Raw genomic sequence first — 115,343 nt, forward strand, 5'->3', positions numbered from 1 at the left:
GTTCTGCGCTGGCTGTGGGCGTAAGTTGCATTTCAACGTCAACCACCCGCACACGGAAATCCAATACTTCAACTGCTCCAACTACCGGGGCAACCGGGGAACGTGCAACGACACCCATTATATTCGGGCCGATGCGCTGGAACAGGTCATGCTTTTGGAGCTGCGCCGCATGACTGCCTTTTTGCAGGACAAGGAGGAGGACTTTGTAAAGCTGCTGATGTCTAAATCCATGCAGGAGGCCGTCAAGGAGAGTAAACGCCGGGGGCAGGAACTTCGGGCCATGTTGGCCCGAAGTAACGAACTGGATGCCCTGTTCTCTAAGACCTACGAGGACAATGCCAGCGGCAAGCTATCCGACGAGCGGTATATGATGATTACCAAACGGTATGACGATGAACAGCTTGCTCTTAAAAAGAAAATCTCCGCTCTGCAAGCGGAGATCGACGAGGAGCAGCGGAGCAAGGACAGCGCCGCCACCTTTCTACGGACTGTCAAGAAGTACACCAATATTGAGGAGCTAACGCCGACTATTCTAAACGAGCTGGTGGAAAAAATCGTCGTTCATCAAGCCGAGGGTGTGGGAAAAGGCCGTACCCAGCGGCTTGACATCTATTACAATTTCATCGGCACCCTTGACACGCCGGAAGTTGCCGCCTTGCCCGCAAGCGTCACCCTTGACACAAGGCAAGGGGTGGCGGTTGAGTACATTCCCCGAAAGGCCGGGTGATGACGGTGAATAAGAATAAGCCCGTGAGAGTAGCCCTGTACTGCCGTGTAGCCCATGAAAGCCAGCTCTGCATTGACGCACAAAAGGCCCAGCTTACGCAATATGCCCATTCGCTGGGTCATACCGACCTTACATATTACACCGACAACGGCGCAAGCGGCTTGACCCTCGACCGCCCCGGTTTTCGCCAAATGGAGGCCGCCATACGGGCCGGGGGTGTTGGTGCGGTGTTGGTAACAGACTTTTCACGATTGGGCCGTGATATGTGGCAAGTGCTACGCTGGGGCGATAGTGTCAAGCGTGAGGGCGTGGCCGTTCTTTCAGCGAGACACCCCGGTGAGCCGCTTGTATCGCCAATCATGGAGAGCCTTTACAAAGCCTATGCCAGCCAACGCCGTAAAAAAAGAAAATAGGAGCAATCTTTCGATTGCTCCTATCTCCCGAATGTTCAGTGTCGTTATGAACATTCGACATGGTCGGAGTGGCGGGACTTGAACCCGCGGCCTCTTGGTCCCGAACCAAGCGCGATACCAAACTTCGCCACACCCCGAAACAACGTTACCAATGTATTATAGTGATTTAGCCGCAGAATGTCAAGAACTTCCCTTCGGCTTTTTCTGTGGTTTTGCCGGAGCCCATATGGGCTCCGGCAAAACCCGTCACGCATCCTCCTGCTTGTCCTCTGCAGCCTGCGGAGCCGACGCTTCCCTGTCCGCTTCCGCCGCCCGCAAACGATTCACATAGAGTTCCTCCGGCGTATGCTTTTTAACCGCCAGGTGGTAGACCAGAAGCGCCACAGCCACCACCGCTGTAGCAAAGCCAAAAACCTGCGAAACCCGTATGCCCGTGTGGAAGAAATACAGGCTGTCGGTACGCAATCCCTCGATAATCCCGCGCCCAAAACCATACCAGGCGAAGTAGGTCAGCATAAGCTGGCCGTCAAACCTTCGAAATTTCCTGGAGATCAGCACAAGAAGCAAAAAACCTGCCAGATTCCACATGGATTCATAAAAAAAGGTCGGGTGGACCTCCATATACTGCCATACTCCGTCCATATAAACGTCGATTCCCATGCGCCAGGGAAGCTCCGTCGGACCGCCGAATGCCTCTACATTCATAAAATTTCCCCACCGACCGATGCACTGTCCAATAAACAGTCCGAACACGCCTACATCCGCAAAGGCGAGGAAATTAATTCTGCGCACTCTGCAGAAAATCAGCAGGGTAAAAAAGGCGACGATGACCGCCCCATAGATTGCCAGCCCGCCATCCCGGATATCCATCATTTTATAGAGGCTCAGGCTTCCGTCCTCCTTACGGAACAGGTCCAGATAAAAGACGATGTAGTAGAGCCGCGCCCCGATAATGGACAGGGGCACGGCAAAAAACAGCATGTCGATCACATCGTCCTGCCGGATTCCCAGCTTGGGGGCCTTATGGTAGCAGTAGACCACCGCCAGCAGGAAACCCACAGCGATGATGATACCATACCAATAGACAGCAAAGTCTCCCAAGCGGAAGGCCACCCGATCCAGGTGGAACTCCAGCCCCAGGCCTGGAAAGGCCACGGTTCTCATGTCCTCGCCTCCTTGGGCTCTACAATGGACAGACCGGTGCGCTCCGGCACTACCCAACGGCGGATGCAAGCCTCTACGTCCACCTTTTGAATGGTGTCGAACACCTCCGGGAAGCGGAAATGCTCCGCGCCCGCAAAATGGCCCTGGGCCAGGCCCACGCAGATATTCTCAAACGAATTCAGGCCCCGCACACGGCCGCCGTAAGCCGCGCGCTTCAGCCTGTCCCACAGGGCAGGCTGGATGCCCTCCCGACCAATTCGCTCCGCCTCCTGAAGGACGGCGTCCCGCACGGCCCGCGGGTCCCGGCTCTCCCCACCGGCGGCCAGGAAGGCACAGCCAGGATACGCCTCATAGCCGTATCCAAAATTCTGGTTGACCAGGCCCTCTCGGTACAAGCGCGCATAAAGGGCGGTGGAGGTGCCGAACAGAGCTTCACAGGCCAGCTCCCCCATAAGCTGACAGCGCAGGCGCTCCTCCCCCATGGGAGCGGCGTCCGCCTTCCAGCCCAGTTGGAAAATGGGTGTGGAGACCTCCATCCGCTGAACCTTTTCCGGCATGGCGGCCGTCTCCGGCTCTTCCCCGCCGTAATCCCTTGGGATATCCGCAATCCCCTCCCGGGGCAGGATCTCCCGGGCGATCTCGCAGATGCGCTCTGGGTCCACATTGCCCGCCACACACAAGACCATATTTCCCGGATTATAAAACGCCGCATGGCAGGCATACAGGGTATCCGCTGTGATGTGGGAAATGGACTCCACCGTGCCGGCAATGCTCACCTTAATGGGGTTGTGAACATACAGGGTCTCCATCATCCCATAAAACACCTGGTTTTCCGGATCGTCCTCGATCATACGGATCTCCTGGCCAATGATGCCCTGCTCCTTATCCACGCTCTCCGGCGTAAACCAGGGCTCCGACACGAAGGACAGTAAAATCTTCAGGTTCTCCTCAAACTTCTCCGTGCTCTCGAAGTAGTAGCCCGTAATGGCTGAGCTGGTGAAGGCGTTGGGACTGGCTCCGTTAGCGGCCAGGTCCTGAAGGGCGTTGCCGTCCTTGGTGTCAAACATCTTGTGCTCCAGGAAGTGCGCCACCCCGGCAGGGGTATCGTGCCACTCCCCGTTGAGCTGGAAGCGCATGTCCATGCCGCCATAATTGGTGGCAAAAAAGGCGTAGCTCTTGGAAAATTCCGGCTTTACATCCACATAGACATGCAGGCCGTTGACCAGCTCGCCGTGATACAGGCTCTCTCCAATGCGCGGGTACTCCTTCTTAACCATGTGCTTTGCCCTCCCGGCCCTTCAAGAAGTAAACGGTATCCAGCTCCAGACGGCGGGCGGCCGCCACCACCTGGTCCATCGTGACCGCCTCCACCCGGCGGGCCAGTTCGTCCGGCCCCTCGGTCAGTTCGGCCACCGCCTGGCCCAGCCAGTGCTCCTCCAGTCGGCCCTGGGCGTCCATCGTGGTCCGCAGGGCGCTGATGACCGACTGGCGTGCCCCTACCAGCTCCCATTCCTCGATGGTCCCGGCCCGGCAATTTTCCATCTGCGCCAGGATCTCCGCCTTGGCCGCCTCAAATTTGTCAAATTCAATGCCGGAAGAAACCACCATCAGCCCGCTGAACTTCTCCAGCATGGAGCTGGCATAATAGCACAGCGACAGCTTCTCCCGCACATTGAGGAAGAGCTTGGAGGTCGGTGTGCCTCCATAGACGGCGTTCATCACCAGCAGGGCCGGAAACTCAGGGCTGGCCGCCGTCAGGCCGCCGGTGCGGAAGCCCAGCGCCAGCTTGCCCTGGGTCACGTCCATAGCCTCTTCTTCCAGCCGCGGCCCGCCTGGAGCCGCATGGGCCCCGACGGACTGTACCCCCTCCGCTGTGCGCGTCTCCTCTCTGGGCAGGTCCCGGAAGGCGGCGGCCAGGGCCGCCTCTACCCGCTCCAGCGGAGCCGAGCCGCAGTAATAGAGCTCCACACGGGCCGTCCGCAGCAGAGCCCGGTACGCCTCCCACAAGCCGTCTGCCGTGATGGCGGCGGCGGACGACTCGTCCCCCAGCTTATCCACACCGGCGGGTTCTCCGGCACAGACCAGTTGAATCAGCTTCTGCACGGAATATTGGCGCTTGTCGTTGACCTGGGCCCGAATCCGGTCCACCAGGTTGGCGCGCTCCCCTTCCACATACTCGCGCCGGAAGCCGCCGTCCTCCTTTACCGGGTGGAGGAGCAGGTCCCCCAGCAGGGCCGCGGCGGGCTCCAGAATCGCTTCCCGGCCCGGCGTATAGGTGTCATCCAGGAAACTGCCTGTAAAGCCAATACACTGAACAGACCCTTTTTTACGGACGTTGGGCTCGATGGAGCCGCCGTACAGCTCGTCCAGCGCGGCGGACAGGGCTTCCATATCCGGCGCCCGCTCCGTTCCGCGCCGAAGAACGAATGGCACCAGCGCGTTCAGGGAGGCCGTCTCCTTCCGCAGCGAGGTAAGCAGCGTGGCGCCCAGCAGACAGGTCTTAAATTTTTCGGTATGCACCGCCGTCAGATGAACGCCGGGCATCAGGTCCTTTTGCGTTACTTGGATCATCGGTGGACCGTCCTTTCTCTGTTGCAGTCATAGAAGGTATTATACTATATTTTTTCCATTTTTCCACCCTCAAAACGTAAAAAGGATGGTATGCTCTCCCGTCAGGTCCCGAATGGGGATGCCGCCGGCGTGGGAACGCCCGTCCAGCGTCATCTCCTTCCTCCCACCCCGGCGCACCTGGATGTGAAACAGGCCCTTCCCGCTCTGCCAGCGGGCGGAAAAGCCCGGCCAATCCTCAGGCAGCTTGGGCTCCAGATAGAGCAGGCCCGCCCGCAGCTTCAGGCCCAGCAGCTCTTCCACCGCCGTACGGTAATACCAGCCCGCCGCGCCGGTGTACCAGCTCCAGCCGCCCCGGCCCTGATGCAAAGGGTTGGAGTAGACGTCGGCGGCTAGGACGTAGGGCTCCGCCCGATAGCCGGCCGGATCGTGGGCGCTGGGCAAAAGGGCTCTGAGCACTTCCCATCCCTCCTGCCGCCAGTCCATCCGCAGGCAGGCCAAGGCCAGCCACACCGCCGCATGGGTATATTGTCCGCCGTTTTCCCGCACCCCTGGGAGATAGCCCCGGATATAGCCCGGGTCCCGCTCCCCCTCGTCAAAGGGAGGGGTAAACAGGCGGACCACCGCAGGTTCCCGGTCAAACAGCCGGTCCAAAGCCGCGCGCAGGCCCCGGGCCGTCCGCTCCGGCTCTCCCATCCCGCTGATGACGGCAAAAGACTGGGGCAAAGAGTCGATCTGGCACGCCTGGTCGGCATGGCTGCCCAGGGTAGCGCCGTCGTCATAGTAGCCCCGGAGGAACCATTCGCCGTCCCAGGCGGCGTTGGCCGCCCGGGCGCAGGCGGCCAACGCCGCCTGATAGCGCTCTGACCGAGCCTCGCCGCACAGCGGGAGCAGACGGCGCAGCACCAGTCCCAAAAACCAGGTCAGCCACACGCTCTCGCCGGAGCCGCCGGCCCCCACCAGATCCATCCCGTCGTTCCAGTCCCCCGTCCCCATGAGCGCCAGCCCATGGACGCCAAAGCCCCGGTCCAGCACCCGGTCTGCCGCCCGGAGGGCGTGCTCCAGGACCGCGGCCCGCTCCTCCGACCGGGCGGGCTCCTCGTAGCGTTCCCGTTCCCCCTCTGCCAGTACATTGCTGACAAGGAATTCTACTTGCTCATTTAAAAGTGAGCGGTCCCCTGTCTGATCCAGATACTCGCACAGGGCATAGGGCAGCCACAGCAAGTCGTCGCTGATGCGGGTACGCACCCCCTTGTCCGGCGCTCCATTTTGCCCGGGGTGCCACCAGTGCATCACGTCTCCCTCCCGGTACTGATGGGCGCAGGCCCGCAGGATCTGCGCCCGGGCCAGCTCCGGCGCGATTGGGAGAACAGCGCAAACATCCTGAAGCTGGTCCCGGAATCCGAAGGCCCCGCCGTTTTGATAGAGGGAAGTCCGTCCAAATAGACGGCAGGCGATGATTTGATAGGGCGCCCAGCCATTGAGATAACGGTTCAAGGCCTGATCCGGCGTGTCAAACCACAGCGCCCCCGTCTTTTCCCGCCAGTAGTCCTCCGTCTCCCGGAAGAGCCGGTCGGCCAGGGTAAAGTCGATAGGCTCCGTCCCCTCCGGCCCAGTCCGCAAGCAGAGCCTGTCCCGGATGGACCAGCTCCGCTCCGCTTCGCCCTCCCGGCGATAGAGGACCCGGCCCTCGCCCCCCGCCTCCAGGAGGAGGATACGGGCATCCAGATCCGGCGGTACAAAGGCGGTGCAGCGGATCGTCCGCCCCCGCCAGGTCTTTTCCCACTTGGCATTTCCTGGGAAATACGTCACCTGGCAGGGCATCCCGTCCGCATGGGCAAAAAAGGAGCAGACCTCTTCTCCGCTCTGGTACAGGAGTTCCTCCGGTCCCCCGATTGCCAGCGGGTCGTTCTGCCAGCGGGTCAACGGCTGCTCCCTGGCATTGCCGTGCCAGAGGTGTCCGCCCCCCGTCTCATCGGTCATCCAGCCGAAAGACCCGTTGCAGAGCATCATCGACCACCCCACCGGGGGCAGGGTCTCCCCGGTCTGAAAGGAAAACGCCCCCGACCGGGCCCAGGAAAACGCAGGCATCTCTGTAACACTTGACAGGTTTATCTCCTTTACAGTCTCTTCTAGAGCGGATTTCCGTTCTGGGAACGAGCCCCCCGTCCCCAGAAGCAGCCCCACAGACTGCAAAGGCCCGGCTGCCTGGGCCGCATCCAGCAGGTAGACTCCGCCCTTTACGCCGATGCGATGGGACCAATCCTGGTCTCGCAGCCCTTCCAACAGTTCCTCCCGGATTGGCTGGCGGTAATCGCCGCCCTCCGAGAGAAGGAAAACCAAATCAAACCGGAACCCGCTGCGGTCCAGAAACTGGTGCTCCAGAGTCAGGCGAAGGGCATCCTCCAACTGCTCCTGCGCCTCTACCGGCAGGACCGCAATGGGCAGGTCGCCCGAGATGCCGAAGGGCCACAGGGCGCGTTGTTCCTCGGAACCGGGCCGCACCGGGGACCGGTCGGGAAACTGGAGCCGCCTCAGGAGCTCAAATGCATGCAAAGTTATTTCACTTGTCAGATTGAGCTGGCGGATCAGCCAGTCCATCCGGCCGCCGCAGCTCTCCTCGGGGCGACGCAGCAGACGGGCCGCGCTCTCCACGGCATGGTCTCCGTCATCGGCGGCGGACAACGCCATCCGGAAGTGAGTCTCGGTCCCGCCGGAAAGCGTCAGAGGAAAGCGGGCCAGCAGACACGGGTCCAACACAGCCCCCTCCGTCCCCTGGGGCGGGCGAGTCAACGCGCTTTCCAGGGCCAGCAGTCCACCCCGGCCCAGCGCCGTCTCCCGGGAGGTATCCAGTCTGGCCTCCGCCCCCTCCCACAGTACCGCCATGGCCGGACGGTTTTCCCCGCTTCGCCGGGGACGGCGGGTAAAGAGGACACCGTCTCCCAGGTCCCGGCTCTCCAGCGACAACTTGGAGAATGCCGGGTGCGCCTCGTAGTCCTCTCTGCGCGCCAGCACGGGTTCCAGGTAGCAGACCAGCTCCACTGTCCGCTCTCCTGCGCCGTTCCACCGCAGGGTCACCTCCCGTAGCTCCCCGTTCTCTTCCTCCAAAACCTGTAAGGTTAAAATACTTGCGTATAAATTCCACTCCATGGTCCACGCTGCGCCGTTCCCGTCAAAGCGCCAGCCGTAGGCCGGCTCCTCCCGATAGAAGGGCGCGGGCGTCAGGGGCATCAGCCCCTCCGGCCCAGAGAGAAACAGGGCAACGCCCGGCCCCTGCCAGGGCCGCGCCAGGCTGCACCGAGTCAAATCTGTCCCTCCCATCACGGAGCGGGACGCCCCCGCGTCGGTGCACAGGACCCGCCAGGCCCCACCGGACAGCAGGTGGCATTCCGGTAGGCTCCGGTTGCAGCCCTCCCCCATCCGCTGAAAGCCTCCCGGCTCTCCCCGTCGGGGCTTCTCCGGCACCTCCCGCCGGGGCGCGCGCAGGACCTGGGCCCCCACCGGCACCTTCTCCTGGAGCAGCTCGCGGTAGGAGGCCATGGCGGCGTCGGCCATAAAGCGCCGCTGCATGATCGGTCCATTGAGGGTATTGTCGATGGCCACCAGGCTCATGCCCAGATGGTGGGCCATATAGGAGCGCACTGGCTCAAAGGTTTTTCCGCCGGTCCGGCGGTCGGGGGTGAAGTCCGCCGCCTCGTAAAGACCGTAGGGGCCCTCCAGCCCCATATCCCGCAGGCGGCGCAGGTTGCGTACTGCCCGGCCCGGCGCCAGTGGCAGCGTCAGGAAGGTGGAATAGGGGGAAATGACCAGCTCCCGGTCCAGGCCCCGCTTGAGGCCCAGCCGCTGGACGCCGTGGGCCTTGTACTGATAGTTCAGCCCGGCGTCGAAGGAGTTGAAGGCCGACTCGGAGATCCCCCACGGCGCGCCGGTCCCCGCCACCCGCTTTCGCTGCGCGTAGGCGCAGAAGGTCAGCGATTCGTACAGCAGCGAGTTCGGCTCAGCGGGCAGCAACAGGTGAGGCATGAAATATTCAAACATGGTGCCCGTCCAGGAGGCCATGCCGCAATAGTGGTCCCAGGACACCAGGGCCCGGGACAGCCTCCGCCAGTGGCGGGGCTCCACCTCCCCCCTGGCCACGGCGATATAGCTGGTCTGCCGGGCCTCGCTGGCCATCAGGTCATACCAGCCTTGGGTATACTCCCCTTTGGTGCAGTCGTAGCCGATATAGAACAGCCGGCGGGTGGCATCGTACAGCGGGGCAAACTCCATGGCCGCCCCCAGCGCCGCCGCCCGGTCGGCCTCTCCGTCCGCCCCCCACTCCCGCAGGCCCGCCTCCAGCGCAATCAGGCAGCCGCACAGGTTTCCGCTGTCCACCGTGGACACGTAGCGCGGCTCCAGCGGTACAGCGGCGGCGGTGTCGTACCAATTATACAGATGTCCATGCCACTTGGGCAGCTTCTCCACCGTGTCCAGAATGTGCCCGATGAGGGAGAGCGCCCGGTTTCGGGGCGTCAGCTCCAGGTCCGCCGCCGCCAGACAGCACAGCAGCGCCATGCCGATGTTGGTGGGCGAGGTCCGCCGGGCCAGGCCCACGGCAGGCTGTTCCTGCCAGTTGTCCGGCGGCAGCCAGTGGTCCTGCGGCCGGAGGAACTCGGCAAAATACTGCCAGATCAGGGCCGCCTGGTGGAGCAGGAAGGGCCGATCCTCCTTCTCCAGCCTCCGCGCCCGGGCGACGGGGCGGCTCATGGCCCAGGAAAAGACCGGAGAGGCCATCCACACCAGTCCGACGGCGGCTCCGGCTGGGAACCGGGAACATACCACGCAGAGCAGCCCCGCCGCCACCGATGGCCACATTTTTTGGTAATTGGCCCAGAGTCCGTCCCCCGCTCTCCGTTCCGCCTCGGCAGCGGTGGTCCAGGCCAGGAGTTTCTTGTGGGACACCCCCATCCGCCACAGGGCGGTGAGGGCGGCGCTGGCGCAGATCCATGCCTGATAGGGCAGGAACAAAAGCTGCACCAGCGTCTGGAGGAGAACCCCTCCAAACCCCGTAATAATAGTGGAGTGGTAGCGCTCCGTAAGGCCTCTTCCCCGCCGGAAGGCCAGATCGGCCCCGGAAAGAAGCAGATGGGAGGCGGCGGCCAGGACCGCCACCCCCGCCGCCGCCGCGAACACCGGCCCGGACAGGCACATACCCAGCACCAGGGCCAGCAGGGTGGACACCGGCACCAGGCTGCGGCGCAGGTTGTCGAAGAGCTTCCACTTGGCGATGGGCCCCACGGGGTTGGCCTCCCGCCTGCCGTTCTCATCCCGGACCGTCCGGCCCAGCCAGGGCAAAAGCTGCCAATCCCCTCGCACCCAGCGGTGGAGTCGGGAAAAATAAGAGGTTACCTTATAGGGATAGCCGTCGGTAAGCTCCACGTCTCCGATGAGTCCCGCCCGGAGATAGGCGCCCTCCAGCAGATCGTGGGACAAAATGGTATTTTCGGGAAACCGCCGGTCCAGGCAGGTAAAAAACACGTCCACGTCGAAGATGCCCTTGCCGGTATAGGTGCCCTCATCAAAGAGGTCGTGATACACGTCGCTGGCGGCCGAGCCGTAGGGATCCACCCCCCCCTGGCCAGCGAAGATGCGGGAGAACTGGGAGTGATTGGCCGCCTCCAGCTCCACCCCCACCCGAGGCTGGAGCAGACCGTAGCCGGAGACCACCACCCTGCGCCTGGGGTCCACTCTGGGCCGGTTCATGGGGTGCAGCATGGCGCCGACCAGCTCCCGGGCGGTGCCCACGCTCAGGCAGGTGTCCGAGTCCAGCGTGATGACATAGCGGGTCCCCTTCAGCGCCGTGCGGTCCCCGGCCAGCACCTCCAAGCCGGAACGCCGCCCCTTCAGCAGCCGGACCAGCTCGACTAGGGCCCCGCGCTTGCGCTCCCAGCCCATGTAGCGCTCGTCCACGGCATGGAAAGCGGGCCGGCGGAAAAAGAGATAAAACCCCCCGCCGTATTTGGCGTTCAGACCCTCCACGGCATTTCGGGCCGACTCCGTCCAGCGGCGCTCCGCCTCTCCCATGGGGCTGTCCCGGTCCGGCAGGTCGGCCAAAAGGCCGAAGCGCAGCTCCGCCCCCGCGTCCCGATTGGCCAGCCGATAGCGCTCCAGCAGGGCGGCCAGCTTGTCTCCGCTGTGCCCGTCGGTGAGCAGGCTGGCGATGACACACAGGGTCCGCCCCTCCTCCGGCACCCCCCCCTTCAGCGCCAGCCGGTGGACCGGCCGGGGATGCACCAGACGCACCACCAGGAAGTCGGCCCCGTTCTTCACTATGTCGGATACCGGCAGAAGCAGCAGCATCGGCGCCCACAGGCAGTCCAGCCGGAACCCCAGCAGTAAGGAGAGGAAGAGCGTGGTCACCACCACCGCCCCCACATACAGGACGCCTGCGGTCAGGTGCGTCTGGGGCTCAAAGAGCTGGAAGCCCACATGCCGCTCTTCCCCCTGTGCCTGGGCTGCCGATTGGATCGCCCGCTCCGCCGTGTCAATCTCGGAAAGGCCCTTCTGCCGGGCCAGGCGGCAGACCTGATGGCGGTAGCGGCCCCGGGTCTCGTCGTCCATGAGGGAATAGACCCCCGCAGGATCGCTCTGGAGGATGGCCTCCACCCGGCTGGCCCGCTCCAGCAGCCCGGACAGGTCGGCGGTGGACAGGGTCCGCAGGGCGGTAAACACCGACCCCATCCCGGCGCTCAGCCGCTCCTCCTCGCCATCCTCCCGGTTCAGCTCCCTGCACAGCAGGTCCAGCCGCTCCACCAGAGCGCATTTCAGGGCCGGAACGAAGAGCGAGAGCTCCCGCTCCGTCAGCGGCTGGGCGCCCTGCGCCCGCTCCAGAAAGAGCTCCAGTCTTTGGGGGCCGGCGTCCGCCCCCGCCCCCCAGACAAAGGCCCGGGCCAACTCCAGCACCAGCGGCCGGCGCACTCTATCCCGCACGATATACCGCAGCCGCCGGGCCTTTCGGAAGGCTGCCGCTCCGTCCCGGCCCTCCCGCTGCGCCAAATACCAGTTGTCCAACAGCCACTCCGCCGCCCCGCTCTTCTCCGCCCGCCAAACCCGGTCCCGCACCGCGGTAACCCGTTGGAGGCACTCCAGGGCCAGCCGCCAGACCGGCCGCCCCCCCATCCAGCCCTCCGGCCGGAAGGCGCGGGCGGTATTCTCTCCAAACTGCCCCAAATGCTTATCGTCCATGGGAAGAAATGTGGTGCGGTCCATGGGGACTCCCCTTTCCGTGCTGTGCTCATTTTCTCCCTAGCTTTTCCCAATCGGCCCCCAACCTATTCCTCCCGCCCCGCAACCGGGAAAATCTCCGCCTTTCCGGGATTTCATCTTGACAACGGGTGCAAAATGTTGTATCATATTCGTTGTGTAAAGGCCAAAAGCTTTACAAAATGCAGACGGAGGTGTGGACATGAAGAATCAGGCTTACCGCATGGCCCTGCTCTTCGACTTTTACGGCGATCTGCTCACAGACCGGCAGAAGGAGTTCTACGACCTCTATTACAACGAGGACCTCTCTCTGGCCGAGATCGCCGAAAATTATGGTATCACCCGCCAGGGCGTACGGGACGTGATTGTCCGGGCGGAGGCCTACCTCACCGAAATCGAGGACAAGACCGGCCTGATCCGCCGGTTCCACACCATGCAGGCCCAGCTCAAGGAGGTGGAGGGCTGCGCCCACAGACTTCTGGAGCTCAACGCCGCTCGCTTTGAGGACGACGAGCTGGAAGCGCTGGGTAAGCGGCTCGAGGGCCTGGCCGAGACTTTGATTCAGGAGTAAGCATGGCATTCGAAGGTTTGACCGAAAAGCTCTCCTCCGCCTTTAAGAAGCTGCGCGGCAAGGGCCGCCTGTCCGAGTCCGACGTCAAGGAGGCCATGCGTGAGATCCGTCTGGCCCTGCTGGAAGCCGACGTGAGCTACAAGGTGGTCAAGGAGTTCATCAAAAAAGTCACGGAGCGGGCCGTAGGAGCCGATGTGCTGGAGAGCCTCACCCCCGCTCAGATGATCGTCAAGATCGTCAACGAGGAGCTCACCGCCCTGATGGGCGGCCAGAGCACCAAGCTGAACCTATCTCCCAAGCCGCCTACCGTAGTCATGCTGGTGGGTCTCAACGGCGCGGGCAAGACCACCAACGGAGCCAAACTGGCGGGGTATATGAAGAGGCAGAACGGCAAGCGCCCTCTGCTGGCAGCCTGCGATACCTTCCGCCCCGCTGCCATCCACCAGTTGGAGGTCGTAGGCGGGCAGTTGGACATTCCCGTGTTTCAGATGGGGCAGATCGACCCGGTGGATATTGCCAAGGCAGCCATTGAGCATGCAAAGAAGCACGGCAACGACATTGTGTTCGTGGATACCGCCGGCCGGCTCCATGTGGACGAGGAGCTGATGGAACAGCTCAAGGTGATGAAGGCCGCCATTGACCCCGACGAGATCCTGCTCATCGTGGACGCCATGATCGGTCAGGACGCTGTCAACGCCGCCCAGACCTTTGACGAAGCCCTGGACATCACCGGCGTCATGCTCACCAAGCTGGACGGCGACGCCCGGGGCGGCGCGGCGCTCTCCATCAAGGCCGTCACCGGCAAGCCCATCAAATTCGTGGGCGTGGGTGAAAAGCTGGACCAAATCGAGGTCTTCCACCCGGACCGTATGGCCTCCCGCATCCTGGGTATGGGTGACGTGCTCTCCCTCATCGAAAAGGCGGAGCAGAACTTCGACGCGAAGAAGGCTGCCGAGCTCCAGGAGAAGATGAAGAAAAACCGTCTCACCCTGACGGATTACTACGAACAGCTTATCCAGCTCAAAAGCATGGGCTCGCTGTCCGATATCGCCGGGATGCTCCCTGGCGTCAACGCCAAGGCGCTGGAGGGCGCCACCGTGGATGAGCGTCTGCTGTCCCAGACTGAGGCCATCATCCTCTCCATGACCCCTGCAGAGCGGGAGAACCCCTCCCTGCTCAACTCCAGCCGCAAAAAGCGCATCGCCGCCGGCAGTGGCACCCAGGTTGTGGACGTCAACCGACTGCTCAAGCAATTTGAGCTGATGCAGCAGATGACCCGCCAGATGGCAGGCGGCAAGCTGGCCAAAAAGATGGGCCGCTTCGGCGGCATGGGTAAAAGGAAGGGCTTTCCCTTCGGATGATCCCGGTTGGTAAGCGTCCCCGCGGACGTTTCCATATAAAAGATGTAGAACAATATGGAGGTGAATATAAAATGGTGAAAATCAGACTGCGTCGGATGGGCGCCAAGAAGGCTCCCTTTTATCGTATCGTGGTGGCCGACTCCCGTTATCCCCGCGACGGACGCTTTATCGAGGAGATCGGCACCTATGATCCCAAGGCCAATCCCGCTGAGCTGAAGGTGGATGTGGAGCGCGCCCAGGCCTGGATCAAGACCGGCGCCCAGCCCACCGAGACCGTCAAGTCTCTGCTGAAGAAGGCCGGCGTGTAAGGAGAACACCAATGAAGGAACTGCTTACCTATGTGGCCCGGAACCTGGTGGAGCATCCCGAAGCGGTTTCCGTCACTGAGACCGCCGGGGCGGGCGAGACCGTTCTGGAACTGCGGGTGGCCCCCGAGGATATGGGCAAGGTCATTGGCCGTCAGGGCCGCATCGCCAAGGAGATCCGCACGCTGATGCGCTCCGTGGCCCAGCGCAAAGGAACGAAGGTTTCAGTTGAGATCGTCGATTGAGACAAGAACGGCGGGGGCAGCCCCGCCGTTTTCGTTTATTGAAAAAGGAGCGACCTATGAAAAACAAGTTTTTAGAGGCCGGGCAGATCGTCAACACCCACGGTGTACAGGGGGAGTTGAAGATCGTCCCATGGGCCGACTCGCCGGAGTTTCTCCGCGGCTTTGACGTCTTTTATATCGATGGTACACCGTTCAAGGTGCTGGGCGCCCGCGCGCACAAAGGAAATATCCTTGTCAGGCTGGAGGGCGTGAGCGACGTCAATGCCGCCATGCGTCTCAAGGGCAAAATCATCTCCATCGACCGCACCGGAGTGGTCCTCCCTGAAGGGCGGCACTTTATTGCCGACCTGATTGGCCTGGAGGTGCGGGACGCCGCCAGCGGCGAGGTGCTGGGAGCGATCGCCGATGTGCTCACCCCGCCGGCCCACGAGGTCTATGTGGTGAAGGGCGGGCGCCACGAGTATATGATTCCCGCCGTGGATGAATTTTTGGCGGAGACCAATGTGGAAGGCGGCTACATTCGGGTCCGCCTCATCGAAGGGATGGCCAGCGATGTATAGGATCGATATCATGACCCTCTTTGACGAAACGGTGGGGGATATGATGAGCGAGTCCATCCTGGGCCGGGCCCAGGAGCGGGACCTGATCCGCATCGAAGCCCATCAGATTCGGGATTATACCTTAAACAGGCAGAAGCAGGTGGACGACTATCCCTACGGGGGCGGACGCGGGGCCGTGATGCAGGCCGACCCGCTCTACCAGTGCTGGAAACACATTGTAGACACCTACGGCCCCGGACGCACCATCTACATGTCTCCGGCAGGCAAAACCTTTGACCAGGCCGCCGCCAAGCGCCTGAAGAACGATTATGATCACCTGATCCTGGTCTGCGGGCACTACGAGGGCATCGATGAGCGGTTCATTGAGGAGTGCGTGGACGAGGAGCTTTCCATGGGGGATTTCGTCCTTACCGGCGGGGAGATCCCCGCCATGGCGGTGGCCGATGCGGTGGCCCGCATGGTCCCCGGCGTCCTTCCCGACCCGGAGTGCTTCGAAGAGGAGAGTCACTACAACGGGATGCTGGAATATCCCCAATACTCCCGTCCCGAGGTGTGGCATGACCGCGCCGTCCCGTCCATTCTGCTGTCCGGTCACCACGCCAACATCGCCAAATGGCGGCGCAAGCAGGCCCTCCTCCGTACCCGGACCCGGCGGCCGGACCTCTATGCGCGACTGGACCTGTCCTCCAAGTCTGACCAGAAGCTGCTGCGGGAGCTGGAGGCCGAGGAGGCGGAAATACCCCCCCTTACCTGACGCGATTCTCCCTTTTTCAGCAGAAAATATGCATTTTTTCTCTCCAGGTTACACAAACTTTCGTGGGACAGCCCTCCCCTGTCTCCGACAGCTTTCACAAGATTTTTTGGAATTATCTTGCTGTTCTGGAACTTTCCTTGTCAAAACACAGGGAAAATCTTTCAATTGGAACGAATCTTTTCTCCAGCTCGCCGGTCCTCGACACCAACGGCCCCCCTCTCTTCCCGTTTCATCGCCCAAATCGCCCAATCCATTGGGGCACAAGCATTTTATCTGTAACTTTTTGTTACCTTTCGTTTCTCTTTTTCCCTCATGCCGACGGAATCCGCCTTCACATAATTTCCCTTTTTACATTGAAATCTTCTGAAAACCGGGTTGTAAGTTTGACTTTTGCTCCAAATGTGGCTATAATCCCTGTACTGTAGTCCAAATGCAAAAGTTACAAATCATTGCAGTCTTGTTTCAGGAGGTTCTTCCTTTATGTTGACACGATTATCCCAGCGGGGCCGCGTCATCGTCTTTCTGCTGACTGCCGCCCTGGCCGTCACTCTGGTTACAGGCTCCGCGACGCCCCGCACCACCTATATCATCACCGACGGTGACGTGATCACCACGGTGGAGGGCTACGCCGGAGAGCTGGACGGCGCACTGGAGCGGGCGGGCATCGCTCTCTCCGCTGCCGACCAGGTCCGGTCCGTCCGCGAGGACCGGGTCGTCCAGGTGGAGATTGCCCGCCCCCTCACCACTTATGAGACGGAGCTCGCCGAGCTGCTGCCCTACCAGACCGTCCGCCGTGAAAACCCCGAGCTGGAGCTGGGGCAGGAGCAGGTCGTCCAGACCGGCCGTCAGGGGCGGGTCATCGAGACCACCCGGATCGTCACCGATCCGGACGGCACCGTGCACCGCTCTGATCTGGGGCGCTCTGTGGCGGAGGAGCCCGTAGACGAGATCGTGGAGTACGGCACCCGGCTGCCCGCCGTGGCCGCCTCCTACCTCAGCGTCACCAGCGACGTGCTCACCCATGTGAACGCCGCGGAGGACGGCAGCGGCGTCCTTACCACCGCCTCCGGCCAGACGCTGCGTTACGCCAGGGCCCTCACCGTCAAGGCCACCGCCTACACCACGGAGCGCCAGTCCTGGAAAAAGACCGCCACCGGCACCATCGCCCGGGTAGGCGCCATCGCCGTGGACCCCAAGGTCATTCCCTATGGCACCCGCATGTATATCGTCTCCTCCGACGGCACCATCACCTACGGCGTTGCCACGGCGGAGGACTGTGGCGGCAGCATCAAAGGCAACCGGGTCGATCTCTTCTTCGACACCTACAGTGAATGCATCAACTTCGGCGTCCGTAGCTGCACCGTCTATATCCTGGACTAAACCCATCCGGAAAACCACCTCCCACTGAGGTGGTTTTCCATACGCTCCGGCCACAATTTTAATCTGGTTATTCTTGACTTCCCTTTGGTCCAATGATACAATCTAATTTACAATACCAGATTAGGAGATTCTTTTTATGAGTTTCAAAATTATTGTGGACAGTTGCTGCGACCTGACCCCCTCCCTCCTGCGGGAGCCCTGCTACAGCAGCGTCCCCCTCACCATCCGGGTGGGGGACAAGGTTATCGTGGATGACGCCGCCTTCGACCAGGCGGAGCTGCTGTGGCGGATGAAGGAAAGCGAGAGCGCTCCCCAGACCTCCTGCCCCTCCCCCGCCCAGTATCTGGACGCTTTTGACTGCGGCGCCGACGAGCTGTACGTGGTCACCCTCTCCGCCCTGCTGTCCGGCTCCCATAACAGCGCCCAGCAGGCCCGGCAGATCTGGCTGGAGGAGCATCCGGATGCCAAGGTGCACATCTTCAATTCCTGTTCCGCCTCGGCCGGGGAGGCGCTTTTGGCCATGAAGATCCGGGAATTTGCCTCTCAGGGTCTGCTCTTCCAGCAGGTCATCCGCGAAGTGGACCGCTTCTCCCGGGACATGCAGACCCTGTTCGTGCTGGAGTCCCTGGACAATCTGCGGAAGAACGGGCGGCTCACCGGACTGCAGTCGGTGGTCACCGGGGCCCTGCGCATCAAGCTGCTGATGGGGGCCACTCCCGAGGGAGAAATCTGCAAAAAGGGTCAGGCCATCAGCATCAAACAGGCTCTGTCCAAAATGGTGGAGCTGATGGTCAAGGACGCCAAGCATGTGGGCCGGACCCTGGTGCTCTCCCACTGCAACTGCCTGGAACGGGCCTTCCAGCTCAAGGAGATGGTGCTCAAGGCCTGTCAGTTCCGGGACGTCGTCATTGTGGAGACCAGGGGCATCAGCACCGTCTACGCCAACGACGGCGGTATCGTCGCCGCCTATTGAACGAAAAAGGTGCCGGAACCAAAGAATTGGTTCCGGCACCTTTTTTGGCGTCTATCGCTCCTTGCCCACGGGCCGCAGGCGGGCCATAACGTACTCGTCCACATAGCGGCCATTTCGCACGGTGGTCATACGCTTGCACCCCTCCTTCTCAAAGCCCAGCTTTTCATAGAGGTGGATGGCCTTAACGTTGTCAGTGAACACCTCCAGCTCCACCCGGACCAGCATGAGCCAATTGTCGGCCAGATCCAGCACCGCCTGCATCAGCGCGGTACCCACGCCCTTCCCCTGCCAGTCGGTGTGGACAAAAATGCCCACGTCGGCCGTGTGGCGCATCCGAAGCTGGGGCTTCACCTTAAGCCCCACCACACCGATAACCGTGCCGTCCGGGGTCACAGCCACAAAATTGTGGTCGTCGGGCCCCAGCGACGCGATGCCGTCCTGGTTGCGCTTGACCCGCTCCGAGGGCAATCCCAGCGTGTTCTCGAATACCCCCGGCATCCGACGCAGGGCGTTAAAGCCCTCCGCGTCCTGCGGCCCAATGGGTCGTATGCTGTATTCCATCTCTCTTCCTCCTCTTATCGAATGTTTCCATTGCCTTCGGTGGACAGATATGCGGTGTCGTCCCGGATACAGATCACCACATCCGGCCGATACTCCTCCAAATACTCCAAAATACCCTTCTGGTCATAATAGCGCAGATCCAAACTGCGGGTCTCATTGAAGCCGGTATAGAACAGGGTCTCCAGCGGATTCGTGAACGAGTCCCCAAAAATCAGCAGATTGGGCAGCTCGGGCCGGTCCGTCCGGAGGATGGTCTCGGCCTTGTCGCCCCCCATATACACGTCGTAGGTCACCTCTGCCGCCGGGTCCTCCGGCAGCTCGTACAGGGTCGCCGGAACCGGGGCCCCGTTGTCCGTCCGGGTAAAGGGGACAGGCGCGGCCTGCACTCCGATAGAGAGCTTCTCCGCCCCGGTCCACAGGCCGTAGAGCTTTCGGTTCCGGGACCCCAGGAAGGGATTGGGCGCGGGCACGATGGTCAGCTCCTCCTCTGTCAGCACCGGCAGGTTCCACCCCGTATCGGCATTGATATGCGCCATCATAGCCTGATAGGAGGCGAAAGCTCCCCGGTAGCTGAAATGATGGTCGGAGGCGGAGTAGCAGCCCGCTGGCCTCCCCTGGGCCGCGAATACGTCCCCCATATTCAGGAAATCCAGCCCTTTCTCCTCCATAGAAGCGGCAAAAGCGGCGGTCATACCGTCTACATGCCATTTGCGGTTTTCCAGATAATCCGGGTAGCGGTCGTAGAAATAGGAGCTCTGAAGAGGGACGCCCAAGTAATAGAACCGGCCGCCCCAAGTCTCTAACGTCTCGTTCAGCCGGGCAAGGCCCTCGGTGACCTGGTCCGCCGTTTCGGCCAGATAGGCAAGGTCCCAGGTTCCATATGTCTGGAAGGGCAGCAGCACGTCAGCGGCCACCACCACGTCGTTGACCACAGGCTTTTGCAGCAGCCGGTAGTCGATTTGGGTGTTGAGGCCCAACAGCCGGTCCCGGCTGGGGATGTGGTCGGTCAGCCAGGTATCCCAGGCGCTGAAGTATGCCCCGCTGAGCAGGTCCGCCGTCTGGTACTCCGGCATGGCTGCCAGAGTGCGGTTTTCATAATAAGAGGTCTGATTGTCCGCCCCCCGCAGGGCGATGAGCAGCGGCACCGCCGCCAGAATCCCCAAAAAGCACAGCAGGAAACCCATCTGTGAGGCCCGTTTCATGGCTTGTCCCCCTTTCAGAAGCGGAAATAGATGAAGGGATTGAAGCTGGAGCTCACCAGCCGCAGGAAGGACAGGCCAAACATCCCCAGCGCGATGAGCTTGGGGCCCCAAGCCAAAAGGGCTTGGGCCGCAGCACCGCTCTTTGACTCCAGCCAGTTTTGGAGCCAGCTCTTGACGGGCATGGCCGCAGGGATGGCCAGGAGGAGTTCCCAACGAAATTCCAGCAGATAATAGGTGGTGCGGCCGTCAGTAAGCCCTCCCTGGGCAAAGCCCGCCATGGCCTGCAAAAACCGCACGGCATAGTCCAAGGTCTCGGCGCGGAACAGCACCCAACTCACGACAATCAACACCATGGCGTAAAGGTGTCGCAACGCCGCGGGAGCCCGCTCCAGAATTCTCCCCCAGCCGTACTTTTCTCCCAACAGCAACAGCCCGAAATAGAGGCCCCAGCACAGGAAATTCCACGCCGCCCCATGCCACAGGCCGGTGAGCGCCCAGACCACCAGGATGTTGCGGATATGCTTCCAGTGGGCGCAGCGGTTGCCCCCCAGCGGAATATAGAGGTAATCCCGGAACCAGGTGGACAGGGAAATATGCCACCGCCGCCAGAACTCCGTGACGGACTGAGAGAGATACGGGTAGTTGAAATTCTCCAGGAAGTGAAAGCCGAACATCCGCCCCAAGCCGATGGCCATATCAGAATAGCCCGAAAAGTCGAAGTAGATCTGCCCCGTATAGGCCGCCGCCCCCAGCCAGGCCAGCGCGGTGGTCAGGAACTCCGGCCGGGTGGCATAGACCTGGTCGGCCAGCAGGCCGAGCTGGTTGGCCAGCAGCATTTTCTTGCCCAAGCCGAAGAGAAAGCGGACCGCTCCATCTGTAAACGCATCCAAAGTCTCCCGTCGGTTCCGGATCTCGTCCGCCACGGTGGTATAGCGGACAATGGGGCCCGCCACCAACTGGGGAAACAGGGAGATATAGAGCGCTACCCGCAGAGGGTTGCGTTCAGGCGCAGCCTCTCCCCGATAAACGTCCAGCACATAGCTCAACCCCTGAAAGGTAAAAAAGGAGATCCCGATGGGCAGCGCCACTTCCGGCACCGGAAGCCCGGTCCAGATGCGGTTCAGGTTTGCCCCCAGAAAGCCGGCATATTTGAACCAGCCCAGCAATCCCAGGTTGACTGCCGTCACCAGGCCCGTCCACAGCCTGCGTCTCCGTCGGTCCGGAGCGGCCAACAGGCCCCCCGCGTAGTTGACCGCGATGGAGAGCAGCATCAGCAGCAAAAATCGGGGGCCGCCATAGCCGTAAAAAAACAGGCTGAACAGCAGCAGGACCAGATTCCGTCCCTCTCGCAGACGGGCCGGCAGCAGAAAGTAGACCGCCAGCAACAGCGGTAAGAACACAAACAGAAAGCTGATGCTGCTAAAGACCATGAAGCGCCTCCCAATGCCGTATCAAAGCGTGTTGTATAGGATACCACAAACAAGCCTGTTTGCCAACTCTCTTTCCTGCATGCGCGCGCAGCACCAGTGAGTGACAAATGCTCAGAAAGCTGGTATAATGCCTATACTTGACCGCAAAGGTGGAACATACGATATGGACCTGTGCAACATCAGCGACATCAAGGCCCTGCTGGGCCGACATGGCTTCCATTTTTCCAAATCCATGGGGCAGAACTTTCTGATCGCCTCCTGGGTGCCCGAGGATATGGTAGCCGGAGCCGGAGTGACCCGGGAAAACGGTGTGCTGGAAATCGGCCCCGGTATCGGCCCGCTCACCGTCCGGCTGTCCGGCGCGGCGGCCAAAGTCGTGGCCGTGGAGCTGGACCGCGCCCTTCTCCCTGTGCTGGCCGAGACCTTGGCCGGGCGGGACAACGTACAGGTCGTCCCCGGGGATATCCTCAAGCTGGACCTGGCCGCCCTGGTGGAGCGGGAGTTTTCCGGCCTGGTCCCCATGGCCTGCGCCAATCTGCCCTACAACATCACCACGCCGGTGCTTACCGCCCTCATTGACTCCGGCCTCTTCTCCGCCATCACCGTAATGATCCAGCGGGAGGTGGCCGCACGGATCTGCGCCGCACCGGGCACCTCAGATTACGGGTCCTTTTCCGTCTACTGCCAGTACCACACCCTTCCCGAGCTTCTCTTCGACGTGCCCCCGGAGTGCTTCGTCCCCGCCCCCAAGGTGACCTCCTCGGTCATCCGTCTCACACCCAGGCCCGCCCCGCCGGTGGAGGTGGATCAAAAGCGCTTTTTCCAGGTGGTCAAAGCCGCCTTCGGTCAGCGCCGCAAAACTCTGCTCAACGCCCTGTCCGCCGGGCTGGGAGATTGCGGCGACAAGGAGCGGCTCCGGGCCGCCGTCGCGGCCTGCGGCCTTCCCCCCGATGTCCGCGGCGAGCGGCTGGGCATTCCGGAATTTGCCGCCCTGACCCGCGCGCTCTACTCCTGAGCAGGCTCTTTTTGCACAAAACCCTGCAAATTCAAACGGCGATCCGTTTGAATTGCCACTTCTCCGCCAATTCTTGGGTTTCCCTTGCAATTTGTATGGTTCTATCTTACAATAATGACAACTCTCACCCACACCAAAGGAGGCTCTTTTTATGGAACTCACCCAAAATCGCGCAGTTTTGGACTGGATCGACCAGATGTTCAACCTGTGTCAGCCCGACTCCATCGTCTGGATCGACGGCTCTGAAGCGCAGTTGGAGGAGCTGAGGGCTCAGGCGGTGGCCACCGGCGAACTGACCAAGCTGAACGAGGAAAAGCTGCCCGGCTGCTACCTGCACCGCACCGCCCCCAACGACGTGGCTCGGGTGGAGGACCGCACCTTCATCTGCTGCCGGAAGCAGGAGGACGCCGGCCCCACCAACAACTGGATGGACCCTCAGGAGATGTACGCCAAGCTCTTCCAACTGTATACCGGCGCCATGAAGGGCCGCACCATGTACGTCATCCCCTACTCCATGGGCGTGGTGGGCTCCCCCTTTGCCAAGTACGGCATCGAGCTCACCGACTCCATCTACGTAGTGCTCAATATGGCCATCATGACCCGGGTGGGGCGGCAGGTGCTGGACGCCCTGGGGGACTCGCCCGACTATGTCAAGGGTCTCCACGCCAAAGCGGACATTGATCCGGAGAACCGCTATATCGTCCACTTCCCCGAGGATAACACCATCATGAGCGTCAACTCCGGCTACGGCGGCAACGTGCTGCTGGGCAAGAAGTGCTTCGCTCTGCGCATCGCCTCCGTTCTGGGCCGGGATCAGGGCTGGATGGCCGAGCATATGCTCATTCTGGGCATCCAGAACCCGCAGGGCGAGGTTCGCTATCTGGCCGCCGCCTTCCCCTCGGCCTGCGGCAAGACCAATCTGGCCATGCTCATCCCCCCTGAGCACTACCGCAAAGCCGGCTGGAAGGTCTGGTGCGTGGGCGACGATATCGCCTGGCTCCGTGTGGGCAAGGACGGCCGCCTATGGGCCATGAACCCCGAGTACGGCTTTTTCGGTGTGGCGCCGGGCACCAATGAGAAGTCCAACCCCAATGCCCTGGCCTCCACCCGCGAGGGCACCATCTTCACCAATGTGGCCCTCAACCTGGACGACAACACCGTGTGGTGGGAGGGTCTGGACAAAAATCCGCCCCAGCACGCGCTGGACTGGCTGGGCAATCCCTGGAACGGCACCACCTCCGGTGAAAAGGGCGCCCACCCCAACTCCCGCTTCACCGCTCCCGCCAAAAACTGCCCCTGTATCTCCCCGGAATTTGAACGCCCCACCGGCGTGCCCATCTCCGCCATCGTCTTCGGCGGCCGCCGGGCCAAAACCGCTCCCCTGGTCTATCAGTCCCGCGATTGGGACCATGGGGTCTTCGTAGGCTCCATTATGGCCTCCGAGACCACCGCAGCCGCCGCCGGCGCGGTGGGCGTGGTCCGCCGGGACCCCATGGCCATGCTCCCCTTCTGCGGCTATCACATGGCCGACTACTGGCAGCACTGGCTGGACATGGGCAAGGTGCTCGGCGAAAAGGCCCCTAAGATCTTCAACGTAAACTGGTTCCGCACCGACGACGAGGGCCACTTCATCTGGCCCGGCTTCGGCGATAATCTGCGGGTGCTGGAGTGGATCATGAAGCGCTGCTTTGACGAGGCCGACGCGGTGGACTCCCCCATCGGCTATCTGCCCAAGGCCGAGGACATCGACCTGGAGGACGCCGGCGTAGATCTGAACACTCTCAAGGGCCTGCTGGAGGTGGACCGGGCCCTTTGGCAGGAGGAGGCCGCCGGTATCCACACCTTCTATCAGAAGTTCGGCAACAAGCTGCCCCAGGAGCTGTCCGATTCGCTGGAGGAGCTGGAGGCCCGTCTGGCCGAATAGCAGCCTCCTTCAAAAGAGGAGCCGGGATTTTTCGGCTCCTCTCTTTTTTATATTCCATAATGTTATAATATGTGTAATATAAGAAGGTATTTTTATGGACGCGTCATTGTTCTGCGCACGAAAAAGGCTCTGAAGGTTTATATGAGCCCGGTCCGACAGCCGCTTCTGCGGACGCTGGGCGGCTGCCTGCCGCAGGACAAGGGCCGCATGATTCATGCTCCAGCCATGTGCTGAATCGCGATCGCGTACATCGGCGGGGAACGGCAAAATTCATGGTGGCTTTCTGCGGCGGGATAAGGTAAACTGGGGCCAGACCATACTGCGGAGGATCGCTATGGAAGCCTATTATTATCAACAGATGGACCGGATCGGGCAAAGCGTCTACCACGCAATGAAAACCGGATTTGCCGAGCTGCGCCCCTCCTTTCCGGTCCCGTGTCTGGATGGCCGCCGGTTGAGCGACGTCTTTTTCAAGCTGCGTCTGGACTGCCCTGACATCTTTTACGTCACCGGGTTTTCCTACCGCCTTGTCCCGGGGGCCTCCAATGTGGAACTGCTGCCGGACTATCGGTTCGGCAAGGGTAAGGTGCGCGAGCATCAAAAGGCCCTCTCCGCCCGGATCGACAAGCTGGTCCGCCCGGCTATGGCCCTGACTGCGGCGGAGAAAGAACAATATATCCACGACTTCATCTGCCGGAATGTGCACTACGACAAGCTGAAGAAGCCCTATTCCCACGAGATCATCGGACCGCTGAGCCAGGGCGTGGGAGTGTGTGAGGGGATCGCCAAGTCGGTCAAGGTCCTGTGCGACGCGCTGGACGTGTGGTGTATCATCGCGATCTCCGAAGCGGCGCCGGACCGAGGTATCCAGTACCGCCATGCTTGGAATGTCCTTCGGCTGGATGGGCGGTATTTTCACCTGGACGCCACCTTCGACGCCTCCCTGAGCCGGGACGGCCCGCTTCGGCACGACTACTTCAATTTGGATGACAAACACCTGCTCCGCGACCATGAGCCGGCCATGTACCCTATTCCCGCCTGCACGGACGGGGAGCGGTTCTACTACCGGGAGAAAAAGCTCTCCTTCACCAAGACGGAGGAGGCATGCAAGCGGGCGCAGCAGGCCATTCGAAAAGGCCTTCCTTTTCTCTTCCACTGGAGAGGTGGTCCTCTGACCCGGGAGGTGCTGCGGGAACTGCTGCTGGGACTGGAGCAGGCGGCGCAGCAGAAGGGCCGTCACGCGGCGGTGTCCCTCAACTGGCCCCAGGCGGTGCTGCTGGTCCGCTTTCCAGAGCAGGCACCCGAGCAGGAGGTCATCTCGGAGGAGGCCAACGAGGCGGAGCGATATCAGGCACCGGACCCATAAGCCCGTCTCCTAAAATCACCACGGGGTCCCTGAACGGGACCCCGTGGTGATTTTTTACGATAGGTTGCCGCTACTGTCCGACCGATCTCCGAACAACGTCTGCCATCTCGCCCCACCGGCGCTCCATATCGGAGACCAGTTTGAACTGTGTCCGGCAGCGGTCCAGGTTCTGACCCTCCCGGTGGACCGCAAAATAGTGGTCTCCCTCCAGATAGTCGGTCAAAAAACGCATCCCGCACTCAAGCGTCATTAATTTTGCCCCCCAGGGCAGATATTCCAACTCCGCGGAGGTCAGAGAGCCGGCACAGCCCTCTAAAAATCCCCGGGTATAGACGGCAAATAAATCCAGATCAAAGCCAACCTTGGATAAGTCCTTTTCATCCTCCGGCGCATGATTGGCTCCAAACCGGATGGAATCCCCAAAATCGTTGATGGCCAGGCCCGGCATCACGGTATCCAGGTCGATCACGCATACCGCTGCCCCCGTCCTGCGGTCCAGAAGCACATTGTTGAGCTTTGTGTCGTTGTGTGTGACGCGCAAGGGGAGCTTCCCGGCCCGCTGGGCCTCCAGCGCCACAGAGCAGTCGGGCTCCCGGGCCAGAACGAAGTCGATCTCCGGGCGGACGCCTCCGGCCCGGCCCATCACGTCGGCCTGTACAGCCGCCTTGAACCTGCGCAGGCGGTCCTCGGTGTCGTGGAATTTTTCAATGGTCTCGAACAGCGTGTGCGCCGGATAGTCCCGCAGACGCCTCTGAAACTGCCCGAAGGCCCGGGCCGAGGCGGCAAAGAGCTCCGGCGTTTCAGCGGATTGGAGACAGACGGTATCCTCGATAAAGGGCATACATCTCCAAGCGCGCCCCCCCCGGTCGGTATAAAAGGTCTCACCGGCCCGGGTATGCAGAATGGTGAGGGTCTCCCTCTCCGGGTCGCCGCCCTCCTCCGTTATGATCCTTTTCAGGTAGTCGGTAACCCCGACGATATTCTGCATGAGCTGGACCGGGCTGCTGAAAGCGGCGTCACTGATTCGCTGCAGAATGAATCGGACGCAGTCGCCCTCCGGCGGCTGCGTATGTACGCAGAACGTGTCGTTGATATGGCCCTGCCCAAAGCGGACGGCCCCCACCACAGGCGCATGGAGGTCGTACGCCTCCAGTACCTCACCAAGGTACTTCTCTGCCGGCTGCATCACACGCCCTCCTCATACCCGTTTGGGTTCATGCTCTGCCACTTCCAGGAGGAGGCGCACATTTCATCAATCCCGTATTCCGCCTGCCAGCCCAGCTCCGCCAAGGCCCTGGACGGGTCGGCCCAGCACGCGGCAATGTCGCCGGGACGGCGGGGGTCCAGCACATAGGGAAGGGGCTTGCCGCAGGCCCGCTCATAGGCGTGGAGCACATCCAGTACGCTGTACCCCCTGCCCGTGCCCAGGTTGCAGATAAACAGGCCGCAGTTCTGGTCGAGCTTGTTTAACGCGGCCACATGGCCGCGGGCCAAATCCACCACATGGATATAGTCCCGCACACCGGTGCCGTCGTGGGTGGGCCAGTCGCTGCCGAACACGTGGAGCTCAGGCAGTTGTCCCACCGCCACCTTGGCGATATAGGGCACCAGATTGTTGGGGATGCCGTTGGGGTCCTCTCCAATCCGCCCGGAAGCATGGGCGCCGATGGGGTTAAAATACCGCAGCAGGGCCACATTCAGACTGGGGTCTGCGGCGCAGCAGTCGGTGAGGATCCGTTCCAGGAAGAGCTTTGTGGTCCCATAGGGGTTGGTGGTGGACAGGGGGAAATCCTCCCGGATGGGGACGCTGGCTGGATCGCCGTATACGGTGGCGGAGGAGGAGAACACAAAATTCCGCACCCCATGGGCGCGCATGGCGTTCAGCACCGTCAGGGTGTTCACCAGATTATTGGTGTAATACTCCAGAGGTTTACACACGCTCTCCCCCACAGACTTGAGCGCGGCAAAATGAATCACGGCTTGGATATCCGGATGCTGAGCGAACAGTGTCTCGACCCCGGCGGCGTCGCACAGATCCACCTCGACAAAGGGAATGGGCTTCCCCACAATTTCCTCCACCCGGCGGACCGCCTCACGGCTGGAATTGACCAGATTGTCGGCAATCACGATGTCGTAGCCTGCATGGATGAGCTCCACACAGGTATGGCTGCCAATATAGCCGGCGCCGCCGCTGACCAGAATAGACATATATACCACTCCTTACTGTATCAGGCTTCTATGGCCATTGTACTGACGAATCGAAAAAAGGAAATGGACGGTTTTGCAGAATATTTGCACGATTGGATTTGTCGCACCGTCCGGCCTACTCCCCCGGGTCTTCTGATTCAATGCCCGGACGCTGCCGATAGACTCGCTGTGGGATAGGGCATGGCGGACCTCATCATGGCTCGGACTGGGATCGGCTCCCAGATCGCTGCTGTTTTCGGTACTCCATGGGACTCATCCCCGAGAGCTTGCGAAAGCTTTGGGAAAAGTAGCTGGGAGAGGAAAAGCCCAGCATATGGGCGATCTGCGACAGCGAGTGGTCCGTGGTGCTGAGGAGATAGCGGCTCTCCTGGATACGCCGGGAAATGAGATAGTTGATGGGCGAGATGCCGTATTCCCGGCTGAAGGCATGGACCATATAATACTTATTGACGTGGGTCAACTGCGAGAGCAGCTCCAGATTGATGCTCTCCTTAAAGTGGCTGTCGATATACCGGCGCACGGCGGCGCACTCCTTACTGGTCCTCCGCCCCGTCGGCGCTACGCTGAGCGTGAAATTGGTCCTGCGCATGAGGCGGACCAGCAGCACCTCCAGCAGGTCCTGACACACCACCTGATAGCCCTCCGCCTTTGTCTCGATCTCCCGCAGCATGGCCCGCAGATAGAAGAGCATCTCCTCGCCCCCGCCCCGGAAATTGACGAGGGCATATCGGTCGTCCCCGTCCTCAGCGGGCTCGAACTCCAGCCCCTCCACCCCCAGAACGATGTACTCCAACGGGCTGGCATTGAGACTCAGCTCCGTATGCTCCACATTGGGATTGACGATAACCAGATCGTCGGTGGAGACCGGCAGCAGCCGGTCAGCAATGTTGAACTGTCCCATCCCGCCCACCACATAAAACAGCTCCGTGCAGGCGTGGGTGTGCAGGAGGCTGTGCCAGTCGCCGCCGTATTTGGCGGTACTCACATACAGCAATTTGGTGACTGAGCGGTCAATGGGGCTCGGGTTTCCCCCGGAAAGCTCATAGCGGTCGTTGCTCACGGCCATCCCCTTACCATCGCTTTAGAATTCTTGCGTTAGAAACCTAAAATGCTTGCGTTTCAATCATAGCACACTGTCTCCCGTTCTGCAATCTGAAAAAAAGAAAGTAATTGCGCCTCACAACTCAATCTTTTTCTTTTATTCGGCATTTCTGTTAAAATCCTCGGCGCAATTTTGTGGATATTATGCACAAAACAAGTTTTTCAATTCCGCAATTATTATTTAAAAAGCCAGAAAAGCAATTTTTCTAAAAATGCACGCAAGAATAAAATTGAACTGTGGCTTCCATCGGCTATACTTAAAGTATCTCAAGCGGCGGGTGTGCTCCAAAGCCGCCGCCCATCTAAAACAATTTAACAGGAGGTCAAGAGGAAATGAAAATGAAAAATGTGCTCAGCGCCGCTTTGACCGGCGCCCTGATGCTCTCCCTGTTTGCCGGGTGCTCCGGCGGCAGCGGCTCCAGCCCCTCTCCCAGCGCTTCCGCCTCCCCGGAGGCCTCCCAGCAGCCCGAAGCCACCACCATTCAGGTGGCCGCCCTGGAATCGGGCTACGGCGCCGACATGTGGCGGGAAGTCGCCGACGCCTTCACTGCGCAGACCGGCATCCAGGTGCAGCTCACCGTGGATAAGAAGCTGGAGGATGTCATCGGTCCCGCTATGCAGGGCGGCGAATTCCCTGACGTGATCCATCTGGCCACCGGCCGCGAGGCCGGCCTGACCGATCAGTTCATCAAGGACAACAACATCATGGATATCACCGACGTGCTCTCCATGACCGTGCCCGGCGAGGACGTGAAGGTCAGCGACAAGATCGCCGGCGGCTTCACTGACACCTCCCTGACCAACCCCTACGGCGATGGGAAGACCTATCTGGCCCCCATGTTCTACTCTCCCTGCGGCCTGTTCTACAACAAGGGCCTGTTTGATGCAAAGGGCTGGACTGTTCCCACCACCTGGGACGAGATGTGGGCGCTGGGCGACCAAGCGGCGGCTGAGGGCATCTCGCTGTTCACCTACCCCACCACGGGCTACTTCGACGCCTTCTTCTATGCGCTGATGTACTCTGTGGGCGGTCCCGAATTCTTTGACAAGGCTACCCACTATGAGGAGGGCATCTGGGATACCCCCGAGGCCCAGACCTGCTTCGACATCGTGACCAAGCTGGCCTCCTACACCGACCCTGTCACCCCTGCCCAAGCCAACGACAATGACTTCACCCAGAACCAGCAGCTCGTGCTGGACAACAAGGCCCTGTTTATGCCCAACGGCACCTGGATCGTGGGCGAGATGGCCGAGGCCCCCCGCGCGGATGGCTTTGAGTGGGGTATGACCGCGCTTCCCGCGGTGGAGGCCGGCGGCGACGGCTACAGCTACACCTGGTTTGAGCAGGCCTGGATGCCCGCTGGCGCCGAGCATGTGGAGGCCGGAAAGCAGTTCCTCGCCTTCCTGTACAGCGACACCGCCTGCGAGATCTTTGCCAAGGCCGGCGCCATCCAGCCCGTGTTGGGCATTGCCGACAAGCTGGAGGGCGACAACGTGATGTTCTACTCCATCTACGACAACGGCGCCAAGGCAGCCATGGGCAACTTCGCCGCCTATAACTCCGTTGCCGGGCTGGGCACGGTTCGTGAGGTATTCTTCGATCCGGTGAACAAGCTGGTCTCCGGCAACGCCACCGAGCAGGCGTGGATCGACGGCATCAAGGCCGCCAGCGACCAGATGCGCGCCAATCTGAAATAAACAGAAGCCATGGAAGCGGCGGTGAGCGGAAAGCTGCTCACCGCCGCCCTATTCTTCCCGAAAGGAGCCGAGCATGTGAACAAGCACAGCGGACGCCGCCGGTTCATTGCCCTGTGTGTGGCGCCGGCCGCCCTCCTCTTCGCCTTCTTTATGGTCCTCCCCACTCTGAACGTATTCCGCATGTCCCTTTTTGAGCGGGGCGCCTATTCCCCTACGGAAACCTTCGTGGGACTGCAAAATTTCAGGACCCTGCTCCAGGATGCCAAATTTATCTCCTCCATGCAGAATACCATCCTGCTCATCGTGGTGGTCACCGTGGTGACCTTCGCCTTCGCCCTGGTGTTCGCCGGCATCCTGACCCGGGAAAAGATCCGGGGGCAAAATTTCTTCCGCATCATCTTCTATATTCCCAACATTCTCTCCGTGGTAGTCATCGCGGGTATCTTCTCCGCCGTCTACAAGCCAGAAAACGGGATGCTGAACAGCATCCTATCCATGTTGAAGGGTGAGACTGTGATGGTGCTCTGGAAGGACCAGCCCCTGGTCATCGTCAGCATCATCATCGCCATGGTGTGGCAGGCCATCGGTTATTACATGGTCATGTATATGGCCTCCATGGCCAGCGTGCCACAGAGCCTCTACGAGAGTGCCGCTCTGGACGGGGCCGGTCGGATAACGCAGTTTTTCCAGATCACCATCCCCCTCATCTGGACCAACATCCGTACCACCCTCACCTTTTTCATTATCTCCACCATCAACATGGCCTTCCTTTTTGTCAAGGCCATGGTGGCCAAGGGGATGGCCGATGTGGGCCTCAGCTTCATGTATAACCAGAAGGACGCGGGTCTGTATGGCTACAGCATGGCGGCGGGCGTGGTCATTTTTCTCTTCTCCTTCGCGCTGGCCGGTCTGGTGAACTGGGTCACCCGGCGCGAGCCGCTGGAATTCTAAGGAGGTGCGTCGCAGCATGGATCAAGTTAAAAAACACGGTGCGGGTGAGCGCCTCTACAAGGTCTTTCTCTACGTCGCTCTCATCACCCTGGCTATCTGCATCATCGTGCCGGTGGCCTGGGTCTTTCTGGCCTCCATCAAGCAAAACCGCGAGTTTTATGGGAACCCCTGGGCGCTGCCCGCCGGGTTCTACTGGCAGAATTTTACCGACGCCTGGAATGCCGCCCGGATGGGTGAGTATATGCTCAACTCGGTCATCGTCACCGTACTGGCGCTGCTGCTGCTGCTGGCGGTGGCCCTCCCCGCGGCCTACTGCCTGTCCCGCTTTCACTTCAAAGGCCGCCGGTTCCTGAACACTTGCTTTATGGCCGGACTCTTCATCAACGTCAACTACATCGTGGTCCCCATCTTCCTCCTGCTCAAGGATGGGGACGCATTCCTCAAAAATACCGTCGGCGGAGGGTTCCTGCTGAACAATATTTTTGTACTGGCGGTAGTTTACGCCTCCACGGCCCTGCCCTTTACCATCTACCTGCTGTCGGGCTACTTCGCCACCCTGCCCCATGATTTTGAGGAAGCTGCCTATATCGACGGCGCAGGCTACGGCCGGACCATGGTGAGCATCATCTTCCCTATGGCCCAGCCCTCCATCATCACCATCATCCTCTTCAACTTCCTCTCCTTCTGGAACGAGTATATCATTTCCATGACCCTGATGAGCTCGGCCAAGGGTCCCAAGACTCTGCCGGTGGGACTGCTGAACCTGATGCAGGCCCAACAGTCCAAGGCCGAGTACGGTATTCTGTACGCCGGTCTGGTGCTGGTGATGCTGCCCACGCTGATCCTCTACATCTGCGTGCAGAAAAAGCTGACCCAGGGTATGACCGTGGGCGGTCTGAAAGGATAGGTGCCGCGATGCGATTTTGGAAGGAACATACCACCCTGCGCGCCGGTCTTATGGCGATATTTGTTGTCTTGGGCTTTGTGCTGCTCATCGTGGGCTGGAAGATGACCGGCCAACTGACCGGCCTGGCGCTCATGCTGGCGGGGGTCGTGCTGCTGCTGACCGCCCTGATGCTCTACAACAAGCCGTTTGAAGAGCCCAGATAATCTGAAGTCTTTAGGAGAAAGATGCCTATGAGTGAGCAAGTGCACAGGGGGCGCGTCACCATCCCCACGGATGTGGATGTGGTGTCAGAGACACTGGAGATCCTGAAGCGCTGGGGCGCCGACGCCATCCGGGACTGCGACGGCACCAACTACCCCGAGGCCCTCAAGGGAGTGGACGCCAAGGTCTACTCCACCTACTACACCACCCGGAAGGACAACGCCTGGGCCCGGTCCCATCCGGAAGAGGTACAGCAATGCTACATCATGACCGGCTTCTATACCGCCGCCGGCGGCGCGCTGTCCATCCCCCTGATGCAGGGCATCAGCCCGGAGCTCATACAGGTCAATACCCGGGACGACATCAAACGCTGGTGGGAGGTGATGGACCGCACGGCCGGGACGGTCGTGGCCCCGTCGGCCTGGCGGTACGACGGAGACAGCGGCTGCGTGGTGCTGGAACAGCCCCTCCCCTTCCATGAGTATACCGTCAGCTTTCTGGCTTACCTCATCTGGGACCCGGTGCATATGTATAACGCCGTGACCAACGGCTGGAAGGATTTTGAGCACCAGATCACCTTTGATGTCCGGCAGCCCAAAACCCGCAGGTACACGATGGAACGCCTGCGGAAGTTCATCGCCGCCCACCCCTATGTGGATGTGATCCGGTACACCACCTTTTTCCACCAGTTTACCCTCCTGTTCGATGAGCTAAAGCGGGAAAAGTATGTGGACTGGTACGGCTATTCCGCCTCGGTCTCCCCCTACATTCTGGAGCAGTTCGAGCGGGAAGCGGGCTATCCCTTCCGGCCGGAATACATCATCGATCAGGGGTACTACAACAACCAGTACCGAGTGCCGAGCCGGGAATTTCTGGATTTTCAGGCCTTCCAGCGGCGTGAGGTGGCAAAGCTGGCAAAAGAGATGGTGGACATCACCCACGAGCTGGGCAAGGAGGCGATGATGTTCCTGGGGGACCACTGGATCGGCACCGAACCCTTCCTGCCCGAGTTTCAGAGTATCGGCCTGGACGCGGTGGTGGGGAGCGTGGGCAACGGCTCGACTCTGCGGCTCATTTCGGATATTCCCGGCGTGAAGTATACCGAAGGCCGCTTCCTGCCCTACTTCTTCCCGGATACCTTTCACGAGGGCGGGAACCCGGTGAAGGAGGCCCAAGAGAATTGGGTGACCGCCCGCAGGGCGATCCTGCGCAAGCCTATCGACCGCATCGGCTACGGCGGCTACCTGAAGCTGGCCTGCCAGTTCCCGGATTTTGTCTGCTATGTAGAGAGGGTGTGCGACGAGTTCCGCCAGCTCTATGCCAACATTCACGGCACGACCCCCTACTGCGTCGGCCGGGTGGCGGTCCTAAACTGCTGGGGAAAGGCCCGCTCCTGGGGCTGTCACATGGTCCATCACGCCCTGTACCAAAAGCAGAACTACTCCTACGCCGGGATCATCGAGGCCCTGTCCGGCGCTCCCTTCGACGTGCAGTTTCTCTCCTTTGATGAGGTGAAGGCAGACCCCCAAGTCCTGGACGACATTGACGTCCTGCTCAACATCGGGGACGGCGATACCGCCCATACCGGCGGCCCTGTGTGGGAGGACCCCGCGGTGTCGGCAGCCGTGCGCGGCTTCCTCTGGAACGGCGGCGGCTTCATCGGCGTGGGAGAGCCCTCCGGGCATCCGTATCAGGGCCATTACTTGCAGCTCGCCTGTGCTTTGGGAGTTGAAAAGGAGATTGGCTTTACACTGAATTACGACAAATACAACTGGGACGAGCACCCGGATCATTTCATCCTCGCCGATCACACGGGCCCGGTGGACTTTGGCGAGGGCAAAAAGAGCATCTACGCCCTGGAGGGCGCGGAGGTCCTTGTCCAGCGTGACAGAGAGGTGCAGATGGCCGTCAACAGCTACGGCAAGGGCCGGTGTGTCTATCTGTCCGGACTGCCCTACTCGTTTGCCAACAACCGGCTGCTCCACCGGGCGATCCTCTGGTCCGCCCATCGGGAGGACGAACTGCACCGTTGGTTTTCCAGCAACTACAACGTAGAGGTCCACGCCTATGTGAAAAACGGGAAGTACTGCGTGGTGAACAACACCTATGAACCACAGCACACCGTCGTTTACCGCGGGGACGGGTCCCATTTTACGCTGGATCTGGCGGCCAACGAGATCAAATGGTATGAGCTTTGAGCCATGCAGAGAAAAAGCGTGCCGCAGGAGAGCCTGCGGCACGCTTTTTCCGTCAGAGTCCTTTTTTGTGATCCAGGGGACGGCTTTCAGGGATCGGGCGATAGGTCCGGGGCGCCAGACCGCCGCCGTCCGCCTCCAACTCGATCTGGTAGCCGTGCCCCGGCGCACTCTGCCACTGGAAGCGGTTTTTCCCCTCGCCGGGGAACAGGCCCGCCATAATGGCGGCAATCGGACCGCCATGGGTCACGATCAGTGCGTCCCCCGCCCCGACTAGCCGCCGAAAGGCCCGCCAGACCCGGGCCGTCATCTCCCTGCCGCTCTCTCCGCCCGGACAGCGTTGGTTCTCGTTGTCTCCGCTGATCCAGGTCTGATAGTCCGCGCGTTCGGCCAGCTCCTCATAAGAATGCAGCTCAAACACGCCGAAATCCAGCTCCCGCAAATCGGGCTCAACCTGGTGGGCCACCGGACCGAAGAGAGCCTTCAGCGTCTGCTCTGTCCGCACCATTCCGCTGGTATAAATGGAATAGCCCGCCCGCTCAGGGTATCCGGCGCCCTCACGCAGGTGCAGCAGCTCGGCCAGTCCCCGATCCGACAGGGGCAGGTCGCTTGATCCGCAGTACAGACGCGCCTCATTGGCCCGCGTGGCTCCATGCCGAATGAGACAGACTCGCCTCATTTCAGCGCCTGCGGTATGCCGTAAAAAAGCCGCGTCACCGACTCCGCCTGCCGGGAGAGCTGCCCCAGCAGCGTCCCCACCGCCTCCCGCCAGACGCGCAGCTCCGCCTCCATGGGTACCACGCCGCAGGAGATATCCCGGCACAGAATGACCCCGTCCGGACGAAGCGGCACCTCGGGCTGCTCCCCACGGCGGACACAGCCCAGAACATATTCCTCCAGGCGGCAGATACAGCGCTTTCCGGGGTCAATGGGATGCTCTGGCGTACAGAAAAACAGATCCTCGTCCGTCAGAGCATATGTCCGGCGGGCGTATTCCAGTTTGCCCTGGTAGGCCCCTCCGATCACCAAGTCCATGCCCACACCTGCTTTCCTAAAAATGTCAGAGCAGCGACGCCGCAGAATTCCCCAACCGTCACCGCAAAGCCGGAGATGTCTCCGGACATCCCGCCCAACTGCCGGACGCCGCACTGCAGGGCCAGGGCGCTGCCGCACGCGGCGGCGGCGGCGCAAAGGCCGGGTATGCCAAACAGTGCGGCGGAAAGAACCGGAAAAATCACCGTCAGAGCAGCCGCAGTCAGACGATGGATACGCCCGACCTGCGCCTGAAAGCCGCCGGCGTAGGAACTCCCCCCCATGGGGGACAGCGACAGGACGGCCAGAGCGGCGGGGCCGCGGGCGGCGGCGGGCAGGAAGAGCAGGGGCCGCCACACCTTCGACCACTCCGCCGTGGCAAAAAGTGCGACGCTCAGCAGCAGAAGGAGGTCCACGCAGATCACGGCAAAGGCCCCCACATGGGAGTCCTTCAAGATCCGCTGCCGCTCCTCCAGCGGGCGGCGGGATAAAATGGCGTCACAGCAGTCCATGAAACCGTCCAGATGGAGAAAGCCGGTCAAAAGGCAAGGCAGGGCCGCCAGCAGGGCCGGACCGAACAGGCCCAGGCCTCCCCACCGGGCGATCAGCCAGGCGGCCGAGCACCAAATGCCTCCCAGCAGCATGCCCAGGAGCGGAAAGCAGACCAGCATCAGCGGTCGGAGCCGCTCGTCCCAGCGCTGGTACGGGCACGGGATGGCACAGAACATGCCCCAGGCCATAAAAAAGGCGGTGGTCAGCCGTTTCACCAGGGCATTGCCCCCTTACACAGAATATAGTTGCCGCCGCAGGTCTCCGCCACGGTATCGCAGTAGGCCGCCAGGGCTTTTCCGATATCGGCCAGCCCCCTGCGGTAGGCCTCGGTGTACCCATCGTAGCGGCCTGCGTCGGAAAAGATAAAGTCGCAGACAAAAACTGCATGCTCGGCCCCGGCGGCAAAACGCAGCAGATCCGCGCACACCCGGCGGGGGGCGTCGGGATCAAAGCTCCCATCCGGCCGGAACATCTCATTGGCCAGCAGAGCGGTCACGCTGTCCACCAAAAAGGTGCCGCACCGCCCAGCCAGGCAACTGGAAAGGTCCCAGCCCTGTTCCACCGTCTGAAAACCACAGCCCTCCCGGTCCTGCCGGTGGCGGCGAATCCGGGCCCGGTCCTCCTCGTCATGGGGGATCATCGTAGCCACATACCACAGCGGGCCCTCGCCAGCCAGCGCCCTGGCGGCCCGCTCTCCCAGTGTGGATTTTCCGTTTTTGCTTCCGCCGGAAAGAAAAATCGTCATACGGTAAAGCTGTCCTTTGCTCGTATTTCATCCAGATAGCCGTCGTTGATGGCCGCGTCTTCAAACGTGGCCATTCCATTCATCGCGGCGCAGGCGGCGGCCATGACCTGAAAGGCCAGCGGACAGCCGCTGCCCTCCCCCAGGCGCATGTCCAGCAGCAGCCAGGGTGAGAGACCCAGCTCCCGGGCCGCCAGCGCATAGCCCCGCTCATAGGAGGCATGGGAGGGAAAACAATATCCGGCGGCGGCGGGGCAGAGCCGGGCGGCGCACAGGGCGGCCACTGCGGAGATGAAGCCGTCAATCACCACTGGGATGCGGCAGCGGGCCGCTCCCAGAAACACTCCGCACAGGGCCGCCAGGTCGAAGCCGCCCACCTTGGCGAGCACATCCACCGGATCAGCGGCATCCGGAGCATTGCGGCGCAAGCTCTCCGTGATCACCTGCTTTTTGCGCGCAAAGCTCTCATCCGTGATTCCTCCGCCCCGGCCGGTCACCGTCTCCACCGGCGCGCCGGTGAGGGCGGACAGCACGGCGGCGGAGGTGGTAGTGTTTCCGATTCCCATCTCTCCCGTGCCCAGCCCTTGTATTCCGTCCGCCTGGGCCTGCGCCGCCAGGGCCGCGCCGGTCAGGATGGCCCGAAGCGCCTGCTCTCGGGCCATGGCGGCCCCATAGCGGATGTTTTGGGTCCCTTGGGCAATTTTCCGGTCGAGGATCGCCGGGCATTCATAGGGACAGGCGATGCCCATATCCACCACCTGCACCTCATCGCCAAACCAGCTTGCAAGGGCGGACATTCCGGTTTTCCCACGGGTCATATTCACCGCCTGAGCGGCGGTGACGGACTGCGGCGCGGACGCCACCCCCTCCTCCACCACGCCGTTGTCGGCACACAGGACCAGAATGCGGCGGTGGTCCAGGCGGTTGTGCACCCGTCCGGTGATGCCGGACAGCCGGACAGAGATCTCCTCCAGCTTCCCCAGGCTGCCGGGGGGCTTGGCCAGCCGGGACTGGCGGGAGCGGGCCGCCTCCATGGCGGCTTCATCCAGCGGTCGGACTGCGGCAAGCAGCCGCTGCAACTCCGATTCCATATGCTCACCTCCGCAAAAAGCCGCGCTGCAGCAGCCAGTTCACCGACGGACCGGCCTCGACGCTCTCGATGGTCAGGGTGGATCCGGGCGCTTTGCATATTAGTTCTGTCAGACATTTCTCCATGTCGATGGTTCCCGTCCCCAACGGAGCGTGCAGGTCCCGGTCCCCCTCATTGTTGTGGAGGTGCACATGGGACAAATAAGGGGCGCAGCAGGCGATCCACTCGGATACAGGAACGTTTGAGGCGCTGGAGTTGGCGTGCCCCACATCCAAGCACAGTCTAAGCCGCGGATCGTCCACACGGCGGATGATTTCGAGCAAAAGGCCGGGCTCATCCTCCATGACGTTTTCCATACAAAGCAGTGCATCCGCCGGAACCTCCCGGAGGAATTCCGTCCAGAACTCCACGGAACGCTCGGCAAACCAGGTTTTATCGTAGACCAGCGGGATATAGCCTGAGTGGACCACCAGCCTGTTGATTCCATAGGCGCCGGCCAGCGCGATCCCCTGCCGGTAACGTTCCCAGGCCAACCGGCGGGCTCTGGGATCGATAGCCGCCGGGCAGAGCTCGTTGAAGGGGAGATGAAAGGCGGCGCGGTCCGTCCGGGCCAGCTCGCGCCGCACGGCGGCGTCGGCCTGCGCAAAGCCGTCGTCCATATTGCTGGCGGTGCAGTATTCCGCGATCTCCAGCCCCAGACCATACCTGGCCGCCAGCGCTTCCGCCTCCTCCGCCACCGTTGAGAGATACCAGTTTTGGTTTTGGACCATATCCACCCTCTTTTCTTTCTCTGCAATCATAGCACAGGAGCCGGACGGTATCAAGTAACGGCGGACCTTTCAAAACCCTCTTGCCAAAATTTTCATTTCCAATCACATCGTTATCTCCGGAGGTAATATGGACGCGCCAAGCTCCCCGCACTGCTGCATAACCCGACAACCGCTTCCCGTGGAATATCGTCAAGCTATCATCGTCCTGCGCACGGGCGTCGCCATCGCACCCACCCTTTTGAAAAACAGCCCGCCTCCCTGTTGGAAAAGGCTGGTAAATACCGCGGCTGAAAACAACAAAAAGACAGGTAGTTACCGCCAAACAGCGCACTTCTGACAAAATTCAATACGCAGGAAAAAGCACAACTCGACGAGTTGTGCTTTCAGCCTGTCGAAAAAGGCCAACGCCTTTTTCGACAGGCTGAGGCGGCCCCACAAAAGTGGGGCCGCCAACTCAGATTCCCTTAGCAGCCGACGCCAAAATACCGGCAGAGAGCCTCCCAGATGGAGCCGCAATTAAAGTTATTGCCAGTGAAGCAAAACATGGGTTAAACCTCCTTATAAGTATTGGTCTCGCGAAGACGCTTTAATTGTAACCATTTTGTAACTATTTTTCAAATGTAATATTTTCCGGTACCCAACCGGACCATCTTATGATAATCCAAACTACATTATCCAGGTGGGTAAAATGTGAATATTGAATAAAATCTATGCGGGGGAACATCTACATTATGATGCTCCCCCGCGTTATTATGGTGAATTATCTTATTTTCCACCCATCATCAGCCTGCCAATTGTCCCCGGCCCAATACAAAATATCAGAAGAATCTTCTCTGTTCAAATATGTATGAATTTCCAACCCTTGCAGGGGAGAATCCTCTATATCAACGATTTTTGTGGTATCTTTGATTGATTCTTCATTTGGAAACGCTTCTCCAGAATTCATAACAATGCCTTTTGTCGTGTCCATGCGGATAACGCTGATTGGTTCTGGGGCCGTTCCAACGGGGAAAACATCCAACGCAAAAATGTTTACTGCGCCATAATTGCTCCCCGAGACGGGAACTTCCAGAACAATCGCATCCTTATCTTTTGAAAACAGTTTTCCTGTCAAAAAGTTATATGGCCCACATACAGGGAAAACATTCGCCACAGTTTCTCCTGTCCCCAAATGGATACGGAGTACAGTTATCTTCTCGTTATATTCTCCGTATTCAAAAATACTTACATAGGCTTCGTCATCTGCATTACCAATGCCATCCAAGTTCAGCCCTTGAAATAACTGTCCATCAGACTGGACTCCCTGTGCCCAAAGCGGCTCTGCATCTGTTTCAGTAAAATAATATTGCTGTATGTCGGATTGGCCAATATCAGCTTCTTTACCACAGGCAGCCAGCATAAAAACGCAAAGAATGGCCATGACAAAAGGAAAAATCCTTTTCATTTTTCAATAACACCTCTCTCTTGTGGTCACTACAATTCTAATAGGTGTAGTATAAAAAGCAAGGGCAGAACTATAATTTCCACCCTAAGGGAGGGAACGAAGTTTACTCCCTTGTTGTTAGATGCTCATCTGAAATTAGTGAATCGTACCAGGTGCATAGGGTCCATAAATGGATGTCAAGAACCCATCATCGTCTAAGGTTATCTCCAGGAAGGAATCGTCTGCAAGTGTCAGTTTGATCACTCCCTCATACTGCGCTGGGCCGATGGACACAACCTCGCCGTAGTCAAAGTAACTGCTTTTCCGATACCACCATAGGGCACGCCGTTCCTTCGTCATGTCCGTCCATTCGCCGGGGAGGTCCACCGCATCCTTCCGCAGAGGCGACCAGGGCGCCCACTCTGACTGCCACTGTAGGTTTACGCTGGGGATAAATAGGCTGTAATCCACAAGCTCCCATCTGTTGTTGTAGTTTGGCAGATCGTAGCTCATGTAGAAAAAGCTCCGATGATCTCCGTCCCGGTCGATGGCGACCTGCTGGGATTCTATGCCGCCCCAAAGATAGCAGCGCTCCGGACGGTATCCCGACAACGCCTCCAGTTCCTCCAGCAGAAGGGCCCCCTGCTCCCGCGCGGTGGGCATCGGAGTCCCTTCCGGCGTCCAACCGGCCATCTCATCGGGGCGCAGCTCCATAAAGGTCACAGTGGTGCCGCCGATGGCCCCGCCCTGTGTGCGGGTGTCCTTGACGCCGTCTCTTCGCCAGAGAAAGCCGGGGGAGAGGCGGTCGTACACCGGGGCGTATTCGTTCAGATACCACTTGGTACCCAACTCATAGGAAAAACCAAAGGCTCTGCCCGGCTCATAAAACAGGAAGAAACAGTCCTCCGGCACCAATAGCTCGTCCATTTCCTCCGGCAAGGTATACATACAGTATCCGTCTGGCAGGCGGTCGTAGATCTGGTAAGACTTGCGGGGGACTTCGCCCTCCGGCTTGGCCACGATTTCCAGCTCCCCGTCCAGGTCAAGGTCTGCCATACCCGCTAAATGCTCCGTGATATGAAAGACGATCCTGGGTTCCTGGTCGATAACGGAGAAGAACACCGCCTGGTCATCACCGCCGCAGCGCACCACAAAGCTGGGATAGCCCAGAACGTTTCCGGCGAAGGTGGCCCAAGAGCCGTCCTCGTTCCATACAAGCCCCTCCTCGTCGCAGCGAAACAGCACGTTCCAATCTTGCCCGCCGCCCCGTCCAAGGAACCAGCAGGTGGGGCCGTCGTAGGGCTCCTCAGTCCGAACCAGGGCAAGGGTGCAGTTCTCCTCCATTTGCACCTCCGACTTCACCTCCCAACCCTCGGAGAGGTATTTCTCCGGGGGCCCCCAGGGCCGCAGGCGGTCGAAGTCCGCCAGGTCGGTGCGCTCTAATTCCAGATGGTCGGGCCACTGATAGTATTCCAGCTGCCGGGCAAGGCGTTCTTCCTCACCGGGAGATGACAGGGGCATATCAAACAGCACCGTTCCATCCTCTTGGGTAGGAACGGTTACCGCCACGTCTACCGCTCCCTGCGGGGTCTGAAAGGCCATGGTGACCTGTTTGTTTCCAGTTGACATTTCTTCCTCATTGGAAGTAGACAACTGTTGCGCGGTAAACCAGCCCAGAGAGAAAACCATCGCAAGTGCGACCACTCCCACAATGCTCGTCAATAAAATGCACTTTTTCGACATTTTGGGAGTAGAAGGCGGTTCCCGCTCCTCCTCTTTGAGCAATTCAGCCAGCGTACCGGCAGGAAGATCAAGCGCCGCTTCGATGCCTTCCAGGTTTCGCGGGGTGGGGACAGATTGACCCATCTCCCATTTGGACACCGCCTGTCTGCTGACGCCAAGTTCTTCCGCCAATCGCTCCTGGCTCATGCCCTTTTCTTCTCTGGCCTGACGAATCGCAGTTCTCAGCATAGACACCACTCCCTTCCTGTCTTGCCTTAATTATAGCAAGTGGCCCCGGTTGCGTCTACAAACTTTCTCGCAACCAGAACAGTTGCGGGAAAAAGCAGCGGGAACATCGTAGAGATGTCCCCGCCCTGCTCATTATCCTTGCTCGTCCCTGCCCGCCTCTTGTTGTACTTTCCACTCGGCAAACTCCCGTTGCCCTTCCTCGCTCTCGAAAAAGGCTTGAATCTCCGGGAGCAGGGCACGGGCGAGAGATTCTACCTCGTGATAGGGAATCCCCGTGCCGTAGTCAGGAAGATAGCTTCTGATACAAGCTGATTCTCTTTCTTCGCACATCACACGCCAAAGAGAAGACCCCTCGTGCCAAAAACGGCCTGCATCTTGCTTGCTGCAAGATGCAGGCCGTTTTTCTTTTCCACGAGACCCATGCCGCCGTTCCGGCCGCTTTCAAATCGTATCATTCCGCCGCCTTCAGCAGTTGCCTGGTATAGGGGTGCTGCGGGTGGTCAAAGAGTTCATCCACCGTATTCTGCTCCACGATTACGCCGTCCTTCATCACCAAGACCCGATTGCAGATCTGATAGACCACGTTTAAATCGTGGCTGATGAACAGATAGCTCAGGTCAAACTCCTTTTTCAAATCCACCAGGAGCTGCAGGATCTGCGCCTGAATGGTCACATCCAGTGCGCTGACCGGCTCGTCCGCGATGATGAGCTTGGGGCGGGTGATCATGGCCGCGGCGATAGAGACCCGTTGGCGCTGCCCACCGGAGAGCTCCCAGGGACGGCGGGAGGCAAACTCTCCTCCCAGACCGATCTTATCCAGCATGTCCAGCACGGCGGCCCTGCGCTGTGCCCCCGTCATGCCCCCTGCCACCCGCAGCGGCTCTTCCAGTATCCAGCCGATGGACCGGGCCGGATTCAAGCTGCTGAAGGGGTCCTGAAAGACCATCTGGGGCCGGACCGAGTGATGCACGATCTCTCCGTCGTAGTCCTTGAGCATCCCCAGAATCGTGCGGGACAGCGTGGTCTTGCCGCAGCCGCTCTCCCCTACCAGGCCCAAAATCTCACCCTGTCCGATGTCAAAGGTGACATCCTTCAGAATCTGTCTGCGGGGCCCCTTGTGGCTCAAGATCGAGTGGTCCTGGCGGTAATAGCTGTTCAGGTGCCGAACTTCCAGCACCGGTCCCCTGGCCATGGACCATCCCTCCTTCTGCTCAGGTCAGTTTTCGGTTCCGCGTGGGAATCGCGGCGATGAGCCGTCTGGTGTATTCCTGCCGGGGATTTTGGAAAATATCCTGCACCAGGCCGGTCTCCACCAGGTGTCCCCCCTGCATCACAGCCACCCGGGTACACAGCTTCTGCACCACGTGCAGGTTGTGGCTGATGAACAAAATCGCCATGCCGTGTTCCCGATTCAGCTTTTTCAGCAGCTCTAGAATCTGCGTTTGAATGGTCACGTCCAGGGCGGTGGTGGGCTCGTCGGCCAGCAGCAGCTTGGGGCCGCTGATGATGGCCGAGGCGATCATCACACGCTGGAGCATCCCGCCAGAAAGCTCGTGGGGATATTTTCGATATAGGCTCTCCGGATCGGGCAGCTCCGCCTGGATCATGGCCTCCAGCGCCCGCTGCCGCCGTGCCTCCGGCGAGAGGCGGGCGTGGACCCGCAGGCTCTCCTCCACCTGCGGCCCGATGCGCAGCACCGGGTTCAGGCTGGTCATAGGCTCTTGAAAGACCACGGCCAGATCATCGCCCTGAATCTTCCGCAGCTCTTCCTCCGGACATTGGAGGATTTCCCGCCCCCCCAGCTTGATGCTGCCGCTTACTTCGGCCTGCCGCCGGGGCAGCAGCCCGCTGATGCTCATGGCCGTTACCGATTTTCCACTGCCGCTCTCCCCTACCAGGCCCAAAATCTCCCCTTCCTCCAGAGAAAAGGAGACGCCGTCTACGGCGTTGCGGCCCTTTGCCGCGATGTGAAAATGGACCCGCAGGTCCTGAACGTTCAAAAGCTCTGCCATGCTTCCACCTCAATTCCGGCGGCCGCGCTGCTGGAGTCCCTCGCTGAGGAGGCTGAACCCCAGAATCAGCAGCACGATGGTGCCCCCGACGCTCAGCGCGTACCAGGGGGCGCTTCTCAGATAGGTCTGGCTGTCGTTGAGCATGGAGCCCAGACTGGCATGGGGCGGCTGAATGCCAATTCCCAGAAAGCTCATGCTGGCCTCGCTGAGAATGGCGTTGTTGAAGCCGATGGTGATGGCAGGCAGCAGCACGGAGAAGGTGTTGGGCAGGATGTGGGAAAACAGGATGCGGGCATCGCCTACCCCCATCAGCTTGGCGCTTTGGATGTAGTTCAGATGCCGGCACCGGGCAAACTCGCCCCGGACGATACGGGCGAAGCTGGGGATAAAGAGGATGCCCAGCGCCAAAATGATGTTGTAGGTACCGCTCCCCACCACGCTGACAATGACCAGAGCCAGCAGGATACTGGGAAAGGCGGTAATGGAGTCACAAACTCGGGTCAGGATCACGTCGGCCGTACCGCCATAGTAGCCGCACAGGCTGCCAACGAGAATACCGGCCAGGCAGCCGATGGCCACCACGCTGACAGCAATCAGAAAGGACGTGCCCGCCCCCTGGAGCACCCGGCTGAAGATATCCCGGCCAAAGTTGTCGGTGCCCAGCAGATGCTGCAGGGAGGGCGCCTGCATTTGGGCGGAGGCGTCCATCTGGGTAGGACTGTAGGGGGTCCAAATGTACCCCATCAAAATGAGCAGCGTCATCACCAGCGAGATGCCGCCGCCGATATAGAAAAAAGAGTTCCTTGCTTTTTTCATAGAAATGGTCCCTCTCAGCGCAGTCGGATGCGTGGATCGACCAGTTGATAGAGCAGGTCTGCCACAAAGTTCACTACAACAATCCAGGCCGCCAGAATGACCACGATGGCCTGCACCACAGGAAAGTCGCGGTTGGAGATACTGGCCAGCAGCAGCCGGCCCACGCCGGGGATGGTAAAGACCTGTTCAATAATGATGCTGCCGGTCATGATCTCGGCAGCAGAGACGGCTAAAAAGGTGATGACAGGAATCAGGGCATTTTGCAGCACATGGCGCTGCAGGATGGCCCGGCGGCTGTTGCCGCGGCTCTGGGCCGTGCGGACATAATCCTGGCCCAGCTCGTTGAGAATGGCGCCCCGCAGCATCTTCACCGTCATGGCGATGCGGGGAATGGCAATGGATAGGGCGGGAAACAGAAGATAGGCAATACAGGCGCCCCAATCCTGAGTATAGGAGACAAAATTGCCCGGGGTAAAAAGCCGGAATACGATGCCGAACAGGAAACAGGCCAGGATGCCGATGAAGAAGGAGGGGATACTCATCACCACCTGATCGAAGGCGGTGATGAGCCAGTCCAGGGCCTTGCTACGGACGCTGCCCGCCAAAATGCCCAGCGGGATGGACAGAATCACGGTAAAGGCAAAGGAAAGGATCGTCAGGATGGCGGTGATGGTCAGCTTTTCCGAAAGCATCTCCCCCACCGGCATGTGATAGCTGTAGCTGGTACCCATATCTCCGGTCAGGAAGGCGGTCAGCCAGTTCCAATAGCGCACAGGAACGGGCTTGTCCAGCCCCAGCTCCGCCCGCAGAGCGGCCACTGCCTCCGGCGTGGCCTCGGTGCCCAGCATCTTGGTAGTTGGATCGCCGGGAATGACCTGAAAGGCGAGAAAGGCGAGGAGTGAAACGATGAACAATGTAATAATGAGAGTGAGGAATTTTTTTGCGACATATTTCATCTCCCCGCCTCCTCTCGTTTCATATTCCGGCTTTACGCGGCAAAGTAGAGTTTCGCCATGTCGATCACATAGAGGGGATAGAACTCATACCCCTCCAGCGCCGGGTCCATAGCCACGAAATCGGCCATGTCCTGGAGATAGACATTGGCGGCGGTATCGCTGAGGATCTTCAGGCACTGCTTATACAGGGCCGTCTGCTCCTCGTCGTCGGTGGTGCTCTGCGCGGCGGCAAAGGCGGCGTCATAATCCGGATTGTTGTAGTTGATCATGTTCTTGTCGTTGTCGCTGACCCAGCGGGCCAGCATGCCGCTGGCGTTCAGGGTGCTGGAGTCGAAGCCCACCACCGTGGACTGGAAGTTGCGCCCGCCGTATACGTCGTTCACCCAGGTGTTCCAGTCCACCTTTTGGATGTCCGCCGTGACGCCCACCGCCGAGAGCTGCTGGGCCAGCACCACAGCCGTGTCCACGTGGGGCTGGTAGTTGCTGGGTACCGTGATGGTGAAGGTGAACCCGTCGGGATAACCCGCTTCCGCCAGCAGCTCCTTGGCCTTCTCCGGATCGTGGGGATAGGCGTCGGCCAGAGAGGCGTCAAAGTACTTGCCGAAAGACGGATACATGGAGGACCCCACCTTGGTGCCGTGGCCATCGGAGGTCAGGTCCAGCATGGCGTCCACGTCCACCGCATAGCACAGGGCCTGGCGCACTTTCACGTTGTCGAAGGGGGCCACCGCGTTGTTCAGGTAGATGGCCTGCACCAGGTTCATGGTGCCCTCCAGCACCTTATAACCGTTGGACAGATTGTTGACCTGATCCATGGTCAGATGGGCCACCAGGTCCAGGGAGCCGCTGTCCAGCGCGGTGAACAAAGCCGTGCCGTCCTCATAGATCTTGTAGGTCACCTTGTCCAGATGGGCGGGCTCTCCATAGTATTCCGCGTGCTTCTCCAGAATAATGTTTTCCTGGACGCTGCGGGAGATATACTTGAAGGGGCCGGTCCCCACCGGCTTGGTGGCCTGGTCGGCGTAGTCGGCGGGCACGATGTACACGCTGGCCACATAGCTGAGGAAATCGCTGTTGGGTGCGCTGAGGGTCATGGTAATCTGGTTTCCGTCCACCACCGTATCCGTGACAGCAGAAAGCGCCGTCACCACGGCGGAAGTCACCGAGGTAGCGGCGCAGGTTTCAAAAGAGTAGAGCACATCGTCCGGCGTGCAGGTCGCGCCATTGTGGAAGACCACACCGTCACGCAAAGTGAAGGTGTAGGTCAGTCCATCTTCCGACACTTGGTAATCGGAGGCGACTGCACAGACGTAGTTTCCGTCCGAGTCGGGCTTGACAAGGCCCTCAAAGACGTTAAACATGACCTCTCTAGTTCCTGCGGCCGTCATTTGATACGGGTCAAGACTATCATCCAGGTCCTGGGCGATGCCCACGGTGAGTTCGTTCGCGTGGACCGCCCCGGAAGAAGGCGTAGTTTCGTCGCTGGGGGTGGGCGTCTGAGTCGTTGCTCCTCCGCATGCGCTGAGTGAACACGCCAGAGCGGCCGCCGCCAGGAAAACTGCAAGAATACGTTTTTTCATTGCTGATTCTCCTTCCGCCGTTTCCGAAGAGACGGCGTTACAACAAAATAACTTCTTCTCCCATTATTAAATTGTCGCGTCCTATTGTAGAGCATAACGGGCGAAATTACAAGTGCTCTTTTCAAAAATATCGGTGGAGCCGCATATTTTTCCGTTGGTCCACTCCTCCGTGCCCGGGGCGAAGGGCCGCAAAAAGGCGCAGAAGCCTCGGTCGGAGGCGCTTAAACCAAGATCGGAGCATCTCCGTCGATGCACAGCCGGCTGTCCGGCTCAAGTCTGTTTTTGCCGTTTCAAAATCAACTGCGGGATGCCCAACGGGCATCCGGCAGTGTCCTATGTCTTTGGTTGGGGTCCCATAAGCCGGGAGCTCAGCAGCGCCACCAGTGGGACCGTCAAAACGATGCCGATGGAGCCCGCCACGCCCCGGATAACCTCAACGGCCATAGCATCGGTATTGGCGATCTGGATCAGGGGATAGTCATAGACCCGGAACAGAATCAGCATGTTCAGCGAGGCGCCGGCAAAAGCTAGGATCAGCGTATTTGCCATGGTGCCCATGGCGTCCCGCCCGATGTTCATACCGGAGCGAAACAGCTCCGCCCGGGTCAGGTTTGGGTTCAGCTCCCTCAGTTCATTGCAGGACGACGCGATGGACATAGCAACATCCATAACCGCCCCCAGAGAGGCGATCAGGATGCCGCTGACCAGCAGCCCGCTGATGTGCAGCTTCGAATCGCCGGCCCGAAGCACCAGTTCCTCTGCCTCCGACAGGTTAAAGCCGTTCAATGGAGAGATGGTCCCGGCCAGGCCGGCAAAGATTCCCGCCGCCGCCACGCCGCCGACGCAGCCCAGCGTCGCGCACAGCGTCTTGCGGCTGAAGCCGGTGAGCAGGAGAAGGGACGCCGCTGTGGTCAGCGCCACCACGCCGATGGAGACCAGAATCGGGTCCGCCCCCCGGAGAATCAGGGGGACCAGCAGATACCACAGGCAGGCCAGCGTATAGGCCAAGCCCAGCAGCGCCATGGCCCCCTTCTTCCCCCCGATGAGGACGAGCAGCGCTCCAAACACCACCAGCAGTCCAGCCAGCACGAGTCCCCGGTCATAATTGGGCACCGAGATGATGTAGGGCTCCCCGTGATCGTCGTAGTCCAGGCGCACCACGATGCGCGTCCCCAGGCGGCAGTCCACGTTGGTATAGGCGTTGAGATAGTTGGAGGTCTCCAGGACCGTACCTTTGAACGGGCCGGTGAGCAGCTTCACCTCGATGTACTGTTCCCCCAACCGTCTGCCCTCGGTCCAGGTGTCCTCCGCACTGTGGTCCGCCAGCACATCCGTAACCCTGGCAACGGCAAACAGGCGTTTCCGGGCGGCCCGCGCCTCCCGTTCGCCTTCACCGCCCCGCAGAGCCGCGGCCGTGACGACCAGCACCGCCAGCAGGAGCAGGGCCGCGCCGATCTCCCAGACACGCCGCCCCTTCAACGGCTTTACCACAGGCTGTTTCTTCCCCTTTGACTGCTTCATGGTGTTCCCCCTCGGGCAGGAATGGCCGGGGCCGCCTCCCATGGGAGCGGCCCCGGCATGCAGGGATGGGATGCTTTTTAGGTCTGTTCCCGCTCAACGTACCGCATCAGCAGGGCGGCAAACTCGGAGCGGGCCGCCTGGTCCAGGGGCCGCAGGCAGCCGGCGGCGTCCCCCTTGAGCAAGCCCACACCCACGGCCCACCGGACGGCAGGGGCCGCCCATTCGCTGACCTGCCCCGCGTCCTTGAAGCCGATGAGATTGGTATCCTCCCCAACCGATACGTCCTCACCCTTGTACCGGGCATAGCGGTACAGGATGGCGGCCAACTGCTCCCGGGTGACCGGGTCGTTCACGCCAAACCGTCCATCGCCGTAACCCTTGGCGATCTCCCGGGCGGCGGCCCAGCTCACCCCTGTACCATACCAGGCCCCGGCGGCCATATCCCCAAAGGTGGCCGCTGTGCCGGTGTAGGTCTCGCCGGAGAGGCGGTAGAGCACCGTGGCAGTCATGGAGCGGGTCATCGGGTCATCTGGCCCGAAGGTGGTCCCGGACGTGCCCTGGAAGAGCCCGGCGCCATAGACATAGCACACCGCGTCGTAGTACCAGGCATCCTCGTCCACATCCAGGAAGGGCAGCGTCTCGTCCGGTTCGGGCTCCAACGGCACATCGGGGTTCGGAATGGTCTGCCCGGCGCTGGAGGAGCCGGAGGAGGGACGTTTGCACACGACATCCGCCCGGTCCCGGATGCGAATCCGCGGGAAGGGGCCGTCCGGAGCATTGAAGGTGTTGTCGTAGGACGCCAGGCCGGTCGCGGTGATTTTGCGTCCCACCCGCAGGTTCTGCACGTCCTGGCCCGTGGTGATATAGCCGTCAATGAACACGCGGGCCAGCTCGCCATTCTTATCCCGGACCATAATGGTCTGTACCAGGCCGTTGGCCTTCTCAAAGCTGGCCACCGTTCCGGAGATGGTCACCAGGCTGCCCAGGACACTGCCGTCGTTGAGCTGTCCGGCCGTGATCGTCTTGGGTTCCACATTGCCCTCCCCGACAGCTTTGATGGAGGTCACGGCAATCTGGCGTTCGCCCTGATAGGACGAGGTGGTGCCGGTGATGCGGACCCTGTCGCCAACCTTGTAGTCGCCAGCCACGGGGAAAGCGTTGATGCCGGCGGTGTCGTCCTGAACATAGATGCAGTCGAAGAAGGCGGTATCCTTGTCATAGCCGGAGGCATTGGAGGTGACCACGCCCTCGATGGTGAACTTGACGCCTTCGGACTCTGCTGCTTGGACATCCGCGATGGGAGTAATGGAAGTGGGATTGAGATACTGCACCAAATTCTCACAAATGGTGTAGTTGGCATAATTCTTCTCGGAACCGGAATCCTCGATGGTGGCCTGGACCTCAAAATTGGACATGAAGGCCGCGCCGGAGACGATGACCATGCCCCGATCCGGCTGCCGCTCACTGGCCATCACCAGCAGGCGGTCGTCATTTTCGGCATAGGCATATTGGGGGGTGCTATCACCACCCAGCCCGTCTTTGTCCACGTCCACGGAATAGGTGGTGGCGTGGCCGAACACCACCGGACTCACGGTCTCCGGGAGAGTATCAATTGGGTTGCCGGAGGCGTCCACCGCGTAGATGGAGGCGCCGCCGTAGTGGCTGAAGACCTGGGTATACATCCGGTCGAAGGGGTGGTTTGCATCAAATTCGACGTTTTCCGTCAGAAGGTTCTCCCAGTTGTAGCTGGAGAAGTAGAGCCTCCATTTGTCCACGCCGTCGGCGGCGCTGCGGACGTCGTCATACGTGGCGTCGTCGCTGATGCGCAGGCTGGAACCCAGCGCCGCCAGCAGCTCGTTCTGCGTCGCGGCCATGTGCTTGATATCCGGATTGCCCTGGATCACGTCATAGTTCTCATAGTTGTCCGACCAACCGGCCATAATCACCATGCCGCCCGCCTCGTGGAAGGCCCTGACGGCGACCAGCTCGGCCGGAGAGTAGGTCCTGGGGTCGCTCTGTGCATCGGCCAGACGACGGGAGGGGGCGGTAAAGATCAACGCCTTGTATTTTTCGTTGGCGCAGGCGGCGATCAGCTCCTCGCTGGACTTGAGCTCCACCGTCCGCACACCGTAGCCCGCGGCCAGGTTGCCGAAGTTGCCCATGGAGTCCTTATAATTGCCTGCCACATACTCATTGTAGTGGGAGGCGTCGATGCCGATATACACCAGCTTGGCGGAGTCCAGCACGTCCAGCGTCACGTCCATGGCGTATTCATATTCCACACCCTTCTGCTCCATCAGGACCGTCACGGTGATGGTCATGACCTTGGCAGTCGTCGGGGTATACCGGAACGGGATCTGGAGCGACCCAGAGGCGGGGACCGTGTAGCCGGCGGCGTCCACGCCCAAGGTCTCGCCGCCGCTGGTGTAGTTCACCGATTTGACGGTGGCGTCCGCGCTCTCGCTGTTGAACAGAGTGGTGGTGATGGTCAGTTCCTCGTCGGTAACGGGGGTGGAGGTGCCGCACACCACGCTGGAGATGCCCAGCTTCAGGGTCTCGCCCACCCAGACCGGCGCGGTGACCGCCATATCCCCGTCACCCTCGGTGACGCGGATGTAGTAATAGCTGTATGTGGGGTCCAGGGTGCAGCTCAGCAGGCCGGAGGCCAACTCAGCGGGGTCATCCCAGGCATAGGCCACCCGGCCGGAGTTGACGATGACCTCGACCTTGGAGATAGAGTCCGTCCGGTCGGGATCGGAGACCTGAACGCTGAGGTTCAGCTCTTCCGGGATCTCCTCAAGGATGGAGCCCAGCGGCTGCTCGTTGACCGTGTAGTAGATCTCCAGGTTCTTGTCCTCCGTGGCGTACATCCGGTGGTTGCGGATGGCCTCGTAGATGCCCTGCTCGCTGAAGTCGTCGGTGAGAATGACGTCTCGCGCGTCATTGGCGTTGCCCCACTTGCCCTTGTGGTTGTCCTGGTTATTGGTGGGGGCCACATGCCAGCCCTTATCCAGCGCCATAGTGTAATACTCATAGCTGGGGTAATAGCCGCCGGCACCGATGGCGCCCTCGCCGTTGCCCACCTCCACCATATACATCCGGCTGTCAATGAGGGCATCCCAGTAAGAGAAGTCGGAGAAGGTGCCGAAAGTGGAGCCCGGATGGTTGAACTGGGACAGGGAGTCCACGCCCTCCGGCTGACTCAGCAGGGCGTAATAGGCCTTCAGGCCCGCGTCGTCGGTTTTGTTGTTCAGGGCCGTGTTGTTCCGGGACACGATACCCTCGGTATTGAAGGTGTTGATGTGGCCGGGGCCGCCGGACCAAGTCATCTCAAACCCGCCCAGAGCAATCTTGCCGTTGTTCTCGGCGTTGAAGGCGTCGATGGCCGTCTTGTAGGAATTCCAGGTCTCCTGGCTGTATGCGGTGGCCAGGCTCATATCATAGAGGGCCCCTTCCGGATTGGCCGCGCCGGACTTGTCAAAATAGTTGGAGTGGTCGGTGAAGGCCACAAAGTCCACATTGGCGCTGTCCGGAAGGTTGGCCACATAGCTCAGGGCGGACTCCAGCGTGCCGGAGCCGTCGGAGTACTGGGTGTGGGAGTGGAGCTGGCCGAAGTAGAGCCGCTCGGTGGACTGCCCCACCGTGAAGCTCCAGGTCTTTCCGGAGGACTTCCCGTCCGCGCGGGTGACCGTAACCGTGGCGGTATACCGCCCGTCTGTCAGGTCGGTCTCCGGGATGTAAACCGCCTTGCCGCCGTCCACGGTCATGACCGCCTCATCCAACGCCGTACCGCTGGACTTCAGGGTCAGCACAGCGACCGGGGCCTCTCCCCCGTTGCTGAACTCAGCCGAAATAACGGGCCGCTTCTCCGCCCCGGTCTCCGCGCCGGCCGCAGGCGTCACCGCTCCGATGACGGGTTCATCCTTGACGGCGACGATAGCGGTCCCGGAAATGGCCGTGCCCTTGGTGTCCTGACCGGTCACGGTGATGGTGATGCTCTCGCCGTTGACTGCATCCACGGGGATGGTATAGGTGCCGTCCCCGTTGGCGGTGAGCACGGTCTCCCCCGCCTTTACGGTGAGCCCGGCCTCAGACACGCCGAACACCGCGTCCACGGTGAAGGTAAAGGTATACGACTGGCCCACATAGGCGTCCGGCAGGGTCCCAAACACGACCTGGGGGAGATTGACTACGCCGTCAGTCACCTTCACGCCGTCCGCCACAGGGTAGAACTGGAACGTATAGATGTCCTTGTCGGTGACGTTGTACATGCTGTAGGTCTTGTAGGCTCCGGCATAGTATTCCAGGTACTGGCTGTACTTGCCGTTAAACTTGGCCGTCCGGCTCTCCAGCGTAAAGCCGCCGTTGTACTCCGCCAGCGTCCAGTCGGCATCCTCCGTAGCCTCCTGCTGGTAGAAAGCGTTGTTGCCGGTGCCGTTGGAACAGAGGTAGCCGTCATGGGCCGTCTTGAAACGGTAGTAGTCTCCGTTCTTCTCTACCGTGAAGACCCGTCCGCCATTGGCCGCCGCAGCTTTTCCGTCCGTGAGCTCAGCCGCGGCGCTGGTAATGGAGGGGCTTCCTGTGTTGTCATCCTGCCCGGCCAGCACGCCCTGGGAGGAGTGGTTATACAGCACCACCTGATCGCCGGCAGCCGGGAGCGCGCCGCCGGGCGTCGGGATGTCTCCAGAAACCTTATAGAACGCCTGCGCAAAAAGGCCCTCCTTGTCAGCCGCGATGGTTCCATAGGCACTCCAATTGCTCTTTTCCGCATACCACTCCAGGTACATGCCGCGTGCCGCATTTTTAATGTAGTAGCAGTTCTCCGTCTCTGCCTCAGAGACCTCCCAGGCGGTATTTATATCATCGAGAGGCGTACTGGAGTAGCTTGCTCCCATAGACAGTTTCTTGCCATCAGCGGTCGCAAAAGTATACGTGCCGTCCGCATTAACGCCCACCGTCCACACATCGGCCGCCGTAAAGCCGGAGAGCGTCCCCTCCGATATCGTCACGTCTGTGCCCATGTTATAGTACCCGTTGTAGGTCGTGGAAAGCGACTTGCCATTGGCAGGGTTGTAAATCACTACCCTGGCACCATCGGTCAACGGGCCCTCAGGTTCAGGATCGGGGTCGGGCGTGGGGTCCGGCTCACTGGAGCCTTCGTCCAGCTTATATAGGGTAAAGTCGGAGGGATATCCATCTGGATTGCCGGATACCGTTGCACTCTTATATGCCCTGAATTTGTTCTCCGATCCCTTATTGCTGGCCAATATCACCGTGTCCTCGCCATGTCCAGCAAACTGGAAGGTCCCTGTTTCAGAGCAGGTAACGCCCCAGCTATAGGCACCGGATTGGATGCCGTTATTATTTCCTCCCTTCGGAGCAATCGTGACTCCATTGCTGTCCGTCAGGGTCACCACAGAATCTCCTACCGTGATATCCCAGACCGTATTTGCAGCCGGATTCACCACTTGGTTGTCAGATGATGATGTAATGGCTTGGGCAGATACCCAAGTTCCATCCAAAACACCTGGTCCATAATCCGTACCGACTGCCATTACATACTTGCCCGTTACCAATTCCTCCATGGAACTGATTCTTGTGTATGTGCTGTCGCCCGTTGCCCAAGCCACCGCCGGCAGCATGGTCACGACCATCACCGCAGTCAGCAGCAGTGCCAGCATGCGGCGTCTGAGTCTGTTCATAGTGATCCTCCTCTGATTTTTCACAGTGATCCCTTCGGGGGTAATCCCAAAAAGAATATCCGGGGTTCTCACCTGCTCTAGCCCAGTACGCTTTGGCCCATCACTCCTCTGTTCAGTCAAATCGTCACTCATCTTCTGATCCATCCGTTCCTGTTCCTTTTAAACTGTTTCAAATTCAAGTTTTTATGTGCAGGTTCACCTCCAACTGTTACAATTTTACGAATTCAAATCCGTATAGATCTATTGTAACGTTAATTCCGGTTACATTCAATGTACTATTGTAAAATTTACACATATTTCTGTAAATTGCCGGTCAAGTTTTCGGCAAATCGATCGCCTTCAGCCGTCTGCACATCGACCCTCGGCCTGTCTTTCCCCGTCCATGGTCACTTTCCCTTGAAAACAGCCGTTTTTAGAGGTAGATTGAAACAGGGTGGTGGCCATATGAAGCGGCGCTCATTGTTCTTGGCATCCTGCTGCTCCTTCCATTTCTCTTTATTTTTCTGGCCTATGGCTCCTTCCGTTACCGCTACTGTGATTTTCCCGTAGACGGCGTGCAGGCGGATATCGATCAAAAGCGCGCTGAGCTCTCCCACTTCTTTTTCCGGCCCCCTTCTGGAGAAACGTGTAGAGAGGAAAAAAGCCGTGCCGTGGATGAAATCCATCCACGGCACGGCTTTTTGCTCTCAGAATTATCAGCGGACCGCCTTAACGGCATCAAATTCATCACAAATGTCCTGCGCCGGAGAGGCGGTAGCCAGGGAGACCGCCACGATTGCCACACAAGCCACCAGGAAGGCGGGCAGCAGCTCGTAGATATTCCAGGCCCCGCCGATGGGCCGCACCAGGTATTTCCACACAAAGACCATGACACCGCCCGTGATCATGCCAGCCAACGCGCCCCATTTATTGCTCCGCTTCCAAAACAGCGCAAAGAGCATTACCGGGCCAAAGGCGGCGCCGAACCCCGCCCAGGCAAAGGAGACGATGGTAAAGACCGAGCTGTTGGGGTCCCAGGCCAGCACGACACTGACCAGCGCAATCGCGATGACCGTTCCGCGGGCGACCAGCATGGAGGCTCTTTCGCTCATTTTGACATGGAAGAAGTCCTGAAGCAGGTCCTGCGACACGCTGGACGCCGCAGTCAGAAGCTGGGAGTCGGCCGTGGACATGGTACAAGCCAGGATACCTGCCAGCACCACCCCGGCTGTCAAGGCAAAGAACGCGCCGTGCCGGCTGAGCAGGTCAGCCAACTGAACGATCACAGTCTCCGACTCCGCGCTGGAGGAGAACACGGGAATCTTCCCGTTCAGGGATACGCTGTAGCCGATAATGCCGATGAGAATGGCCACAAACATGGAGATAACCACCCAGACGGAGGCGATACGGCGGGATATCTTCAGCTTGTTTTCGTCCCGGATAGCCATAAAGCGCAGGAGGATATGGGGCATCCCAAAATAGCCCAAACCCCAGGCCAGAGTGGAGACAATGCTCAATGCACCGTAGGTCGCCGCCTCACCCGTTGCCATGTTGTGTCCCTGGGCCAGGTTCAGATAACCGGGCAGAGCGCTGGCATTCTGCATGACTACATCCCAGCCGCCCGCCTGCTGGATGCCGAAAAAGACGATGACCACCAGGGCGATTGACATGACGATGCTCTGGATCAGGTCTGTCGTCGATACCGCCAGAAACCCGCCCAGGACCGTGTAGCCGATGATGACCACGGCGCCCACGATCATGGCCACATGGTAATCCACCCCAAAGAGGCTGTTGAAGAGGGTGCCCACCGCCTTAAAGCCGGAGGCCGTATAGGGGATGAAGAAAATCAGAATGACCACCGCCGCAATGCACGAGAGCACATGGCGGTCGTCCCGGTAGCGGCGGGAGAAAAAGTCGGGAATGGTGATGGCCCCGGTGCGGACCGAATAGCAGCGCAGCCGTTTGGCCACGATCAGCCAGTTGAGATAGGTGCCGACCGCCAATCCGATGGCGGTCCACCCGGGTTCCGCGATGCCGCTGAGATACGCCAGCCCCGGCAGGCCCATGAGCAGCCAACTGCTCATATCCGACGCTTCTGCGCTCATGGCCGTAACGATGGGTCCCAGCTTCCGGCCGCCCAGATAGAACTCGTGCGATGATGAGCCGCTGCCCTGCCGGCTGAAGTAAAAGCCCACATAGATCATAAGGATCAGATAGATGATGATTGCCGCGATGATACAGAATTGTGCCGTAGTCATGGAAGTCCCCCCAAACAAACATTACCGCAGTCACACCACACCCAAAGCGCGAAATACGGCGAAACAAGAATGGACCTATCATACCACGACCAAAAATAGACTGCAATGCAGAACAATGTATAGACTATAGTCTATACATTGTTCTGCATTCTTCTAAAAATCATTTGTTATTCTAAGATTACAGTTCCATACTGTTTTTAGGTTTTCTATCAGGCAATAACCCGCTCAAAAAAGAGGGAAGCACCTGAGATGCATAATCCCGCAGGGAATATTCCCCGCCGCACAGGCACCAATCGTACATCAGCGCCCGCTCGCACAGGGCGTAGAGCTTGACCATATCATTGACGCTGCGCCGGGTGGACAGCTCCCCGGCGGCCTGCCCTCCGGAGATGATACGCCGCAGCAGGCGGTAATAGGTCCGCTGGTGATCCAGCAGGTGCTTCGCCCCGCTGGTCACCAGTTGAGTGGACAGCAGTCGGGCCAGCAGATCAATGGAGACGCTGTTTTCGATCATACCGAACAGCTCGCTGTTGAGAAAAAGGAGCTGTTCCATTGCGGTCATGCCGGGGTCCATGGTCTCCTGCAACGCCTCGTACTTCTCGTCAAACAGATCGCTCAGTGTACTCAGAAGCGCGTCCTTGCCGTCAAAATAGTGATAGAAGGAACCCTTGGAGGTCTGAGACTGGTCAATGATCTCTTCTACTGTGGTGTGCTCGTAGCCCTGCTCGTAAAAGAGCTGCCAGGCTGCGCTGACGATCCTGCCCCTGGTATTGCGGGCGTTTTTCTTGGCCATACGTACATCCTCCTTTTTCTCCTTGATTATAGCGGTTTCGGTGACAAAGAGCAACCTTTCCGCCGTCCTGCGCGAAAAGGACCCGGCCCCCAGCCCAGTGCCATGAAGTTAAGATTTTTGCCGAACACGAAAAAGTACCCACCCTGTTTTGAATCGGGTGGGTATTGGGGGCGCATGAATAAGCTGTGCGTTCTATATGATGCCACATTTCATATCATGTTTCGGAAAATTATGGGCAAACCTGTTCGAAAACTGGAATTTTGCTATTTCATTTTTTCTTGGCACTCGCTACATTCTCTGTCGTGCATAGAAACAATGCCACCGCATTTAGGACAAGTATATTTGGCTTTCTGCTGTTCCATAAAATGTTCTAAACCATGCGCTTGAACAAAGCGGCTATTTTCTATAAGACTTGCTTGATACAGTTTGTGATAGCTTTTTTCTAAGTTTTTAATCAGCTTACATGAATATTCGGCACATTCAAAACAGTAGGACAGAGATTTTTCTTTGATACAGTCCTTTATTTTGCATTTGCGACAATGCTCTGGTTTTCCTTTATCGCTATTCAAGCAACCAGCGCAAGGTTTTTTATGGTAACAGTGCTTATAACAAACCTTGCAATTCATTCCGCATGGGGCGAACATACTTATATCTATTTTTTCTGTTGGCATTTTCAAAGTTGCTCGCCCCTTTCTACAACTTCCGGGTTGTCTGTCTATCTTCTTGAACCACATTATATCATCGTTTCAACCGAAGCGAAAGGTAAAAGGAAAAATAGACTTTTCCTACAAATCGCTGTACTGTAAACTACATTTCGTCGACTTGTTGTGTTTTCTGGAATTTTCACCATTCCAGCGCATTTCAACGAATTTTTTATGTCTTCTGCGGACAAGTTGAGATTTTATAATGACATTGGCCCCCAGGCCGGGTCCTTCTGAAAATCGGTTCGATCACTGCAGATCCTTGACCATGACCAGCTCGCCGATCCCGGGCTTTACCGCATCGGGCAGCGAGCCCAGCAGCCAGTATCCCCGGCTCCGGTAAAACGCCTGAGCCCTCTGATTGAAGTCGCTGACCATCAGCGTGACCCGCCGGGCGCCGGCCCGCAGGGCCATATCCTCCAAATGCTCCATGAGGAAGCTGCCCACACCCTGTCCCCGGAAGGTATCTCGGACACCGATCAAGCTCAGATAGGGGTACAGGCCGCAGAAGCCTGTCATCACCACCCGCATGGCGCCGGCCAGCTCGCCGTCCTCGCTTACGGCCAGGTACAGTTCGCCCTGCGCTACCGCCCGCCGCAGGCTCAACTCCAGGCGTCCCGGATCCTGAAAGTATCGCTCGTAAATGGCGCTGTTCCGAAAAACTGCCTCGCAATCCGCCGGGAGCTCCGACGACGCACGTTCCAGCCTCAAATGCATGGCGCTTCCCTCCCCGCCGGCAGCGACAGCTTGCCCATGACCGCCGCTTCCCGGGCCCCTGTTACACTGGGAAGGGTGTTGGGTCTCTCGCGGACGCAGCAGTCTGCCAGAAGCGCAAAGGCCACGGCCTCCTTGGCGTCGCTGCTCCAGCCCAGATCCTCCTGGGTCCGCACCGCCACCCCGCGGGGGGCGAAGCGGCGCTTCAGAAAGCCCAGCAGCGTTTGATTGTAGCTGCCTCCCCCGCCGACAACAATCTCGCTGGCGTGATACCGCTGGTGCACATACCGCTCGTAGGCGTCCACAATAGACCAGGCCGTCAGGTCGGTGACCGTGGCCACCAGATCGGCGTCGGAAAGGGGATGGGTCCTCCGCCACTCCAGAATCCGGGCCGTGTACTGCTCTCCGAACAGCTCCCGTCCCGTGGTCTTGGGCAGCGGCCGGGTATAATAGGGCTCCTGCTGAAGCTGGGCGAGCAGCTCCGGGTCCACCCGTCCCCCTGCGCCCAGACGGCCACCCTCGTCAAAGGTCTGACGCCCTTCGGACAGGGCGGTCACCACCGCGTCGATGATCATATTGCCCGGACCGGTATCGAAGGCATAGACCTCTTCCGGCTTTGCCGCCGCAGGCAGAACCGTCATATTTCCAATGCCGCCGATGTTCTGGAGCAGAATGGTCTCCTTCTCGCGGCGGTAGAGCAGGTATTCGGAAAAGGGCACCAGAGGGGCGCCCTGGCCCCCCACCGCCATGTCGGCCACCCGGAAATCCGACACGGTCGGGATTCCGGTCCGCGCCGCGATCACAGAGCCCTCCCCGATCTGCACCGTATAGCGGATGGGGTAGCCGTCCTTCCCGCAGGGGGACGGCTCATGCCAGATCGTCTGGCCGTGGGAGCCAATCACGTCGATATCCTCCGGCCGCAGTCCGGCCTTCCGGATGGCCGACAGGGCGGACTGGGCGTAAAGCTCCCCCAGGAGGAAGTTCATATAGCCAACCTTGTCCACGGTGGCCGTCTCCGGGCGGAACAGGGCAAAAATCTGCTCCCGCACCGCCGGAGGATAGGGCTGGTTTTCAAAGGCCAGCAGCTTCACCTGCGGCTCTCCGGCGCTCCCGCCGATCTCCACTACAGCGGCGTCTACGCCGTCCACCGAAGTGCCGGACATCATGCCGACCACCCGGCGGACCGGCTTTTTCTGGATCTCCCGCAGCATCACCGTCTGCCCCCTTCCGCGGCCTGAATCGCCTGGGCCAGACGCCCGCCGCACTGCTCCAGCAGCGCACGGGCCGCCCCGGCGTCCAGGCCGCCTTTCAGCATCAGAATGGCCAGCTTTACATGCCCGCCGGCCTGCTCCAGATACCGGCCGGCCGTCTCGGGGGCCGCGCCGGTGGCGTGGATGATCAGACGGCGGGCCCGGTCCTCCAGCTTCTTGTTGCTGGCCTTCAGGTCCACCATCAGGTTGCCATAGACCTTGCCCAGCTTGATCATCGAGCAGGTGGTCAGCATATTGAGGACCATCTTCTGGGCGGTGCCCGATTTCATTCGGGTGGAGCCGGAAATGACCTCCGGCCCCACCAGTGGAGCGATGGTCACATCGCAGAGTCCTTCCAGCCGGGAATGTGCGTTCGTGCACAGCCCGATGGTGACGCTTCCCCGCTCCTTTGCCCGGCCCAGCGCGGCCAGGACATAGGGCGCGCTTCCGCTGGCGGTGATCCCCACTACCGCGTCGGCGTTGCCCACCTCCAGGCGGTCCACCAGGGCGATCCCGTCGGCCTCGCTGTCCTCGCACCCCTCCACTGGGTGCCGCAGCGCCGTGTCGCCGCCTGCGATATAGCCCTGCACCAGATCCGGGTCCACTCCAAAGGTGGGCAGACACTCCGACGCGTCCAGCACGCCCAGACGTCCGGAGGTCCCGGCCCCCAGATAGATGAGCCGCCCCCCCTTCTGAAAGCACTGATAAATCAAATCCACCGCCCGGGCGATCTGATGCCGCTCCGCGGCCACCGCCCCAGCCACCAGGGCGTCCTGACGGTTGATCAGGTCCACCATTTCCTCCGTCGAACACAGGTCGATGTTCCGGGTATCCTCATTGATGCCCTCCGTCGTCAGCCCTGCCAGATAGTCATCCATGCCACCACCTCCAACTCGTTCCCTCTCAGACTATCTTATCCATTCGGCCCTGTCAATAATATTTCGCATTCTTTGGTGAATTTTTGAAATATAATTTTAAAATATATGGACTTATGCCCTTAACTTTGCTATACTGAATAAAAAGCACGGGAGAGTTATTGCTATGGGTTGTACACTTTTAATTAAGGAATGCCTGAACAGCCTGACTGAGACTGAGCAGCGGCTCGGCTGCTATCTGTTGGACCACACCTCCGAGGTCATCCATATGAACGCCAAGGAATACGCCTCGGCCTGCGCCTCGTCCCCGGCGGCGGTGGTCCGCTTTTCCAAGCGACTGGGCTTCAAGGGCTTTACCGCCCTGAAGCTGGACCTGGCTCGGGAGTCCGGGCAGGGCGATGTGGACGATTTCCAGGCCGTCATCCGGGACAACGACGATATGGAGACCATCGTCCGGAAGGCGGAGCGCATCCACCTGCAAAACACCTCCCTTACCTATCAGATGCTCAACGTTTCTATTCTCTCCCAAGCAGTGGAGGAAATCTGCGCCGGCCGACGTATCCACCTCTTCGGCGTGGGGGCCTCGGGGCTGCTGGCCATGGACTTTCTCTACAAATCCTCCCGCATTGGCATCCCCGCCACCTACCACGCCGACGCCCACACCAACCTGGCCACCGCCTCTCTGCTGGGGCCCGAGGACATTGTCATCGCCATCAGCTACAGCGGCGAGACCCGAGAGACCGTGCTGGCCGCCAAGGCCGCCAAGGAGCGCGGCGCCAAGGTGATCGCCATCACCCAGGCCAACCGCAACACTCTGTCCCGGATGGCCGACTATCCCCTCTTCGTCCCGGGCGAGGAAAAAGAGCTGCGCGTCGGCGCCATGACCTCCCGCACCTCCGGTCTGCTGATCCTGGACCTGCTGTACCTGGGCATCGCCAAGCACGATCTCCAGCGGACCGAGGAAAATCTTCGCCAGACCCGGGACCTGATCCGGGCCTTTCAGGAGGAATAAAATTTCAAATTATTTATCTTTTTGTTGAAATCTGATTTTATATATGCTACGCTAGGCACCAAGAAACACAAACGCATAATCCGAAGGGCGCAGCCTTTCGCACAAGGTCGTGTATTCCTGGAGCAGAGTGGAATATAGGGCCCTTTTTTGTATCCAAGGCCGTAAAGGCGGCAGGACGGAGGCATTTTCCATGGATTTTTCGGCGGTCAGCCGTATTTTGGAGGACTACCGCGGGCGGGGCTACTACCCGTCGGCGGTGTGCCAGATTTTTGATGAAGCGCGCACCCTGTACCACCGGGCCTTCGGCGACGTGACGCCGGACACCTGGTTCGACCTGGCCTCGGTCAGCAAGATCATCTGCACTACCCTGCTCCTCTCCGCCATGGACGAAGGGCGGCTCTCCCCTGAGGATCGGGTCCTGGAGCTCCTCCCGCCGGAGCGTCCCGGCCCCGTCACCCGGAAGCGTCTGGAGCGGGTGACGGTGTTCCAGCTTATGACCCACACCTCCGGCATTGTCCCCTGGTACCCCTTTTATGCCGATGGCCGGGCGTTCTACACCGTGCTGGAGCAGGTGCTGAGCAGCACCCCCGTGGAGCCCGGCATGGCCTACAGCGACCTCAACTTTATGCTGCTGGGTCTGATCTTCACCCAGGTCACCGGCCTCAGCCTCCGGGAAGGGCTGGAGCACTACATCAAAGGCCCGCTGGGCATCTCAGACCTCTCCTACGGTCCCGTGGACCCCGGACTGTGCGCCCCCTCCTGCTACGGCAATCAGATCGAACAGCGCATGTGCGCAGAGCGGGGTATCTCCTTCCAGGGCTGGCGGCCCAACGGCGTCCCGGTCCAGGGCTCCTGCAACGACGGCAACGCCTATTACTATTGGCGCGGGGCCAGCGGCCACGCCGGGGTGTTCGCCACCTCGGCCGCTCTTGTCAGGCTCTGTCAGTTCTATATGACCACACAGAAGCCCGTTTTCCTCCGCGCCATGGCGGAAAATGTGTGCGGGCGGGGCCTGGGCTTCGACAAGAGCGCCGTATTCCCCGACGGCTGCGGTCACAGTGGCTTCACCGGCACCAGCCTGTGGCTGAGCCGGGAGCATCACATCGGCGCGGTCATTCTCACCAACAAATACTTCAGGTCCCAGGGCGAACCGCCCGGAACCTCCAACGAGTTCCGGCGGGACGTCCACTACGCCCTGCTGGGCCGCACGCCTCCGGCTTCGGTATAAGCAAGGAATCCACCTTGTGAAATACGATCACCTTATGAAAGAAAAGAGGTTATCTCCATGAACAACGTGAAGAAGTGGCTGTCTCTGTCTCTTGCGTGCGCTATGCTCATGGGCGCCCTGGCCGGCTGCGGCGGCGGGGGCTCCGCCAGCTCTCCCTCCCCTTCCGGCTCCTCCGCTCCCAGCGAATCCGCCTCCGCACCCACCAGCGCCATCCTCCGCTGGGGCACCGACTCCGAGCCCACCGGCTTCGATCCCCACACCAACTCCGAAGAGGCCTCCCTCCGCGTCATGAACCAGCTCTATGAGACCCTGGTCAGCCGTAACGAGGATATGACCTTTTACGGCCGTCTGGCCGAGAGCTGGGAGATCCCCGATGAGACCACCTACATCTTTCATCTCCGCCAGGGCGTGAAGTTCCACTCCGGCCGCGAGATGACCGCCGACGACGTGGTCTACACCTTCGACCGCATCCTGGGCAAGACCGAGGCCGGCGACATCGGCGCTCTGGGCAGCAAGGCCAGCTACTACGGCGGCGTCGCCTCCGTGGAGGCGGTGGACCCCTACACCGTGAAGTTCACCCTGGCGGAGCCCAACGCCGCGTTCCTGGGCAACCTCACTAGCAACTACGGCGCCATCGTGGACAAGGACGTCATTGCGGAAAAAGGCGACCTGATGCGCGCCGACGGTGGTACTGGCCCCTTCCAGCTGGGCGAGTGGCTGCCCGACAACTATGTGACCATCACCAAGTTTTCCGACTATTGGGAGGCCGACCGGGTGAAGCTGGACGGCATCACCTACTTCCTCATCGGTGACGAGGCTGCCCGTCTGGCCGCCCTCCGCACCGGAGAGATCGACTTCGCCAGCCTCTCCGCCACCAATGTCACCGCCGCGGAGAAGGAGGCCAACCTGAAGGTCATCAGCTATCAGACCAACGACTACATCGCCGTAGGCTGCAACCTCTCCACCCCCGCCCTCCAGGACAAGAACGTCCGTCAGGCCATGAGCTATGCTATGGACCGCGCCGCCATCATCAACGTGGTCTACGGCGGCCAGGCGCTCCCCTGCTCCATGGTGCCCCCCGCCATGGGCCACTGGTCCTTGGACGTGTCCGACATGGACCTCTACCAGACCAACGTGGAGAAGGCCAGGGAGCTGATGGAGGCCGCCGGCTACAGCGACAACAACCGGCTGACCCTGAGGGTGGCCGCCGGCCTTATGGATTCCATCCGTCAGGCCGCGGTGGTGCTCCAGCAGCAGTTGGCTGAGATCTACATCGACCTGGAGATCACCAATCTGGAGTCCGGTGAATATGTGGATATCTGGGGCAAGATGAGCACGCCTGAGGCGGGCTTCGACCTGATGATTGTTAACGACGGAGCAGGCACTGACCCCAACCGCTCGCTCTCCTTCTTCTTCGGCACCGGCGCCGGTGCCAACGTCTTCGGCTTCTCCAACGAGCGCGTGGACGAGCTGTGCGCCCTGGGCATCGCCACCACTGACGAGACCCAGCGCGAGGAGTACTACAACGAGGCCCAGCTCATCTGCATCGACGACTGCACCAAGATCTGCATCGCCAGCCCCATGAAGTATTTCGTGACCGCCTCCTATGTGGAGGGCTTCGCCCCCTCCGCCGCCGACGCCAGCAACTTCCGCGACACCAATCTGGCCCGGTAAGATACTCTGCGGGGATGAGGCAGGGGAAAACCACCCGCTGCCTCATCCCGCTTCCATCCTCTAGCTTTGAGGACTGACCATCCCCCATCGGCCGGGCCACCCGGTTGGGGATGGTCAATGCTCAATGGTCTGCCAGGAGTGTGACAGTATGAAAAACTATGCCATCCGCCGTGTCCTGCAGCTGATTCCCGTCCTGCTGGGCATCAGCATCCTCATCTTTGCCGTCATGAAAATGATTCCCGGCGACGTGATCTCCGGCATTCTCGGTGTGGAGGCCACACCGGAGCTTCGCGCCCAACTAGCCGCCAAATACGGCCTGGACCGGCCCTATGTGATCCAGTATCTGGACTGGATTGGAGGCGTGCTCCGGGGGGATTTCGGCGAATCCATCCGTACCTCCGCCCCCATCCTCCCCGAGATCCTCACCCGCTTCAAGGTCACTGCGGAGCTCACCATCCTGGCCGCCGTCATCTCCTGGTGCATCGCCATTCCCCTGGGCGTGCTGGCCGCCGTAAAGCGCAACACCCTGGCGGACCGCTTCGTGCGGGTCTTTGCCCTGCTGGGTGTCTCTGTCCCCGGCTTCGCTCTGTCCATCCTGCTGATCCTGGTGCTCTCGCTTGCCTTTAACTACTTCCCGCCGCTGGGCTATGTGAGCTTCTTCGAAGACCCGCTGCGCAACCTGCAGATCATGATCCTGCCCGCCGCCATTCTGGGTGTGAGCATTTCCGGCTCGGTGATGCGCATGACCCGTTCCTCCGTGCTGGAGGTCCTGCGGCAGGATTTCATCAAAACCGTCCGTGCCAAGGGCGCCAGCGAACGGGTCGCTATCTTCAAGCATGCCCTGCGTAACGCCCTCATCCCCATCATCACCCTCATTGGAATGCAGATCGGCTCTCTGCTGGGCGGGGCCGTCATCGTGGAGCAGATCTTCTCCCTACCCGGCCTGGGCCAGATGACCTTGACCGGCATCAACCAACGCGACTACCCCGTGGTCCAGGGCTGCGTGCTGTTCATCGCCTTCATTTACGTGCTGGTGAATCTGGTGACCGACCTGCTTTACGCCTATATCGACCCCCGTATCTCTTACGACTGAGGTGATCCGCCTTGAAAAGACTTGGACAGACCATACGGGAGCTCTGGCGCGATCCCATGGGCCGCATCGGTATGCTGGGCATCCTCATCGTCATTCTGATGGCCGTCTTTGCCCCTCAGCTCTCCCACTTCGGACCTGAAAAAATGGTGGGACTTCCCAAATCTCCCCCTGACGGGGAATTCTGGTTTGGTACGGACAACTATGGGCGGGACATCTTCAGCCGCATTCTCTACGGTGCCCGCGTCTCCCTTCAGGTGGGCATCATCGCCGTCGGCATCGCCGCCACCGCAGGTTATGTGCTGGGCCTCGTGGCCGGCTACTTTGAGGGCTGGGTGGACCGCGTCATTATGTGTGTGATGGACATTTTCTTCGCCTTCCCCTCCATCCTGCTGGCCATCTTTATCTCCGCCGTGCTGGGCCGCGGGCTGGTCAACACCATGATTGCCATCGGCATCGTCAATATTCCCGTGTTCGCCCGGACGGTCCGCGCCTCCGTTATCTCGGCCAAGGGGCTGGAGTACGTCCAGAACGCCAAATCGGTGGGCGTCAGGACCGGCACCATCCTCATCCGGCACATCTCCCCCAATGTGGTGGCGCCCTTCACCGTGCAGGCCACGCTGGCCCTCTCTAGCGCCATCCTCACCGAAGCCTCCATGAGTTTCCTGGGCCTGGGCATCCAGCCTCCGGACCCCTCCTGGGGCTCTATGCTCTCCGAGGCCCGCACCTATATGGAGCAGGCCCCCTGGATGGCGGTCTTCCCGGCGCTCTTTATTATCGTCACCATCCTGCTCTTCAACATTCTGGGCGACAGCCTCCGCGATGTGCTGGACCCCAAGCTCAAACTCTGAGAGGGGGCGAACGCTATGGATCATTTACTGGAAATACGCAATCTTTCCATTGAGCTCCCCAGGGGGAAGCGGAAGCCCCCCGTCAAGCTGGTGGAGGGCGTGGATCTCTCCATCGGCAAAAGGCAGAACTTCGGCGTGGTGGGCGAGTCCGGCTGCGGCAAGAGCATTACCTGCTCCTCTATCATGGGATTGCTCTCCTTTCCGCTGACTGTGGGCCGTGAGAGCTCCATCCGCTTTCAGCAGAGCGACGGCCGGGAGGTGGACATCGCCTCCCTCCCCCCCTCTGCGCTGCGCAAGCTGCGCGGCAAGGACATCTCCATGATCTTTCAGGAGCCCATGACGGCGCTGGACCCCATGTACACCATCGAGGAGCAGATCTGTGAATCCCTGCGGTTTCACACCGATCTGAGCAGGAGCGACATGCACGAGGCGGCCCTCGCCATGCTCAAAAAGGTCAAGATCCCCCGGGCCGAGCAGATCCTTCAGGATTACCCCCACCATCTGTCCGGCGGTATGCTCCAGCGGGTGATGATCGCCATCGCCCTGATCAACAACCCCCGGCTTCTCATCGCCGACGAGCCCACCACCGCCTTGGACGTGACCATCCAGGCCCAGATCCTGGACCTGATGAACGAGCTGCGGGAGAGCTACGACACCTCGGTCATCATGATCACCCACGATCTGGGCGTCATCGCCGAGACCTGCGAGGAGGTGGCGGTCTTCTATGCCGGCCAGGTGGTGGAGCAGGCCGGTGTGGACGCCATCTTCCACGAGACCGCCCACCCCTACACCACCGGGCTGCTGCGGTCCGTGACCTCGCTGGGCGGCGCGCAGAAGGAGCTCTACACCATCCAGGGCACGGTCCCCACGGCAGGCCACTTCGGCCCCGGCTGCCGGTTTGCCGACCGCTGCGAGCACTGCATGCCCCTCTGCCGGGAACGCGTCCCGGGACTGACGGAAGTCTCTCCCGGACATCTGTGCCGCTGCTGGCTCCACGCCGGCGGGCGAGAGGAGGCGGCGGTATGAGCGAACACAACGTAATTCTGGACGTCCAAAATTTGCGGACCTACTTTCCCATCAAGGGCGGCGTCGTGCGGAAAACAGTGGGCTATGTCCACGCGGTGGAGAACGTCTCCTTCCAGATCCGGGAACAGGAGACCTTCGGCCTGGTGGGCGAATCCGGCTGCGGCAAATCGACCACGGGCAGGACCATTCTGCGGCTCATCGAACCCACCGCCGGGCAGGTCCTTTTCGACGGCGAGGACCTGTGTACGCTGGACAGGGAGGCTATGCGGCAGAAGCGCCGGGATATGCAGCTCGTCTTTCAGGACCCCTACGCCTCCCTGAATCCTCGCATGACCGTGCGGAAGCTGCTGGAGGAGCCTCTCCGGACCCATTTCCGCCTGGCACAGGCCGAGCTGGACCAGCAGGTGTCGTGGATCGCCGGCGCCGTCGGCCTGGCGGAGGAGCAGTTGGAGCGCTATCCCCATCAATTTTCCGGCGGTCAGCGCCAGCGCATCAGCATCGCCCGCGCCCTCATCACCAAGCCCCGGTTCGTGGTGGCCGACGAGCCGGTGTCCGCCCTGGACGTGTCCATCCAAGCCCAGATCCTCAATCTGCTGATGAATCTGCAAAAGGACCTGAAGCTGTCCTATCTCTTCATCTCCCACGACCTCAATGTGGTGCGCCACATCAGCAATCGGGTGGGTGTCATGTATCTGGGCCGCATCGTGGAGCTGGGCGATACGGAGGATGTGTACTGCCGGCCCATGCACCCCTACACGCAGGCCCTTCTCTCCGCCATTCCCAAAAAAGACCCCGCGGAGAAAAAAGTCCGCATCCGGCTGGAGGGCGACGTACCCAATCCGGCCTCCCCTCCCCCGGGCTGCGCCTTTCACAACCGCTGCCCCCACTGCATGGACCTCTGCAAAGAGCAGGCGCCGGAGTCCAGAGAGCTGGAGCCCGGCCACCGCGTCGCCTGCCACCTCTATGACGTGCCCCGCTCCTGAAATCATAAATCCCCCCCTGAACCAGGTTCAGGGGGGAGCTTTTCGTTTTTTCCGCATCAGTGAGAGGTCAGCCGCCCGGACGGGCGTCTTTTTCCTCTTAGAATTTTTCTTTAAGATTTCTTAAGAAGTTGGAAACCATTTGTCATGTTTTTACGTCTATAATCGTTGTAGATGTAGGAGTGGTATATTCGCCGCCCTATCACAGGAGTTTGGAAGGAGCCGTTTCTATGAAACCGAAAAAACTGTCCCGTTTTCTGTCCGCAGTTCTGGCGCTGGCCCTGGTTGCAGGCCTGATGCCCGCCGCATTCGCCGCCGAGGGCGAGGATATCATTGAGCAAACAAAACTCACCCTGAAAATCGGCGATACCGAGGCTCTGATCGCTACTTCCGAGGAGGTAGACATCGAATGGAGCAGCGACAACGCAGACATCGCCGCCGTGGATGACAGCGGCACCGTCACCGCCAAATCGGAAGGCATCGCCATCATCACCGCCAAGGCAGGCGATAGCGTCGATACCTGTTCGGTCACTGTGGAGGAACCCGCAGACCCGAAGGTCACTGGCATCACGCTCTCCCCTGACACGCTGGACCTGACCGTTGGGGACACCGAGATCCTCAGCCCAGAGGTCACCGCCGATGAGGGCGCCGACACCACCGTGACATGGGAAACCAGCAGCAGAAACGTTGCCACGGTGGACAACGGCAAAGTCACCGCCGTTGGGCCCGGCACGGCCACCATCACTGCCAAGGCTGGAGATCAGGAGGCTACCTGTGAAGTCAAGGTCTCCGCCCAGGAAATGCCCGCCGCCAGCATCACCGTGGCCCCCACCAAGCTCAGTCTGATCGTCGGGGAATCCAACACCCTGGCCGTTGCAACTGTCCCCGAAGGCCAGGCAGTCTCCTGGACCTCCAGCGACGATAAGATCGCCGCAGTAAGCGGCGGCAAAGTCACCGCCGTGGCCAAGGGCACCGCTACCATCACCGCCTCCATCGAGGTCGAGGGGCAGAAGAAATCCGCCGCCTGCGAGGTCACCGTCTCGGAAGCGACGGGTACCACCGCCCTCAGCAAGTCCTCCCTCACTCTGTCCCTGAAGGACTCGGAGACTCTGTCCGTGACCAACGCCCCCTCCGGCGCCTCCGTCACCTGGAAGAGCAGCAAGACCACCGTGGCTTCGGTAGACAGCAACGGTAAAATTACCGCCGTGGCCGCCGGCACCGCTACCATCACCGCCTCTGTCAACGGCACCGAGCTCAAATGCGAGGTAACAGTCAAGTCCCCCTCTCTCAATAAGGGCAGCCTGTCCATCGGAGTGAAAAAGACCAGCACCCTGTCTGTGAACGACCTTGCCTCTGGTGCCACGGTATCCTGGAGCAGCAGCAAGACCACCGTGGCCACGGTCAGCTCCAGCGGCACCGTCACCGGTAAGGCCAGCGGCAAAGCTACCATCACCGCCACCATCACCTATGCGGACAAGAGCACGAGATCCCTGACCTGCTCCGTCACCGTCACCTCCGGCACAGACGACATCACCTATTCCGTCAAGGCCGGTGAGGCGGTCAATCTCTCCCGCTCCGATTTCAATGACGCCAGCAAGGACGCCACCGGATACGATTTGAGCTATGTCAAATTCTCCGCTTCCTCCACTTCAAAGGGTCTGCTCTGCTATAACTACGACAGTGGGGATTACGACAAGAAGGTCTCCACCAGCACCTCCTATTACTATGCCGGCAGCTCCAGCAAGTCCTATCTCTCTAAGGTCTCCTTCCTGGCCGACTCCGACGCCTCCGGCGAGACCACCTTCTCCTACACCGGTTACGATACCAAGGGCAACTCCTTTACCGGTTCGATCGTCATCACCATCAGCAAGAGCTCCGGCGACATCAAGTACACCACTGGCCTCAACGAGCCGGTCTCCTTCAGCCGCAGCGATTTTAACTCCTACTGCAAAGATAAGACCACCTCCAGCTCCACGCTGGACTATGTGAAGTTCACCCTCCCCTCCTCCAGCAAGGGCACCCTCTACTACAAGTATGACAAGAGCGGTGAGGAGAAGATTTCCTCCTCCGACAAATTCTACTACAGCGACTCCCCCGCCCTGGAGGACCTCTCTTTTGTGCCCGCCAAGAACTGGTCCGGTACGGTCTCCATCGAGTTCTCCGGCCGGAACTCCAAAAATGCCAGCTTCTCCGGCACCGTGTCCATCACCATCTCCAAGTCCAGCCAGAGCATCTCCTACACCGTGGATAAAAACGAAAGCGTCACCTTTGATGACAGCGACTTCAACTCCTACTGCAAAGACGAGACCGGCTCCTCCATGGATTACGTGAAGTTTACCCTCCCCTCCTCCAGCAAAGGCACCCTCTATTATAAGTACGATAAGAGCGGGGAAAAGGAGGTCACTTCTTCCACCAAATACTATCGCTCCGACAGTCCTGCCCTGGAGGACGTCACCTTCGTCCCCGCCAAGAACTACACCGGGACCGTCTCCATCGACTTTACCGGAAAGAGCACCGGCGACGAGACCTTCTCCGGCACCCTGAAGATCTATGTGGGAACAAGCGCCTCCGGCGACATCACCTACACCGCCGCCACCGGCGCCTCGGTTACCTTCAAGAGCAGTGATTTCAACACCTTCTGCAAAGACGAGACCAGCTCCAATCTGGACTACGTGAAGTTTACCCTCCCCTCCTCCAGTAAGGGCACCCTTTATTACAAATACGATCAGAGCGGCGAAAAGAAGGTTACCTCCTCCACCAGCTACTATCGCTCCAGCAGTCCCTACCTGGAGGACGTCACCTTTGTGCCTGCCAAGTCCGTCACCGGCAGCGTGAGCATCGACTTCAGCGGCAAAAGCACCAGCGGTAAGTCCATCTCCGGCACGGTAGTCATTCAGTACAGCACCATCAAAGACGCGTCTGTGGTCAGCTATACCACCGGGTATGCTCCGGTCAAGTTCCGCGGCAGCGACTTTTCTGCGGCCTGTTCCGCCCGCGGCAGCGCGGCTCTCACCAGTGTCAAGTTCAACCTGCCCGACGCCAGCACCGGACGCCTCTATTACAGCTACGCCAGCCCCACCTCTTATGGCGGCACGGTAAGCAGCGGCACCTCCTACGGTGTGAGCTCCGGCTCCAGCATCGACAATGTAACCTTTGTCCCTAAGGCCGGATATAAGGGCACTGTCCACTTCACCTATACCGGCACCGATAAGAACGGCAGCACCTTCACTGGGCATGTCCAGATCATTGTGACGCCTCCCAGCGCCTCCTCCCACTTCACCGATATGGGCAAATACGGCTGGGCAGCTCCCTCCGTGGACTTCCTCTACGAGAGCAAGGTCACCACCGGCACTACCTCTACTACCTATGGCCCCTCCGGTAATATCACCCGCGGTGATTTTGTCCTCATGCTGTCCCGCGCCTTCAGCTTTGCCGATTACGGCAGCGACAACTTCTCCGACGTGCCTGCCAACAGCTATTATGCCAAGGCCATTGCCTCCGCCAAGGCCATGGGCATCGCTCAGGGAAGCAACGGCAAGTTCAACCCCACCGCCGCCCTCACCCGAGAGGACGCTATGGTACTCCTCCAGCGGACCATGAGCCGCACCGGCCGCTCCATTGCAGACGCCTCCAACTCCTATCTGGATCGTTTCTCGGACGGCAGCTCGGTCTCCAGCTATGCCAAGGGTGCCGTGGCCGCGCTGATTCAGGCGGGCATTATCCAGGGTGATAATACCGGCAGGATCAACCCCAAGGGCTCTCTCACCCGTGCGGAGATGGCCGTGATCCTCCATCGGGTCCTGACCCTGTGACTGTTTGCTTTTCCCCCAAAAGCGTCAGGCGGGCGTTCCATTTGGAACGCCCGCCTGATGCTTTTTTCAGATACCACCGTCCATAGCGTCCTTGAGCTTTTTCAGCGCTTTCTTCTCAATACGGGATACATAAGAGCGGGAGATGCCGCTCTCAGCGGCGATCTCCCGCTGGGTCCGCGGAGGCTTATTATCCAAGCCATACCGCATGGTAATGATCATCTTCTCCCGCTCCTCCAAGCATTCCTCCACCAGCTTTCGCACCTGGATACAGGAGTCCCGGGCGTCCAAGTTCTCCAGCATATCGTCGTCAACGCTGATGACATCCATCAGAGACAGGGCATTCCCCTCACCATCGGAATCCAATGTATCCGACAGGGAGACCTCTCCCTGCAGCTTCTTCTGTGAGCGGAAATGCATCAGAATCTCATTTTCGATGCACCGTGAGGCATAGGTGGCTAGACGCACGTTTTTATCCGGCTTGAAGGTGCTGATCCCTTTGATCAGTCCTATGGTGCCGATGGAAATCAGATCGTCCTGGCTGCCGGTCTGGGTGTAGTATTTTTTTATGATATGCGCCACCAGGCGCAAATTGTGTTCGATTAGCACGTTGCGGGCCTCCATATCCCCGGCGGCATAGCGCTCCAGATACCGCTTCTCCTCCTCAGCCTTCAGCGGCCTGGGAAAAGAACCTCCCCCATCGGACAGACGCAGAGAAAAAAACAGGCTGTTGAGCATCAGCAAAATCCAGGCTGAAAGCATGGCTGCCACCTCCAAGTTCTCATACTCCTTTACTCTATTCCAGCCGCTGCACGTCCTATACCCTGCGCCTTTACGTTGACTTTCGTCTCTTACCGTGCTAAATTGATAGCTATGACTTGCTCAGACGGGAGCGATACATATGGAAAATCTGATGTTCAGCCTCAATGCCACCATGCCGGTCTTTCTGCTGATGGTCGCCGGCTACTTTCTCCATAAAATCTGTCTCATTGACGACCGTTTTGCAGATCGGATGAACAATTTTGTCTTTAAGGCCGCGCTGCCAGTACAGCTCTTTCAAAGCCTTTCCACATCGGATGTTCAAACGGTCTGGAATGGCAGCATGATCCTGTTCTGCTTCGCGGTCTCCCTGCTCTCCATTCTCATCATGGCCGCCATTTCCCTCCTGCTGCAAAAGCGCTCCCTTCGGGCGGAGTTTATCCAAGCTGGCTATCGGGGCAGCCAGGCCCTGCTGGGCGCCGCGCTGCTCCAGAACATCTATGGCGACACCGGCCCTCTGGCTCTCGTCCTCATCGGCGCCGTCCCCCTCTACAACGTGGCCGCCGTGGTGGTCCTCACCCTGCTCTCCCCAGAGGGCGGGCGACTGGATCGGAAAACCGTGGGCAAGACCCTGTGGGGCATCGTTACCAATCCCATCATCCTGGGAATCTTCGCAGGGCTCCTCTGGTCTGTGCTGGGCATCCCGCAGCCGGTCATCCTCCAGCGGACTGTCTCCAGCTTCGCCGCCACCGCCACCCCGCTTGGACTTGTCGCTCTGGGCGCCTGCATCGACCTCAAAAAGGCCGCCAGTTGCCTCCGGCCCACCCTGGTGTGCAGCGCTTTCAAGCTCATCCTCTTCGCCGCCGTCTTCCTTCCCATTGCCGTCTTGATGGGCTGCCGGGGCGAGCTGCTGGTCGGCATGCTCATCATGCTGGCCTCCCCCACCACCGTGAGCTGCTTCAGCATGGCCCGCAGCATGGGACATGAAGGCACCCTGACCTCCAGTACGGTGATGCTCACCACCATCCTCAGCGCCTTCACCTTCACCGGCTGGCTCTATCTTCTGCGACAGCTTGCGCTCATCTGAATACAGAAGACGGGCGGGACCCAATTGGGTCCCGCCCGTCTTTACACAGGGAAAAGCGGCTCCAAACAGGGGCCTCAGGCATTGTCCGCTACGGGCTTAAGCACGTCGCCCTTGTGGACGATCAGGGTACGCCAGACAAAGATGCCCAGACACAGCCCGGCGCACACGAGCCCCACCGGATAGGCGATGGAGGTGGAGAGCCGGAAGCCCTCCTCCGCCTGAAGGATGTACGTAACCGAGACGGCTGACATAAAGGTGGCTGGCAGCGCGGCCATCAGGCTGCACATCGCCGGGAAGCCGTATTTGTGCAGGAATACCGCTCCGGCCCACAGCACCAGCATGGCCAGCGTCTGGTTGGACCAGGAGAAATACCGCCAGAGGACATTGAAATCCAGGCTGGTGGCGATGAATGCGCCCACAGCCAGCAGGGGGACGGACAGGGCGGCGCGCTTGACCACGTTGGACTGGTCGATGTGAAACCAATCCGAGATGGTCAACCGGGCGGAACGGAAGGCAGTGTCGCCGGAGGTGATGGGACAGGCGATGACACCAATCATGGCCAGCACACCGCCCACGGAACCCATCAGGGTGGTGGAAATCTGGTAAACCACCCCACCCTGACCCATGGCGTTGATGGCCGCATCCAAAGCGCCCACGCCATTATAGAAGGTCACACCGGCCGCGGCCCAGATCAGAGCGATGACGCCCTCGCTTACCATGGCCCCGTAGAATACTGTGCGGCCCTCCTTCTCGCTGGTCATACAGCGGGCCATCATGGGAGACTGGGTGGCATGGAAGCCGGAGATGGCGCCGCAGGCCACGGTGACAAACATCATGGCCCATTTGGGCAGGCCTTCGGGGTGGACGATGCCCATGGACTCCCACAGCTCGGGCATGCTGTACTCCGGCTTGAGGATCAGCATGCCTGCAATGCCCACTGCCATGATGATGAGGCAGATACCAAAAAACGGATACACCTTGCCAATGATCTTATCCACCGGCAGGAAGGTCGCCAGCAGGTAGTAAAGCAGCACCAAAACCAGCCAGAAGGTAGTGGACAGCACCATCGGGGGCAGAGACGCACCAAAGCTCTCGCTAATGAGCTGGCTAATCAGCCTGGCGGGACCCACCGAAAAGTTGACGCCCACCATCACCAGCAGGACCACCGAAAAGATTCGCATGACGAACTTCATCACTTTGCCCAGGTACATGCCCACAATCTCAGAGATGGACGCGCCGTCGTGGCGTTCACTCATCATACCCGACAGAAAGTCATGGACGCCGCCACCCAGGATGGTTCCGAACACAATCCACAGGTAGACCACAGGCCCCCAGCAGGCACCGGCCAGCGCACCATAGATGGGCCCCAGTCCGGCGATGTTTAGAAGCTGAATCAGAAAAATGCGCCAGGTCTTCATGGGGACGAAGTCCACTCCGTCCGGGTGCGCTACGGCAGGGGTAGGCCGGTCATCAATCCGGAATACCTTCTCCACCAGCTTGCCATAGGTGAAAAAACCAACCAGCAACAGCACCAGACAGGCAAAAAAGGTGATCATATGGGTTCCTCCTCTGTATTTTCCAAGTCCGCTCTCTCCGGGCCTTGGCGAAAGGTAAAAAGCGGCAAACGAAAGCCTAACGACTTTCGTCTGCCGCCCTTGGCGTCTTTTTATTATAAGCAAAAGTGCCTCGGAGTCAAGCGGTAGCACCAATTATTTTGGGGAGGAATTTCGCTCTCTTTTTGTGCAACTTTTTTTGCAGGCACAGCAGTTCCCCGCGCAGCCTCCCCCGCAGCCGCACTCACCACGGAGCTGGCGCCGGACATGGCGGATCACATACCACACGGCCCACACCGCCAGGACGCCCACGGCCAGATAGATGATATATTTCATACCGTTTCCTCACAGCCACAGGAGCAGACTGCCCACCTGATAGACCAGCAGCGAGCCCAGATAGGCGGCGCCGATCTGCCAAGCGATGGAGGCCAGGGTCCACCCGGTGGAGTTCATCTCCTTGCGGATCGTGGATACCGCCGCCACACAAGGGACGTACAGCAGCACGAACACCAGGAAGGAATAGGCGGCCAGCGGGGTCTGAAAGGTACCGGAGAGGGCTCCGGCGATGGCGGCACCGCTGGCGGTCACCGAGAAGCCGTAGAACATGCTCATGGAGGAGACCACCATCTCCTTGGCGATCAGACCGGACAGCAGAGCCACCGCCGCCTGCCAGGTGCCGAAGCCCAGGGGCTTGAGCGCCGGGGCAAGGAAGGAACCCAGCGTACCCAGCAGGGAGCCGGCCTCATCGCTGACCATGCCGAAGCGGCCGCCCTCAAAGCCGAAGGACTGAAGGAACCAGAGCAGCACGCTCATGGCCAGGATCAGGGTGCCCGCTTTCACCAGAAAGCCCCGCACCTTCTCCCACACATGGAGAGAGATGTTTTTCAGTGTGGGCAGGCGGTAAGGGGGCAGCTCCAGCACAAAGGCGGCGGGCTCGCCTTTGAAGACAACTTTTTTGAGGATGATGCCCGACAGGATGGCGAACACCAGGCCGGTGATGTAGAGAGAAAAGACCACCAGACCGCCATATCGGGGGAAAAAGGCGGCGGTGAGCAGGCCGTAGACCGGCAGCCGGGCCGAACAGGACATAAAGGGCACCAGCATGATTGTCATGCGCCGGTCCTTTTCATTTTCCATGGTGCGGGCCCCCATGACGGCGGGCACCGTGCAGCCGAAGCCCATCAGCATAGGGATAAAGGCCTTGCCGCTCAGGCCAAAGCGCCGCAGCAGGCGGTCCATGATAAAGGCGGCCCGGGCCATATAGCCGGAGTCCTCCAGGAAGGAGAGAAACAGGAACAAAATGGCGATTTGGGGCAGGAAGGTGAGCACGCCCCCCACCCCCGCAATCACGCCGTCCACCAGCAGGGCCTCCACCCATGGGGCTACTCCGGAGACGGCCAGCACCGCGCGGACGAAATCGGCGAAATATCCGCCGATCAGCGTATCCACCCCGTCGGCCAGGAGCTGGCCGGGACCAAAGGTCAGGGCAAACATGGTCAGCATCATCAGGAAAAAGACCGGCACGGCCAGGAACCGGTGGGTAACGATGGAGTCGATCCGGTCCGACAGGGTCAGGGACCCGTGAGGCTGGCCCCGCTTCACCGCAAGCTGGACCACATCCTGGATGAAGCGGTAGCGGCTGTCGGCCACCAGGGTCTCCCGGTCGCCCAGGGCGTAAGCCCCCTCATACTCCCGGCAGATGGATTCCAGCCTCTCCCGCTCCGGACGGGTCAGGTCCAGGGCCTTCTCCACCAGGGCATCCCCCTCCAGCAGCTTGACCGCCGTCCAGTGGGCGGGCAGGCCGGCGGCGTAGGCCCGGTCGTGGACCAGCTCCCCCACCCGATGGTGGATGGCGTGGGTGTAGTCGTCGTAGAGGTCGTCGGGCTCCACCGTCACCCCCACATGCATCTGGTTGTGGGCCACCTCCAGCAGCGTCTGGATATTCTTCCCCGTCCGGGCGGTGATGGGGATGACGGGCACCCCCAGAGCCCGCGACAGCCGCTCCAGATCGATTTTGTCCCCCCGCTTCTCTACCTCGTCCATAAAGTTGAGGGCGATGACCATGGGCCGCTCCAGCTCCAAAAGCTGGGCCGTCAGATACAGGTTCCGCTCAATGTTGGTGGCGTCGATGATATTGATGATGGCGTCGGGGTGCTCCCCCACAATGAAGTCCCGAGCCACGATCTCCTCCATGGAGTAGGGGGACAGAGAATAGATGCCCGGCAGGTCCACCACCGTCACCGGCTTGCCGTCCACCTCCGCCCGGCCCTCCTTCTTCTCCACCGTCACGCCGGGCCAATTGCCCACATATTGGTTGGAGCCGGTGAGGGCGTTGAAGAGGGTGGTTTTACCGCAGTTGGGATTGCCCACCAGGGCCAGCTTCATCTCCCGGGTATCGTGGCTGGCATAGTCCGGCGTACCGCCGTGCTCCGCCTCCTCATGGGCGTGGTCGGCGCTCATGCGGCGCAGAGCGGCCTCATCCGGGATGTGCTGGACCATTCCCTTGTACCGGCTCCTGCCCAAGCCCGGGGCCTGGGCAGGAGGACACACCGTGATCTGGCCCGCGTCCTCCTTGCGCAGTGAGAGCTCATAGCCCCGGAGGTTCACTTCGATGGGGTCCCCGAAGGGAGCAATCTTCCGCACCGTCACCAGAGTGCCGGGCGTCAGCCCCATATCCACCAGCCGGCGCTTCACAGGCCCCTTTTCATTTCCCACCGCAAGGATGACCGCGCGCTCGCCGGGAGCCACCTCCACCAGGGTCCCGGCGCTGTGTTTCACTTCCGTCATCGGTCTCATTACCTTCCATTTGTTAGTCTCTTTTAACTTTCTGCTGTGGTATTATACTGCATCCCCACACCCTTTACAAGGGGCAGAGCAAATTTTCTGAAAAAAAGGAAACGGCCGCACGGCGGATTCTGTTCCGCCGCGCGGCCTGCCGCTGGATTTCACACAGGGCTTGGGTCCAAAGGCTGGGTCCGGGTGCACAGCCGCTCCAGCAGGGCGGGCGTATGGCTGACGATGAGCAGGCCCAGCTCCCGCCGCGCCGCCTCCTCCAGCAGAAAGTTCCAGATCTGGGCCTGGGTAATGAGATCCAGCATGGTGGAGATCTCGTCGCACAGGAGAAACCGGGTCGCCGGCCCCAGAGCCCGGGCGATGCAGAACCGTTGGAGCTCTCCGCCGGAGAGCTCCGTGGGATAGCGCTCCAGCCAGCCCGGCTCGATGTGCAGTCCGTCCAGCACCCGCTGCTCCACCGGCCAGCCCTCGGCCAGGGTGTCTCCCAGCTTCATCAGCGGGTCCACTACCGTCTCCGGGTGCTGCCATATCATCTGCACAGGGCAGTAGCCCCGCCCATGCGCCAGGGGCCGGCCGTCCAGCAGCACCTCTCCCTCCTTCGGCTTTTCATAGCCGGCGAGCAGCTTGCACAGGGTGGTCTTGCCCCGGCCGCTGGGGGCGGTCAGCCCCAGCCGCTCCCCCGGCTTCAGGGTCAGATTCACCCGGTCCAGCACCGCCCGGTCCTTCCGGCGGTAGCCAAAGGACAGGGCCTTTCCCTCCAGGCTCATGCCTCCGCCCCCCTCTCCGGGTGGAGGCAGCGGACAAAGCCGCCCTCCACCGGCCGGTAGGGCACCGCACTTCCGCACTCCGCCGTCCGGCGGGGGCATCGGGGCAAAAACGGGCAGCCCCGCGGCGCCGCGCCCGGGTAGGGCTGGGCCCCGGGGATGGGCTGAAAGCCGTGCTGGGGCATGGCCCGCCACAGGGCCCGAGTATAGGGGTGGCGGAGGGTCTCCTCCGCCGCGAAATCCGAGGCCGGGGCCTCCTCGATGGTCTCCCCCGCGTAAAAGACCGCCACCCGGTCGGCAATGGCCAGGGCGGCCTCCAGATCGTGCGTGATAAGCAGCAGCCCCGCCCCGCTGTCGGCAATCTCCCGAAAGTGGTCCATGATATGGTGCAGAGACCGGGGGTCCAGACCCGGCGTGGGCTCGTCGGCGATAACCAGAGAAGGGGCCTCCACCACGGCGGTGGAGATGAGCACCCGCCGGGTCATACCGCCGGAGAGCTCGAAGGGATAGAGCGCCTCCACCTCGCTCCCCAGGTGATAGCGGCCCAGGATCTCCCGGCTCCGCGCCCGGGAGGCCGGGTCCCGCCGCCCCTTGCGGATCTGGGGCCCCACCTGCATCAGGGGGTCCAGATAGCCCACCGACTGGGGGATGAGGACGATCTCCCGGCCCCGCAGCTCCTCCGCCCGCCGGGGCGTCAGGGGCTCGCCCCGGTAGCGGATGCTGCCCGACTGGCGGGCGTTGTAGGGCAGGATGCCCAGGATGCCATGGGCCAGCAGGCTTTTGCCCGAGCCGCTGGAGCCCACCACCGCCATCACCTGGCCCGGCCGGATGGTCAGGTCCAGGTCCCGGATGACGGGGAGGCTCCGCTGCCGAACACCCTTGTCGTACTGGGTAAAGGAGATGGACAGCCCTTCCACCTCCAAGACCGGCATTGTCATGTCCATCCCTCCCTATTCATGCAGGCTGGCCGGGTCCAGCAGGCGGCGGAGATGCTCCCCCATCACGGCGAAGAGCACCACCGTCCCCACCAGAGCCAGGCCGGGAAACAGGGCCAGCCACCACTTGCCGGTGGTGAGGTAGCGCATGCTCTCCGACAGGATGACCCCGATGGCGGGCTGCTCCGGCGACAGACCGAAGCCCAGAAAGGTGATGCTGGCCTCGTGGAGAATGGCGTGCGGAAACTGCAAAATGAGTCCGGTGAGGAACTGGGGCAGCAGGTGGGGCAGCAGATGCCGCCGGACAATCTGGAGTCTGCTGCGGCCCAGCTTTTCTGCCACCCGGACGTAGGGAGCCTCCCGGAGCTGGAGCACCTCCCCCCGGAGGACCCGGGCCAGGGAGGTCCAGTGGCTGAGGGCCACGCCGGCCACCACGCCGGCGAAGCCCTTGCCGCAGGCCAGGGAGATGAGCATCACCAGCAGGATGTGGGGAATACCCATCACCAGGTCGATGAGCCAGGAGACGGCGGCGTCCACCCACCGGCCCAGAGTGGCGGCAGCCGTCCCCAGGATCAGGGCCACCACGGCGCTGACCGCCGCCGTAAGCACCCCGATCCGGATACTGAGGGACAGCCCGGTGAGGGTGCGGGCGAGCATGTCCCGCCCCATCCAGTCGGTGCCGAAGAGGTGCCCGGCGCAGGGGGGCAGGTTCTTGCGGGAAAAGTCGGTGGTCATAGCCTCTCCGGCCAGCAGCAGCCCCGCCGCCGCCACGGCAGTCAGGAGTACGGCGCAGAGGCACAGCAGGGCCACCGTGCGCTTTCGCCGGTTGAAATGGCTCATGTCCGGGCTGCCCCCCTTCGGATCTTGGGGTCCACCACCCCGTAGAGCAGGTCGGCCGCAAGATTGCCGCCGAACACGATGGCGGCGCTGACCACCGTAATGCCCAGCAGCAGGGGCAGGTCGCTGCCCAACCCCGCCGTCACGGCACACTGGCCCAGGCCGGGGTAGGAAAAGACCTGCTCCACCAGCACGGAGCCGCCAAAGATCTCACTGATGGAGGCGAATTGCAGGGTGAGGGCGGGCAGGGCCACATTCCGCAGGCCGTGCCGCAGGACGATGGCGGCCCTGCTCTCCCCCCGCGCCCGGGCAAAGAGGACATAGTCCGACTCCATAACATCGCACATCTTTTCCCGAGTGTGCAGGGCGATGCCGGCCACGCCGGTGATGCTGAGGGTGAGGGCGGGCAGAACGGCGTGGCGCAGCCGGTCGGCCAGGGTCACGGCGGCGGCGTCCGTTCCGATGGGGACGGACAGACCGATGGGCAGCACCCCCAGCCAGACCGAAAAGATCATCAGAAGCAGCAGGGCCAGCCAAAAGGCGGGGGTGCTGGAGATCAGCAGGCAGTAGCCCCGGATGAGCCTGTCCGGCAGCCTGCCCCGGCAGGCCCCCGCGATCACGCCCAGAGCCAGGCCCAGCACACCGGACAACACCCAGGCCGCCGCCATCAGCCACAGGGAATTTTGCAGCCGCTGGCCCACCACCCGGGTCACCGGCTGGCGGTAGAGCAGCGAAGTGCCCAGGTCCCCGCGAACGAAATCGGACAGCCAGCCCAGGTAGCGCTCCACCGGCGGAGTGTTCACCCCCCAGTAGTCCTCCAGCTTGGCAATCTGCTCGGGGCTCATGGCCCCCAGCGCGGCCTGTCCCACGTTGGTCCGGAGCGGGTCCAGCGGAGAGGCAGACATGAGCAGGAAGGCCGTCAGGCTCACCCCCAGCAGGAGCAGCGCCATACGCAGCAGCTTCTTCCCCGCGAATTGCAGCCGGTGCTTCATCTCGCGTCACTTCCTCTTCCGCTCAAAATGGCCCTCAGGCCCAGGACCAGGCGTCCACGTTGTTGGCGATGGACCAGCCGTGGCCGTGGGGATGGATCTTCTGCGCCGCCACCTGCAGACCGTCCCGGACCCAGTACAGGTGGTTGACGTTGACCAGCCACACCCAGGGGCAGTCCCCTTCACCGGTGACGCCGGTGACGCCGTCCCACTGGGCCTTCTGCCACAGAGTGTAGGACTCCTCCAAATCGCCGCAGGCCAGGGCCTCGTCCATATAAGCGTCCACCGCCGCGCTGGCGTAGGGGGAATACTCCGCAGAACCCGTGTCCCCGATGGTGTGATAGATGTTATAGAGCTCCATGGGGGTGTGGGCCCCCCAGCCCCACATCAGGGGCTCGGACCGGGCCCGGTCATAGGCGGTGTCCCAGCCCACCCCCTCGATGGAGGCCGCGATGCCCAGCTCCCCGAGCTGATTGGCCAGGTCGGCCGCCAGGGCCTGCCGGACAGAATCGCTGCTGGGATACAGGAGGTTCAGCTCCGCCCGGACGCCGTCCTTGACCCGAACACCGCCGTCCGCCATGCGCCAGCCCGCTTCGTCCAGCAGGGCCGCCGCCGCGTCGGGGTCGTACTCCACCTGGGAGGCGGGGTTATACCAGGGCAGCTTGTCGCAGACGCTGTAGGCCGGGGTGCCATAGCCGTTCAGAACGTTGTCGATCATCTCCTGCCGGTCTACACCCAGGTTGATGGCCCGGCGGACCAGCACGTCGGCGGTCAGGTCGTTGCCCACGCCGTCTCCGGCGGGGGCGGCGGGCAGGTTGATCCCCCGGTTGTCCACACTCTCGCAGGAGAGCAGGCTGTAGCCCGCCGGGGCCTGATCGGCGTAGGTGGCGGAGGTGTAAACCAGATCGGCCTGCCCCGCCTTCACCGCCAGGAAGGCGGCGTCTTCCTCCATGAAGAGGACGGTGACCTTTTTCATTTTCGGGGCCTCGCCGTAGTAGTCGGGGTTGGCCTCGAAGATGACCTGCTGGCCCTTGTCCCACTGCTTCAGGATGTACCGGCCGGAGCCGATGGGGGCCTGGCCGTAAGAGGCGGCGTCATAGGCGTGTTCGGGCACGATGCCCACGATGGCCATGGTGTAGGGCCAGATGGAGTAGGGCCTGGTCATATGGAACCGCACCGTGGTGTCGTCCACCGGCTCGGCAGAGGCGAGCATGGTAAAATCGTTGACTGAGCTGGACGCCTTCACTGTGTTGTAGGTAAAGGCCACGTCGGCGGCGGTGAGGGGCTCCCCGTCGGTAAAGGTCACGTCGTTCCGGATCCGCACCGTCCAGGTCAGGCCGTCGTCGCTGACGGCGCAGTCGGTGGCCAGGTCGTAGCCGATGGTCAGGTCGGGATTGGTAACGGTGAGGGTGGATTGGATCAGGGGCTCATGGACGTGCTCCCCCGCTCCCCACCCGTAGGCCGGGTCAAAGCCCGCCTCGGGCTCTGACTCCATGTTCATCACGATGACCACCGCGTCCTTCTCCTCCCCCGTTTGGGAGGGGGCGGGCTGGATGCCGGAAGGGGACGCCCCCCCGCTCTGACAGCCGGTCAGGGCGGAGACCGCCAACAAACCGGATAATACAAGACTGCAAATTCTCTTCAAGTTCCTCTTCTCCTTATAATTGAGATAAGACTTCTTTCCATACCGCTTCAAAGGACAGGCCATGTTCCCGGGCGACGGCGGCCACGTCGTCGTACTCCGGCTTGGCGTGGACAATGCCGAGGCCCTCCGCCCGCTTGACCCGGACGCTCCCCCATCGGGTCTCCGCGCGTTCCGTCCGGGGCGCCAGGAAATACTTGACGCAGCGTCGGGCCCGCAGACCGTTGGTGGCGGTGTGCTTCAGGATGGCCGCCGCCACCTGGCACTCCCGGTCGGGCTCGCACAGGGCGGTGAGCACCCAGCCGGGCCGCCCCTTTTTCATCTGGCCGGGGAGGGTATACACGTCCAGAGCCCCCAGCTCCAGAATACGGGCGCAGGCAAAGGCCAGGGCCTCCGGCGTCATGTCGTCCAGGTTGCACACCAGCTCCACGATCTCCCCGTTGGGGCCGGCGGACTCCACCATCTCCCCCAGAAAGGCCCGGACACAGTTGGCGCGGCCAAACTCCTTTTTCCCCACGCCGTAGCCGGTCTTTTGGATGGACAGAACGGGCATGGGCCCAAAGGAATCGGCAAATTCCGTGAGCAGGGCCGCCCCTGTGGGGGTGCACAGCTCGCCCTGAATCCCCCCGCCCCAGCAGGGTACGCCCTCCAGCAGGGCGGCTGTGGCGGGGGCGGGCACCGGCACCATGCCATGGGCGCAGCGGACCATGCCGCTGCCCACATGGACGGGGGAGACCACGATGCGCTCGGGCCTCAGAAGGGAGAGCGCGTAGCACACGCCTGCAACGTCGGCCACCGCGTCCAGGGCCCCCACCTCGTGGAAGTGGACCTGGTCCACCGGGCAGCCGTGGGCCCGGGCCTCGGCTGCGGCAAGCCGGTCGTAGACGCTCACTGCCCGGTCCCGCACCGCCTGGGGCAGGGGCAGGGCGGCGATGTGGCCCCGGATATCGGTCAAAGCCGCGTGGTGGTGGCCCCCATGGCCGTGGTCATGAGAATGCCCCGGCCCCTCGTGGGTATGGTCATGGCAGTGGGCATGGTCGTGAGCGTGCGCGTGAACATGCTCGTGTGCATGGGCGTGGTGGGAATGCCCCTCGTCATGGCTCTCCTCCTCTTCCCCGCAGACCGTCACAACCATATGCGTGCCTGCGATGCCACAGGTGGACGCCGCCTGGGCCTCCACTGCCACACCGGGCAGCCCCAGGCCGTTCATGGTGCGGAGGAAGCCCGCCTGATCGTCCAGCAGTTCATAGAGCGCCGCCATCAGCATGTCCCCGGCCGCCCCCATGTTGCACTCCAAATACAAAGTCTTCATGACTTTCCGTCCCTTCCTGTCGTTAGTCGGCCTTCAGGCCCTCCATCTGATTGATCATGCTGGCCAGATACCCCGCGCCGAAGCCGTTGTCGATGTTGACCACGCTGCACCCAGAGGCGCAGGAGTTGAGCATGGCCAGCAGGGCAGACAGGCCGCCGAAGCTGGCCCCGTAGCCCACGCTGGTGGGAACGGCCACCACGGGGCAGTCCACCAGGCCGCCCACCACGGAGGCCAGCGCTCCCTCCATGCCCGCCACCGCCACCACGCACCGGGCGCGCATCAGCACGTCCAGGCTGGACAGCAGCCGGTGGAGCCCGGCCACGCCCACGTCGTACAACCGGGTGACGTGATTGCCCATGGCCTCGGCGGTGAGGGCCGCCTCTTCGGCCACCGGCATATCGCTGGTCCCGCCGGTACACACCACGATGGAGCCCAGCGCCGGCCGGTCGCCCGGAAAGGCGATGCCCAGTCTGGCCTCCGGGTGGTATTCCAGCTCCACCCCTGCGGAGACGATGGCCGCCTTCTCTGCGTCCATGCGGGTAATGAGGATGTTGCGGCAGCCCCGCTCCCCCATGGCCCGGGCGATGCCCAGGATCTGCTCCGCCGTTTTGGAGGCCCCGTAGAGGACCTCCGCCGCTCCCTGCCGGACGCTGCGGTGGAAGTCCACCTTGGCGTAGCCCAGGTCCTCGAAGGGAGAGCGCTTCAGCTCCAGCAGCGCGTCCTCCGGAGTGGCCGTTCCATCCGCTACCGCCCGCAGCAGCTCCAGGATCTCATGCTTGTTGTCCATGCGCCCCACCTCCTATCGGGTCTCCAGGTCCAGCAGCACCGCGTCAAACCGGGGACTCAGCGCCTTACGAATGGCCTCCCGCTGCTCCGATGCCCGGTCCCATTGGTCGGCTGGAAGCTGGATGCGGGCCGCGCCGCTCAACAGCCGCACCCGGAAGTCGGTGAAGCCCAGGGCAAACAGAGCCCCCTCCGCCGCCTCCACCCGCTCCAGATCCACGGCCGTGATGGCCGTGCCCGTTGGGATGCGGGTGGCCAAGCAGGCATAGGCGGGCTTATTCCAGGTAAAGAGCCCCGCCTCCTTGGACTGTGCCCGGATCTCCGCCTTGGTGAGCCCGCACTCCCGCAGGGGAGAGCGGACCTCCAGCTCCCGCAGGGCCCGCAGGCCCGGCCGGTCCCCCGCGTCGTCCGAAGCGTTGGTGCCGTCCAGCAGCAGGGTGTGACCGTCCCGGCGGGCCGCCTCCCACAGCAGGGCGAACAAGGCCCGCTTGCAGTGGTAGCAGCGGTCCGGCCCGTTGGCGGCAGCCAGGGGAACGGATAGAACATCCGCCTCCACCACCCGCAGGGGGACCCCCACCTCCTCCGCCAGGCGCCTGGCGTCCTCGTACTCGAATTCCGGCTGGAACGCCGTGCGGACATAGTAGGCCGTCAGGTCACAGCCCCAGTGCCTGCCCGCCCACAGCAGGTAGGCGGAGTCCACCCCGCCGGAAAAGGCCAGGGCCGCCCGCGGGTTGGCCTGGAAAAAGGCTTGCAGCGTCATGTTTTTTCCTCCTTGCGCGTCAAAAGGACAAAAAAAGAGCACACCATCCCTGGTATGCCTTCTGGCCGCGGCGCAGGCTTCTTTCCTGCGCCCGTCGTTGATCGGTATGGAAAAAGTGCGGGGACACCGGGCCCTTCTGGGCCCCAGGACGCCTTCTGACGCTCTGCTGCTGCCATTTTACCAACAGTTGGGGCGGCTGTCAAGAGGGCCGGTCCTCCGTCAGGGAGCCTTTTCCATTGACGAAGACGGTCGGACCCCGTAGAATAAAGAGGACAGACTTTCCATACACGGCAAGGAGCACACTCATGAAAAAGCCACTCACCGCCCTGCTGCTGGCCCTGGTCCTGCTGGCCTCTCTGCGGACTGCGGGGGCCGCCGGGCCCAACGGGACCATCTCCGTGGACCTCTACGACAATGCCGCGGGGCGCTATCAGTCCGTCCAGGCCGACGTGGTGACGCTCACCCTGGACGGCGCCCCCCTCTCCGGCGATTTGCCCGCTCTGGTGCAGGCCGGACGCACGCTGGTGCCCGTCCGTCTGGTGGCCGAAGCCCTGGCCGCCGAGGTCCTCTGGGTGCAGGAAACCGGTCAGGTGATCCTGAAGCGAGGGACGGACACGGTGGTCCTCACCCTGGGCAGCAGCCAGGCCCTGGTCAATGGACAGAGCCTCCCCCTCCCCGACGGGGTGCCCGCCACGGTGGTCCGCTACCAGGGAATGGACCGGACCACGGTCCCCCTCCGCTTCGTCTCCGAACAGTTGGGCGCCCGGGTGGACTGGAATCAGGCCGCCTATAGCGCCCTTCTCACCTCCCCCGCCGGTCAGGCCCCCGCGCGCCCCGCCCTTCAGGTCACCGACATCCAGGCCGACGCCAATGCCCAGACGGTCCTCATCACCACCAACCACAAGCCGGACTACCAGGTGCTGGACCTGGGGGACCGGGTGGTAGTGGATATAAAGGGGGCCGCCCTCTCCTCCGGCTTCCCCGGCCGAATCACGGTGGACAATGAGCTCATCTCCGCCGTCCGCTACGCCGACCACGGCGACGACCTCTATCCGGACTATGCCCATACCGTGCGGGTAGTGCTGGATCTGAGGGACGGCATCACCTATCGGGAAAATGTGACGGTGGAGGTCCGGGACAACGGCGTACTGCTCACCACTTCCCTCCCCGACCGGGCGGAGCCCGACTACATCCCCACCGCCCCCATCGACCCCCAGCGCTCCACCATCGTCATCGACCCGGGCCACGGCGGCGGACGCACCGGCGCCCAATACGAGGGCATTGCGGAAAAGACCATCAACCTGTCGGTATCCAAAAGGCTCCAGGCCATCCTCCGGGGATATGGCTACAATGTGGTGATGACCCGGACCGGAGATGCGGACGTGGGGCTCTATGAGCGGGCCGACATCGCCAACGCTGTGGAGGCCGATCTCTTCGTCTCCCTCCACTCCAACGCCGCCCCCAACTACCCGGACTTCTCCGGCATCTACACCTACTACCACCCTTCCAGCGGACGGGGCGCCCGGCTGGCACAGGCCATCCAGACTCCGCTGACCCGTCTTACGGGCGGAATCGACCGGGGCATCAAAAGCGCCGACTTCGTGGTGCTGCGGGAAACCGAGATGTGCGCGGTGCTGGTGGAGATGGGCTTCATGACCAACCATGACGAACTGATGGACCTCATCGACGACGGCTATCAGGATAAGCTGGCCCAGGGCATCGCCGAGGGCATCGTCACCTACTTAAACGGGCTTCGCTAACGGCAGGAAGGGCCGGGATGGGATATCCCATCCCGGCCCCTTTTTTACATCGCCCAGGCGCACAGGCCCAGCAGGGCCAGCCCCGCCAGATTGGCCAGGGTAAACACCCCGAGATACCGTCCGGGACGGCTGCCCTCCGAGCGGAGATAGGCCCGAAAGGAGATCAGAGAGGCCAGGGAAGCGATCGGGGTCCCCAGTCCCCCCACGTTGGTCCCCACCAGCAGGCCCCGCCAGTCCCCGGTAAAGCCAGCAAGCAGCACGGCGGCCGGCACGTTGCTGACCACCTGGCTGGCCAGGGCGGCCGTCAGGGCGGTGTGTCCCTCCAGAAGGCCGGTCAGCCAATCCCGGACCGCTCCGATGCGGCCCAGATTCCCAGAAAAGACAAAAAAGCAGAAAAAGGTGGCCAGCAGCCCGTAGTCCACCCGCCGGAAAAGCTGCCGGTTGACCGCCAGTCCCGCCGCGATCACCACCGCCGTCAGCACGCCATAGTGGAGCACACGGAACACCGACAGCAGGCACAGGGCAAACAGTCCCGCCATGACCCGGAGCTGCCCCCCCTTCTCCAGCCGCTGTACGTCGCGGAACTCCACCTGAATGGGATCGCCGCTGGTGCACAGCGCGGCGGCGGTCAGCCCCGCCAGACTCACCAGGGTCAGGGGCAGCAGGGTCGAAAAGAAATCTCTCATTGGGATCTGAAATCGGGAGCAGAGAAACAGATTCTGCGGATTGCCCACCGGCATGGCCATGCTGCCCAGGTTGGCCGCCACGGTCTGGAGGACAATGAGATAGATGCGCTCCCGGGTCCGACCGATCAGCCCCAGCACCAGGATAGTAAACGGCACAAACGTGATGAGCGAGACATCGTTGGTGATGAGCATGGAGCTGAAAAAGGGCAGTAGCACCAGAATCAGAGCCAGCAGGCGGAAGCGCTTGCGTCCCGCCAGCAGCCGCCGGGCCAAAACGGCGAACACGCCGCAGTCCTCCGTCCCGGCCACCACCAGCATCAGGCAGAACAGCAGGCACAGCACCCGAAGGTCCACATAGGCGGCATAACCCCTGTCCGGCGGCACCGGCAGCATGGACAGCAGGGCGCAGACTACCGCAAGGGTCAGTACCGGCTCGCGCTTGAGAAATGGGACAACTCGTTTGCCTTGGATGGCTTGCATATCTGCCTTCGCTCTTTTCTTCCTGATCTTGGCTCTCAGGCCAGCAGGGCCGCCGCCGCCGTGCCCAGTAAATTGGCGTTCTCCACCCGGCGGAACACCAGATGACGGCCCAGCTCTTCCGTGATATACGTGTGGCACAGCCGCTCCAGCTTCCGCCGGAAGAGGTAGCCCTTATAGAAGGTGGACCCCTCCGCCACCACGCAGGCGGGACGATGGATGCTCCGGCCCAGATCGGCCTGCTCCAGCACGGCGGCCAGGTTGCAGCACACCAGCCGGGCCGCCCGCTCCACGCTGCGGTCGATGATGGTATAGACCAGCTCCCGGTCCCTCTCGCTGCCGCAGGCCGCGGAGAGCAGCCCGCCGCCGTAGGGACGGGCGGCAAAGGCGTCAGCCTCCACCAGCTCCAGACCATCCAGCGCCCGGAGGGTATCGGCCAGCCCGGAGGAAAACAGGCCGTCCTCCGCCCCCTGCCGCAGCGCGTGATAGATCACCTCGCCCTGGTAGCGGCCGGAGACCATCTTTTCGTAAAGGCACTTCCCCGTGTCCATGCTGCCGGCATCCAGACGCCGGTCAAACGTCCCCTGGGGCACGCCGCAAAAGCCGCCGGACTCCATATTGATGATCATGCTGGCCGCCGACCAGGGTGTGGACAGCTTGGCGATGTTCTCCCGGCGCTCGGAGTAGCAGGTGTTGACCCCCGTACCATAGATGAGCCCCGCGTAGCCGTCAAAAACCTCATCCTCCAACCCGGCCACACCGCCCAAAACGGCGGCCACCGTGTCGTTGAGGACCACAAACTCCACTCCCGGCGCCCCCTTGGCCGCCAGAGCGGCGGAGATTTCCTCTCCCAGCAGCATCCCCTCCGAGCCGGTGATCTGCACCTGCTTGGAGATGGCCACCACCCGTCCGTCCCGGTTGGGCAGGATCTCGGCGGCGTAGGAGAAGCACAAGCCCACCCGGCGGCTCTTCCCCGTCAGCGGCAGGAGGATGTCTGACACCTGGTCCAGAAAGGCCTCCTTTGTGACGGCTCCCCGGGAGCCGGGCATGGGCTGGACCGTCAGGTCCTCGATCACCGGCCCGCCGGCGGTCATCGTAACCACTGCGGAGCGGAAGTTGGTTCCCCCGGCATCCACCACAATGACGCTCCGGTCCCGGGGCAGTTCCCCCTCCAAGGTCAGATAGGTGGGCAGCATCAGGACAGGGGTCTCCTCCCCCCGCAGACCCCTGCCCATCTCCTCCAAAAAGCTCCGGGTACACCGGTGCAGAGCGATCTCCTCCGGCCCCATGTGGTATTTTTTCAGAAATTCATCCGCGCGGTCGGAAACAGCACGCATGGAAACGCACCTCCATCCAATGAGACGGCGGCCAAGCCGCGCCCTTGTATGCTTGATATGTACCCACCCATTTTACCCTATTTTTCTCCCGCAGGCAAGGCAATCGTGTCCTTTCTTTTTTTGTTGGCACTCACCGCAGTTTATGGTATACTTTTACCAGTAACAGCCGGGGCCGCAGTCCCGGCGAAAGGAGCGATACCATATGAAAAAAGTCGCCTTCATCGGTGTGGGCGTCATGGGCCGGGGCATGGTGAAAAACCTGCTCCAAGCAGGCTTCCATGTGCAGGTCTATTCCCGCAGCAAGAACAAGCTCGCTGATTTCCTGGCAGAGACCGGCGCGGTCTGGCACGATACCATCCCAGACTGCGTGGCCGGCTGCGATGCGGTCATCACCATGGTGGGCTATCCGAAGGACGTGGAGGAGGTCTACTTTGGCCCGGGCGGCATTCTCTCCAGCGCCGGAGCCGGGACCTACCTCATCGACATGACCACCACCGATCCCAAGCTGTCCCAGCGCATCTATGGCGAAGCTTCCGCCCGTGGACTCCATGCCTTGGACGCGCCGGTCTCCGGCGGGGACACTGGGGCCAAAAACGGCACCTTGTCCATCATGGTGGGCGGCGAGCAGGCCGATTTTGACGCCTGCCTGCCCCTGTTCCAGGCCATGGGCAAGAGCATCCTTTACGAAGGCCCCGCCGGCTTCGGCCAGCACACCAAGATGGCCAACCAGATCGCCATTGCCGGGGCGGTCTCCGGCGTGTGTGAGGCGCTCTCCTACGCTGAGCATATGGGGCTGGACACCCGGAAGATGCTGGACAGCATCAGCCAGGGCGCCGCCGGAAGCTGGCAGATGAGCAACGTGTGCCCCAAAATGATGGCGGAGGACTACGCCCCCGGCTTCTTCCTCAAGCATTTCATCAAGGACATGACGATCGCCGCCAGCCAGGGCGCGGGGGAGCTGCCCGTGCTGCGGCAGGTCCTTTCGGAGTATCAGGAACTGGAGGCCGCCGGGGAAGGCGACCTGGGTACCCAGGCCCTGATTCGCTGGTACCGGAAGGACTGAAACGCTTTTATGACCGTCTCCCGCCGGACCTCTTTTGAGGTCCGGCTTTTTATTTTGATTGCGCCTGCGCAAAATTTGTAGTATACTGTTTTATCTTTTGTGGAGCCTCATTCGAAAGGAGACGCGCCCATGAGCATTGCACGGCTCTTTCAGGAGAAATCTGTGGTTTTCTCCTGTGAAGTATTCCCACCGAAAAAGACCAGCCCCATTGAAACCGTCTACCGAACCCTGGATCAGCTTCAGGACCTCCGCCCCGACTACATCAGCGTCACCTTTGGAGCGGGCGGCTCCGCCGGAGACAATCTGACCGGCCGCATTGCCGCCGCCATCCAGGACCAGTACCACATCCCCTCGGTGGCCCACCTGTCCTGCGTCAACTATACCCGGGACGAGGTGGCCGGGCTGCTGGACGGTCTGAAAGCCATGGGCATTGAAAACATCCTGGCCCTGCGGGGAGACATGGACCCAAACCACCCCCCCAAGACAGATTTTCAGTACGCCAGCCAGCTCATTGCGTTCATCAAGAGCCGTGACAACAGCTTCCACCTCTCCGGGGCCTGCTATCCGGAGGGCCACATCGAGAGCCCCGACATGGTCAGCGACATCCTTAACCTGAAAAAGAAGGTGGACGCCGGGGCGGAGCATCTGGTCTCCCAGCTCTTCTTCGACAACGACGACTTTTACGATTTCCGCGAAAAGGCCCGCATCGCCGGGATCAACGTGCCCATCCAGGCGGGCATCATGCCGGTGCTCAACAAAAGCCAGATCGAGCGTATGGTCTACCTCTGCGGCGCCAGCATCCCCAAGAAGCTGGCCCGGATGCTCAGCCGCTACGGCGACCACCCGGCGGCCCTGCGGGACGCGGGCATCGCCTATGCCATTGACCAGATCTCCGATCTGGTGGCCAGCGGCGTGGAGGGTATCCACCTTTACACCATGAACAACGCAGGGGTAGCCCGCGCCATCTTCGATCGGGTCTCCACGCTGTTCACCGTGTGAGGCTTCTCTATGGACATCACTCTGACACACATCCCCCGGGAAGAGGTCCTGCGCTATCTGGGCTGCCCCGGCACGGAGGACCCGGCCACTCTGGCCCTGGTGGAAGGCTGTTCCGCCCGGCTGCTCGCCGCCGCCCGGCCCAAGTGGACGTACCGGGTCTTCGGCCTCGCCGTTCAGACCGACGGGGTACGGCTGGACTGCGGGCTCCTGCTGCCCGGCCGGGACCTGGCCGCCCATCTGCGCGGCTGTTCCCGGGCAGCCCTTCTGGCCGCCACCCTCTCCGCCCCGGTGGACGCCCTGCTGCGCCGGGCCCAGGCCGAGGACCTGGCCGCCGCCGTTGCGCTGGACTGCTGTGCCACCGCCGCCGTCGAAGCCGTCTGCGACCTGGCGGAGGCGGAGATCCGGGCCCGGTTCCCCGGCTGCTCCTTTCCCTTCCGGTTCAGTCCGGGCTACGGGGATCTGCCCATCGAGCTCCAGGACCCCATTCTCCGGCTGCTGGACGCCCCCCGGCGCGTGGGGCTGTGCGCCACTGACCGCCACATCCTCACCCCCCGCAAATCGGTGACCGCCGTTCTGGGCATCTCCGACGGCGAGATTTCCCCCCAGAAGCGAGGCTGCGCCTCCTGCACCTTCCGGGACCGCTGTAAATTTCAATGCAAGGAGAGTATTTGATGTGGACTTTCGAACGCTCTTGAACGCGCCCGGCTTTGTCCGTCTGGACGGAGCCATGGGCACCATGCTCCAGCGCAAGGGACTGCCGGTGGGCATGGCCCCCGAGCTGGCCGGCCTGGAGCATCCGGACTGGCTGCTGGAAATCCACCGGGCGTATCTGGCCGCCGGAGCTCAGGTCGCCACTGCCAATACCTTTGGGGCCAGCGCCCTTAAGCTGGCGGGCACCGGCTGCACGCCTGAGGCAGTCATCGCCGCCAATGTGAGTCTGGCCCGGCAGGCCGTAGGAGACCGCGCCCTGGTGGCTCTGGACATCGGCCCGTTGGGCCAGCTTCTGGAGCCTACCGGCACCCTGCGCTTTGACGATGCCTACGACTGCTTCGCTCAGATGGTCCGGGCCGGCGCCAAAGCCGGCGCCGACCTGGTGCTGCTGGAGACCATGACCGACCTCTATGAGGTCAAGGCCGCCCTTCTGGCTGTAAAGGAAAATTCCAGTCTCCCAGTGATCTGTACCATGACCTTTGAGGACAACCGGCGCACCTTCCTGGGCTGCGATCTTCCCTCCATGGCCCTGACCCTGGAGGGCCTGGGAGCCGACGCCATCGGTGTCAACTGCTCTCTGGGGCCCCGGGAGTTTCCGGCGCTGCTGGAGGAGCTGGCCCGCTGGACCTCGCTGCCCCTGGTGGCCCAGCCCAACGCCGGGCTCCCCGACCCCGGCGGCAAGGGATATGACATTACACCGGAAGAGTTTGCAGACAGCATGGCTGACCTGGCCCGGCTGGGGGTCAAGTGCCTGGGCGGATGCTGCGGCACCGATCCCGCCTATATCGCCCTGACGGGGAAACGGCTGGATAAGCTCACCTACCGGCGTTCCCTCCCCCAGGTCCCCGCGGCGGTGTGCAGCGGCACCCGGACGGTGTCCGTGGACCGGGTCCGCATTATCGGCGAGCGCATCAACCCCACCGGGAAAAAGCGCTTCAAGGAGGCCTTGCTCCGGGAGGACATGGATTACATCCTGGACCAGGCCCTGCAGCAAACCGGGGCGGGGGCCGACCTTCTGGACGTCAATGTGGGCCTGCCTGAGATCGACGAGCCCGCCATGATGGTGCGGACGGTCAAGGCCCTCCAGGGAGTCACGGACGCCCCCCTCCAGTTGGATTCCTCCGACCGGCAGGCTCTGGAAGCCGGTCTGCGCGCTTACAACGGCAAACCCATCGTCAACTCGGTGAACGGAGACGACCAGGTGCTGGATGCCCTACTCCCCCTGGTGAAAAAATATGGCGCGGCGGTGGTGGGCCTCACGCTGGACCGGGACGGCATCCCCAAAACCGCGGAAGAGCGCCTCGCGGTGGCCCGGCATATCCTGGACAAGGCCCTCACCTACGGCATCCGGCGGGAGGACGTCTACATCGACTGCCTGACCCTTACCGTCTCCGCCGAGCCCCAGGCCGCCGCCGAGACGCTGAAGGCGGTGGCGCTGGTCAAGGAGAAGCTGGGACTTAAGACCGTACTGGGGGTGTCCAACATCTCCTTCGGACTGCCCGGCCGACCCCTGATTAACCAGAATTTTCTCACCATGGCCATGACCCACGGACTGGACCTGCCCATCCTCAATCCCAATGTGGAGGCTATGACCGCCGCCGTGCGCTGCTATCACCTGCTGACTAATCAGGACGCCGACGCCAAAGCATTTATCACCGCCTATGGCGGGACCCCAGCCGCGCCCTCTCCCGCCCCGGCTGCCGGACGCAGCCTGGCGGACACCGTCATTCACGGTCTGAAGGGCGAGGCTCACGCCGCCGCCCGGGCCCTGCTGGAGACGACGGCCCCCATGGAGGTGGTCAACGGCGTGCTGATCCCTGCCCTGGACAAGGTGGGGGCTGATTTCGAGGCGGGCCGTATCTTCCTTCCTCAGCTCATTCAAGCCGCGGGAGCCGCGCAGGCCGCCTTTGAGGTGGTGCGGGAGCGCCTATCCTCCGACAGCGGCGGCGAGACCGCCAGCCGCGGCACCATCGTGCTGGCCACCGTCCAGGGGGACATCCACGATATCGGCAAAAACATCGTCAAGGTACTGCTGGAAAACTACGGCTACACCGTGGTGGACCTGGGCCGGGACGTGGACCCTGCCGCCGTGGCAGAAGCCGTCCGGCGGCATGAGGCGCCGCTGGTGGGGCTGTCCGCCCTCATGACCACCACCCTGGGCAGCATGGAAAAGACCATTACCCTTCTCCATGAGGAGGGGCTCTCCTGCCGGGTGATGGTGGGAGGCGCCGTTCTGACCCCGGACTACGCCCGGAAAATGGGCGCCGACTTCTATTCCGGCGACGCCAAGGAAAGCGTGGACATCGCCAAGCGCATTTTCGGATAAAAAAGGACCGTGTGCATGCACACGGTCCTTTTTCTGTCGTTACAGCAGATTCTCCTCGCTCTTCGGGTCGAAGAGATGGACCAGGTCCTCCCGGAATGTGAAATAGATGGGCGTCCCATAGCCCAGTCCGCCCCGGAGCTCCTCAGACAGCTCGGTGGTGGGGACCCGCAGGACCACGTCTTTGCTGTCCTGGGTGGTGACGTGGAGGTGAATCTCGCTGCCCATCATCTCGGACACGTCCACCTTGGCGGCTACAAAGTGCTCCCCCGGCGTCAGGGCAAAGGCAATGTGCTCCGGACGGATGCCCAGAATCACGTCCTGGTCGCCGTACCCCTTTTCTGCCAGCCTCTGCTGGATTCGGTCCGACAGCGGCATCACCGCCCCGGCCACAGCCGCCTGGTAGCCCGCGCCGGTCTTTTGGAGCCGGGCGTCAAAAAAGTTCATCTGGGGAGAGCCGATGAAGCCCGCCACAAAGATGTTGGCCGGGTGCTCAAACACCTCCTGGGGCGTGCCGATCTGCATGATGTAGCCGTCCTTCATGATGACGATGCGGTCACCCAGCGTCATGGCCTCGGTCTGGTCATGGGTGACATAGATGAAGGTGGTGTCGATGCGCTGGCGGAGCTTGATGATCTCGGCCCGCATCTGGTTGCGCAGCTTGGCGTCCAGGTTGGACAGGGGCTCGTCCATGAGGAACACCTGGGGGTTGCGGACGATGGCCCGACCGATGGCCACCCGCTGCCGCTGGCCGCCGGACAGGGCCTTTGGCTTGCGGTCCAGATAGCTGGTGATGTCCAGGATCTCGGCGGCCTCCCGAACCTTTTTGTCGATCTCCTCCTTGGGCAGCTTGCGCAGCTTCAGGGCGAAAGCCATGTTTTCGTACACGGTCATGTGGGGATACAGGGCATAGCTCTGGAAGACCATGGCGATATCCCGGTCCTTGGGCTCCACGTCGTTCATCCGCTTTTCACCGATGAACAGGTCGCCCTCGCTGATCTCCTCCAGACCGGCCACCATCCGCAGCGTGGTGGATTTGCCGCATCCCGAGGGGCCTACCAGCACGATGAATTCCTTGTCCGCGATCTCCAGATTGAAGTCGTGAACCGCCGTCACCTTGTTGTCGTAAATCTTTTTTACGTTCTTCAGGGTCACAGTTGCCATGTACCTGGGCCGTAAGGGCCATGCCTCCGCAAAGTCCCCCTCGCCCATGAAGAGCGAACCTCCATGGACGTTACGGCAGGTCTCCACACTGCCGCACCGCCGGCCCGGCGGAGCTGGTCTCCTCCTTTTTTACGGCTCCCGCGGCGCTATGAGGTAGGAGTAGCGGAGCGGGGCCTGTTTCGTGGGCCGTGCATCCGGCCCTGAACGGATGATACCATATCTCAGCGGATATTTCCACCGCAAACAATATTTCTCAGTCCCATATTTTTGTCCAGAATGGCCCAATTGGCCCGTTTCCCGGTTTCCAGGCTGCCCACCCGGCTGTAGATGCCGATGCCCAGGCCGGATTGACGGCGGCAGCCTTCACCGCCGCGGTCAGAGGGGCGCCCATGGACACAACCGTACGGATAAAGTCCAGGGCGCCGGCGCGCTCCGGGGCTACCGGCACCAGCTTTACCAAGCCGCCGGCCGCCGGTTATCCGCATACCGTTTCCCCGGCTTCTACCAGCGCGTGGAGCGCCGCCCGATCCCCCACCAGCGTCACGTCGGGATGGAGCTGGAGGATTGAGGCGGGCACCTGAGGGGTCACTGGCCCCCGGAAGGCCCGGCACACGATCTCCGCCTTGTCCTCCCCGCTGACCACCACCAAAATGCGCCGGGCCTGCATGATGTTCTTGATGCCCATGGTCAGCGCCCGCCGCGGCACGTCCTCCCGGGAGGCAAAGAACCGGGCGTTGGCATCGATGGTGGTCTGGGACAGGTCCACCGCATGGGTCTCCAGCTCAAAGGTGTGGCCCGGCTCGTTGAAACCGATATGCCCGTTGTGCCCCATGCCCAGAAGCTGCAGGTCGATGCCCCCCAGCTTCTGGATGACCCGGTTGTACCGGGCGCATTCGGCCTCCGGGTCCTCCGCCAGGCCGTTGGGCACATGGGTGTTCTCCGGCCGGACGTCAATGTGGTCGAAGAAATTCGTCTGCATGAAACGGCGGTAGCTCTGCTCATGAGTGGGGGCCAGGCCGCAATATTCGTCCAGATTGACCGTCCGGGTCTCGGCAAAGCTGAGGTCGCCCTTGCGGTACCATTCGATGAGCTGCTGGTAGGCTCCAATGGGGGTGGACCCGGTGGCAAGCCCCAGGACACAGTCCGGCTTCAAAATCACATGGGCGGAGAGAATATTGGCCGCTCGGCGGCTCATCGCCTGATAATCCTCCGACTGGTAGATCCGCATGGCAGTATGACTCCTTTATTTACAGTATTTGACGCTCCTATGGTGCGCTCCTTTTGCGCACTTTTCATTAGCATATACCATTTCCTCCATCCCCGTCAACTTATCCTGCGGCATATGTGCAAAAGGGCCCCGGATGCGCGGCGCATCCGGGGCCCACTTTTGTCTTACAGCAGCAGGCCGGTGAGGCACTGGCCGGCCAGAAACAGGAGGAATGCGCTGAGGACCGGCGCGGCCCGGCACACCGGGCCGGAGGACAGGCGGTCTGCCATGGAGGTATAGAGCATGGCGGTTACAGCAAAGACTGCCCCGCCCAGCAGGCACAGCTCCAGCGCCTGGGCGGCGCTCACCAGCCCGGCGCACCAGGGCAGCAGACCGAGGGTAACCCCGCCCAGCAGGATCAGGGGGACCCACGCCCGCCTGGCGCCCGGAGCCAGATAGCGCTCCACAACCAGCGCGGCCAGGGAGAGGGCCGTCACCACCGGAACGTTCAGCTCCGGCAGAACTGTGGCAGGCGCAAAGGTCCTCCACAGCAGCACACACAGGCAGGCCAGACCGACCACGGCGGCCAAAATCACATTGAGCAGCAGGCTGCGATTCCGTTCCATTACCAATCCCCCCATTCCGTCGCGCTGGAGGACACATCCGCCCCGGTGACGAAGGCCGCCGCCGAGTTGACCCCCTTGGCGATGGCCTTGGAGGTCACCGTGGCCCCGGTGAGGGCTTCGATGTCCTTCCCCACCGACGCCTCCCCCGCCGTGCCCAGGAACTGGCCCAGGAAGGCGGTGTCGGTCAGGGCCTCCCGGCCCAGGCCATAGGTCTCATGCAGGTCCCGGACCACTACGCCGGTCACGCCGCCGTCCTTGCCCACGCCCACCAGGAGCGTCACGTCCCCCGCATAGCCGGCGGTGACGGTCTCAATCACATAGCCCGCATCCGCCCCATAGACGGCCCGGATGTTCTCGTCCTTTCCGGTGTATTCCTCCGGGACAAAGCCGGAGCCGCCGGGCAGAAGGCGGGCCATCATGGCCTCCCGCTCGGCCGCCCGGTTCCGCTCCGCCGCCGGGCGCAGGGCGGCGGCGGCCCCAAGCAGCACCAGTGCCGAGAGGGCAATGGCGGCTATCGGTCGTAAAAGCTCTTTCATGCCGCCCCTCCTTTCACCGCGCCGAAGCGACGGGGCGCGGTATAACGGTCGATGAGCCACACGGCGGCGTTCATCAGCAGAATGGCATAGGTCACTCCGCCAGGGAACAGTCCGTTGTAGCGGAAGAGCACCGTCAGCACGCCGCAGCCCACTCCATAGAGAAGCTGGCCGCGGGGCGTGGCCGGCGAGGTGGCGTAGTCGGTGGCCATGAAGATGGCCCCCAGCATCACGCCGCCGCCGAATAGGCTGTAGAGCATCCACTGCAGCGGGTCCTCCCCCTTGGAAAATGCCAGGGTCAGCAGGGCCACAGAGCCCAGGTAGGCCACGGGAATGCGGGGAGAAATGACCTTTCGCGCCACCAGATAAACTCCGCCCAGGAGCAGCGCCAGGGCAGAGGCCTCTCCGATGCAGCCGGCCACATTGCCCAGGAACAGGTCCAGAAGCGGCGTTTCGGGCAGAGCGGGCATCTGCATGTGGTGGAGCGGGGTGGCCGAGGTGGCCGCCTCCGCGGCGGAGCCCAACAGGGGCAGCTCCGCGCCGGGGGCGGCAAAGCGCACCAGCCAGGACGGCCACAGCATCAGCAGGAAGGCCCGGGCCGCCAGGGCCGGGTTGAAGATATTCTGTCCCAGCCCACCGCACAGGCCCTTGACCGCCACCACAGCGAACACGCCGCCCAGAGCCGCCAGCCAGTAGGGCGCGGTGGCGGGGAGGGTCATGGCCAGCAGGACGCCGGTGACGGCGGCGGAGCCGTCGGGCAGGGTGTTGTGCTGCCGGGTCAGCACCCGGAACAGCCCCTCGGACGCCAAGCAGGCCAGAACGGTCACCGCCGTCAGCAGGAAGGCCCGTGGGCCGTAGGCCCAGGTCCCCGCCGCCAGGGCGGGCACGAGAGCGATGAGCACGTCGCGCATGATGCGCCCGGTGCTCTCCCTCCCCCGGATGTGGGGGGAGGCCGTCACGGTCAGGTTCATGAGGCATTCTCCTCCTTCACGGCTCGTTTTCCCGCCCGGAAGGACTCCACCAGCGGGAGCCGTCCGGGGCAGACATAGGCGCAGCAGCCGCACTCGATACAGTCGGTGAGATTCAGCCGTCTCAGAGCGGTCAGGTCTCCCGCCTGCTCGAAGCGGTAGAGGTACAGGGGCTGGAGGCTCATGGGGCAGGCCGTCACGCATTTCGCGCAGCGGATGCACTGGGGGTGCGCCCCCTCTCGGTCCTGTGCCCGGGACAGGCAGAGTACCGCATTGGTGCCCTTGACCACCGGGACGGCCAGGTCAGCCTGCGCCACGCCCATCATGGGACCGCCGGAGAGGACCTTCCACACGTCGCCGGTCAGCCCGCCCGCGGCAGCAATGACCTCCGAAAACGGGGTGCCGATGCGAACGATGAGGTTTTTCGGCTCCCGCACCCCCTCTCCAGTGACGGTGACGATGCGCCGGGTCACCGGCTCCCCCTCGTACACCGCTTTGTAGATCGAAGCGAAGGTGGCCGCATTGAACACCGCGCAGCCCACGTCCTTCGGCAGAGCGCCGGGGGGCACCTGCCGCCCGGTGACGGCCTGAATGAGCTGCTTCTCCGCCCCCTGGGGGTAACGGGTGGGCAGGATCAGCAGTTCTATGCCGGGGAAGGTCTCCATCTGTTTTTTCAGGATACCGACGGCCTCGGACTTGTTGTCCTCCACCGCCAGTACCGCCCGCTTGGGCTCCAGCACCGCCATCAGCGCCCCCATTCCCCGCAGCACCTGCTCGGGATAGGTGCACAGCAGCGCGTCGTCGGCGGTGATGTAGGGCTCGCACTCACAGGCGTTGGCAATGAGGGTGTCCACCCGGCCCATGCCGGCCACCGTCTTTACGTCGGTGGGGAAGGTGGCGCCGCCCATGCCGACGATGCCCGCCTCCCCAATGATGGAGACGATCTCCTCCTTGGTCAGGCCGGAGAGGTCCAGATGGGGCTCCAGCGCTGAGGCGGGCGTATCCTGGTAGTCGTTTTCAATGACCACCGACAGCACCTGGCCGCCGCCGGGATGGGGGCGGGGCTCCACCGCCGTCACCAGGCCGGAAACCGAGGCGTGGACGGGCACGCACAGGCCCTCCCCGTCTCCCAGCTTCTGGCCCAGTCCCACGGTGTCGCCGGGCTTCACCAGGGGGGTGCAGGGTGCGCCGATGTGCTGGCGCAGGGGGATGACCACCTGAGCGGGAATGGGAGCCGGGGCCGGGATGCCCCGGCCGGTCAGTTCCTTGCGGTCCGCCGGATGGACGCCGCCGAAAAACAGGTGTTTCATGCTTTCACCTCAAAATCAAGTTCGGATGTAATCGGAAAATCCAGGGCTGTAACGCAATTCCCCATCCAGGTCCACCCACATGGCCTCCGCTCCACAGCGGTCCAGCAGGGCCTGGCCCTCCGCCTGGGGGAGGGTAAACAGAGCGGTGGAGAGGGCGTCGGCCAGGCCGGAGTCGGGGCACAGGACGGTGACCGCCCGCCAGCGGGCGGCAGGATACAGGGTGTCCGGGTCGATGATGTGGTGGTAACGCACGCCGTCCACCGTATAATAGCGCTGATAATCCCCGCTGGTGACCACCGACACATCCTGAACATAGACGGTGTGAAGGTAGTCCCCTTTCTCCCCGTCCGGATTCTGCACCCCCACCACCCAGGGCGCGTTCTCCACCGGCTTGGGGCCGGTGGCCCGGACGTTTCCCCCCACGCTGATGAGCAGTCCGGCCGGAGCGTTCCGGCAAACCTGCTCCACGGCGTACCCCTTGGCCACCGCCCCCACGTCCAGCCGGGCGGCGGGATCGGTGAGGCGGACGGTGGAGGCCGCCTCATCGATGACCAGCGCGTCAAAGCCGGTGTGCTCCCCCGCCTCCGCCAGGGCGGCGGCGCCGGGCAGAGCGGCGTGCTCCGGGTCCTCCACGCCGGCGTTCCGGGCCTCGTGCCACAGGGACAGCACGCTGCCCAGGACCACGTTCACCCGGCCGCCGGTGTCCTCATACAGCTCCCGGCAGAAAAGCAGCAGATCGACGATCCTCCGGTCCACCTGCACCGCCGCGCCCCCGGCGCCGTCGTTGACGGTCTTGAGGTTGCTCACGCCCTCATAGCTGTTGTAGATGTCAAACAGCCGGTGGTACTCCAAAAGCTGGTCGTGGAGCTCCTGGGCGGCGGCCCGGAAATCCTCCTCCCGCCGGGCGTAGCCCACCACGGTGGTGACGGTGTCAAAGAGGGTGAGGAAACTGGCCTCGTAGCGTTTGGGTCCCTCCTCCTCCGCCCGCGCGGAGCAGCCGGACAGCGCCAGCAGCGCCGCCAGCATCAGGGACAGCAGGCGTTTGTTCATAGCGCTCCCCTTTCAGACAGCGATGGGGAGGGCCCATGGGGCCCTCCCCATCGGGAAAAGCAATTGGCTCAGGCTGCGGCCTTCTCGATGAGGGTCTGGAACTCGCCGATGCCGATGGTGACGGAGGCGGCCAGATCGGCGTCGGTGGGGCTCTCGTGGTCGTCCACGGCAATGCCGCTCACCTCGGACACGGTCTTGCCCGTGACATAGGCGCTGAAGGCGGCAGCCTGCTCATACCACTCCTTGCCGATGGAGGACGCCTTTTTCATGCCGTAGGCATCGCCCAGCTCATTCTTAGAGGGCTGCGCGGCGGTCAGGTCGGTGGTGATCTTGCCGGCGGCGTCGAACTTCACATTTGCCTGGACGGCGTCGATGAAGCAGCTCGTGACGGTGTCTCCGTTCAGGGTGACGGCGGCCACGGTGGCGTAGGCCTGAGCCAGGCCGTCGCCCTCGGCGGAGGCGTCCTTGCTCTTGGCCATGTTGGTGACGGAGGTCAGGGCCAGCTTGTCGCCCTTCCGGGCGCCCAGATGCTCGGCGTTGTTTACCGCGCGCTCAATGCCGGCGATGAAATCGGTGATGGACAGGGTGACGGAGGCGGCCAGGTCGGCGTCAGTGGCCTGGCCGTCGGCGTTGACGGCGACGCCCTTGAGCTCCTCCACCGTCTTGCCTACGGCGTACTCCGCCATGGCGGCGGCCTGCTCGTTCCACTCCTTGCCGATGGAGGAGGCCTTGCCCATACCGTAATCGGCGCCCAGTTCATTCTTGCTGGCAAAGGAAGTGGCGGGGTCGGTCGTCAGCTTGCCGGCGGCGTCAAAGCCGATCTTGGCCTGGATGGCGTCAATCACGCAGGCGTCGATCACGCCGTCGTCACCCACCGTGACGGCCACCAGAGACACATTGGCCTGGGCCTGGCCGTCGCCCTCGGCGGAGGCGTCCTTGCTCTTGGCCACGCTGGTGACCAGGGACAGTCCAGTCTTGACGGCCGCGCCGCTCTCCGCGGGGGCGGACTGGGAGGGGGTGGGGGAGGGGCTGGGGGCGGGCGAGCCGGTGCTGACGGCAGGCTTGCCGCTGCATCCGGCCAGCAAGCCCAGGGACAGGGTCAGGGACAGGGCGGTGACAGACAGTTTTTTCAGGTTCATTTCAATTCTACCTCCGTATTGGTTTATTTTGCGGGGGTGTGGGGCTCTATCTGCTTCATTTCAAAGTGGATCAGAAATGACAACAGCGCACGCAGGATGATGACGGCGCCCAGGACGGTGAGTTCGGTCAGGTCCCGAACCAGTACCGTCTTGAGAATCTCGGCCGCCATCTTGAATTCCAGGCTCAGGGCCAGGCCGTTGGCCAGTTGGAATTTAATATCGCGGGGCTCCCGGGTCACCAGTCCCTTCAAATACCGTCCGAAGGCTGCCACGGCGGAGACGGCCACCACGAAGATCCCCATCATCTCACACAGGGGGATGAGGACGGACAGGGTGGTCTCAACGAGGGTTTCCAGCATAGGACACCTCCTGGGTGGGGATGGGCCGCTGTCCGGCGGCCAGCAGAGCGCGGAAGGAGGCGGAGGAGGCCGCTCCGGTGGCCAGGCCGGTGAGGACCGACACCGCCAGCAGGAAGGGCAGATAGGAGATCACGTACACCGAGCCCAGCAGCACCATGGCGGCGCAGATCTGGCCCAGGTTGTGGGCGGCCGCCCCCAGCACACTGACCCCGTAGACCGAGAGAGCGGGGATGCGTCGGGCCAGGGTCATGGTCCCCAGGGCCAGCAGCCCGCCGGTGAGGGAAAAGGCCAGCGCGGACAGCCCCCCGCCGAACAATGACCCCAGGAAGCAGCGCAGCCCCAGAATGGTGACAGCCGGGCGGGTCCCCAGGAAATAGAGGGCCATGAGGGTGACGACATTGGCCAATCCCAGCTTGACGCCGGGCAGAGGCACCGCTATCTGGAGCGGGAGGAATCGCTCCAGATAAGACAGCCCCAGCGCCAGAGCTACCAGCACCGCGCACAGGGCCAGCGCTTTCGCTTTCATCCACACTCCCCCTTATCCTACCACGGCGTCCACATCGGGCGCGCCGGTGAGGCGGATCTCCACCCGGTTGGGCAGGCAGACCACCGCCCGCCCCGCCGCCGAAACCCAGCCGCTGTGAACGCAATCCGCACCGGGGCAATCGGCGTAGGTGACGGCCACCTGGCCGTCCCGGACGGTGATGGTGTTGGTATAGGCCCCTGTCAGGGTGAGGGATGCCTCCCGGTCCAGGGGCAGCTCCCCCACCAGCTTCCCCTCCTGATACACCCGCGCCACCACACGGTCGGTCCCGGCAGCCCGGGCCCAGAGCGCCAGCCCAAGGGCCAGGGCACACAGGAGGACGGCTCCGATGGCCGCCAGATCCCCCCGCCGGAAGGAAAGGCCCCCGCCGCGAGTCATGACTCCCCTCCTCCGCCGCTCCGGCGGCGCATGACCTTCAGAGCCACAAACTGGCTGAGAAGCTCCACCGTCCCGGCGATGCCCAGGGGACCGCTGTCCACCGTCAGGTCATAGCGGGACAGGTCGGCCCACTTGCCTCTGGTGTGAACGCCGTAGAGGCGGGCGCGCTCCCGGTCCTGCCGGAGGGCCTCCCGCCCGGCCTCCCCGGCAGGCAGACCGTACTGCTGGACGATGCGCTCCACCCGGTGGTCCATGTCGCAGTGGATGAACACCCGGATCAGCCCTTCGGTGCCGGAGAGCACGTGGTCGGCGCAGAACCCCACGATGACGCAGGGACCCTGGGCCGCCATGGCCCGGATGGCGGCGAATTGCTCGTTTTCGCCGCCGCGCAGCTCCAGATCGGCGTCATGGCAGGGAATGCCCAGCCGCTGGGCCAGCCGCTGGCCGATTTCTTTGCCGCCGCTGCCGTACTTTCGTCCGATGGTGATGACCACGCCGCTCCCTCCCTGCATGTTTTCTTGCAGGTCACAGTCTAACACTGCAACCTTAACGTCTGATACATGGCGCCTTAATAATTATTAAGATGCCCAAAAAAAGACGCCGCGAAACCCATTGGGTTTCGCGGCGTCTGGTCAATCGGGCTCCGCCTCCCGTGACGTGATGGGAAAGGTCACGGTGAACGCCGCGCCCCCCTCCGGGGCGGCCTCCACCTCAACGCGCCCGCGGTGCTCCTCCACCACCTGCTGGACAATGGCCAACCCCAGGCCGGTGCCCTTCCCGCTCTCCTTGGTGGTAAAGAAGGGCTCGAAAATGTGGGGCAGCACCTCCGGCGGGATGCCCGGTCCGGTGTCGGCCACCCGGAGGCGGATGGAGCTCTGGTCAGCGCTGGTGGTGACCGTCAGCGTCCCACCGTCCTCCTCCATGGCCTGGAAGGCGTTGAGCACCAAGTTCAACAGGAGCTGGGAGAGCTGGGTCTCGTTGCCGTGGAGCCACAGGTGGCGGCAGTCCAGCCCCAAGACCACCTCTACCCCCGGCGGCTGGGCCGGAGCGGCCACCTCCAGCACCCGGCGGACCAGCTCGTCGGGAGAGACATACTGGAAGCTGAGGGCCGAGTTCTTCCGGGACAGGTCAGACAGGCGAGAGATGATGGTCTTGGCCTTGCGGGAGGCGTTGTAAATCTCCAACACGCTGTCGTAGAGCTCCGTGTCCTCCGGCGGCAGCTTTTCCAGCGCCAGAATGCTGTAGCCCATGATGGGGGTGAGCAGGTTGTTGAACTCGTGCGCGATGCTGGAGGTCAGGGTGCCGATGGTCTCCAGCCGCTGATGGTGGGCCAGCTCCCGGGTCTGCCGGTTAAGCTCCTCCATGGCCTGGTTCTTCTTCCGCAGCACCGCCAGCTCCCGGAGGCTGCGCTCATTCCGCCGACCGGCCCGGATGGAGAGCACCGCCAGCAGCACGATTCCGGTCACCACCATGCCGCCGTAGGCCAGAAGCCGGACAGCCGCCAGATGCAGCGGGCCGATGACCCCGTCGTAGTTTACCGAAACCCCCACCGCAAAGAAGCCGTTGGTCTCCTCCGTGGCCGGGAGCACCGCCATGCGGGCGATGTAGGTCTCCCCGCTGCGGCAGTAATTGGTCTCGTAGAAGGCCGTGCCCTCCCGGGCCTGCTCCTGGTGCTCCATCAGATAGGTCAGACCGCTGAAATCGCAGTCTCCCGCCTTCAGGTCGTCCACCAGGTCCACCTGCACGCCGTCCATCGTCCGGTGGAGCAGGGTTTGTCCCCCCGCGTCCAGCAGCATGATGCGATCCTGGGTCCCGACGGTCAGGTCGCCCGCCACCCGCTGGTAAAAGCCCTCCAGATCCATCAGCGCCGCATAGCCCAGCCCCTCCTCCCGCTCCCGCACGAAGGCCAGGTAGATCCCCCCGTCCCCATCCATGCACGGGCGGATGCTGACCATCCCCTCTCGGCCCGCCTGGGGCGGAAAGCGGTAGTCGGTGCGCCCCCCGGTGGAGAGGAACACCACTCCGTCCTGGAGGGCCAGCACCGCCTGGATCAGATCGTCCTGGGCCAGCACGTTCTCCTCCATTCGGTAGAGCAGCTCCGCGGTATCCCCTGTGGTCCGCCAGGTCTCCTCCGCCGTGTGGAAGCCGCGCCGTTCGGTGACGTAGATCAGATTGGTGCCGTAGCGGTTCAGATAGCTCTCCACACTCCGGTCCACCGACCGGGCCAGGCGGAAGAGCTGGTCGTCCTCGCTGGCCAGGAGGATATCCCCGTATCGGTCGAACACCCGGTAGACCATCCCCAGCCCGGTGACGATCAGCAGCAGGATCAGGCCCAGGACCAGAAAGAACCGCCGCTTCCTCCTTTTAACACGCTCCACAGGCAACCCCCCTTGTCAAACGTCCTGTTTTTGTCTATACTAACCATACACGATAGGGTCCATGCTGTAAAGGGGGAGTATTATGCCGGACATCGTGCTCATCGCAGACGACGACCAGGCCGTCCTCACCATGCTCTATAAGGTCGTGCGCAGCAACGGCATCGAGGCGGACACCGCCGCCAGCGGCGAAGAGGCTCTGGCGCTGCTGGAGCAAAAACCCTATGACCTGCTCCTGCTGGACGTAAACATGCATGGCATGGACGGCTTCCAGGTGGTCCAGGCCATTCGCCGCCGGGGGCTGAGGCTCCCCATCATCATCGTCAGCGGCCGCAAGGAGGACTATGACACCCTGTACGGCCTGGACATCGGGGCGGACGACTATGTGACCAAGCCCTTCAACCCCGTCACCCTGGGCGCCAAGGTCAAGGCCCTGATCCGCCGCAGCCGCAACCATTTGCCCGGCGTGGACAGCGTCATCGCCGCCGGTCCCTTCCAGTACAACACCAGCACCCTGCGGTTCTATAAAAATGGTCGGGAGATTCTCCTGTCCTCCAAAGAAAACGCCATGATGAAGCTCTTCATCGACAACGTCAACCGCATCTTCTCCAAGGATATGCTCTATGACCTGATCTGGGGCGAGGCCATCATCGACGAAAACGCCATCATGGTCTACGTCAATCGCCTGCGCCAAAAGATTGAAGAGGACCCGTCCAACCCCCAATACATCCAGACCGTCCGCGGCCTGGGCTACCGCTTTGTGGTCTGACCCCCACCGGACCGCCCTTCCCCAGACCGGAAGGGCGGTTTTTCTGCCCCCCAAAGCATCTAAAGTATCTTATACAGATGGTATAATACGCTTTTTCTTTGGGCTGCTCCTTCCGTCCTTCCCGCAAGTTTTCTCTGCCGCTTCCCACGGGCTGGCATTTTTTACGGACAAAATTGACCGAAACCCACCCACTTTTTTTATTTTCCCCCTCTAAGCCCCTTAATTTGTCGTTCCAAATTATTCCTCAAAAGTAGACATAACTCCTTATATAAAGAATATCTACGCAGAGTTATTCACATTTTCCACAGGGTTTTCCACAGGTTCTCCGCCTTACGCCTCCAAGTTGTGTTCCACTTTTCCACACTTTTATCCACAGCCCCCTATCCCGAAAACCCCCCTGGCGTACCGCTCCGCCATCGGTCAACATAATCATTCTTCCGTGTAAAAAAGGAGACCGGCACAGGCCGGTCTCCTCTTATCCGAGCTGGATGTCGCGGTTGGCGTAGGCGTTCAGATCCATCCCCGCCCGCCGGCCCGCCAGGTACTCATAATAGCCCTGGCACCCGATCATTGCCCCGTTGTCTCCGCACAGGGACAGCCTAGGCAAATAGAGCCGGTCCCCCGACCGGGCGCAGGCGGCTTCCAGGTCGGCCCGGATGCGGGAGTTGGCCGCCACGCCGCCGGCCACCGCCACCTTGCCGTAGTCCCTGGACCGGGCGGCGGCCATGACCCGGGGCACCAGCATCTCGCTGACCGCCGCTGAGAAAGAGGCCGCCAGCCCGGGTAGGTCCAGCTTCTCTCCCTTCTGCTGGGCGTTGTGGATTAGATTGATGGCGGCCGTCTTGAGCCCTGAGAAGGACATGTCCAGCGGGGCGTCGTGGACATGGACCTGAGGGAAGGCGTACCGTCTGTCGTCGCCCCCCTGGCTCAGCCGGTCCATGGGGGCCCCGCCGGGGTAGCCGATCCCCAGCACCCGGGCCACCTTGTCGAAGCACTCCCCCGCTGCGTCGTCCCGGGTGGCCCCTAAAATCTCCATTTCGGTGTAACCCCGCACGTCCACGATGAGGGTGGTGCCGCCGGAGACACATAGGCAGACGAAGGGGGGCTCCAGGTCGGGGTGGGTGATATAGTTGGCGGCAATATGGCCCCGCACATGGTGGACGGGCACCAGGGGAACCCCCAGGCCATAGGCCAGGGCCTTGGCGAAGTTGACCCCCACCAGCAAAGCCCCGATCAGGCCGGGGCCATAGGTAACGGCCACGGCGTCCACGTCCCTCTTGGTGAGTCCCGCCTGAGCCAGCGCCTGATCGGTCAGGCCCGCGATGGCCTCCACGTGCTTGCGAGAGGCGATCTCTGGCACCACGCCGCCGTAGATGGTGTGCATCTCCACCTGGGAGGCGATGGCGTCGGCCAGGACGGTCCTGCCGTCCCGGACCACCGCGGCGGCGGTCTCGTCGCAGGAGGATTCAAAGGCCAGGATGTTCAATGGAATGCCCTCTTTCTCTATACAGTCTCGGTCTCCGGCTCAGTCCTCCTCGGGGATGTGGATGAACCGCCGGTAGAGCCAAGGCGAAAATTCGTAGTGGTACAGCCGCCGGTGGGCCTCCGCGGCCTCCGCCTGGTCGGACTGGCCGCTGACCAGCATGGCGTAGGGGACGCCAAAGATGCGGGCGGTATAGCCCAGGTCCCGAAACCCGCCCCGGCGGTAAAACGCCAGACGCCGGCGGCGCAAAGCGTTCTCCTCCGCCTCCGCCCCAGGCTCCTCGGCCTCCGCCTCCACCAGCAGGCCCCGCCGGTCCCGGCAGCGGTCCAGCAGCAGTCTCAGCGCCGCGGTGCCGTATCCATGGCCCCTGGGCTTGTCCCGGCAGACTGCCAGGTAGTCCAGCAGCACATAGCCACCCTCCGGGTCGTCCCACAGCAGGGCGTAGGCCGCCAGCTCCTCCCCGTCGTACAGGCCCAGCGCCTCGTAGCGCCCGGCGGCCATCAGCTTCTCCATGGCGGACAGGGGCTTGCGCTCCATCCGGGGAAACGCGTGGCTGAGGTGCTCGTGATAGATGTGATGGAGCCCGTCCAGCCCCAGTTCTCTCAGGGTAAATCGGTTATGCTCTGTGTTCATTCCATTCCAATGTCATGAGGATGGCGTCCTCATGGACCTCCGTATAGTAATTTTTGCGCCGTCCCACCGGGCGGAAGCCCAGCTTCTCGTACAGGCCGATGGCCGCCCGGTTGCTCTCCCGGACCTCCAGGGTGAGAAAGGCCAGGTTGGCCTGGCCAAACCGGATAAAGGCGGACAGGATGGCCTCCGCCACCCCCTGGCGCCGCCAGGCATCGGCCACCGCAATCTTCTCCAGGCACCCCTCGTCCAGCACCACGCCCAGCTCGCCGTAGCCCAGGACCGTACCGTCCTCCCCTTCGGCCACCACCAGGGAGACCGTATCGTGAAACAGCTCCTCAGCAAAGATCTGCTCCGACCAGGGCTTGGCGAAGCAGGCGCGCTCGATGGCGCAGACCTGGGGTAGGTGGGAGCGGTCCATGGGGACCAGCTTGTAATTCAAATCCTTCACCTCACAAAAAGAGAGACGGCGGCGGAACCTCTCCCGGGGCCAGAGGCACCGCCACGTCGGTGCGGGCGGGGCCGTAGATGGCCCGGTGGACAGCCATCAGCTCCTCCAGCCGCGCCGGGGGCTCTCCCAGCAGCAGCGCCTGGAGCCGCACCCCGCAGGCCGCCATCTCATAGACGGGGACAAACCCGTTTCGGACATAAAAGCCCACCCGGCGGCGGCGCAGGACCTCCTCCGGCGCGCCGCTGTCCGGGTCCGGCCACTCGGCCTCGGTGAGCACGCCGCACCGCCCCGCGCATTGCCCAGCCAGCTTCCGGAGGATGAGGCTCCCCAGCCCCCCGTTCCGGCGGGAGGCCGTCACGCCCAGATAATCCAGCAGCACATAGCCGGGGACGGCGGGCTCCCGCCACAGGTTGGCATAGCCCAGCAGCGCCGCCCCGTCATACAGCCCCAGGGCCTCATACCGCCCCGCCTCCAGCAGGGCGCGGATGTCGGCCAGGGGCTTTCGCTCGTTGGGCGGGAACGCCTCGGTCAGCTCCCGGGCGTACCACTGCTCCAAATCGGTGATCGGCCGCAGTTCCATCTCCTACTCCTTTGCCTCCGCCCAGCTCTGCCCGGCGGCGGAGTCGGCGTTCAGCGGCACCGACAGGTCGGCCACGCCCTCCATCTCCTGGGTCAGCAGCATTTTGACCCGCTCCACCTCGCCGTCCGGGCACTCCACGATCAGCTCATCGTGGACCTGGAGCACCAGCCGGGCCTCCAGTCCTTCCGCCCGGAGCCGCCGGTCCACCCGGATCATGGCCAGCTTCATCAGGTCGGCGGCCGTGCCCTGGATGGGCATGTTGAGGGCCACCCGCTCGCCAAAGGAGCGCAGGTTGAAGTTGGAGGACTTGAGCTCCGGCAGCCAGCGGCGGCGTCCCATCAGGGTGGAGACGAAGCCGTCGGCCTTGGCCTTTTCCACGATGTCCGTCATATACTGATGGACGCCGCTGTACTTTTCAAAATAGCGCTGCATATACTCCTTGGCCTCGTACCGGGGCACCCCGATGTCCTGGCTGAGGGAGAAGTCGGAGATGCCGTAGACGATGCCAAAGTTCACTGCCTTGGCCCGGCGGCGCATCTCGTGGGTGACGGCCTCGGGGGGCACTCCGAACACCTGGGAGGCGGTGACGGTGTGGATGTCCTCCCCGGTCCGGAAAGCGTCCTGCATCACCTTGTCGTCGGAGATGTGGGCCAGCAGCCGCAGCTCGATCTGGGAGTAGTCTGCGTCCACCAGCTTCCAGCCCTTGGGCGCCACAAACATCTTGCGCAGCTCGGCCCCCAGCTCGGTGCGCACGGGGATGTTCTGGAGGTTGGGCTCGGTGGAGGAGAGCCGCCCGGTGGCGGTCACCGTGTTCTGGAAGGAGGTGTGGATGCGTCCGTCCTGTGCAATGACCTTGGTCAGCCCGTCCACGTAGGTGGACTTGAGCTTGGCAAGCTGCCGGTAATCCAGAATGACGTCCAGGATGGGGTGCTGCCCCTTCAGCCTCTCCAGCACCTCGGCGTTGGTGGAGTAGCCCGTTTTGGTCTTTTTCACGGGGGACAGGCCCAGCTTGTCGAAGAGGATATGGCCCAGTTGCTGGGTGGAGTTGATGTTGAACTCCTCCCCCGCCTGCTGGTAGATTTCCTTCACGTCGGCGTCGATGCGTCCGTCCAGCATCTCCCCGAAGGCGGCGAGGGCCTTCCGGTCCACCAGCATCCCGGCCCGCTCCATCTCGGCCAGCACCGGGCACAGCGGGAGCTCCACCGCGTCGTACAGCCGGCGCATCCCCAGCTCCTCCAGCCGGGGCGCGAGGGTCTGATAGAGCAGCTCGATGAGGGCGGTATGGCTCATAAGGGCGGCCAGGGGGATCGCCGGGTCGGCCAGAGGCCCAAAGGCGTCGGGGGCCAGGTAGTCCCTGGCCTTGGGCACCTCGAAATTGAAATAAGTCACCGACAGCTTCTCCAGCTCATAGCTGCCGTCGGTGGGGGCCAGGAGATAAGCGGCCAGGGCGGTGTCGAATACAACTCCCTCCGGGGACAGCCCCTCGGCCAGCAGCCGCTCCATCAGCGTCTTGGCGTCGTGGACCACCTTTTTGATCTCCGGAGAGAAGACGCCCCGCAGAAAGTCGTTGTAGCCCTCCAGCTTGTCCGCGAAAAAGAGGGCGGCTTTCCCCGCTCCTTCGCCTCCCCACTCCACGCAGACGGCGTCCAGAGTGGGCGTAGCCAGCACCGCCACGTGGTCCCGCTGCCGCCACAGCGCCAGCAGCTCCTCCATGCGCGCCCGGTCCGTGACCTGCTCGCTTTCACAGGAGCCCACACCCTGGAGCTGTTCCTCTACGCCCCCCGCCGGTCCGGCGGACAGGCCCATTTTGTCGATGAGCTTGGAGAACTCCAGCTTCAAAAAGAGCTCGTACAGGGCAAGGCGGTTCACCGGCTTCCGGGCCGCGTCCTCCGGCGCAAAGTCCAGAGGGGCGTCGCAGCGGATGGCCGCCAGGTCATAGGACATCCTGGCCTGCTCCCGGCCCTCGGCCAGTTTTTTCAGCACCGCCGGCTTGGCCTCTACCTGCTCCAGACCGGCGTAGAGGGCCTCCACGCTGTGGTAGCGCTGGATCAGGTCCATGGCGGTCTTTTCCCCGATGCCCTTCACCCCGGGGATATTGTCGCTGGCGTCCCCCATCAGCGCCTTCAGGTCGATCATATGGATGGGCTCGAAGCCATAGGCCTCCTGAAAGGCGGCGGGCGTCATCTCTTTGGTGGTGGTCTGTCCCATGCGGGTGGTCACCAGCTTCACCCGGGTGCGGCCGGTGATGAGCTGCAGGGAGTCCTTGTCCCCGGTGACGATCACCGTGTCCCACCCCGCCGCGGCGTCCCTCACCGAGATGGTGCCGATCAGATCGTCGGCCTCCCACCCCTCCAGCTCGTAGCGTGGGATGTTCATGGCGTCCAGGACCTCCTTCAGGATGGGCACCTGGGCGGCCAGCTCATCGGGCATCCCCTTGCGCTGGGCCTTATAGCCCTCATAGGCCAGATGCCGGAAGGTGGGGCCCCTCCGATCGAAGGTGACGCACAGGGCGTCGGGCCTCTCCTCATCCACCAGCTTTTGCAGGATGGTGAGAAAGCCGTAGACGGCGTTGGTGGGTGTGCCGTCCCGGGTGCTGAGCATCCGAATGCCGTAAAAGGCCCGGTTGATGATGGAATTGCCGTCGATGACCATGAGCTTCATGGGGAGGCCTCCTGCCCCCGGGCCTTTGCCGCCCGGACATAAAATCACAAAATATAGTATAACAGTTTTCCCCAATCAGAGCAAGGGAAAACCGGGCGGCTCAAAAAAGCCGCCCCG

At 61.9% G+C, this 115,343-nt stretch carries 98 protein-coding genes, 1 tRNA gene and 1 pseudogene (1 of these 100 cut by a window edge); 33 read left to right on the forward strand and 67 right to left on the reverse strand.

Translation table 11 applies throughout. The features are described from left to right. Both BN2154_RS09015 and BN2154_RS09020 read left to right on the forward strand, forming a co-directional pair. Window positions 1–727, forward strand: partial view of a recombinase family protein gene (locus BN2154_RS09015; protein WP_154666661.1) — the 3' portion only. Its footprint begins 1,754 nt before the window's first position; the window shows 727 of its 2,481 coding nt (coding positions 1,755–2,481); its start codon lies beyond the left edge, outside the window; its stop codon occupies window positions 725–727. Beyond that, window positions 727–1,140, forward strand: coding sequence for a recombinase family protein (locus tag BN2154_RS09020; protein ID WP_050618477.1), 414 nt, complete (start codon window positions 727–729; stop codon window positions 1,138–1,140). The genes BN2154_RS09015 and BN2154_RS09020 overlap by 1 nt, the downstream gene beginning before the upstream one ends. 60 nt (window positions 1,141–1,200) lie before the next feature. Here BN2154_RS09020 and BN2154_RS09025 read toward each other — a convergent pair. The 5 genes from BN2154_RS09025 to BN2154_RS09045 all read right to left on the reverse strand — a co-directional run bounded on the left by BN2154_RS09025 (window position 1,201) and on the right by BN2154_RS09045 (window position 12,120). Beyond that, window positions 1,201–1,277 (reverse strand) — tRNA-Pro (locus BN2154_RS09025). Between the two features lie 109 nt (window positions 1,278–1,386). Next, window positions 1,387–2,304, reverse strand: a complete 918-nt coding sequence (lgt, locus tag BN2154_RS09030) for a prolipoprotein diacylglyceryl transferase (RefSeq protein ID WP_050618478.1) — start codon at window positions 2,302–2,304, stop codon at window positions 1,387–1,389. Next, window positions 2,301–3,581, reverse strand: coding sequence for an EF-P 5-aminopentanol modification-associated protein YfmH (yfmH, locus tag BN2154_RS09035; RefSeq protein WP_050618479.1), 1,281 nt, complete (start codon window positions 3,579–3,581; stop codon window positions 2,301–2,303). Before yfmH ends, lgt begins: the two co-directional genes overlap by 4 nt. Next, complete coding sequence (gene yfmF / locus BN2154_RS09040) at window positions 3,574–4,875, reverse strand: EF-P 5-aminopentanol modification-associated protein YfmF (RefSeq protein WP_050618480.1); 1,302 nt, start codon at window positions 4,873–4,875, stop codon at window positions 3,574–3,576. The genes yfmH and yfmF overlap by 8 nt, the downstream gene beginning before the upstream one ends. A 69-nt stretch (window positions 4,876–4,944) precedes the next feature. Further along, complete coding sequence (locus tag BN2154_RS09045) at window positions 4,945–12,120, reverse strand: GH36-type glycosyl hydrolase domain-containing protein (protein ID WP_050618481.1); 7,176 nt, start codon at window positions 12,118–12,120, stop codon at window positions 4,945–4,947. Between the two features lie 196 nt (window positions 12,121–12,316). Between BN2154_RS09045 and ylxM the strand changes: the two genes are divergently transcribed. The 8 genes from ylxM (at window position 12,317) to BN2154_RS09085 (ending at window position 18,263) form a co-directional block, all read left to right on the forward strand. Beyond that, window positions 12,317–12,685, forward strand: a complete 369-nt coding sequence (gene ylxM / locus BN2154_RS09050) for a YlxM family DNA-binding protein (RefSeq protein WP_050618482.1) — start codon at window positions 12,317–12,319, stop codon at window positions 12,683–12,685. A gap of 2 nt (window positions 12,686–12,687) precedes the next feature. Then, complete coding sequence (gene ffh, locus BN2154_RS09055) at window positions 12,688–14,046, forward strand: signal recognition particle protein (protein ID WP_050618483.1); 1,359 nt, start codon at window positions 12,688–12,690, stop codon at window positions 14,044–14,046. A 71-nt stretch (window positions 14,047–14,117) separates the two neighbouring features. Beyond that, window positions 14,118–14,354, forward strand: a complete 237-nt coding sequence (gene rpsP / locus BN2154_RS09060) for a 30S ribosomal protein S16 (protein WP_050618484.1) — start codon at window positions 14,118–14,120, stop codon at window positions 14,352–14,354. An 11-nt stretch (window positions 14,355–14,365) separates the two neighbouring features. Continuing rightward, a complete protein-coding gene (locus tag BN2154_RS09065) occupies window positions 14,366–14,596 on the forward strand; it encodes a KH domain-containing protein (protein WP_050618485.1) in 231 nt (76 codons plus the stop codon). Window positions 14,597–14,652: 56 nt separating this feature from the next. Next, on the forward strand, window positions 14,653–15,156 hold the full coding sequence (gene rimM / locus BN2154_RS09070; RefSeq protein WP_050618486.1) for a ribosome maturation factor RimM: 504 nt from the start codon (window positions 14,653–14,655) through the stop codon (window positions 15,154–15,156). Beyond that, the gene (gene trmD, locus BN2154_RS09075; protein WP_050618487.1) at window positions 15,149–15,910 is read left to right on the forward strand and encodes a tRNA (guanosine(37)-N1)-methyltransferase TrmD; all 762 of its coding nucleotides are present in this window, start codon (window positions 15,149–15,151) and stop codon (window positions 15,908–15,910) included. The genes rimM and trmD overlap by 8 nt, the downstream gene beginning before the upstream one ends. A 480-nt stretch (window positions 15,911–16,390) precedes the next feature. After that, window positions 16,391–17,290, forward strand: coding sequence for a G5 and 3D domain-containing protein (locus BN2154_RS16445; RefSeq protein ID WP_050618488.1), 900 nt, complete (start codon window positions 16,391–16,393; stop codon window positions 17,288–17,290). Window positions 17,291–17,426: 136 nt separating this feature from the next. After that, complete coding sequence (locus tag BN2154_RS09085) at window positions 17,427–18,263, forward strand: DegV family protein (RefSeq protein ID WP_050618489.1); 837 nt, start codon at window positions 17,427–17,429, stop codon at window positions 18,261–18,263. Window positions 18,264–18,314: 51 nt separating this feature from the next. Here the strand turns inward: BN2154_RS09085 and BN2154_RS09090 are convergent, their stop codons facing one another. From BN2154_RS09090 to BN2154_RS09100, 3 genes are read right to left on the reverse strand one after another with little or no spacing between them, the layout of a single operon-like run. Further along, window positions 18,315–18,824: a GNAT family N-acetyltransferase gene (locus tag BN2154_RS09090; RefSeq protein ID WP_050618490.1), complete on the reverse strand. Its 510-nt coding sequence runs from the start codon at window positions 18,822–18,824 to the stop codon at window positions 18,315–18,317. Window positions 18,825–18,838: 14 nt separating this feature from the next. Continuing rightward, on the reverse strand, window positions 18,839–20,026 hold the full coding sequence (locus tag BN2154_RS09095; RefSeq protein ID WP_050618491.1) for an alginate O-acetyltransferase AlgX-related protein: 1,188 nt from the start codon (window positions 20,024–20,026) through the stop codon (window positions 18,839–18,841). Window positions 20,027–20,040: 14 nt separating this feature from the next. Next, the gene (locus BN2154_RS09100; protein ID WP_050618492.1) at window positions 20,041–21,456 is read right to left on the reverse strand and encodes an MBOAT family O-acyltransferase; all 1,416 of its coding nucleotides are present in this window, start codon (window positions 21,454–21,456) and stop codon (window positions 20,041–20,043) included. Window positions 21,457–21,619: 163 nt separating this feature from the next. Here BN2154_RS09100 and rsmA point away from each other — a divergent pair, with 163 nt between their 5' ends. The 3 genes from rsmA to BN2154_RS09115 all read left to right on the forward strand — a co-directional run bounded on the left by rsmA (window position 21,620) and on the right by BN2154_RS09115 (window position 25,761). Continuing rightward, the gene (gene rsmA / locus BN2154_RS09105) at window positions 21,620–22,471 is read left to right on the forward strand and encodes a 16S rRNA (adenine(1518)-N(6)/adenine(1519)-N(6))-dimethyltransferase RsmA (protein ID WP_050618493.1); all 852 of its coding nucleotides are present in this window, start codon (window positions 21,620–21,622) and stop codon (window positions 22,469–22,471) included. Between the two features lie 151 nt (window positions 22,472–22,622). Next, window positions 22,623–24,395, forward strand: coding sequence for a phosphoenolpyruvate carboxykinase (GTP) (locus BN2154_RS09110; protein ID WP_050618494.1), 1,773 nt, complete (start codon window positions 22,623–22,625; stop codon window positions 24,393–24,395). A 334-nt stretch (window positions 24,396–24,729) separates the two neighbouring features. Continuing rightward, window positions 24,730–25,761 (forward strand): transglutaminase domain-containing protein, encoded by a 1,032-nt coding sequence (locus BN2154_RS09115; protein WP_050618495.1) that lies wholly within the window; start codon window positions 24,730–24,732, stop codon window positions 25,759–25,761. A gap of 70 nt (window positions 25,762–25,831) precedes the next feature. Here BN2154_RS09115 and BN2154_RS09120 read toward each other — a convergent pair whose 3' ends face one another. The 3 genes from BN2154_RS09120 to BN2154_RS09130 form a co-directional block, all read right to left on the reverse strand. Beyond that, window positions 25,832–26,947, reverse strand: a complete 1,116-nt coding sequence (locus tag BN2154_RS09120; protein ID WP_050618496.1) for a phosphotransferase enzyme family protein — start codon at window positions 26,945–26,947, stop codon at window positions 25,832–25,834. Next, window positions 26,947–27,969, reverse strand: coding sequence for a UDP-glucose 4-epimerase GalE (gene galE / locus BN2154_RS09125; protein ID WP_050618497.1), 1,023 nt, complete (start codon window positions 27,967–27,969; stop codon window positions 26,947–26,949). The genes BN2154_RS09120 and galE overlap by 1 nt, the downstream gene beginning before the upstream one ends. A gap of 193 nt (window positions 27,970–28,162) precedes the next feature. Beyond that, a complete protein-coding gene (locus tag BN2154_RS09130; protein ID WP_242853729.1) occupies window positions 28,163–28,954 on the reverse strand; it encodes an AraC family transcriptional regulator in 792 nt (263 codons plus the stop codon). Between the two features lie 455 nt (window positions 28,955–29,409). Here BN2154_RS09130 and BN2154_RS09135 point away from each other — a divergent pair, with 455 nt between their 5' ends. From BN2154_RS09135 to gnpA, 5 genes are all read left to right on the forward strand, one after another. Beyond that, window positions 29,410–30,768, forward strand: coding sequence for a carbohydrate ABC transporter substrate-binding protein (locus BN2154_RS09135; RefSeq protein ID WP_368014001.1), 1,359 nt, complete (start codon window positions 29,410–29,412; stop codon window positions 30,766–30,768). Window positions 30,769–30,843: 75 nt separating this feature from the next. Next, the gene (locus tag BN2154_RS09140; RefSeq protein WP_050619595.1) at window positions 30,844–31,719 is read left to right on the forward strand and encodes a carbohydrate ABC transporter permease; all 876 of its coding nucleotides are present in this window, start codon (window positions 30,844–30,846) and stop codon (window positions 31,717–31,719) included. Window positions 31,720–31,735: 16 nt separating this feature from the next. Further along, window positions 31,736–32,626, forward strand: a complete 891-nt coding sequence (locus tag BN2154_RS09145; RefSeq protein WP_050618499.1) for a carbohydrate ABC transporter permease — start codon at window positions 31,736–31,738, stop codon at window positions 32,624–32,626. Window positions 32,627–32,634: 8 nt separating this feature from the next. Continuing rightward, window positions 32,635–32,829, forward strand: a complete 195-nt coding sequence (locus tag BN2154_RS09150) for a DUF6903 family protein (protein ID WP_050618500.1) — start codon at window positions 32,635–32,637, stop codon at window positions 32,827–32,829. A 27-nt stretch (window positions 32,830–32,856) separates the two neighbouring features. Beyond that, window positions 32,857–35,025 carry a 1,3-beta-galactosyl-N-acetylhexosamine phosphorylase gene (gene gnpA, locus BN2154_RS09155; protein WP_050618501.1) on the forward strand — a complete coding sequence of 723 codons (2,169 nt, stop codon included), beginning with the start codon at window positions 32,857–32,859 and terminating at the stop codon, window positions 35,023–35,025. 52 nt (window positions 35,026–35,077) lie between these two features. Here the strand turns inward: gnpA and BN2154_RS09160 are convergent, their stop codons facing one another. From BN2154_RS09160 to murQ, 24 genes are all read right to left on the reverse strand, one after another. Further along, window positions 35,078–35,701, reverse strand: a complete 624-nt coding sequence (locus BN2154_RS09160) for a histidine phosphatase family protein (RefSeq protein WP_050618502.1) — start codon at window positions 35,699–35,701, stop codon at window positions 35,078–35,080. After that, window positions 35,698–36,057: a hypothetical protein gene (locus BN2154_RS09165; RefSeq protein WP_154666662.1), complete on the reverse strand. Its 360-nt coding sequence runs from the start codon at window positions 36,055–36,057 to the stop codon at window positions 35,698–35,700. The genes BN2154_RS09160 and BN2154_RS09165 overlap by 4 nt, the downstream gene beginning before the upstream one ends. Continuing rightward, window positions 36,045–36,821 (reverse strand): adenosylcobinamide-GDP ribazoletransferase, encoded by a 777-nt coding sequence (locus BN2154_RS09170; RefSeq protein WP_050618504.1) that lies wholly within the window; start codon window positions 36,819–36,821, stop codon window positions 36,045–36,047. The genes BN2154_RS09165 and BN2154_RS09170 overlap by 13 nt, the downstream gene beginning before the upstream one ends. Continuing rightward, window positions 36,818–37,351, reverse strand: a complete 534-nt coding sequence (locus BN2154_RS09175; protein WP_050618505.1) for a bifunctional adenosylcobinamide kinase/adenosylcobinamide-phosphate guanylyltransferase — start codon at window positions 37,349–37,351, stop codon at window positions 36,818–36,820. The genes BN2154_RS09170 and BN2154_RS09175 overlap by 4 nt, the downstream gene beginning before the upstream one ends. After that, window positions 37,348–38,439: a nicotinate-nucleotide--dimethylbenzimidazole phosphoribosyltransferase gene (cobT, locus tag BN2154_RS09180; RefSeq protein WP_050618506.1), complete on the reverse strand. Its 1,092-nt coding sequence runs from the start codon at window positions 38,437–38,439 to the stop codon at window positions 37,348–37,350. The genes BN2154_RS09175 and cobT overlap by 4 nt, the downstream gene beginning before the upstream one ends. A 4-nt stretch (window positions 38,440–38,443) precedes the next feature. Then, window positions 38,444–39,208 carry a sugar phosphate isomerase/epimerase family protein gene (locus tag BN2154_RS09185; protein ID WP_050618507.1) on the reverse strand — a complete coding sequence of 255 codons (765 nt, stop codon included), beginning with the start codon at window positions 39,206–39,208 and terminating at the stop codon, window positions 38,444–38,446. Window positions 39,209–39,968: 760 nt separating this feature from the next. Next, a complete protein-coding gene (locus tag BN2154_RS09190) occupies window positions 39,969–40,652 on the reverse strand; it encodes an LptM family lipoprotein (protein ID WP_050618508.1) in 684 nt (227 codons plus the stop codon). Between the two features lie 135 nt (window positions 40,653–40,787). Then, window positions 40,788–42,602 (reverse strand): helix-turn-helix domain-containing protein, encoded by a 1,815-nt coding sequence (locus BN2154_RS09195; protein WP_050618509.1) that lies wholly within the window; start codon window positions 42,600–42,602, stop codon window positions 40,788–40,790. A gap of 132 nt (window positions 42,603–42,734) precedes the next feature. Further along, entirely contained in the window at window positions 42,735–42,932 is a 198-nt protein-coding gene (locus BN2154_RS16045; RefSeq protein WP_050618510.1) for a hypothetical protein, read from the reverse strand. Further along, window positions 42,932–43,057 (reverse strand): hypothetical protein, encoded by a 126-nt coding sequence (locus tag BN2154_RS16450; protein ID WP_256303296.1) that lies wholly within the window; start codon window positions 43,055–43,057, stop codon window positions 42,932–42,934. The genes BN2154_RS16045 and BN2154_RS16450 overlap by 1 nt, the downstream gene beginning before the upstream one ends. After that, a complete protein-coding gene (locus BN2154_RS09205) occupies window positions 43,054–43,794 on the reverse strand; it encodes an ABC transporter ATP-binding protein (RefSeq protein ID WP_050618511.1) in 741 nt (246 codons plus the stop codon). Before BN2154_RS09205 ends, BN2154_RS16450 begins: the two co-directional genes overlap by 4 nt. A 19-nt stretch (window positions 43,795–43,813) precedes the next feature. Beyond that, entirely contained in the window at window positions 43,814–44,614 is an 801-nt protein-coding gene (locus BN2154_RS09210) for an ATP-binding cassette domain-containing protein (RefSeq protein ID WP_050618512.1), read from the reverse strand. 9 nt (window positions 44,615–44,623) lie between these two features. Next, entirely contained in the window at window positions 44,624–45,430 is an 807-nt protein-coding gene (locus BN2154_RS09215; RefSeq protein ID WP_050618513.1) for an ABC transporter permease, read from the reverse strand. A gap of 14 nt (window positions 45,431–45,444) precedes the next feature. Further along, window positions 45,445–46,386 (reverse strand): ABC transporter permease, encoded by a 942-nt coding sequence (locus BN2154_RS09220; protein WP_050618514.1) that lies wholly within the window; start codon window positions 46,384–46,386, stop codon window positions 45,445–45,447. Between the two features lie 32 nt (window positions 46,387–46,418). Further along, window positions 46,419–47,966: an ABC transporter substrate-binding protein gene (locus BN2154_RS09225; protein ID WP_050618515.1), complete on the reverse strand. Its 1,548-nt coding sequence runs from the start codon at window positions 47,964–47,966 to the stop codon at window positions 46,419–46,421. Between the two features lie 333 nt (window positions 47,967–48,299). Then, the gene (locus tag BN2154_RS09230; RefSeq protein WP_050618516.1) at window positions 48,300–49,487 is read right to left on the reverse strand and encodes a YibE/F family protein; all 1,188 of its coding nucleotides are present in this window, start codon (window positions 49,485–49,487) and stop codon (window positions 48,300–48,302) included. 77 nt (window positions 49,488–49,564) lie between these two features. Beyond that, window positions 49,565–55,189 carry an S-layer homology domain-containing protein gene (locus BN2154_RS09235; protein WP_154666663.1) on the reverse strand — a complete coding sequence of 1,875 codons (5,625 nt, stop codon included), beginning with the start codon at window positions 55,187–55,189 and terminating at the stop codon, window positions 49,565–49,567. 386 nt (window positions 55,190–55,575) lie between these two features. Beyond that, a complete protein-coding gene (locus BN2154_RS09240; RefSeq protein WP_050618518.1) occupies window positions 55,576–55,854 on the reverse strand; it encodes a hypothetical protein in 279 nt (92 codons plus the stop codon). Between the two features lie 30 nt (window positions 55,855–55,884). Beyond that, window positions 55,885–57,426, reverse strand: a complete 1,542-nt coding sequence (locus tag BN2154_RS09245; protein ID WP_050618519.1) for a sodium/proline symporter — start codon at window positions 57,424–57,426, stop codon at window positions 55,885–55,887. A gap of 178 nt (window positions 57,427–57,604) precedes the next feature. Next, on the reverse strand, window positions 57,605–58,219 hold the full coding sequence (locus tag BN2154_RS09250) for a TetR/AcrR family transcriptional regulator (RefSeq protein ID WP_050618520.1): 615 nt from the start codon (window positions 58,217–58,219) through the stop codon (window positions 57,605–57,607). 263 nt (window positions 58,220–58,482) lie between these two features. After that, window positions 58,483–58,890, reverse strand: coding sequence for a DUF3795 domain-containing protein (locus BN2154_RS15290; RefSeq protein ID WP_368014002.1), 408 nt, complete (start codon window positions 58,888–58,890; stop codon window positions 58,483–58,485). A gap of 279 nt (window positions 58,891–59,169) precedes the next feature. Further along, a complete protein-coding gene (locus BN2154_RS09255) occupies window positions 59,170–59,637 on the reverse strand; it encodes a GNAT family N-acetyltransferase (protein WP_050618521.1) in 468 nt (155 codons plus the stop codon). Next, on the reverse strand, window positions 59,628–60,845 hold the full coding sequence (locus tag BN2154_RS09260; RefSeq protein ID WP_050618522.1) for an anhydro-N-acetylmuramic acid kinase: 1,218 nt from the start codon (window positions 60,843–60,845) through the stop codon (window positions 59,628–59,630). The genes BN2154_RS09255 and BN2154_RS09260 overlap by 10 nt, the downstream gene beginning before the upstream one ends. Beyond that, window positions 60,845–61,762 (reverse strand): N-acetylmuramic acid 6-phosphate etherase, encoded by a 918-nt coding sequence (gene murQ / locus BN2154_RS09265; RefSeq protein ID WP_050618523.1) that lies wholly within the window; start codon window positions 61,760–61,762, stop codon window positions 60,845–60,847. Before murQ ends, BN2154_RS09260 begins: the two co-directional genes overlap by 1 nt. Before the next feature lie 163 nt (window positions 61,763–61,925). Between murQ and BN2154_RS09270 the strand changes: the two genes are divergently transcribed. The 8 genes from BN2154_RS09270 (at window position 61,926) to BN2154_RS09305 (ending at window position 73,432) form a co-directional block, all read left to right on the forward strand. Beyond that, window positions 61,926–62,771, forward strand: a complete 846-nt coding sequence (locus BN2154_RS09270) for a MurR/RpiR family transcriptional regulator (RefSeq protein WP_050618524.1) — start codon at window positions 61,926–61,928, stop codon at window positions 62,769–62,771. 190 nt (window positions 62,772–62,961) lie between these two features. Beyond that, window positions 62,962–63,999 (forward strand): serine hydrolase domain-containing protein, encoded by a 1,038-nt coding sequence (locus tag BN2154_RS09275; RefSeq protein ID WP_050618525.1) that lies wholly within the window; start codon window positions 62,962–62,964, stop codon window positions 63,997–63,999. Between the two features lie 57 nt (window positions 64,000–64,056). Next, complete coding sequence (locus BN2154_RS09280) at window positions 64,057–65,673, forward strand: ABC transporter substrate-binding protein (RefSeq protein ID WP_050618526.1); 1,617 nt, start codon at window positions 64,057–64,059, stop codon at window positions 65,671–65,673. 148 nt (window positions 65,674–65,821) lie between these two features. Further along, window positions 65,822–66,766: an ABC transporter permease gene (locus BN2154_RS09285; protein WP_050618527.1), complete on the forward strand. Its 945-nt coding sequence runs from the start codon at window positions 65,822–65,824 to the stop codon at window positions 66,764–66,766. A gap of 11 nt (window positions 66,767–66,777) precedes the next feature. Continuing rightward, entirely contained in the window at window positions 66,778–67,614 is an 837-nt protein-coding gene (locus BN2154_RS09290; protein ID WP_207641546.1) for an ABC transporter permease, read from the forward strand. A 15-nt stretch (window positions 67,615–67,629) separates the two neighbouring features. Then, complete coding sequence (locus tag BN2154_RS09295) at window positions 67,630–68,640, forward strand: ABC transporter ATP-binding protein (RefSeq protein WP_050618529.1); 1,011 nt, start codon at window positions 67,630–67,632, stop codon at window positions 68,638–68,640. Further along, complete coding sequence (locus tag BN2154_RS09300) at window positions 68,637–69,623, forward strand: ABC transporter ATP-binding protein (RefSeq protein ID WP_050618530.1); 987 nt, start codon at window positions 68,637–68,639, stop codon at window positions 69,621–69,623. The genes BN2154_RS09295 and BN2154_RS09300 overlap by 4 nt, the downstream gene beginning before the upstream one ends. 227 nt (window positions 69,624–69,850) lie before the next feature. Next, window positions 69,851–73,432, forward strand: coding sequence for an Ig-like domain-containing protein (locus BN2154_RS09305; RefSeq protein WP_050618531.1), 3,582 nt, complete (start codon window positions 69,851–69,853; stop codon window positions 73,430–73,432). A gap of 66 nt (window positions 73,433–73,498) precedes the next feature. Here BN2154_RS09305 and sigK read toward each other — a convergent pair whose 3' ends face one another. Continuing rightward, window positions 73,499–74,191: an RNA polymerase sporulation sigma factor SigK gene (gene sigK, locus BN2154_RS09310; protein ID WP_050619596.1), complete on the reverse strand. Its 693-nt coding sequence runs from the start codon at window positions 74,189–74,191 to the stop codon at window positions 73,499–73,501. Between the two features lie 139 nt (window positions 74,192–74,330). Between sigK and BN2154_RS09315 the strand changes: the two genes are divergently transcribed. Beyond that, window positions 74,331–75,275 (forward strand): AEC family transporter, encoded by a 945-nt coding sequence (locus tag BN2154_RS09315; protein WP_050618532.1) that lies wholly within the window; start codon window positions 74,331–74,333, stop codon window positions 75,273–75,275. Window positions 75,276–75,349: 74 nt separating this feature from the next. On the opposite strand, the gene BN2154_RS09320 is transcribed toward BN2154_RS09315, so the two are convergent. The 11 genes from BN2154_RS09320 to larE all read right to left on the reverse strand — a co-directional run bounded on the left by BN2154_RS09320 (window position 75,350) and on the right by larE (window position 87,643). Then, entirely contained in the window at window positions 75,350–76,831 is a 1,482-nt protein-coding gene (locus BN2154_RS09320; RefSeq protein ID WP_050618533.1) for a carbon starvation CstA family protein, read from the reverse strand. A 153-nt stretch (window positions 76,832–76,984) separates the two neighbouring features. Continuing rightward, the gene (locus tag BN2154_RS16050; RefSeq protein ID WP_050618534.1) at window positions 76,985–77,164 is read right to left on the reverse strand and encodes a hypothetical protein; all 180 of its coding nucleotides are present in this window, start codon (window positions 77,162–77,164) and stop codon (window positions 76,985–76,987) included. Between the two features lie 9 nt (window positions 77,165–77,173). After that, entirely contained in the window at window positions 77,174–79,615 is a 2,442-nt protein-coding gene (gene feoB, locus BN2154_RS09330) for a ferrous iron transport protein B (RefSeq protein WP_094762443.1), read from the reverse strand. A 158-nt stretch (window positions 79,616–79,773) separates the two neighbouring features. Beyond that, window positions 79,774–80,388, reverse strand: coding sequence for an ABC transporter ATP-binding protein (locus BN2154_RS09335; RefSeq protein WP_050618536.1), 615 nt, complete (start codon window positions 80,386–80,388; stop codon window positions 79,774–79,776). Beyond that, window positions 80,385–81,317, reverse strand: coding sequence for an ABC transporter ATP-binding protein (locus BN2154_RS09340; protein WP_050619597.1), 933 nt, complete (start codon window positions 81,315–81,317; stop codon window positions 80,385–80,387). The genes BN2154_RS09335 and BN2154_RS09340 overlap by 4 nt, the downstream gene beginning before the upstream one ends. An 18-nt stretch (window positions 81,318–81,335) precedes the next feature. Then, the gene (locus BN2154_RS09345) at window positions 81,336–82,160 is read right to left on the reverse strand and encodes an ABC transporter permease (RefSeq protein WP_050618537.1); all 825 of its coding nucleotides are present in this window, start codon (window positions 82,158–82,160) and stop codon (window positions 81,336–81,338) included. Beyond that, window positions 82,157–83,149, reverse strand: a complete 993-nt coding sequence (locus BN2154_RS09350; protein ID WP_050618538.1) for an ABC transporter permease — start codon at window positions 83,147–83,149, stop codon at window positions 82,157–82,159. Before BN2154_RS09350 ends, BN2154_RS09345 begins: the two co-directional genes overlap by 4 nt. 34 nt (window positions 83,150–83,183) lie before the next feature. Continuing rightward, complete coding sequence (locus BN2154_RS09355; protein WP_050618539.1) at window positions 83,184–84,791, reverse strand: ABC transporter substrate-binding protein; 1,608 nt, start codon at window positions 84,789–84,791, stop codon at window positions 83,184–83,186. Window positions 84,792–84,804: 13 nt separating this feature from the next. Beyond that, complete coding sequence (larC, locus tag BN2154_RS09360; protein WP_050618540.1) at window positions 84,805–86,100, reverse strand: nickel pincer cofactor biosynthesis protein LarC; 1,296 nt, start codon at window positions 86,098–86,100, stop codon at window positions 84,805–84,807. Window positions 86,101–86,122: 22 nt separating this feature from the next. Further along, window positions 86,123–86,887, reverse strand: a complete 765-nt coding sequence (gene larB / locus BN2154_RS09365; RefSeq protein ID WP_050618541.1) for a nickel pincer cofactor biosynthesis protein LarB — start codon at window positions 86,885–86,887, stop codon at window positions 86,123–86,125. Between the two features lie 12 nt (window positions 86,888–86,899). Next, window positions 86,900–87,643, reverse strand: a complete 744-nt coding sequence (gene larE, locus BN2154_RS09370; RefSeq protein WP_050618542.1) for an ATP-dependent sacrificial sulfur transferase LarE — start codon at window positions 87,641–87,643, stop codon at window positions 86,900–86,902. Between the two features lie 305 nt (window positions 87,644–87,948). Here larE and BN2154_RS09375 point away from each other — a divergent pair, with 305 nt between their 5' ends. Beyond that, window positions 87,949–89,403 carry an N-acetylmuramoyl-L-alanine amidase family protein gene (locus tag BN2154_RS09375; protein ID WP_050618543.1) on the forward strand — a complete coding sequence of 485 codons (1,455 nt, stop codon included), beginning with the start codon at window positions 87,949–87,951 and terminating at the stop codon, window positions 89,401–89,403. A 44-nt stretch (window positions 89,404–89,447) separates the two neighbouring features. Here BN2154_RS09375 and BN2154_RS09380 read toward each other — a convergent pair whose 3' ends face one another. Next, a complete protein-coding gene (locus tag BN2154_RS09380; RefSeq protein WP_050618544.1) occupies window positions 89,448–90,569 on the reverse strand; it encodes an SLC13 family permease in 1,122 nt (373 codons plus the stop codon). 35 nt (window positions 90,570–90,604) lie between these two features. Further along, window positions 90,605–91,903 (reverse strand): hexokinase family protein, encoded by a 1,299-nt coding sequence (locus BN2154_RS09385; protein ID WP_050618545.1) that lies wholly within the window; start codon window positions 91,901–91,903, stop codon window positions 90,605–90,607. Window positions 91,904–92,102: 199 nt separating this feature from the next. On the opposite strand from BN2154_RS09385, the pseudogene BN2154_RS09390 reads away from it, so the two are divergent. The 4 genes and pseudogenes from BN2154_RS09390 to BN2154_RS09405 all read left to right on the forward strand — a co-directional run. Then, a pseudogene (locus tag BN2154_RS09390) lies at window positions 92,103–92,966 on the forward strand (NAD(P)-dependent oxidoreductase); the annotation flags it as partial. 129 nt (window positions 92,967–93,095) lie between these two features. Further along, window positions 93,096–93,965, forward strand: coding sequence for a methylenetetrahydrofolate reductase [NAD(P)H] (gene metF / locus BN2154_RS09395; RefSeq protein ID WP_050618547.1), 870 nt, complete (start codon window positions 93,096–93,098; stop codon window positions 93,963–93,965). A gap of 9 nt (window positions 93,966–93,974) precedes the next feature. After that, window positions 93,975–94,637 (forward strand): hypothetical protein, encoded by a 663-nt coding sequence (locus BN2154_RS09400; protein ID WP_050618548.1) that lies wholly within the window; start codon window positions 93,975–93,977, stop codon window positions 94,635–94,637. Between the two features lies 1 nt (window position 94,638). Next, the gene (locus tag BN2154_RS09405; protein ID WP_050618549.1) at window positions 94,639–97,002 is read left to right on the forward strand and encodes a homocysteine S-methyltransferase family protein; all 2,364 of its coding nucleotides are present in this window, start codon (window positions 94,639–94,641) and stop codon (window positions 97,000–97,002) included. A 39-nt stretch (window positions 97,003–97,041) separates the two neighbouring features. Here BN2154_RS09405 and BN2154_RS09410 read toward each other — a convergent pair whose 3' ends face one another. The 13 genes from BN2154_RS09410 to BN2154_RS09470 form a co-directional block, all read right to left on the reverse strand. Beyond that, window positions 97,042–98,163 (reverse strand): ABC transporter ATP-binding protein, encoded by a 1,122-nt coding sequence (locus BN2154_RS09410; RefSeq protein ID WP_050619598.1) that lies wholly within the window; start codon window positions 98,161–98,163, stop codon window positions 97,042–97,044. A 475-nt stretch (window positions 98,164–98,638) separates the two neighbouring features. Beyond that, complete coding sequence (nagB, locus tag BN2154_RS09415) at window positions 98,639–99,391, reverse strand: glucosamine-6-phosphate deaminase (protein ID WP_050618550.1); 753 nt, start codon at window positions 99,389–99,391, stop codon at window positions 98,639–98,641. A gap of 164 nt (window positions 99,392–99,555) precedes the next feature. Then, window positions 99,556–99,996, reverse strand: a complete 441-nt coding sequence (locus BN2154_RS09420) for a hypothetical protein (RefSeq protein WP_050618551.1) — start codon at window positions 99,994–99,996, stop codon at window positions 99,556–99,558. Further along, entirely contained in the window at window positions 99,996–100,532 is a 537-nt protein-coding gene (locus BN2154_RS09425; RefSeq protein ID WP_050618552.1) for an RnfABCDGE type electron transport complex subunit G, read from the reverse strand. The genes BN2154_RS09420 and BN2154_RS09425 overlap by 1 nt, the downstream gene beginning before the upstream one ends. Beyond that, complete coding sequence (locus BN2154_RS09430; protein WP_050618553.1) at window positions 100,529–101,500, reverse strand: RnfABCDGE type electron transport complex subunit D; 972 nt, start codon at window positions 101,498–101,500, stop codon at window positions 100,529–100,531. The genes BN2154_RS09425 and BN2154_RS09430 overlap by 4 nt, the downstream gene beginning before the upstream one ends. Next, window positions 101,497–102,807 carry an electron transport complex subunit RsxC gene (rsxC, locus tag BN2154_RS09435; RefSeq protein ID WP_050618554.1) on the reverse strand — a complete coding sequence of 437 codons (1,311 nt, stop codon included), beginning with the start codon at window positions 102,805–102,807 and terminating at the stop codon, window positions 101,497–101,499. Before rsxC ends, BN2154_RS09430 begins: the two co-directional genes overlap by 4 nt. 15 nt (window positions 102,808–102,822) lie before the next feature. Continuing rightward, entirely contained in the window at window positions 102,823–103,857 is a 1,035-nt protein-coding gene (locus BN2154_RS09440) for an FAD:protein FMN transferase (RefSeq protein WP_050618555.1), read from the reverse strand. 68 nt (window positions 103,858–103,925) lie between these two features. Continuing rightward, a complete protein-coding gene (locus BN2154_RS09445) occupies window positions 103,926–104,996 on the reverse strand; it encodes a hypothetical protein (RefSeq protein WP_242853730.1) in 1,071 nt (356 codons plus the stop codon). A gap of 23 nt (window positions 104,997–105,019) precedes the next feature. Then, window positions 105,020–105,355: a DUF1622 domain-containing protein gene (locus BN2154_RS09450; protein WP_050618556.1), complete on the reverse strand. Its 336-nt coding sequence runs from the start codon at window positions 105,353–105,355 to the stop codon at window positions 105,020–105,022. Next, window positions 105,336–105,881 carry a Gx transporter family protein gene (locus BN2154_RS09455; protein WP_094762445.1) on the reverse strand — a complete coding sequence of 182 codons (546 nt, stop codon included), beginning with the start codon at window positions 105,879–105,881 and terminating at the stop codon, window positions 105,336–105,338. Before BN2154_RS09455 ends, BN2154_RS09450 begins: the two co-directional genes overlap by 20 nt. Before the next feature lie 12 nt (window positions 105,882–105,893). Beyond that, window positions 105,894–106,277, reverse strand: coding sequence for a NusG domain II-containing protein (locus tag BN2154_RS09460; protein ID WP_050618557.1), 384 nt, complete (start codon window positions 106,275–106,277; stop codon window positions 105,894–105,896). After that, the gene (locus BN2154_RS09465) at window positions 106,274–106,771 is read right to left on the reverse strand and encodes a cytidylate kinase-like family protein (protein WP_050618558.1); all 498 of its coding nucleotides are present in this window, start codon (window positions 106,769–106,771) and stop codon (window positions 106,274–106,276) included. Before BN2154_RS09465 ends, BN2154_RS09460 begins: the two co-directional genes overlap by 4 nt. 138 nt (window positions 106,772–106,909) lie before the next feature. Beyond that, window positions 106,910–108,655, reverse strand: a complete 1,746-nt coding sequence (locus BN2154_RS09470; RefSeq protein ID WP_050618559.1) for a sensor histidine kinase — start codon at window positions 108,653–108,655, stop codon at window positions 106,910–106,912. 82 nt (window positions 108,656–108,737) lie between these two features. On the opposite strand from BN2154_RS09470, the gene BN2154_RS09475 reads away from it, so the two are divergent. Beyond that, window positions 108,738–109,421: a response regulator transcription factor gene (locus BN2154_RS09475; RefSeq protein ID WP_050618560.1), complete on the forward strand. Its 684-nt coding sequence runs from the start codon at window positions 108,738–108,740 to the stop codon at window positions 109,419–109,421. A gap of 475 nt (window positions 109,422–109,896) precedes the next feature. Here the strand turns inward: BN2154_RS09475 and tsaD are convergent, their stop codons facing one another. The 5 genes from tsaD to polA are packed head-to-tail and all read right to left on the reverse strand — an operon-like array spanning window position 109,897 to window position 115,226. Beyond that, complete coding sequence (gene tsaD / locus BN2154_RS09480; RefSeq protein ID WP_050618561.1) at window positions 109,897–110,907, reverse strand: tRNA (adenosine(37)-N6)-threonylcarbamoyltransferase complex transferase subunit TsaD; 1,011 nt, start codon at window positions 110,905–110,907, stop codon at window positions 109,897–109,899. Window positions 110,908–110,946: 39 nt separating this feature from the next. After that, window positions 110,947–111,537: a GNAT family N-acetyltransferase gene (locus tag BN2154_RS09485; RefSeq protein WP_050618562.1), complete on the reverse strand. Its 591-nt coding sequence runs from the start codon at window positions 111,535–111,537 to the stop codon at window positions 110,947–110,949. Continuing rightward, entirely contained in the window at window positions 111,521–111,985 is a 465-nt protein-coding gene (gene rimI, locus BN2154_RS09490) for a ribosomal protein S18-alanine N-acetyltransferase (protein WP_438819136.1), read from the reverse strand. Before rimI ends, BN2154_RS09485 begins: the two co-directional genes overlap by 17 nt. A gap of 1 nt (window position 111,986) precedes the next feature. Then, entirely contained in the window at window positions 111,987–112,565 is a 579-nt protein-coding gene (locus tag BN2154_RS09495; RefSeq protein ID WP_050618563.1) for a GNAT family N-acetyltransferase, read from the reverse strand. Window positions 112,566–112,568: 3 nt separating this feature from the next. Beyond that, a complete protein-coding gene (gene polA, locus BN2154_RS09500; RefSeq protein ID WP_050618564.1) occupies window positions 112,569–115,226 on the reverse strand; it encodes a DNA polymerase I in 2,658 nt (885 codons plus the stop codon). Window positions 115,227–115,343 lie beyond the last annotated feature (117 nt).

Origin of the sequence: Intestinimonas massiliensis (ex Afouda et al. 2020), assembly GCF_001244995.1 — a bacterium.
GTDB lineage: Bacteria > Bacillota > Clostridia > Oscillospirales > Oscillospiraceae > Intestinimonas > Intestinimonas massiliensis.

Coding starts and splice junctions, on each gene's coding strand:
- yfmF (WP_050618480.1), bottom strand. CDS start 4,875: ATGATCCAAGTAACGCAAAAGGACCTGATGCCCGGCGTTCATCTGACG.
- BN2154_RS09300 (WP_050618530.1), top strand. CDS start 68,637: ATGAGCGAACACAACGTAATTCTGGACGTCCAAAATTTGCGGACCTAC.
- BN2154_RS16445 (WP_050618488.1), top strand. CDS start 16,391: ATGTTGACACGATTATCCCAGCGGGGCCGCGTCATCGTCTTTCTGCTG.
- BN2154_RS09285 (WP_050618527.1), top strand. CDS start 65,822: ATGAAAAACTATGCCATCCGCCGTGTCCTGCAGCTGATTCCCGTCCTG.
- BN2154_RS09110 (WP_050618494.1), top strand. CDS start 22,623: ATGGAACTCACCCAAAATCGCGCAGTTTTGGACTGGATCGACCAGATG.
- BN2154_RS09315 (WP_050618532.1), top strand. CDS start 74,331: ATGGAAAATCTGATGTTCAGCCTCAATGCCACCATGCCGGTCTTTCTG.
- BN2154_RS09255 (WP_050618521.1), bottom strand. CDS start 59,637: ATGCATTTGAGGCTGGAACGTGCGTCGTCGGAGCTCCCGGCGGATTGC.
- BN2154_RS09095 (WP_050618491.1), bottom strand. CDS start 20,026: ATGAAACGGGCCTCACAGATGGGTTTCCTGCTGTGCTTTTTGGGGATT.
- BN2154_RS09270 (WP_050618524.1), top strand. CDS start 61,926: ATGGGTTGTACACTTTTAATTAAGGAATGCCTGAACAGCCTGACTGAG.
- BN2154_RS09410 (WP_050619598.1), bottom strand. CDS start 98,163: ATGGCAACTGTGACCCTGAAGAACGTAAAAAAGATTTACGACAACAAG.
- BN2154_RS09430 (WP_050618553.1), bottom strand. CDS start 101,500: ATGAACCTGACCGTGACGGCCTCCCCCCACATCCGGGGGAGGGAGAGC.
- BN2154_RS09175 (WP_050618505.1), bottom strand. CDS start 37,351: ATGACGATTTTTCTTTCCGGCGGAAGCAAAAACGGAAAATCCACACTG.
- BN2154_RS09260 (WP_050618522.1), bottom strand. CDS start 60,845: ATGCTGCGGGAGATCCAGAAAAAGCCGGTCCGCCGGGTGGTCGGCATG.
- BN2154_RS09295 (WP_050618529.1), top strand. CDS start 67,630: ATGGATCATTTACTGGAAATACGCAATCTTTCCATTGAGCTCCCCAGG.
- trmD (WP_050618487.1), top strand. CDS start 15,149: ATGTATAGGATCGATATCATGACCCTCTTTGACGAAACGGTGGGGGAT.
- BN2154_RS09495 (WP_050618563.1), bottom strand. CDS start 112,565: ATGGAACTGCGGCCGATCACCGATTTGGAGCAGTGGTACGCCCGGGAG.
- BN2154_RS09165 (WP_154666662.1), bottom strand. CDS start 36,057: ATGGACTTGGTGATCGGAGGGGCCTACCAGGGCAAACTGGAATACGCC.
- BN2154_RS09230 (WP_050618516.1), bottom strand. CDS start 49,487: ATGAAGCAGTCAAAGGGGAAGAAACAGCCTGTGGTAAAGCCGTTGAAG.
- BN2154_RS09195 (WP_050618509.1), bottom strand. CDS start 42,602: ATGCTGAGAACTGCGATTCGTCAGGCCAGAGAAGAAAAGGGCATGAGC.
- BN2154_RS09210 (WP_050618512.1), bottom strand. CDS start 44,614: ATGGCAGAGCTTTTGAACGTTCAGGACCTGCGGGTCCATTTTCACATC.
- galE (WP_050618497.1), bottom strand. CDS start 27,969: ATGTCTATTCTGGTCAGCGGCGGCGCCGGCTATATTGGCAGCCATACC.
- BN2154_RS09085 (WP_050618489.1), top strand. CDS start 17,427: ATGAGTTTCAAAATTATTGTGGACAGTTGCTGCGACCTGACCCCCTCC.
- BN2154_RS09460 (WP_050618557.1), bottom strand. CDS start 106,277: ATGACTCGCGGCGGGGGCCTTTCCTTCCGGCGGGGGGATCTGGCGGCC.
- polA (WP_050618564.1), bottom strand. CDS start 115,226: ATGAAGCTCATGGTCATCGACGGCAATTCCATCATCAACCGGGCCTTT.
- BN2154_RS09350 (WP_050618538.1), bottom strand. CDS start 83,149: ATGAAGCACCGGCTGCAATTCGCGGGGAAGAAGCTGCTGCGTATGGCG.
- BN2154_RS09090 (WP_050618490.1), bottom strand. CDS start 18,824: ATGGAATACAGCATACGACCCATTGGGCCGCAGGACGCGGAGGGCTTT.
- BN2154_RS09205 (WP_050618511.1), bottom strand. CDS start 43,794: ATGGCCAGGGGACCGGTGCTGGAAGTTCGGCACCTGAACAGCTATTAC.
- BN2154_RS09305 (WP_050618531.1), top strand. CDS start 69,851: ATGAAACCGAAAAAACTGTCCCGTTTTCTGTCCGCAGTTCTGGCGCTG.
- murQ (WP_050618523.1), bottom strand. CDS start 61,762: ATGGATGACTATCTGGCAGGGCTGACGACGGAGGGCATCAATGAGGAT.
- rimM (WP_050618486.1), top strand. CDS start 14,653: ATGAAAAACAAGTTTTTAGAGGCCGGGCAGATCGTCAACACCCACGGT.
- BN2154_RS09135 (WP_368014001.1), top strand. CDS start 29,410: ATGAAAAATGTGCTCAGCGCCGCTTTGACCGGCGCCCTGATGCTCTCC.
- BN2154_RS09250 (WP_050618520.1), bottom strand. CDS start 58,219: ATGGCCAAGAAAAACGCCCGCAATACCAGGGGCAGGATCGTCAGCGCA.
- lgt (WP_050618478.1), bottom strand. CDS start 2,304: ATGAGAACCGTGGCCTTTCCAGGCCTGGGGCTGGAGTTCCACCTGGAT.
- BN2154_RS09320 (WP_050618533.1), bottom strand. CDS start 76,831: ATGATCACCTTTTTTGCCTGTCTGGTGCTGTTGCTGGTTGGTTTTTTC.
- BN2154_RS09045 (WP_050618481.1), bottom strand. CDS start 12,120: ATGGACCGCACCACATTTCTTCCCATGGACGATAAGCATTTGGGGCAG.
- BN2154_RS15290 (WP_368014002.1), bottom strand. CDS start 58,890: ATGCCAACAGAAAAAATAGATATAAGTATGTTCGCCCCATGCGGAATG.
- BN2154_RS09425 (WP_050618552.1), bottom strand. CDS start 100,532: ATGAAAGAGCTTTTACGACCGATAGCCGCCATTGCCCTCTCGGCACTG.
- BN2154_RS09220 (WP_050618514.1), bottom strand. CDS start 46,386: ATGAAATATGTCGCAAAAAAATTCCTCACTCTCATTATTACATTGTTC.
- BN2154_RS09065 (WP_050618485.1), top strand. CDS start 14,366: ATGAAGGAACTGCTTACCTATGTGGCCCGGAACCTGGTGGAGCATCCC.
- BN2154_RS09190 (WP_050618508.1), bottom strand. CDS start 40,652: ATGAAAAGGATTTTTCCTTTTGTCATGGCCATTCTTTGCGTTTTTATG.
- BN2154_RS09150 (WP_050618500.1), top strand. CDS start 32,635: ATGCGATTTTGGAAGGAACATACCACCCTGCGCGCCGGTCTTATGGCG.
- nagB (WP_050618550.1), bottom strand. CDS start 99,391: ATGCGGATCTACCAGTCGGAGGATTATCAGGCGATGAGCCGCCGAGCG.
- BN2154_RS16050 (WP_050618534.1), bottom strand. CDS start 77,164: ATGAAATATATCATCTATCTGGCCGTGGGCGTCCTGGCGGTGTGGGCC.
- yfmH (WP_050618479.1), bottom strand. CDS start 3,581: ATGGTTAAGAAGGAGTACCCGCGCATTGGAGAGAGCCTGTATCACGGC.
- BN2154_RS09450 (WP_050618556.1), bottom strand. CDS start 105,355: ATGCTGGAAACCCTCGTTGAGACCACCCTGTCCGTCCTCATCCCCCTG.
- BN2154_RS09420 (WP_050618551.1), bottom strand. CDS start 99,996: ATGGAACGGAATCGCAGCCTGCTGCTCAATGTGATTTTGGCCGCCGTG.
- BN2154_RS09400 (WP_050618548.1), top strand. CDS start 93,975: ATGGACATCACTCTGACACACATCCCCCGGGAAGAGGTCCTGCGCTAT.
- BN2154_RS09380 (WP_050618544.1), bottom strand. CDS start 90,569: ATGCAAGCCATCCAAGGCAAACGAGTTGTCCCATTTCTCAAGCGCGAG.
- rpsP (WP_050618484.1), top strand. CDS start 14,118: ATGGTGAAAATCAGACTGCGTCGGATGGGCGCCAAGAAGGCTCCCTTT.
- BN2154_RS16450 (WP_256303296.1), bottom strand. CDS start 43,057: ATGATACGATTTGAAAGCGGCCGGAACGGCGGCATGGGTCTCGTGGAA.
- BN2154_RS09385 (WP_050618545.1), bottom strand. CDS start 91,903: ATGCGTGCTGTTTCCGACCGCGCGGATGAATTTCTGAAAAAATACCAC.
- BN2154_RS09340 (WP_050619597.1), bottom strand. CDS start 81,317: ATGCCGGTCTTGGAGGTGGAAGGGCTGTCCATCTCCTTTACCCAGTAC.
- BN2154_RS09280 (WP_050618526.1), top strand. CDS start 64,057: ATGAACAACGTGAAGAAGTGGCTGTCTCTGTCTCTTGCGTGCGCTATG.
- ffh (WP_050618483.1), top strand. CDS start 12,688: ATGGCATTCGAAGGTTTGACCGAAAAGCTCTCCTCCGCCTTTAAGAAG.
- BN2154_RS16045 (WP_050618510.1), bottom strand. CDS start 42,932: ATGTGCGAAGAAAGAGAATCAGCTTGTATCAGAAGCTATCTTCCTGAC.
- rsmA (WP_050618493.1), top strand. CDS start 21,620: ATGGACCTGTGCAACATCAGCGACATCAAGGCCCTGCTGGGCCGACAT.
- BN2154_RS09485 (WP_050618562.1), bottom strand. CDS start 111,537: ATGAACACAGAGCATAACCGATTTACCCTGAGAGAACTGGGGCTGGAC.
- BN2154_RS09020 (WP_050618477.1), top strand. CDS start 727: ATGACGGTGAATAAGAATAAGCCCGTGAGAGTAGCCCTGTACTGCCGT.
- sigK (WP_050619596.1), bottom strand. CDS start 74,191: ATGCTTTCAGCCTGGATTTTGCTGATGCTCAACAGCCTGTTTTTTTCT.
- BN2154_RS09375 (WP_050618543.1), top strand. CDS start 87,949: ATGAAAAAGCCACTCACCGCCCTGCTGCTGGCCCTGGTCCTGCTGGCC.
- cobT (WP_050618506.1), bottom strand. CDS start 38,439: ATGGAATCGGAGTTGCAGCGGCTGCTTGCCGCAGTCCGACCGCTGGAT.
- feoB (WP_094762443.1), bottom strand. CDS start 79,615: ATGACGGAAGTGAAACACAGCGCCGGGACCCTGGTGGAGGTGGCTCCC.
- BN2154_RS09475 (WP_050618560.1), top strand. CDS start 108,738: ATGCCGGACATCGTGCTCATCGCAGACGACGACCAGGCCGTCCTCACC.
- larE (WP_050618542.1), bottom strand. CDS start 87,643: ATGACGCTGCAAGCCTTTTTCCAGGCCAACCCGCGGGCGGCCCTGGCC.
- BN2154_RS09100 (WP_050618492.1), bottom strand. CDS start 21,456: ATGGTCTTTAGCAGCATCAGCTTTCTGTTTGTGTTCTTACCGCTGTTG.
- BN2154_RS09185 (WP_050618507.1), bottom strand. CDS start 39,208: ATGGTCCAAAACCAAAACTGGTATCTCTCAACGGTGGCGGAGGAGGCG.
- BN2154_RS09245 (WP_050618519.1), bottom strand. CDS start 57,426: ATGACTACGGCACAATTCTGTATCATCGCGGCAATCATCATCTATCTG.
- larB (WP_050618541.1), bottom strand. CDS start 86,887: ATGGACAACAAGCATGAGATCCTGGAGCTGCTGCGGGCGGTAGCGGAT.
- BN2154_RS09120 (WP_050618496.1), bottom strand. CDS start 26,947: ATGCAGCCGGCAGAGAAGTACCTTGGTGAGGTACTGGAGGCGTACGAC.
- larC (WP_050618540.1), bottom strand. CDS start 86,100: ATGAAGACTTTGTATTTGGAGTGCAACATGGGGGCGGCCGGGGACATG.
- BN2154_RS09445 (WP_242853730.1), bottom strand. CDS start 104,996: ATGAACCTGAAAAAACTGTCTGTCACCGCCCTGTCCCTGACCCTGTCC.
- BN2154_RS09455 (WP_094762445.1), bottom strand. CDS start 105,881: ATGAAAGCGAAAGCGCTGGCCCTGTGCGCGGTGCTGGTAGCTCTGGCG.
- BN2154_RS09335 (WP_050618536.1), bottom strand. CDS start 80,388: ATGAGCCTGGAGGGAAAGGCCCTGTCCTTTGGCTACCGCCGGAAGGAC.
- BN2154_RS09225 (WP_050618515.1), bottom strand. CDS start 47,966: ATGAAAAAACGTATTCTTGCAGTTTTCCTGGCGGCGGCCGCTCTGGCG.
- ylxM (WP_050618482.1), top strand. CDS start 12,317: ATGAAGAATCAGGCTTACCGCATGGCCCTGCTCTTCGACTTTTACGGC.
- BN2154_RS09160 (WP_050618502.1), bottom strand. CDS start 35,701: ATGAGGCGAGTCTGTCTCATTCGGCATGGAGCCACGCGGGCCAATGAG.
- BN2154_RS09240 (WP_050618518.1), bottom strand. CDS start 55,854: ATGGATTTCATCCACGGCACGGCTTTTTTCCTCTCTACACGTTTCTCC.
- BN2154_RS09235 (WP_154666663.1), bottom strand. CDS start 55,189: ATGAACAGACTCAGACGCCGCATGCTGGCACTGCTGCTGACTGCGGTG.
- metF (WP_050618547.1), top strand. CDS start 93,096: ATGAGCATTGCACGGCTCTTTCAGGAGAAATCTGTGGTTTTCTCCTGT.
- BN2154_RS09215 (WP_050618513.1), bottom strand. CDS start 45,430: ATGAAAAAAGCAAGGAACTCTTTTTTCTATATCGGCGGCGGCATCTCG.
- gnpA (WP_050618501.1), top strand. CDS start 32,857: ATGAGTGAGCAAGTGCACAGGGGGCGCGTCACCATCCCCACGGATGTG.
- rsxC (WP_050618554.1), bottom strand. CDS start 102,807: ATGAAACACCTGTTTTTCGGCGGCGTCCATCCGGCGGACCGCAAGGAA.
- BN2154_RS09145 (WP_050618499.1), top strand. CDS start 31,736: ATGGATCAAGTTAAAAAACACGGTGCGGGTGAGCGCCTCTACAAGGTC.
- BN2154_RS09345 (WP_050618537.1), bottom strand. CDS start 82,160: ATGAGCCATTTCAACCGGCGAAAGCGCACGGTGGCCCTGCTGTGCCTC.
- BN2154_RS09440 (WP_050618555.1), bottom strand. CDS start 103,857: ATGAACAAACGCCTGCTGTCCCTGATGCTGGCGGCGCTGCTGGCGCTG.
- BN2154_RS09115 (WP_050618495.1), top strand. CDS start 24,730: ATGGAAGCCTATTATTATCAACAGATGGACCGGATCGGGCAAAGCGTC.
- BN2154_RS09275 (WP_050618525.1), top strand. CDS start 62,962: ATGGATTTTTCGGCGGTCAGCCGTATTTTGGAGGACTACCGCGGGCGG.